At 60.6% G+C, this 112596-nt stretch carries 117 protein-coding genes, 1 tRNA gene and 1 other RNA gene (2 of these 119 cut by a window edge); 56 read left to right on the top strand and 63 right to left on the bottom strand.

The window, feature by feature from the left end:
• On the bottom strand, positions 1 to 119 hold the 5' end (the start) of the coding sequence (locus BM062_RS06595) for a DUF3683 domain-containing protein (RefSeq protein ID WP_092394902.1). The gene continues 3889 nt to the left of window position 1, outside the view; only the first 119 of its 4008 coding nucleotides appear in the window; the start codon lies at positions 117 to 119; its stop codon lies beyond the left edge, outside the window.
• Between the two features lie 308 nt (positions 120 to 427).
• On the opposite strand from BM062_RS06595, the gene BM062_RS25520 reads away from it, so the two are divergent.
• The gene (locus BM062_RS25520; RefSeq protein ID WP_175500908.1) at positions 428 to 577 is read left to right on the top strand and encodes a hypothetical protein; all 150 of its coding nucleotides are present in this window, start codon (positions 428 to 430) and stop codon (positions 575 to 577) included.
• A 56-nt stretch (positions 578 to 633) separates the two neighbouring features.
• Here the strand turns inward: BM062_RS25520 and BM062_RS06590 are convergent, their stop codons facing one another.
• Entirely contained in the window at positions 634 to 1125 is a 492-nt protein-coding gene (locus BM062_RS06590; protein WP_092394900.1) for a YqaA family protein, read from the bottom strand.
• 97 nt (positions 1126 to 1222) lie between these two features.
• Here BM062_RS06590 and ilvA point away from each other — a divergent pair, with 97 nt between their 5' ends.
• The 7 genes from ilvA to BM062_RS06555 all read left to right on the top strand — a co-directional run bounded on the left by ilvA (position 1223) and on the right by BM062_RS06555 (position 7910).
• Positions 1223 to 2818 (top strand): threonine ammonia-lyase, biosynthetic, encoded by a 1596-nt coding sequence (ilvA, locus tag BM062_RS06585; RefSeq protein ID WP_256381566.1) that lies wholly within the window; start codon positions 1223 to 1225, stop codon positions 2816 to 2818.
• A gap of 99 nt (positions 2819 to 2917) precedes the next feature.
• Complete coding sequence (queF, locus tag BM062_RS06580) at positions 2918 to 3757, top strand: NADPH-dependent 7-cyano-7-deazaguanine reductase QueF (RefSeq protein ID WP_092394894.1); 840 nt, start codon at positions 2918 to 2920, stop codon at positions 3755 to 3757.
• Between the two features lie 134 nt (positions 3758 to 3891).
• Positions 3892 to 4503 carry a hypothetical protein gene (locus BM062_RS06575; RefSeq protein WP_092394891.1) on the top strand — a complete coding sequence of 204 codons (612 nt, stop codon included), beginning with the start codon at positions 3892 to 3894 and terminating at the stop codon, positions 4501 to 4503.
• 283 nt (positions 4504 to 4786) lie between these two features.
• A complete protein-coding gene (locus BM062_RS06570; protein ID WP_092394889.1) occupies positions 4787 to 5263 on the top strand; it encodes a PTS sugar transporter subunit IIA in 477 nt (158 codons plus the stop codon).
• A 73-nt stretch (positions 5264 to 5336) separates the two neighbouring features.
• Positions 5337 to 6284, top strand: coding sequence for an HPr(Ser) kinase/phosphatase (hprK, locus tag BM062_RS06565; RefSeq protein ID WP_014004611.1), 948 nt, complete (start codon positions 5337 to 5339; stop codon positions 6282 to 6284).
• A 57-nt stretch (positions 6285 to 6341) separates the two neighbouring features.
• Positions 6342 to 7223 carry an RNase adapter RapZ gene (gene rapZ / locus BM062_RS06560; protein ID WP_092394886.1) on the top strand — a complete coding sequence of 294 codons (882 nt, stop codon included), beginning with the start codon at positions 6342 to 6344 and terminating at the stop codon, positions 7221 to 7223.
• A 60-nt stretch (positions 7224 to 7283) separates the two neighbouring features.
• Positions 7284 to 7910, top strand: coding sequence for an LON peptidase substrate-binding domain-containing protein (locus tag BM062_RS06555; RefSeq protein ID WP_092394883.1), 627 nt, complete (start codon positions 7284 to 7286; stop codon positions 7908 to 7910).
• A 9-nt stretch (positions 7911 to 7919) separates the two neighbouring features.
• Here the strand turns inward: BM062_RS06555 and mutY are convergent, their stop codons facing one another.
• The 3 genes from mutY to mutM are packed head-to-tail and all read right to left on the bottom strand — an operon-like array spanning position 7920 to position 11924.
• On the bottom strand, positions 7920 to 9044 hold the full coding sequence (mutY, locus tag BM062_RS06550) for an A/G-specific adenine glycosylase (protein ID WP_371326552.1): 1125 nt from the start codon (positions 9042 to 9044) through the stop codon (positions 7920 to 7922).
• A gap of 56 nt (positions 9045 to 9100) precedes the next feature.
• Complete coding sequence (locus BM062_RS06545) at positions 9101 to 11074, bottom strand: dynamin family protein (RefSeq protein WP_254784961.1); 1974 nt, start codon at positions 11072 to 11074, stop codon at positions 9101 to 9103.
• Between the two features lie 28 nt (positions 11075 to 11102).
• Positions 11103 to 11924 carry a bifunctional DNA-formamidopyrimidine glycosylase/DNA-(apurinic or apyrimidinic site) lyase gene (gene mutM, locus BM062_RS06540; RefSeq protein ID WP_092394880.1) on the bottom strand — a complete coding sequence of 274 codons (822 nt, stop codon included), beginning with the start codon at positions 11922 to 11924 and terminating at the stop codon, positions 11103 to 11105.
• A 147-nt stretch (positions 11925 to 12071) separates the two neighbouring features.
• Between mutM and BM062_RS06535 the strand changes: the two genes are divergently transcribed.
• From BM062_RS06535 to BM062_RS06490, 10 genes are all read left to right on the top strand, one after another.
• Entirely contained in the window at positions 12072 to 13880 is a 1809-nt protein-coding gene (locus BM062_RS06535; protein ID WP_175500907.1) for a tetratricopeptide repeat protein, read from the top strand.
• On the top strand, positions 13877 to 14557 hold the full coding sequence (lolB, locus tag BM062_RS06530; protein WP_092394874.1) for a lipoprotein insertase outer membrane protein LolB: 681 nt from the start codon (positions 13877 to 13879) through the stop codon (positions 14555 to 14557). Before BM062_RS06535 ends, lolB begins: the two co-directional genes overlap by 4 nt.
• 8 nt (positions 14558 to 14565) lie before the next feature.
• On the top strand, positions 14566 to 15438 hold the full coding sequence (gene ispE, locus BM062_RS06525; RefSeq protein ID WP_092394871.1) for a 4-(cytidine 5'-diphospho)-2-C-methyl-D-erythritol kinase: 873 nt from the start codon (positions 14566 to 14568) through the stop codon (positions 15436 to 15438).
• 86 nt (positions 15439 to 15524) lie between these two features.
• Positions 15525 to 15601 (top strand) — tRNA-Gln (locus BM062_RS06520).
• A gap of 185 nt (positions 15602 to 15786) precedes the next feature.
• Positions 15787 to 16737 (top strand): ribose-phosphate pyrophosphokinase, encoded by a 951-nt coding sequence (locus BM062_RS06515; RefSeq protein ID WP_038485244.1) that lies wholly within the window; start codon positions 15787 to 15789, stop codon positions 16735 to 16737.
• Positions 16738 to 16868: 131 nt separating this feature from the next.
• Positions 16869 to 17492, top strand: coding sequence for a 50S ribosomal protein L25/general stress protein Ctc (locus BM062_RS06510; protein ID WP_092394868.1), 624 nt, complete (start codon positions 16869 to 16871; stop codon positions 17490 to 17492).
• Positions 17493 to 17628: 136 nt separating this feature from the next.
• Positions 17629 to 18213 carry an aminoacyl-tRNA hydrolase gene (gene pth / locus BM062_RS06505; protein WP_092394865.1) on the top strand — a complete coding sequence of 195 codons (585 nt, stop codon included), beginning with the start codon at positions 17629 to 17631 and terminating at the stop codon, positions 18211 to 18213.
• Between the two features lie 58 nt (positions 18214 to 18271).
• The gene (locus BM062_RS06500) at positions 18272 to 19696 is read left to right on the top strand and encodes a DUF6056 family protein (RefSeq protein ID WP_139220004.1); all 1425 of its coding nucleotides are present in this window, start codon (positions 18272 to 18274) and stop codon (positions 19694 to 19696) included.
• A gap of 279 nt (positions 19697 to 19975) precedes the next feature.
• On the top strand, positions 19976 to 21067 hold the full coding sequence (gene ychF / locus BM062_RS06495) for a redox-regulated ATPase YchF (protein ID WP_014004598.1): 1092 nt from the start codon (positions 19976 to 19978) through the stop codon (positions 21065 to 21067).
• 175 nt (positions 21068 to 21242) lie between these two features.
• A complete protein-coding gene (locus tag BM062_RS06490; protein ID WP_092394859.1) occupies positions 21243 to 22139 on the top strand; it encodes a LysR family transcriptional regulator in 897 nt (298 codons plus the stop codon).
• A gap of 6 nt (positions 22140 to 22145) precedes the next feature.
• On the opposite strand, the gene BM062_RS06485 is transcribed toward BM062_RS06490, so the two are convergent.
• The 3 genes from BM062_RS06485 to BM062_RS06475 are packed head-to-tail and all read right to left on the bottom strand — an operon-like array spanning position 22146 to position 25384.
• Positions 22146 to 22724 (bottom strand): hypothetical protein, encoded by a 579-nt coding sequence (locus BM062_RS06485; protein ID WP_254784960.1) that lies wholly within the window; start codon positions 22722 to 22724, stop codon positions 22146 to 22148.
• 9 nt (positions 22725 to 22733) lie between these two features.
• Positions 22734 to 24923 (bottom strand): xanthine dehydrogenase family protein molybdopterin-binding subunit, encoded by a 2190-nt coding sequence (locus BM062_RS06480; RefSeq protein WP_092394856.1) that lies wholly within the window; start codon positions 24921 to 24923, stop codon positions 22734 to 22736.
• Entirely contained in the window at positions 24920 to 25384 is a 465-nt protein-coding gene (locus BM062_RS06475) for a (2Fe-2S)-binding protein (RefSeq protein WP_092394853.1), read from the bottom strand. The genes BM062_RS06480 and BM062_RS06475 overlap by 4 nt, the downstream gene beginning before the upstream one ends.
• Before the next feature lie 334 nt (positions 25385 to 25718).
• Here BM062_RS06475 and BM062_RS06470 point away from each other — a divergent pair, with 334 nt between their 5' ends.
• Together BM062_RS06470 and BM062_RS06465 are read left to right on the top strand one after the other, a co-directional pair.
• Positions 25719 to 28028 carry an FdhF/YdeP family oxidoreductase gene (locus BM062_RS06470; RefSeq protein ID WP_092394850.1) on the top strand — a complete coding sequence of 770 codons (2310 nt, stop codon included), beginning with the start codon at positions 25719 to 25721 and terminating at the stop codon, positions 28026 to 28028.
• 4 nt (positions 28029 to 28032) lie between these two features.
• A complete protein-coding gene (locus BM062_RS06465; RefSeq protein ID WP_092394847.1) occupies positions 28033 to 28332 on the top strand; it encodes a helix-turn-helix domain-containing protein in 300 nt (99 codons plus the stop codon).
• Between the two features lies 1 nt (position 28333).
• On the opposite strand, the gene BM062_RS06460 is transcribed toward BM062_RS06465, so the two are convergent.
• On the bottom strand, positions 28334 to 29827 hold the full coding sequence (locus BM062_RS06460; protein ID WP_092394844.1) for an aminotransferase-like domain-containing protein: 1494 nt from the start codon (positions 29825 to 29827) through the stop codon (positions 28334 to 28336).
• Positions 29828 to 30022: 195 nt separating this feature from the next.
• On the opposite strand from BM062_RS06460, the gene BM062_RS06455 reads away from it, so the two are divergent.
• From BM062_RS06455 to BM062_RS06445, 3 genes are all read left to right on the top strand, one after another.
• Positions 30023 to 30292: a MoaD/ThiS family protein gene (locus BM062_RS06455; protein ID WP_092394841.1), complete on the top strand. Its 270-nt coding sequence runs from the start codon at positions 30023 to 30025 to the stop codon at positions 30290 to 30292.
• A 2-nt stretch (positions 30293 to 30294) separates the two neighbouring features.
• On the top strand, positions 30295 to 31383 hold the full coding sequence (locus BM062_RS06450) for a WD40/YVTN/BNR-like repeat-containing protein (protein WP_092394838.1): 1089 nt from the start codon (positions 30295 to 30297) through the stop codon (positions 31381 to 31383).
• A 243-nt stretch (positions 31384 to 31626) separates the two neighbouring features.
• Complete coding sequence (locus BM062_RS06445) at positions 31627 to 32904, top strand: dicarboxylate/amino acid:cation symporter (protein WP_092394835.1); 1278 nt, start codon at positions 31627 to 31629, stop codon at positions 32902 to 32904.
• Between the two features lie 45 nt (positions 32905 to 32949).
• Here BM062_RS06445 and BM062_RS06440 read toward each other — a convergent pair whose 3' ends face one another.
• Positions 32950 to 33453: a cupin domain-containing protein gene (locus BM062_RS06440; protein ID WP_092394832.1), complete on the bottom strand. Its 504-nt coding sequence runs from the start codon at positions 33451 to 33453 to the stop codon at positions 32950 to 32952.
• A gap of 285 nt (positions 33454 to 33738) precedes the next feature.
• Between BM062_RS06440 and BM062_RS06435 the strand changes: the two genes are divergently transcribed.
• The 8 genes from BM062_RS06435 to BM062_RS06400 all read left to right on the top strand — a co-directional run bounded on the left by BM062_RS06435 (position 33739) and on the right by BM062_RS06400 (position 43038).
• On the top strand, positions 33739 to 34689 hold the full coding sequence (locus BM062_RS06435; protein WP_092394829.1) for a MurR/RpiR family transcriptional regulator: 951 nt from the start codon (positions 33739 to 33741) through the stop codon (positions 34687 to 34689).
• Positions 34690 to 34771: 82 nt separating this feature from the next.
• A complete protein-coding gene (locus tag BM062_RS06430) occupies positions 34772 to 35692 on the top strand; it encodes an isoaspartyl peptidase/L-asparaginase family protein (protein ID WP_254784971.1) in 921 nt (306 codons plus the stop codon).
• Positions 35693 to 35718: 26 nt separating this feature from the next.
• On the top strand, positions 35719 to 37590 hold the full coding sequence (locus BM062_RS06425) for a dipeptide ABC transporter ATP-binding protein (RefSeq protein ID WP_092394823.1): 1872 nt from the start codon (positions 35719 to 35721) through the stop codon (positions 37588 to 37590).
• 104 nt (positions 37591 to 37694) lie between these two features.
• Complete coding sequence (gene gsiB, locus BM062_RS06420; protein ID WP_092394820.1) at positions 37695 to 39248, top strand: glutathione ABC transporter substrate-binding protein GsiB; 1554 nt, start codon at positions 37695 to 37697, stop codon at positions 39246 to 39248.
• Positions 39249 to 39332: 84 nt separating this feature from the next.
• Positions 39333 to 40253, top strand: coding sequence for a glutathione ABC transporter permease GsiC (gene gsiC, locus BM062_RS06415; protein ID WP_092394817.1), 921 nt, complete (start codon positions 39333 to 39335; stop codon positions 40251 to 40253).
• Between the two features lie 8 nt (positions 40254 to 40261).
• Positions 40262 to 41167 (top strand): glutathione ABC transporter permease GsiD, encoded by a 906-nt coding sequence (gsiD, locus tag BM062_RS06410; protein ID WP_092394815.1) that lies wholly within the window; start codon positions 40262 to 40264, stop codon positions 41165 to 41167.
• A complete protein-coding gene (locus BM062_RS06405; RefSeq protein ID WP_092394812.1) occupies positions 41164 to 42198 on the top strand; it encodes a DmpA family aminopeptidase in 1035 nt (344 codons plus the stop codon). Before gsiD ends, BM062_RS06405 begins: the two co-directional genes overlap by 4 nt.
• A gap of 21 nt (positions 42199 to 42219) precedes the next feature.
• Positions 42220 to 43038, top strand: a complete 819-nt coding sequence (locus BM062_RS06400) for a M55 family metallopeptidase (protein ID WP_092394809.1) — start codon at positions 42220 to 42222, stop codon at positions 43036 to 43038.
• Here the strand turns inward: BM062_RS06400 and BM062_RS06395 are convergent.
• The gene (locus tag BM062_RS06395; RefSeq protein ID WP_092394806.1) at positions 43025 to 44260 is read right to left on the bottom strand and encodes an MFS transporter; all 1236 of its coding nucleotides are present in this window, start codon (positions 44258 to 44260) and stop codon (positions 43025 to 43027) included. The two genes, BM062_RS06400 and BM062_RS06395, sit on opposite strands and share 14 nt — an antisense overlap.
• A gap of 101 nt (positions 44261 to 44361) precedes the next feature.
• On the opposite strand from BM062_RS06395, the gene gcvA reads away from it, so the two are divergent.
• Both gcvA and BM062_RS06385 read left to right on the top strand, forming a co-directional pair.
• Entirely contained in the window at positions 44362 to 45294 is a 933-nt protein-coding gene (gene gcvA / locus BM062_RS06390; protein WP_175500906.1) for a transcriptional regulator GcvA, read from the top strand.
• Positions 45295 to 45300: 6 nt separating this feature from the next.
• Positions 45301 to 46152 carry an MOSC domain-containing protein gene (locus tag BM062_RS06385; protein ID WP_092394800.1) on the top strand — a complete coding sequence of 284 codons (852 nt, stop codon included), beginning with the start codon at positions 45301 to 45303 and terminating at the stop codon, positions 46150 to 46152.
• 5 nt (positions 46153 to 46157) lie between these two features.
• Here BM062_RS06385 and BM062_RS06380 read toward each other — a convergent pair whose 3' ends face one another.
• The 3 genes from BM062_RS06380 to rsmD form a co-directional block, all read right to left on the bottom strand.
• Positions 46158 to 46433 (bottom strand): YfhL family 4Fe-4S dicluster ferredoxin, encoded by a 276-nt coding sequence (locus BM062_RS06380; RefSeq protein ID WP_092394797.1) that lies wholly within the window; start codon positions 46431 to 46433, stop codon positions 46158 to 46160.
• A 98-nt stretch (positions 46434 to 46531) separates the two neighbouring features.
• Positions 46532 to 47020 carry a pantetheine-phosphate adenylyltransferase gene (gene coaD, locus BM062_RS06375; RefSeq protein WP_038485166.1) on the bottom strand — a complete coding sequence of 163 codons (489 nt, stop codon included), beginning with the start codon at positions 47018 to 47020 and terminating at the stop codon, positions 46532 to 46534.
• A gap of 43 nt (positions 47021 to 47063) precedes the next feature.
• Positions 47064 to 47735 carry a 16S rRNA (guanine(966)-N(2))-methyltransferase RsmD gene (gene rsmD / locus BM062_RS06370; protein ID WP_092394794.1) on the bottom strand — a complete coding sequence of 224 codons (672 nt, stop codon included), beginning with the start codon at positions 47733 to 47735 and terminating at the stop codon, positions 47064 to 47066.
• A 179-nt stretch (positions 47736 to 47914) separates the two neighbouring features.
• On the opposite strand from rsmD, the gene ftsY reads away from it, so the two are divergent.
• The 15 genes from ftsY to rpoH all read left to right on the top strand — a co-directional run bounded on the left by ftsY (position 47915) and on the right by rpoH (position 62215).
• Positions 47915 to 49009 carry a signal recognition particle-docking protein FtsY gene (gene ftsY / locus BM062_RS06365; RefSeq protein WP_092394791.1) on the top strand — a complete coding sequence of 365 codons (1095 nt, stop codon included), beginning with the start codon at positions 47915 to 47917 and terminating at the stop codon, positions 49007 to 49009.
• Positions 49010 to 49046: 37 nt separating this feature from the next.
• Positions 49047 to 49730, top strand: coding sequence for a cell division ATP-binding protein FtsE (locus tag BM062_RS06360; protein WP_092394788.1), 684 nt, complete (start codon positions 49047 to 49049; stop codon positions 49728 to 49730).
• A complete protein-coding gene (gene ftsX / locus BM062_RS06355; protein WP_092394785.1) occupies positions 49727 to 50653 on the top strand; it encodes a permease-like cell division protein FtsX in 927 nt (308 codons plus the stop codon). Before BM062_RS06360 ends, ftsX begins: the two co-directional genes overlap by 4 nt.
• A gap of 19 nt (positions 50654 to 50672) precedes the next feature.
• Positions 50673 to 51509, top strand: a complete 837-nt coding sequence (locus BM062_RS06350; protein ID WP_254784959.1) for an AraC family transcriptional regulator — start codon at positions 50673 to 50675, stop codon at positions 51507 to 51509.
• A gap of 90 nt (positions 51510 to 51599) precedes the next feature.
• A complete protein-coding gene (locus tag BM062_RS06345) occupies positions 51600 to 52559 on the top strand; it encodes a DMT family transporter (RefSeq protein WP_092394779.1) in 960 nt (319 codons plus the stop codon).
• 36 nt (positions 52560 to 52595) lie between these two features.
• Positions 52596 to 53138 carry a hypothetical protein gene (locus BM062_RS06340; RefSeq protein WP_254784958.1) on the top strand — a complete coding sequence of 181 codons (543 nt, stop codon included), beginning with the start codon at positions 52596 to 52598 and terminating at the stop codon, positions 53136 to 53138.
• A 126-nt stretch (positions 53139 to 53264) separates the two neighbouring features.
• Complete coding sequence (locus tag BM062_RS06335; RefSeq protein ID WP_092394773.1) at positions 53265 to 53609, top strand: DUF1840 domain-containing protein; 345 nt, start codon at positions 53265 to 53267, stop codon at positions 53607 to 53609.
• Positions 53609 to 54508, top strand: coding sequence for an alpha/beta hydrolase (locus BM062_RS06330; protein WP_254784957.1), 900 nt, complete (start codon positions 53609 to 53611; stop codon positions 54506 to 54508). The genes BM062_RS06335 and BM062_RS06330 overlap by 1 nt, the downstream gene beginning before the upstream one ends.
• A 197-nt stretch (positions 54509 to 54705) precedes the next feature.
• On the top strand, positions 54706 to 55344 hold the full coding sequence (locus BM062_RS06325; RefSeq protein ID WP_092394767.1) for a LysE family translocator: 639 nt from the start codon (positions 54706 to 54708) through the stop codon (positions 55342 to 55344).
• Between the two features lie 53 nt (positions 55345 to 55397).
• Positions 55398 to 56708, top strand: a complete 1311-nt coding sequence (gene rsmB, locus BM062_RS06320) for a 16S rRNA (cytosine(967)-C(5))-methyltransferase RsmB (RefSeq protein ID WP_092394764.1) — start codon at positions 55398 to 55400, stop codon at positions 56706 to 56708.
• 68 nt (positions 56709 to 56776) lie between these two features.
• Positions 56777 to 57343: a DUF4390 domain-containing protein gene (locus BM062_RS06315; protein WP_254784955.1), complete on the top strand. Its 567-nt coding sequence runs from the start codon at positions 56777 to 56779 to the stop codon at positions 57341 to 57343.
• Between the two features lie 2 nt (positions 57344 to 57345).
• Entirely contained in the window at positions 57346 to 59619 is a 2274-nt protein-coding gene (locus BM062_RS06310; RefSeq protein WP_092394758.1) for a sensor histidine kinase, read from the top strand.
• A 335-nt stretch (positions 59620 to 59954) separates the two neighbouring features.
• On the top strand, positions 59955 to 60677 hold the full coding sequence (locus BM062_RS06305; protein WP_092394755.1) for a response regulator: 723 nt from the start codon (positions 59955 to 59957) through the stop codon (positions 60675 to 60677).
• Positions 60674 to 61066: a GTPase gene (locus BM062_RS06300; protein ID WP_092394752.1), complete on the top strand. Its 393-nt coding sequence runs from the start codon at positions 60674 to 60676 to the stop codon at positions 61064 to 61066. Before BM062_RS06305 ends, BM062_RS06300 begins: the two co-directional genes overlap by 4 nt.
• 249 nt (positions 61067 to 61315) lie before the next feature.
• Positions 61316 to 62215, top strand: a complete 900-nt coding sequence (gene rpoH / locus BM062_RS06295) for an RNA polymerase sigma factor RpoH (RefSeq protein WP_092394749.1) — start codon at positions 61316 to 61318, stop codon at positions 62213 to 62215.
• Between the two features lie 64 nt (positions 62216 to 62279).
• On the opposite strand, the gene BM062_RS06290 is transcribed toward rpoH, so the two are convergent.
• From BM062_RS06290 to BM062_RS06270, 5 genes are read right to left on the bottom strand one after another with little or no spacing between them, the layout of a single operon-like run.
• Positions 62280 to 62906, bottom strand: a complete 627-nt coding sequence (locus BM062_RS06290; RefSeq protein ID WP_092394746.1) for an SCO family protein — start codon at positions 62904 to 62906, stop codon at positions 62280 to 62282.
• 8 nt (positions 62907 to 62914) lie between these two features.
• On the bottom strand, positions 62915 to 63799 hold the full coding sequence (gene cyoE, locus BM062_RS06285) for a heme o synthase (RefSeq protein WP_092394743.1): 885 nt from the start codon (positions 63797 to 63799) through the stop codon (positions 62915 to 62917).
• Positions 63796 to 64944, bottom strand: coding sequence for a COX15/CtaA family protein (locus tag BM062_RS06280; RefSeq protein ID WP_254784953.1), 1149 nt, complete (start codon positions 64942 to 64944; stop codon positions 63796 to 63798). The genes cyoE and BM062_RS06280 overlap by 4 nt, the downstream gene beginning before the upstream one ends.
• A gap of 19 nt (positions 64945 to 64963) precedes the next feature.
• On the bottom strand, positions 64964 to 65587 hold the full coding sequence (locus BM062_RS06275; protein WP_092394737.1) for an SCO family protein: 624 nt from the start codon (positions 65585 to 65587) through the stop codon (positions 64964 to 64966).
• Positions 65547 to 66263: an SURF1 family protein gene (locus BM062_RS06270; protein ID WP_371326551.1), complete on the bottom strand. Its 717-nt coding sequence runs from the start codon at positions 66261 to 66263 to the stop codon at positions 65547 to 65549. The genes BM062_RS06275 and BM062_RS06270 overlap by 41 nt, the downstream gene beginning before the upstream one ends.
• 86 nt (positions 66264 to 66349) lie before the next feature.
• On the opposite strand from BM062_RS06270, the gene BM062_RS06265 reads away from it, so the two are divergent.
• On the top strand, positions 66350 to 66550 hold the full coding sequence (locus BM062_RS06265) for a twin transmembrane helix small protein (protein WP_092394731.1): 201 nt from the start codon (positions 66350 to 66352) through the stop codon (positions 66548 to 66550).
• 98 nt (positions 66551 to 66648) lie between these two features.
• On the opposite strand, the gene BM062_RS06260 is transcribed toward BM062_RS06265, so the two are convergent.
• The 11 genes from BM062_RS06260 to BM062_RS06210 all read right to left on the bottom strand — a co-directional run bounded on the left by BM062_RS06260 (position 66649) and on the right by BM062_RS06210 (position 76618).
• The gene (locus BM062_RS06260) at positions 66649 to 67509 is read right to left on the bottom strand and encodes a cytochrome c oxidase subunit 3 (RefSeq protein ID WP_092395095.1); all 861 of its coding nucleotides are present in this window, start codon (positions 67507 to 67509) and stop codon (positions 66649 to 66651) included.
• Between the two features lie 54 nt (positions 67510 to 67563).
• Positions 67564 to 67779 carry a DUF2970 domain-containing protein gene (locus BM062_RS06255; protein ID WP_092394728.1) on the bottom strand — a complete coding sequence of 72 codons (216 nt, stop codon included), beginning with the start codon at positions 67777 to 67779 and terminating at the stop codon, positions 67564 to 67566.
• Between the two features lie 47 nt (positions 67780 to 67826).
• Positions 67827 to 68411: a cytochrome c oxidase assembly protein gene (locus BM062_RS06250; protein WP_092394725.1), complete on the bottom strand. Its 585-nt coding sequence runs from the start codon at positions 68409 to 68411 to the stop codon at positions 67827 to 67829.
• A 159-nt stretch (positions 68412 to 68570) separates the two neighbouring features.
• A complete protein-coding gene (ctaD, locus tag BM062_RS06245) occupies positions 68571 to 70184 on the bottom strand; it encodes a cytochrome c oxidase subunit I (RefSeq protein ID WP_092394722.1) in 1614 nt (537 codons plus the stop codon).
• A gap of 14 nt (positions 70185 to 70198) precedes the next feature.
• Positions 70199 to 71371 (bottom strand): cytochrome c oxidase subunit II, encoded by a 1173-nt coding sequence (coxB, locus tag BM062_RS06240; protein WP_092394719.1) that lies wholly within the window; start codon positions 71369 to 71371, stop codon positions 70199 to 70201.
• Positions 71372 to 71420: 49 nt separating this feature from the next.
• Entirely contained in the window at positions 71421 to 71867 is a 447-nt protein-coding gene (locus tag BM062_RS06235; protein WP_092394716.1) for a DUF2244 domain-containing protein, read from the bottom strand.
• Between the two features lie 387 nt (positions 71868 to 72254).
• The gene (locus BM062_RS06230) at positions 72255 to 72713 is read right to left on the bottom strand and encodes a DsrE family protein (RefSeq protein WP_092394713.1); all 459 of its coding nucleotides are present in this window, start codon (positions 72711 to 72713) and stop codon (positions 72255 to 72257) included.
• A 71-nt stretch (positions 72714 to 72784) separates the two neighbouring features.
• Positions 72785 to 73948, bottom strand: a complete 1164-nt coding sequence (locus BM062_RS06225) for an enoyl-CoA hydratase/isomerase family protein (protein WP_092394710.1) — start codon at positions 73946 to 73948, stop codon at positions 72785 to 72787.
• Complete coding sequence (locus tag BM062_RS06220) at positions 73945 to 74733, bottom strand: enoyl-CoA hydratase (RefSeq protein ID WP_092395092.1); 789 nt, start codon at positions 74731 to 74733, stop codon at positions 73945 to 73947. Before BM062_RS06220 ends, BM062_RS06225 begins: the two co-directional genes overlap by 4 nt.
• Entirely contained in the window at positions 74733 to 75893 is a 1161-nt protein-coding gene (locus tag BM062_RS06215; protein ID WP_092394707.1) for an acyl-CoA dehydrogenase family protein, read from the bottom strand. Before BM062_RS06215 ends, BM062_RS06220 begins: the two co-directional genes overlap by 1 nt.
• A 170-nt stretch (positions 75894 to 76063) precedes the next feature.
• Complete coding sequence (locus BM062_RS06210; protein WP_092394704.1) at positions 76064 to 76618, bottom strand: fasciclin domain-containing protein; 555 nt, start codon at positions 76616 to 76618, stop codon at positions 76064 to 76066.
• Between BM062_RS06210 and BM062_RS25515 the strand changes: the two genes are divergently transcribed.
• Positions 76617 to 76757: a hypothetical protein gene (locus BM062_RS25515; RefSeq protein WP_175500905.1), complete on the top strand. Its 141-nt coding sequence runs from the start codon at positions 76617 to 76619 to the stop codon at positions 76755 to 76757. The genes BM062_RS06210 and BM062_RS25515 overlap by 2 nt on opposite strands.
• Here the strand turns inward: BM062_RS25515 and rnpB are convergent.
• Positions 76752 to 77077, bottom strand: an RNA gene (gene rnpB / locus BM062_RS06205) — RNase P RNA component class A. The genes BM062_RS25515 and rnpB overlap by 6 nt on opposite strands.
• 184 nt (positions 77078 to 77261) lie before the next feature.
• Here rnpB and BM062_RS06200 point away from each other — a divergent pair.
• The 4 genes from BM062_RS06200 to BM062_RS06185 all read left to right on the top strand — a co-directional run bounded on the left by BM062_RS06200 (position 77262) and on the right by BM062_RS06185 (position 80435).
• Positions 77262 to 78545, top strand: a complete 1284-nt coding sequence (locus BM062_RS06200) for a D-amino acid dehydrogenase (protein WP_092394701.1) — start codon at positions 77262 to 77264, stop codon at positions 78543 to 78545.
• Complete coding sequence (locus tag BM062_RS06195) at positions 78542 to 79459, top strand: ornithine cyclodeaminase family protein (protein WP_092394698.1); 918 nt, start codon at positions 78542 to 78544, stop codon at positions 79457 to 79459. Before BM062_RS06200 ends, BM062_RS06195 begins: the two co-directional genes overlap by 4 nt.
• Before the next feature lie 84 nt (positions 79460 to 79543).
• On the top strand, positions 79544 to 80215 hold the full coding sequence (locus BM062_RS06190) for a MarC family protein (RefSeq protein WP_092394696.1): 672 nt from the start codon (positions 79544 to 79546) through the stop codon (positions 80213 to 80215).
• A gap of 70 nt (positions 80216 to 80285) precedes the next feature.
• The gene (locus tag BM062_RS06185; protein WP_092394693.1) at positions 80286 to 80435 is read left to right on the top strand and encodes an entericidin A/B family lipoprotein; all 150 of its coding nucleotides are present in this window, start codon (positions 80286 to 80288) and stop codon (positions 80433 to 80435) included.
• Positions 80436 to 80515: 80 nt separating this feature from the next.
• On the opposite strand, the gene BM062_RS06180 is transcribed toward BM062_RS06185, so the two are convergent.
• The 7 genes from BM062_RS06180 to BM062_RS06150 all read right to left on the bottom strand — a co-directional run bounded on the left by BM062_RS06180 (position 80516) and on the right by BM062_RS06150 (position 89066).
• On the bottom strand, positions 80516 to 81280 hold the full coding sequence (locus BM062_RS06180) for an enoyl-CoA hydratase (RefSeq protein WP_092394690.1): 765 nt from the start codon (positions 81278 to 81280) through the stop codon (positions 80516 to 80518).
• 134 nt (positions 81281 to 81414) lie between these two features.
• Complete coding sequence (locus BM062_RS06175) at positions 81415 to 82608, bottom strand: acetyl-CoA C-acyltransferase (protein WP_092394687.1); 1194 nt, start codon at positions 82606 to 82608, stop codon at positions 81415 to 81417.
• An 18-nt stretch (positions 82609 to 82626) separates the two neighbouring features.
• The gene (locus BM062_RS06170) at positions 82627 to 85014 is read right to left on the bottom strand and encodes a 3-hydroxyacyl-CoA dehydrogenase/enoyl-CoA hydratase family protein (protein ID WP_092394685.1); all 2388 of its coding nucleotides are present in this window, start codon (positions 85012 to 85014) and stop codon (positions 82627 to 82629) included.
• 87 nt (positions 85015 to 85101) lie between these two features.
• Entirely contained in the window at positions 85102 to 86892 is a 1791-nt protein-coding gene (locus tag BM062_RS06165) for an acyl-CoA dehydrogenase C-terminal domain-containing protein (RefSeq protein ID WP_092394682.1), read from the bottom strand.
• A 26-nt stretch (positions 86893 to 86918) separates the two neighbouring features.
• Entirely contained in the window at positions 86919 to 87587 is a 669-nt protein-coding gene (locus BM062_RS06160) for a TetR/AcrR family transcriptional regulator (protein ID WP_092395089.1), read from the bottom strand.
• A gap of 312 nt (positions 87588 to 87899) precedes the next feature.
• Positions 87900 to 88286, bottom strand: a complete 387-nt coding sequence (locus BM062_RS06155; protein WP_092394679.1) for an RNA-binding S4 domain-containing protein — start codon at positions 88284 to 88286, stop codon at positions 87900 to 87902.
• 27 nt (positions 88287 to 88313) lie between these two features.
• Positions 88314 to 89066 carry a Nif3-like dinuclear metal center hexameric protein gene (locus tag BM062_RS06150; protein ID WP_092395086.1) on the bottom strand — a complete coding sequence of 251 codons (753 nt, stop codon included), beginning with the start codon at positions 89064 to 89066 and terminating at the stop codon, positions 88314 to 88316.
• Positions 89067 to 89119: 53 nt separating this feature from the next.
• Between BM062_RS06150 and BM062_RS06145 the strand changes: the two genes are divergently transcribed.
• Positions 89120 to 90286 carry a Do family serine endopeptidase gene (locus tag BM062_RS06145; RefSeq protein WP_092394676.1) on the top strand — a complete coding sequence of 389 codons (1167 nt, stop codon included), beginning with the start codon at positions 89120 to 89122 and terminating at the stop codon, positions 90284 to 90286.
• 40 nt (positions 90287 to 90326) lie between these two features.
• Positions 90327 to 91013 carry a DUF2461 domain-containing protein gene (locus BM062_RS06140; protein ID WP_092394673.1) on the top strand — a complete coding sequence of 229 codons (687 nt, stop codon included), beginning with the start codon at positions 90327 to 90329 and terminating at the stop codon, positions 91011 to 91013.
• A 31-nt stretch (positions 91014 to 91044) separates the two neighbouring features.
• Here BM062_RS06140 and tatC read toward each other — a convergent pair whose 3' ends face one another.
• The 25 genes from tatC to BM062_RS06015 form a co-directional block, all read right to left on the bottom strand.
• Positions 91045 to 91833: a twin-arginine translocase subunit TatC gene (gene tatC / locus BM062_RS06135; protein WP_092394670.1), complete on the bottom strand. Its 789-nt coding sequence runs from the start codon at positions 91831 to 91833 to the stop codon at positions 91045 to 91047.
• 78 nt (positions 91834 to 91911) lie between these two features.
• A complete protein-coding gene (gene tatB, locus BM062_RS06130; protein ID WP_092394667.1) occupies positions 91912 to 92406 on the bottom strand; it encodes a Sec-independent protein translocase protein TatB in 495 nt (164 codons plus the stop codon).
• Positions 92407 to 92465: 59 nt separating this feature from the next.
• The gene (gene tatA / locus BM062_RS06125; protein ID WP_092394664.1) at positions 92466 to 92675 is read right to left on the bottom strand and encodes a Sec-independent protein translocase subunit TatA; all 210 of its coding nucleotides are present in this window, start codon (positions 92673 to 92675) and stop codon (positions 92466 to 92468) included.
• Between the two features lie 123 nt (positions 92676 to 92798).
• The gene (locus BM062_RS06120) at positions 92799 to 93170 is read right to left on the bottom strand and encodes a histidine triad nucleotide-binding protein (RefSeq protein WP_092394660.1); all 372 of its coding nucleotides are present in this window, start codon (positions 93168 to 93170) and stop codon (positions 92799 to 92801) included.
• Positions 93171 to 93217: 47 nt separating this feature from the next.
• Positions 93218 to 93595 (bottom strand): phosphoribosyl-ATP diphosphatase, encoded by a 378-nt coding sequence (locus tag BM062_RS06115; protein ID WP_092394657.1) that lies wholly within the window; start codon positions 93593 to 93595, stop codon positions 93218 to 93220.
• A 32-nt stretch (positions 93596 to 93627) separates the two neighbouring features.
• Positions 93628 to 94026 carry a phosphoribosyl-AMP cyclohydrolase gene (gene hisI, locus BM062_RS06110; protein ID WP_092394654.1) on the bottom strand — a complete coding sequence of 133 codons (399 nt, stop codon included), beginning with the start codon at positions 94024 to 94026 and terminating at the stop codon, positions 93628 to 93630.
• Positions 94023 to 94787, bottom strand: a complete 765-nt coding sequence (hisF, locus tag BM062_RS06105; protein ID WP_092394651.1) for an imidazole glycerol phosphate synthase subunit HisF — start codon at positions 94785 to 94787, stop codon at positions 94023 to 94025. Before hisF ends, hisI begins: the two co-directional genes overlap by 4 nt.
• Positions 94784 to 95599, bottom strand: a complete 816-nt coding sequence (gene hisA, locus BM062_RS06100; protein ID WP_092394648.1) for a 1-(5-phosphoribosyl)-5-[(5-phosphoribosylamino)methylideneamino]imidazole-4-carboxamide isomerase — start codon at positions 95597 to 95599, stop codon at positions 94784 to 94786. Before hisA ends, hisF begins: the two co-directional genes overlap by 4 nt.
• Before the next feature lie 136 nt (positions 95600 to 95735).
• A complete protein-coding gene (gene hisH / locus BM062_RS06095) occupies positions 95736 to 96374 on the bottom strand; it encodes an imidazole glycerol phosphate synthase subunit HisH (RefSeq protein WP_092394645.1) in 639 nt (212 codons plus the stop codon).
• A gap of 47 nt (positions 96375 to 96421) precedes the next feature.
• On the bottom strand, positions 96422 to 97018 hold the full coding sequence (gene hisB, locus BM062_RS06090) for an imidazoleglycerol-phosphate dehydratase HisB (protein WP_014004509.1): 597 nt from the start codon (positions 97016 to 97018) through the stop codon (positions 96422 to 96424).
• A 238-nt stretch (positions 97019 to 97256) separates the two neighbouring features.
• The gene (locus BM062_RS06085) at positions 97257 to 98045 is read right to left on the bottom strand and encodes a DNA-methyltransferase (protein ID WP_092394642.1); all 789 of its coding nucleotides are present in this window, start codon (positions 98043 to 98045) and stop codon (positions 97257 to 97259) included.
• Positions 98046 to 98061: 16 nt separating this feature from the next.
• Positions 98062 to 99387, bottom strand: a complete 1326-nt coding sequence (gene hisD / locus BM062_RS06080; protein WP_092394640.1) for a histidinol dehydrogenase — start codon at positions 99385 to 99387, stop codon at positions 98062 to 98064.
• A 50-nt stretch (positions 99388 to 99437) separates the two neighbouring features.
• A complete protein-coding gene (gene hisG / locus BM062_RS06075) occupies positions 99438 to 100085 on the bottom strand; it encodes an ATP phosphoribosyltransferase (protein ID WP_092394637.1) in 648 nt (215 codons plus the stop codon).
• On the bottom strand, positions 100082 to 101332 hold the full coding sequence (murA, locus tag BM062_RS06070; protein ID WP_092394634.1) for a UDP-N-acetylglucosamine 1-carboxyvinyltransferase: 1251 nt from the start codon (positions 101330 to 101332) through the stop codon (positions 100082 to 100084). Before murA ends, hisG begins: the two co-directional genes overlap by 4 nt.
• Before the next feature lie 54 nt (positions 101333 to 101386).
• Positions 101387 to 101629, bottom strand: a complete 243-nt coding sequence (locus BM062_RS06065) for a BolA family protein (RefSeq protein WP_092394631.1) — start codon at positions 101627 to 101629, stop codon at positions 101387 to 101389.
• 50 nt (positions 101630 to 101679) lie between these two features.
• Entirely contained in the window at positions 101680 to 102435 is a 756-nt protein-coding gene (locus tag BM062_RS06060; protein WP_092395083.1) for an ABC transporter permease, read from the bottom strand.
• Positions 102435 to 103388, bottom strand: coding sequence for an ABC transporter ATP-binding protein (locus tag BM062_RS06055; RefSeq protein ID WP_092394628.1), 954 nt, complete (start codon positions 103386 to 103388; stop codon positions 102435 to 102437). Before BM062_RS06055 ends, BM062_RS06060 begins: the two co-directional genes overlap by 1 nt.
• Positions 103389 to 103557: 169 nt before the next feature.
• A complete protein-coding gene (locus BM062_RS06050) occupies positions 103558 to 103851 on the bottom strand; it encodes an STAS domain-containing protein (protein ID WP_092394626.1) in 294 nt (97 codons plus the stop codon).
• A 17-nt stretch (positions 103852 to 103868) separates the two neighbouring features.
• Positions 103869 to 104501, bottom strand: a complete 633-nt coding sequence (locus BM062_RS06045) for an MlaC/ttg2D family ABC transporter substrate-binding protein (protein ID WP_092394623.1) — start codon at positions 104499 to 104501, stop codon at positions 103869 to 103871.
• Positions 104502 to 104606: 105 nt separating this feature from the next.
• A complete protein-coding gene (locus tag BM062_RS06040; RefSeq protein ID WP_092394620.1) occupies positions 104607 to 105344 on the bottom strand; it encodes an MlaA family lipoprotein in 738 nt (245 codons plus the stop codon).
• Positions 105341 to 105814 carry an outer membrane lipid asymmetry maintenance protein MlaD gene (mlaD, locus tag BM062_RS06035; protein ID WP_092394617.1) on the bottom strand — a complete coding sequence of 158 codons (474 nt, stop codon included), beginning with the start codon at positions 105812 to 105814 and terminating at the stop codon, positions 105341 to 105343. Before mlaD ends, BM062_RS06040 begins: the two co-directional genes overlap by 4 nt.
• Before the next feature lie 129 nt (positions 105815 to 105943).
• On the bottom strand, positions 105944 to 106744 hold the full coding sequence (mlaE, locus tag BM062_RS06030) for a lipid asymmetry maintenance ABC transporter permease subunit MlaE (protein WP_092394614.1): 801 nt from the start codon (positions 106742 to 106744) through the stop codon (positions 105944 to 105946).
• Positions 106744 to 107547 carry an ABC transporter ATP-binding protein gene (locus tag BM062_RS06025; protein ID WP_092395080.1) on the bottom strand — a complete coding sequence of 268 codons (804 nt, stop codon included), beginning with the start codon at positions 107545 to 107547 and terminating at the stop codon, positions 106744 to 106746. Before BM062_RS06025 ends, mlaE begins: the two co-directional genes overlap by 1 nt.
• Before the next feature lie 218 nt (positions 107548 to 107765).
• A complete protein-coding gene (locus tag BM062_RS06020; protein ID WP_092394609.1) occupies positions 107766 to 109229 on the bottom strand; it encodes a glutamate synthase subunit beta in 1464 nt (487 codons plus the stop codon).
• Between the two features lie 165 nt (positions 109230 to 109394).
• Positions 109395 to 112596: the 3' portion of a glutamate synthase-related protein gene (locus BM062_RS06015; RefSeq protein WP_092394606.1), read on the bottom strand. It continues 1487 nt past the right edge of the window; only the last 3202 of its 4689 coding nucleotides appear in the window; its start codon lies beyond the right edge, outside the window — the gene reads right to left on this strand; its stop codon occupies positions 109395 to 109397.

The raw sequence follows: 112596 nt of genomic DNA, 5'->3' as shown, positions 1-112596 counted from the left end.
ATCACGATCTCGCGGTCTGAAAACGAGGTGTAGTTATAAGGAATCTCGCGCAAGCGCGTAGGAGCGGCGCCGTGTGGCGCGTCTGACAATAATGCCTGGATTTTGACTGGGGCGTTCATTGGTCTATGAAAGTTGACTGCGGCTACTGAACCTGCATTTTAGCTTATCGCGCTGCGTCACGAGGGCAAGATGCCGATTTGTGCAGTGCAAGGCATTGAGCGGCTGCGAATAGGCAAATGCAATGAAATCAATAAAAACAATCAATTTTCATATATTAATAGTCTTTAACTACAATGCATCCATACCCATTTTTTCAGGAGCCATCATGTTTAGCGAGATCATCAGTGAAATCCTCGACAGCATTTCCTGCACATTGGCCGACTACGGCCAGTGCAAGGGCTGATTCACCGTACCCCGGAGGCAAGCCATGACACCCGTTTCCTTATCGCGCAGGAATCCCTATTTCGGCATGTCCTACCTGCTGCGCCAGCGCGCATGGCCGTTGCGCATGCTGCCCTACCTGATCTTGCTGCTGATCACGCCAGCGATGTTCTGGGCCGGCCTTTCCGCGCTCTGATCAAACCCGCCGCAGTTCGGCGGCGATCTCGGCGGCGATCCGGCTCTCGTTCCGGTTCACGCCAGCCAGCTTGCGACTTGCCGCCAGAATCCGTCCGGCACGTTCATCAGCAGCCAGACGACGAACACATAGCGCGCGAACTTGCCGACCGCCATATACGCGACACAGGGCCAGAACGGCAGCTTGAGCCAGCCGCCCAGGGTGCAGATCGGGTCGCCTATGCCCGGCACCCAGGCCAGCAGCATGGTTTTGGCGCCGTAACGCTGCAGCCAGTTGAACCAGCCGCTGCCGCGCTCGCGGGCGAATGCCTGCTTGGCGCCGTAACCCATCCAGTAATCCACCACGCCGCCTAGCGTATTGCCCGCGGTCGCGACCAGGATCACCGGCCAGAACAGCGCGCCGTTGGCCTTGATCACGGCAAACACGGCCGGCTCGGAACCCAGCGGCAGCAGGGTGGCGGCGACAAAACTGATGATGAAGACGGAAGTCAGGCCGACCGTAGGCACGGCGAGCGTCTTGAGCAACCATAAAACAGCGGATTCGATCATGGAAAACTATTCGGAGAAAGACGGCAGACCCGGCCGCACGCGAATAAATGGCATGCGGCCGACAAAACCTGGTGACGATTAAAAGCCGTCCATTATAATGATCCGCTGTTTCCCCCGGCCTGATCCTGTTGTCGAGCGCGCTCGACATCCCCAATTTGACAACGACATGACCACAGATTATTTGCAGAAGATCCTCACCGCCCGCGTCTACGACGTCGCGGTCGAAACCCCTCTTGAACTGGCGCCAACGCTGTCGAAGCGTATTGAGAACCAGATTTATTTCAAGCGCGAGGATGTGCAAAGCGTGTTCAGTTTCAAGCTGCGCGGCGCCTACAACAAGATGGCCAGCCTGACCCCGGCCCAGCTCAAGCGCGGCGTGATCTGCGCTTCGGCCGGCAACCACGCGCAAGGACTGGCGCTGTCGGCGGCCAAGCTCAGCTGCCGAGCCGTGATCGTGATGCCGACCACCACGCCGCAAGTCAAGGTCGACGCAGTACGGGCGCGCGGCGGCGAAGTCGTTCTGTTCGGCGACTCCTACACCGACGCCTACAACCACGCGCTGACGCTGGAAAAGAAACTCAAGCTGACCTTCGTCCATCCTTTCGACGATCCGCACGTGATCGCCGGCCAAGGCACCATCGGCATGGAAATCCTGCGCCAGCACGCCGGGCCCATCCATGCAATCTTCGTCCCGATAGGCGGCGGCGGTTTGATTGCCGGCATCGCCGCCTATGTCAAGGCGGTGCGGCCCGAGATCAAGATCATCGGCGTCCAGACCACCGATTCCGACGCCATGGCGCGCAGCCTGAAGGCGGGCCGCCGCGTCACCCTGGCGGATGTCGGCCTGTTCGCCGACGGCACCGCGGTCAAGCTGGTCGGCGAAGAAACCTTCCGCCTGGCGCGCCTGCATGTGGACGAAGTGATCCTGGTCGATACCGACGCCGTCTGCACCGCGATCAAGGATGTATTCCAGGATACGCGCAGCATCCTGGAACCGTCCGGCGCGCTGGCGGTGGCCGGCGCCAAAGCCTATGTCGAACGCGCCAAGGCCACCCGCAAGCCGGTCAAGGACCAGACCCTGGTGACGATCGCCTCCGGCGCCAACATGAATTTCGACCGCTTGCGTTTCGTCGCCGAAATGGCCGACATCGGCCAGCTGCGCGAAGCCGTGTACGCCGTCACCATCCCGGAACAGTTCGGCAGCTTCCGCCGTTTCTGCGAGCTGGTGGGGCCGCGCAACGTCACCGAATTCAACTACCGCATCAGCGACGAGAAAGTCGCGCACGTGTTTGTCGGCGTGCAGACCACCAGCGGCGAAGAAGCCAAGCAGATCGCCAGGAATTTCGAGAAACACGGCTTCAGCACGCTTGACCTGACCCATGACGAACTGGCCAAGGTCCACGTGCGGCACCTGGTGGGCGGCAAGAGCCCGCTGGCGGAAAACGAATTGCTGTACCGCTTCGAGTTCCCGGAACGTCCGGGCGCCCTGATGCGCTTCCTCAATTCGATGGCGCCCGACTGGAACATCAGCCTGTTCCATTACCGCAGCCAGGGCGGCGACGTCGGCCGCATCCTGGTCGGGCTGCAGGTGCCGAAAAAAGAGATGAAGATTTTCCGCACTTTCCTGTCCAGCCTGGGTTACCGCTATTGGGATGAAAGCAGCAATCCGGTCTACAAGCTGTTCCTCGGCTAAGACGCCCGGCCATGCTCCCGATAGGCGCCATCAAGCGGCGAATATCGGGGAGCCGTAGCTTATCTGGCAAAATACTGCTTTTAAGCACAAGCAGAAGCCATGACTATCCCCAACACGCCTGACGCCTCGCCGCTCGGCAAACCCGCCGCCTACCAGACCCAGTACCAGCCTTCGCTGCTGTTCCCGATTGCCCGCCTGGGCAAGCGCGAAGAAATCGGCGTCAGCGGCACGCTGCCGTTTTTCGGCGTCGATATCTGGAATGCGTACGAGGTGTCCTGGCTCAACCTGCGCGGCAAGCCGCAAGTGGCGATCGCCACTTTCACGGTACCGGCAGATTCCCCCAACATCATCGAATCGAAGTCGTTCAAGCTGTACCTGAATTCCTTCAACCAGACCAGGCTGGCGGACAAGGACGCGCTGCTGCAGCTGCTGCGCACTGACATATCGGCCGGTTTCGGCGCACCGGTGCATGTCGCCCTGGCCACGGCCGAGGCCTTTTCCGGGCTCAAGCTGCAAGAACCGCAAGGCTTGCTGCTGGACCGGCTCGATATCGAAGTGGACGAGTACCAGCCGAATCCGTCGCTGCTGAAAAGCGATCCGGACCAGGTAGTGGTGGAAGAGACCCTGGTCTCGCACCTGCTGAAATCGAATTGCCTGGTCACCGGCCAGCCGGACTGGGGCAGCGTGCAGATCCATTACGTCGGCGCCGCCATCGACCAGGAGAGCCTGCTCAAGTACCTGATCAGCTTCCGCGAGCACAATGAATTCCACGAACAATGCGTGGAACGCATATTTATGGACCTGATGCGCAACTGTCGGCCACAAAAGCTGTCTGTCTATGCGCGCTATACCCGGCGCGGTGGTCTCGATATCAATCCCTGGCGCAGCAATTTCTCCACATCGCAGCCACCGTTGAATTGGCGCCAGGCAAGGCAATAATTTACGTTCGGTTACAAACCGTAGCAAAAAAACAGCACTCAAGTGACTAAATAGTAGTAATTTGGTCGGGAATATTGACGTCCATAGGATCAACGTCTACCGTACGACCTCGCCGTAAAAGGACTCTTTCGCTTATGACATTTTTTTCTCGTTTCACTACCCTCAAGCGCACTGCCTTGATCTCTTGCATTACAGCACTGGTCACCGTGGCTGCTCCAGCCCAGGCCCAGGAAACCCCGGACACCACCGGCTGGTTCAGCAAAACTCTCTCGCAGACCAAGAATCGTCTCGACAACATCGTCGAAAACGGCGACATGGAAGTGTATCTGTCGGGCTACGCCTATCACGGCCGCCGCACCTACACTAAAGAGCGCATCGAAGAACTGAATGAAAAGGCCTGGGGCCTGGGCGGCGGCCGCACCATCCGCAACGCCGACGGCAACGACGAATCGCTGTACCTGTTCGCGATCCGCGACTCGCATTTCAAGCCGCAGATCATGGCTGGATATGCCTATGAATGGATCTGGAATGTCCCCAAGACGCCGGTCGAAGTCGGCGCCGGCTATACCGCCATGATGATGAGCCGCCAGGATTATTTCGGCGGCTTCCCGTTCCCGATCGCCTTGCCCGTGGTCTCGCTGGGCGTCAAGGGAGCCAAATTGATGGGATCTTACGTGCCTCGCCTGTCGCAGAACAAAGGCAACGGCGACGTCTGGCTGATATTTGCGCGCTTTGAAGTTAAATAAAAGCCATCGCCCGGCTCCAGCAAGACCATGACCGCAAGTTGGTGTTGTTGGCCGGAATCAAGTCTATAATCCGGGTTGGGAGCCATTAAGACCGTAGCCTGGGCTATGCTGACTCGGGCCAGGATCGGGAAGGCGTTACCATGACAACAGCTGCCGCACGCTATCGCGGCTAGCAGCGCCAGCCCGGGATTGGCATGTTTTTGAAGTGCTGCGGCCATATTAGTGGTGGCTTACAATGACTTAGACACAACCACCCGTATTGTGCCGCATACCAATTTGTATTATGACTAATCTTGCAAAAATCCTGCCTGCACAAAATGTAGCGCTGGATCTGGAAGTCTCCAGTAAAAAACGCGCCTTCGAACAAGCCGGTTTACTCTTCGAAAACAATTGCGGCATTGCCCGCTCTACCGTCTCCGACAACCTGTTTGCGCGCGAACGCCTGGGTTCTACCGGCCTTGGCCATGGCGTCGCCGTGCCGCATGGCCGCGTCAAGGGATTGAAAGCGCCGCTGGCCGCCTTTGTGCGCCTGGCCGAACCGATTCCGTTTGAATCGCCGGATGGCGAACCGGTCCGCTTGCTGGTGTTCCTGCTGATTCCTGACAACGTCACCCAGCAGCACCTGGAAATCCTGTCGGAAATCGCCGAGATGTTTTCCAGCGACGCCTTCCGCTCCATCCTGAGCAGCGATCCCGATCCCGCTTCGGTGCACGCGCACATCGTGGCCTGGCAGCCCATGGGCACGGAAAATGCGACATAATTTAGATTAAGACATCACCCTGTCTGAGTCGCCAGCAGGCGATCTAACCCCCTAACCACGTCAGACGCCGACCATGCCAGTTTCCACGCCCCTCTCGATTCAGCAGCTATACGACGAAAACCGCGAATCGCTGCAGCTGGGCTGGTTTGCCGGCTTCCCCGGCGGCGAGCGGCTGATTTCCGGCGATGCCGCTTCGGCCGCCGACCAGGTGGGCCACCTGAACCTGATCCACCCGGGCCGGATCCAGGTCTTCGGGCACCAGGAAACCGAATACTACCAGCGCCTTTCGGCCACTTCGCGGGTCTACCAGACCGCTGAACTGGTGGCCGGCGCGCCGCCCGCCTTCATCATCGCGCAGGGCCTGGCGACGCCGCCGGACATCCTCGAAATCTGCGATGAAAAGAACATCCCGCTATTTTCGACGCCGTTGCCGGCTGCGCAGGTGATCGATTACCTGCGGGTATACCTGTCGAAAAAACTGGCGCAACGGATCACCATGCATGGCGTGTTCATGGATGTGCTGGGAGTCGGCGTGCTGATCACCGGCGAATCCGGGCTCGGCAAAAGCGAGCTGGGGCTGGAACTGATTTCGCGCAGCCACGGCCTGGTGGCCGACGATGCGGTCGAATTCGCCCGCATCGCGCCGAACATGATCGAAGGCCGCTGTCCGCACCTGCTGCAGAACCTGCTGGAAGTGCGCGGCCTGGGCCTGCTCGACATCAAGACCATCTTCGGCGAAACCGCGGTGCGCCGCAAAATGCGCCTCAAGCTGATCGTGCACCTGGTGCGGCGCGCGACGCTGGAAGAAAACTACGAGCGCCTGCCGCTCGACGCCCATACCCAGGAAGTACTGGGGCTGGCGATCCGCAAAGTCATCATCCCGGTAGCCGCCGGCCGCAACATCGCGGTGCTGCTGGAAGCCGCGGTGCGCAACACCATCCTGCAGCTGCGCGGCATCGACACGCTCAAGGATTTCATCGCGCGCCAGCGCATTGCGATGGACAGCGACAGCGATCTTTAAAGATAGCGGGCAGGCCGCCCACGCTCTCGACTGCCGTAGTTACGGTATCATTGCGCAATGCGCATAATTCTCATCACTGGTATTTCCGGTTCAGGTAAATCGGTCGCTCTTCGCGTGCTCGAAGACGCCGGTTATTTTTGCGTCGATAACCTGCCGCCGATCCTGCTGCGCGACCTGGTCGCCACCCGCATCGACGAAGGCGCGCAAATGCTGGCGGTAGCCACCGACGCCCGCAGCGCCGACTCGCTGGCCGGCCTGCCCTCGGATATCCGGCAACTGAAAGCCGAAGGACACGACGTCAAGGTGTTCTTCCTGACCGCCCAGACCGAATCGCTGATCGCCCGCTTCTCCGAGACCCGCCGCAGCCATCCGCTGTCGCACCGCCTGCGTCCCGGCCAGAATCCGGCCGACCGCCTGACCCTGACCGAGTGCATCCTGAATGAACGCGAGATGCTGGCCGGGATCGAGAGCATCGCCCACACCATCGATACTTCGAACATGAGCGCCAACCGCTTGCGCAGCTGGATCAAGGAGCTGGTCTATACCGAACCGGCGCCGCTGATCCTGCTGTTCGAATCGTTCGCCTTCAAGCGCGGCGTGCCGCTGGACGCCGACCTGGTGTTCGACGTGCGCATGCTGCCGAATCCGCATTACGACGTGAAACTGCGGCCGCTGACAGGCTGCGACCAGCCGGTGATCGCGTTCCTGGAAGACTTGCCGAAAGTAGGCGACCTGCTCAACGACATCCGCAATTTTGTCGAAAAATGGCTGCCGTCGTTCAAGGATGACAACCGCAGCTACCTGACGGTAGCCATCGGCTGCACCGGCGGCCAGCATCGCTCGGTCTACATGGTGGAGCGGCTGGCGGAATATTTCCAGGTATCCGAACGCGTGGTGCGGCGCCATCGCGAACTGGCCAGGCGCGCCGGCGACAATTAGCCGGCTGCGCAGCCCCCCGCAACGCAGTTCACTCTCTCTCCGCAGTCGACGTCACAACCTATGCCCGAAAATAATTCCTGGATACCGCTGTTCCCGCTCAACGCGGTGCTGTTTCCCGGCGGCGTCCTGCCGCTCAAGGTATTTGAAACACGCTACCTCGACATGCTGCGCGAATGCATGCGGCTGGAGCAGCCGTTCGGCGTGGTGCTGATCAAGTCAGGACAGGAAGTCGGCAATGCCGCCGAGCCGGAAAGCGTCGGCTGCCTGACCAGGATCATCGAATGGGACATGCAAGACCTGGGCGTGATGATGCTGCGCACCGAGGGCAGCCAGCGTTTCCGGATCGTGCAGCAGCGCGTATTGTCCGACCAGCGCCTGGAAGCGCAGGTAACGCTGATCGACTCCGACGCGGCGACGCTGCCTGACGAAGCCCATCTGCAATGCGCCAGCACCTTGAAGCTGGTGATCGACGATATCAACAAGAAAGGCCGCGCCGCGCATGGAGAGAATTTCGCCAGCCCGTTTGCCTTGCCGCTGCAATTCGACAATGCCGGCTGGGTCGCCAACCGCTGGTGCGAAATCCTGCCGATTCCCTTGAAAGCGCGCCAGAAGCTGCTCGAACTGACCGACGGCCGCGAGCGGCTCGGCATAGTCCATCAATATCTGCGGCAACACCACATCATCTGACAAGCCGCTTCAGGCAAACAAGTCCGCTTCGCGAAAAACTTCCAGCAGCAGCTTCTTGACCGGCGCCGGCAACGGCGCGCCGGCCAGCTTGTCAGCCGGATACCAGACATGGTTGGCATGGGCGACGCCATCCAGCCGATGTTCAAGGGCGATCTGGAACGGCGCTATCTGCAATTTGAAATGCGTGAAGACGTGGGTAAACGGCTGCAGCGGTTCGCACGATGCCACCGGGCCGAAGGCTGCGGTGGCGCGATTGAGCGCGGCGTCGAAATCGTCTTTCGAGGCAAGCCCCGGCGCAATTTCCGGCAACGACAGCAAGCCGCCCCAGATGCCGCTGTCGGGACGCTGCTCCAGCAGGACCTGGCGCCGGTCGACGATCACCAGCATGCCGGTATGTTTTTCGGGAATCGCTTTTTTCGGTTTGCGCACCGGCAGCTGGCTGACCCGGTCGGTTGCCTGGGCGACGCAGCGCTGCGCCAGCGGACAGGCCTGGCAGGAAGGTTTGCTGCGCGTGCAGAGCGTCGCCCCCAAGTCCATCAGGCCCTGGGTATACGATTCCACGCCCTGCTCCGGCAACAAGGCCACGGCACGGCGCCACATCGCATCTTCGATCGGCTTGGCGCCGGGATAACCGTCGATGCCGAACACCCGGGAGAACACACGCTTGACGTTGCCGTCCAAAATCGCAGCCTGCACGCCGTAGGAGAATGCGGCAATGGCGGCTGCGGTGGAACGGCCGATGCCAGGCAGCTCTTGCAGCAGCAGCGGATCGCGCGGAAATATCCCGCCATGCTCAGCCACCACCTGCTGCGCGCAGCGATGCAGGTTGCGCGCCCGGGTGTAATAACCCAGGCCGCTCCAATGCGCCATCACCTCTTCGCTAGGCGCCGCTGCCAGCGCCTGCACGTCGGGAAAGCTGGCCAGGAAACGCTGGTAGTAAGGAATCACCGCGGCCACCTGGGTCTGCTGCAGCATGATTTCCGACAGCCAGACGCGATAGGCATCGCGCGTCTGCTGCCAGGGCAATGCGTGGCGGCCGTGCTGCTTCTGCCACGCAATCACCGCGGCGGAAAATGACGGATCGGCAAATTCAGCTGATGCGAGGTCGTTCGCGGTGCTGCAAATAATTTTCAACTCTGTCTCACTGCGGTTTTATAACGACATGTACGTGCTTCAAACTACCCATCTGATCAGATGGGTACAGAGTAATTCGCCACGTTTCGGTGGCTATTGAACTCTGTCCCGGCATAGCTCTCACTTCCCAGCGCATTCCTCAAATCCGTTTCCAGCGCCACCAGCGTGTTTCTTTGCGCCGTCAATTCGTTCTGCAGCATCTCCACCGACTGGATTTTTTCTTCCAGGCTATCGATCGCCACATGCACCCGCTCGATCGAATCGGTGCGCTGCTTGAGCTGCGACTTGTGGGCGCGGATCTGCTCTTCCAGCGGCGCCATCACCACCTTGAGCCAGGCATCGACGTCGCGGTTGGCTTGCAGGAAACTCTGCTTGACGCGCGAGGCGATCGAATCGAAGAACTTCTGCATCAGCACTACCTGGCTGGTCTTGACCAGCGTCACCGTGCCGAACTGGCGATGATAGGCGGTCTCGATCACCTTGATCTCATTGCGGTACTTGTCCAGCGAAAATGCCATGGGCGTCGACAAGGCCAGCCCGTGCTCGGTCGAGAATTTGCGGTACATGATGGTCATCATTTCCGAAATTTCATCGGTCTTCTGGCCCGACAGCATCAGGTTTTCCTGCGCCTTGTCGAAAAATTCCTTGACCGCGTGGCGGAAGCCGGCGGTGAACATGCTGCCTTCCATGGTCTCGCGCGTCTTGCGGATTTCTTCTTTCAGCAAGCCCATGCCGAGCGTGGTGAAGACGCCGGCCGACAGCCGCGCGAACACCATGCGCGTGCCTTGCAGCTTCAGCAGGCTTTCGTCGAATTCCTTTTTCTCGATGTCGATCCGTTTCATCATGTGGCTGATGATGGAAGTGTTCTTGCCGCGCAGGCTCTTCAATTCCAGCAGCTGCTCGACCACGCTGCGGATGTGCGCCGACATCAGGGCTTGCTTGGTGACCGTCAGGTCATGGATATCGCCGATCAGCTGCGAGCGGATGATGTCGCGCTTGGCCGGGATAAGCTCGCGCGACAGGGCATTTTCCAAAGCCGGCAAGCGGCTTTTCCTCAGCAGGTCCGGCTCGCCGTTGATCTTGCCGACCAGGCCCTTCTGGGCCGATACCGGGTATACCTGCGCCTCCGCCAGGCCCAGCGTCTGCGCCACGCTCGACACCTGCCTGCTGATCTGCTGCTCGACCTCGAACGGCGAGCGCAGCTCGTCCCACATGCTGTCGATCTTGTTCAGCACCACCATGCGGCCGGCGCCGCTGCCGATGTGATGGCGCCAGACATCGATGTCGCTCTTGGTGACGCCGGTGTCCGCCGCCAGGATGAACAGCACCGCATGGGCGTTGGGAATCAGGTTGAGCGTCAGCTCCGGCTCGGTGCCGATCGCGTTCAGGCCCGGCGTATCGATGATCACCAGCCCTTCTTTCAGCAAGGGATGCGGAAAGTTGACGATGGCATGGCGCCATTGGGAAATCTCGACCCGCCCCAGCACGTCGACCGCCAGGGCCGCGTCGGGATCGTCTTCGTCATACAGGCCGTAGCGTTTGGCCTCTTCCACCGGCACCCATTTGGTCAGGCTGACCTGCTTGAATGCTTCCAGCATGCCGTCGGTGGAGGATATATCCAGCGGCAACACGGTCCAGACGTGGTGCGCGCCCTTGTAATCGCTGGTCGACTGCGATTCGGCCCGGGTTTCTATCGGCAGCAGGCGGATGCATGACGGGAAAGACGCGTCATACAGCAGCTCGGTCGGGCACATGGTAGTGCGGCCGGCGGCGGACGGCAGGATGCGCTGGCCGTAGTCGGCGAAAAAGATGGCGTTGATCAGTTCTGACTTGCCGCGCGAAAATTCCGCCACGAATGCGATCGACAATTTGTCGTCGGTGAGGCGCGCCAAGGCTCGGCCGATACGCTGTTCGCTGGCCACGTCCGACAATTTCGAGGCGCTGGCCCATGTCTGGTAACGCCGTAATGCACTGGCCACGCCGGTGCGCCATTCACTGTATTCCTGGAATTTTTGGACTAGATTGCTCACTATCTCTCTCGCCTATGTTCTCTGATATTTATTTTTGACATTTTTTGCAATAAAACGTCGAACGCTGCCCTTGTTTGATCTGCGTAATCAGGGTGCCGCAATTTCTACAAGGCAACCCAGCACGATCATAGACGAAATAACTCTGTTGGAAGTAACCGGATTGCCCATCAGCCCCAATAAAATCACGTAAAGTGCTGCCGCCCTTGTCAATTGCGGCCGCTAAGATTATCCGAATGGCATCAACCAGCCGTTCGTAGCGTGCCAGGCTGATGCGGTGAGCCTGCGTTTTGGGATTGATGCCGGCGCGGAACAGGCTTTCCGACGCATAGATATTGCCTACCCCGACCACGATATCGCCGGCCAGCAGCACTTGCTTGATCGGCGCGCTGCGGTTGCGGGTCTTTTGAAACAGGATCTGCGCCGAAAAAACATCTTCCAGCGGCTCCAGCCCCAGCCCGGCCAGCAGCACATGCTGCTCCACCGGCCCGTCGGCGTCGGCATGCCAGAGCACCGCGCCGAAACGGCGCGGATCGGTCAGCCGCAGCAGCTGGCGGCCGACCACCAGGTCGAAATGGTCGTGTTTTTGCGGCTCAACGCCGAGCTCCAGGATCCGCAGGTGGCCCGACATGCCCAGGTGGATGATCACGGTGCCATGGTCGAAACGCAGCAGCAGGTATTTGCCGCGGCGGCCGGTGCCGCGCACCTTGCGGCCGACCAGCAGCGCCGGCAGGTCTAGCGGAAACGGCCAGCGCAAGCCGCGGTGGCGAAAGGTGACGGCAGTCACCACGCGGCCGTCGAGATGCGGCGCGACGCCGCGGCGGGTGACTTCTACTTCAGGTAATTCTGGCATCGTCAGGCATCGTTGGAAAAGCGCGTCCGGAATGAAATGGCATAATCGGCTATAAACTTTTTGAAACAAATCCAGGGGCGGCCGCTGCGCGCTGCTCTCTGGTTGGGCGTAAAATCAAGCTTACCTTTGAATGCCAGGACATATCCCTTGAAAAAAACCCTTGCCATTGTAACGCTCTCTACCTTGCTGTCGGCTTGCGCCGGTGTAACGCCGGGCAACGACGCCACAAATCCTGCTGCCAGCACGCCGCCTGCGGCTACTCCTGCAGCAAGTCCCGAGCAGATCGCAAGCCGCAAGCTGGCAACCAGGGCAACGCCGGTCAAACCGCCGGAAGAACATCTGCCGGCGGTGCCGCTGACCAAGGAAATCCTGTTCAAGGTACTCAGCTCCGAAATCGCTTTCCAGCGCGGCAACTGGCAATCCGCATACGTCACCCTGCTGGGAGCCGCCCAGCAGACGCGCGATCCGCGCCTGGCCCGACGCGCGGCGGAAATGGCGCTGAGCGCAAAACAGGCCAGCGAAGCGCTGGTGGCCATCCGCCTGTGGCGTGAACTGGCTCCCGATTCCGAAGAGGCGACCCAGTATTACCTCGGCTTCATCATGCTCAGCAACAACCTGGCGGAAGCCAAGCCGATCCTCGAAAAGCGCCTGCAAGATGCGCCGCCGCAAGCGCGCGGCGTCATGATGCTGCAGATCCAGCGCCTGCTGGCGCGGGCGCAGGACAAGGCCGGCGCGTTCGCCCTGCTCGAGCAGCTGGTCACGCCTTACACGGCGATGCCGGAAGCGCATCTGGCGCTGGCGCAGGAAGCGTTCAGCATAGGCAACAGCACCCGCGCCCAGGAAGAAGCGAAAATTGCGCTGAACCTGAAACCCGACTCTGAACTGGCGATCCTGACCAGCGCGCAAGTCGCGGGGGACAATACCGAGGTCGAACGCATCCTCACCGATTTCCTCAAGAAATATCCCGGCTCGCGTGAAGTGCGGGTGGCCTATGCGCGCACCCTGATCGACCAGAAGCAATACGAAAAAGCCCGCAGCCAATTTGAAATCCTGCTCAAGAGCGACAAGCAGGACGCCACCACCCTGCTCGCGCTGGGCCTGCTGAATGCACAAATCGGTGATACCAAAGCTGCCGAACGCTACCTGGTCAGCTATATCGACCAGCTGGCCAAGCATCCGGACGAAGCGCGCGACAGCACCCAGGCGCTGCTGATCCTGGCGCAGATTGCGGCAGACCGGAATGACACCGACACCGCATTGAAATGGCTGGCGCAGGTCGAACCGGGCGACGCCTACCTGGACGCCCAGCTGCGCCGCGCCCAGCTGCTGTCCAAACGCGGCGACCTCGACGGCGCACGGCGCGTGCTGGCAGAGATCGACACCAACGGCGAACGCGAGAAAACCCAGGTAACCCAGGTGGAAGCCCAATTGCTGCGCGACGCCAACCGTCCGCAGGAAGCGTTCAAGGTCCTGGAAACCGCGCTCAAGGCGCAGCCCGACAACCCCGACCTGCTGTACGACTACGCCATGGCGGCAGAAAAACTGAATAACCTGGGCACCATGGAAACCGCGCTGCGCAAACTGATCGCGCTGGCGCCGGAAAACCAGCAGGCGTACAACGCCCTCGGCTACTCGCTGGCCGACCGCAATATCCGCTTGCCGGAAGCGCTGACGCTGATCCAGAAAGCGCTGACGCTGGCGCCGCAGGACCCGTTCATCGTCGACAGCATGGGCTGGGTGCAATACCGCCTGGGCAACCTGGGCGAAGCCGAGACCCGGCTGCGCACCGCCTACAGCTTGATGCCCGATCCGGAAATCGCCGTGCACCTCGGTGAAGTCCTGTGGGTCAAGGGACAAAAAACCGATGCGCAAAAACTGTGGCGCGAAGTGCAGCAGAAAGATCCGCAGAACGACGCCCTGAAAAACACCCTGGCGCGGCTGGGCGCCAGATTATGATGCGGGCGCCTGGCAAGAACGCTTGGCAGGTATTGCCGGCGATCCGGCGCGGCGCGCTGCTGGCCGCGGCGGTGGCTGCCATGGCGCTGAGCGGCTGCAGCACGCTGTCGCAATCGTCCGCGCCGGCTGCTACCGCAGCCAGCGGCGCGGCGCGGCAATACCACCAGGCCATCGATGTCAGCGGCCGCTTGTCGATCCGCTATCAGCAAGACGGCAAGGAACAAGCCATGCACGGCAGCTTCACCTGGGCCCAAGGCAGGCAGGAAACCGTGATCACCCTGCTCTCGCCGCTGGGACAGACCCTGGCCACCATCAACATCGCGGCTGACCAGGCGACCCTCAAGCAAAGCGGCCAGCCTGCGCGCAGCGCCGGCGATGTCGACGCCCTGACGGTGCAAGCCCTGGGCTGGCCCCTGCCGATCGCCGGCCTGCGCGACTGGCTGCAGGGTTTCGGCCAGAACGCCGCCGGCCAGCGCTTCAGCGCCGCGCCGTCCGCGGCCGCGGATGACGGCTTCAGCGTCACCACCGCCGACAAATGGCTGATCCAGTACACCAACTGGCAAGCCCAGGACAACGGCGCCGAAAGTTATCCGAAACGGATAGACCTGGCCCGCAATACCGCACAAGCCGGCGAAGTTGCAATCCGCATCGTCATCGACAGCCGCCAACCACACTGAAACCCGCAATGACCCGCACGCTGAACAACTGCCCGGCGCCAGCCAAGCTGAACCTGTTTTTACACGTTACCGGACGCCGCCCGGATGGCTATCACCTGCTGCAAACCGTGTTCCAGCTGGTCGATTTCAGCGATCTGCTGCATTTCCAGACGCGCGCCGACGACCAGATCCGGCGCACTACCGAGATTCCGGGCGTGCCGCAAGAGAGCGACCTGATCGTACGCGCCGCCAGGCTGCTGCAAAACGCGATCCGGGAACGCACCGGCGCCGGCGGATTCGGCGCCGACATCGCCATTGAAAAAAAACTGCCCATGGGCGGCGGGCTGGGCGGCGGCTCCTCCGACGCCGCCACCACGCTGATGGCGCTCAACCACCTGTGGCAAGGCGGCCTGTCGCGCGAGGAATTGATGGTTTTGGGCCTGCAGCTGGGCGCCGATGTGCCGTTTTTCCTGTTCGGGCAAAATGCGTTTGCAGAAGGAATCGGAGAAAGCCTGCAAAAGCTTGACACGCCCGACCTATGGTTCGTTATAATTCAGCCCGGCGTAACAATTCCGACCGCATTAATTTTTTCATCATCGGAATTGACAAGGAGTACGAAACCCGTCAAAATGACGGACTTTTCGATAGCTAGCAAAAAGCTCTTCGGAAAAAACGATCTGGAATCCGTGGCCGCCAGGCAGTTCCCGGAAGTTGCGGACGCCATAAAATGGCTAGGCAATCATGGAGATGCCAGAATGACCGGATCCGGCGCCTGTGTTTTTTGTAGTTTTACGCAAGAAAAACAGGCAGATGAGGTACTGAAATTGGTGCCGGGCCACTGGAAAGCATGGAAGGCCAAGGCGATGCAGGAACATCCGCTCGCAGGACTGGCAGATCGTTGAAAAGGTAATACAGAATTCGGTTTAGCATCAGATTCAAGCGCTGTTTTGATATGCGGCGCGGATTTATGGTAGACAACAAGTTGCGTAGGGGAATCGCCAAGCTGGTTAAGGCACTGGATTTTGATTCCAGCATTCGAAGGTTCGAATCCTTCTTCCCCTGCCATTAAATACGGACAATATTGTCCAGCAAGAAATAGTGTCATTGCGGGTCTTACAGCGGCAGCCGATTTAGCCGCTTCAGAAATACAACAACAGCACACAGCGAATACCTAAGCCGCCAACGCAAGACTAGAATAGTCGGGCATTGTCGGCTTTTCAACTTTTTAACGACTGTATCCAGGGATCTCCATGGCAAACGAAAACCTGATGGTTTTTACCGGCAACGCAAACCCGGAACTAGCTATTGGAGTTGCCAAGCAACTCGGTATCCCGCTAGGCAAAGCCAACGTCACCAAATTCTCCGACGGCGAAGTAATGGTCGAGATCAACGAGAATGTACGTGGCAAGGATGTCTTTGTGCTGCAATCGACGTGCGCGCCGACCAATGACAACCTGATGGAAATCATGCTGATGGTCGATGCGCTGAAGCGCGCTTCGGCTGGCCGCATCACTGCCGCGATTCCTTATTACGGCTATGCACGCCAGGACCGCCGCCCGCGTTCGGCGCGGGTTGCGATTTCAGCCAAGGTGGTCGCCAACATGTTGCAGGAAGCCGGTGTCGAACGCGTCCTGATCATGGATCTGCATGCTGACCAGATCCAGGGTTTCTTCGACATCCCGGTCGACAATATTTACGCATCGCCGATTCTGCTGGGCGACCTGGTAAGCAAGAACTACGACGACCTGCTGGTCGTATCGCCGGACGTCGGCGGCGTGGTGCGCGCCCGGGCGCTGGCAAAACGCCTGAACTGCGACCTGGCGATCATCGACAAGCGCCGGCCGAAGGCGAACGTGTCGGAAGTCATGAACATCATCGGTGAAGTCGAAGGCCGCAACTGCGTGATCATGGATGACATGGTCGATACCGCCGGCACCCTGACCAAGGCAGCCGAAGTATTGAAAGAGCGCGGCGCCAAGAAAGTGGTGGCTTACTGTACGCACCCTGTGCTGTCCGGCCCTGCCCTCGAGCGCATCGTCAATTCGCCGCTGGACGAGCTGGTGGTGGTCGACACCATCCCGCTGTCGGCGGAAGCCAAGGCTTGCGGCAAGATCCGCCAGTTGTCGTGTGCGGAGCTGCTGGCCGAGACGTTCAAGCGTATTACCAAGGGCGACTCGGTCATGTCGCTGTTTGCCGAATAAATATTCAGTCTGCTGAATTCGTATTCCCTGTTGCGCCGGCCGAAAGGCAGGCATGGCAGGCTAACAAAACCCTCTGGTCGCGGAGGGTTTTTACCGCCGGACTTCAATCCGGCACACAATGGAGCTTCAAAATGAAAGTAATCGCATTTGTACGCAAAGAGCAGGGGACCGGAGCGAGCCGCCGCCTGCGCAATGCTGGCCAGACACCAGGTATCGTTTATGGTGGTTCCGACGCGCCGGTCAATATCTCGCTGGACCACAACGCGCTGTACCACGCGCTGAAAAAAGAAACTTTCCACTCTTCGATCCTCGATCTCGAAATCGACGGCAAGGTACAGAAAGTCCTGCTGCGCGACTTCCAGGTCCACGCATACAAGCAACTGGTCCTGCACGCTGATTTCCAGCGCGTTGATGCAAAACAGGCAATCCACGTGAAAGTGCCGCTGCACTTCATCAATGCAGACGTAGCTCCTGCAGTGAAACTGTCCGGCGCCATCATCAGCCACGTTTTTGCTGAACTGGAAGTAACCTGCCTGCCAGCCGACCTGCCAGAGTTCATCGAAGTCGACCTGACCAACATCGAAGTCGGCCACTCGATCCACCTGGCTGACCTGAAGCTGCCTAAGGGCGTTGCTGCAGTGTCGCAAGAGAACCTGACTATCGCTACTGCATCGATCCCTGCAGGCAAGGTCGAAGCTGACGCTCCTGCTGCCGAAGCACCAGCTGCTGATGCTCCTGCTGCCGACAAGAAGTAATAGCAAGCTATTTGCCAGAGCAGCTTTCTGGCAGTAATCAGCAAGCTGAGACCCGCCTTCATGGCGGGTTTTTTATTGTTGGCCGCTGTCTTCTTCTATAATTTGCGCAAGCCATCCATACGAAAATCAATAGCCCATGTCTATCCGCCTCATCGCCGGCCTCGGCAATCCCGGACCGGAATACGAGCAAACGCGCCACAACGCCGGTTTCTGGCTGGTCGACAATCTCGCCAACGACCTCGGCCGCAAGCTGGCCCGGGAAGCGCGCTTCAACGCCCTGGTCGCCAAGACCAGCATCGCCGGCCAGGAAGTCTGGCTGCTGGAGCCGCAGACGTTCATGAACCGCTCCGGCCAGTCGGTCGGCGCGCTGGCGCGTTTCTACAAGATCACAGCGGACGAGATCCTGGTGGTGCACGATGAACTGGACCTGCCGCCCGGCAGCGCCAAGCTGAAAAAAGGTGGTTCGTCCGGCGGGCACAATGGCTTGAAAGACATCACGGCCGCGCTCGGCACCCAGGATTACTGGCGCCTGCGGCTGGGCATCGGCCATCCGCGCACGCTGAACCTGCAGCAGGTGGTGGCCGATTTCGTGCTGCACCGGCCGCGCAAGGACGAGCAGGTTCCCATCGAAGAAGCGATTGCCGACAGCCTGAAGATCATCCCGCTGCTATGCGAAGGCAAATTCGAAGCGGCGACCATGCAATTGCATACCGCCAAATAACTGCGCGCTGCCGGCAATTCCGCGACCCGATGTCAAACGACCGAGAAAAGAGATCAAATTGAAGATTGAAGAAGTGCAAACTGTCCGCGCTCTGCCAAACGGCATTCTCAATATTTCCCAGGGGTCGACCGCTCTTGCCCGCAACGGCTTGCTGGCGATAGCAGTACTATTTTTACTATGGATTTTCTGGAACGCATTCCACGCGGTTCCCTCGGCGGACGACTTCTGCTATGGCTTTGGAGCGCAAAGCCGCGGCGTTTTTCAAAATGTAGTGACAGAATATCTGACCTGGGGTGGCCGTTATACGCCGGCATTGCTGATTAGCGCATTTGCAGTCTCCGATGAGGTGTTGCTGCACCATTACTACATCGTGCCATTACTTATCCTGGCGCTGAACTTCCTGGCTGCGCGCCATTTCTTGTCAGCCGCGGGTATCAAGAACGCCGCTTTCCTTCTGCTTTTCTTTGTCATGCTGATGGCGACATTCCGCGTGCGGGAATCGTTGTTCTGGCTGGCCGGCGGCGCAACCTATGGCGTCTCTTGCGCACTTTTCCTGGCCCTGATCGCCGAAGAGTTGCGCATATTCCGCGGAAATGCCGCTCTTTCAAGGAAACGCATTGCCGTATTGTCGCTGGCGAGCGTGCTGCTGGCCAGTTTTAACGAAACGGTCATGCTGGCCCACATCGCGCTGCTGTTTCCCCTCGTGATTTGCTGCTTCGTCCGCAAAACGGACAGGGCTGTCGCCTGCATATTGGCAGCGGCGATCATCGGCGCCGTTATTTCGGGAGCTGCTCCAGGTAATTTCTTGCGGGCCGCAACGATGCCGCAACACATCAATGTGGTGCTGGCTGTCTGGAGTTCCCTCAAGCTCATTCTGGCTAAGTATGTGGCTTCGTTTCTGGTAAGCCTGCTGCTCGTTTATTGTTTCTTCGCGCTGGTCAAGCCACGCAGGGAAATTGCATTCCCGGCTCGCGTGGTATTCGGATTCTCGGTGTTCCTGGTGCTGGCCCTGTGGGCAAGCATCTTTGCCAGGACATTTGTCCTCAACGACCTCGGGCCAGAGCGCGCGAGAACGATCGACTTCATGCTGGTAAACGCCATGGCGTTCCTGATTGCCGCCCATCTTCATGCGCGGCGCCGCCCTGCCGATCAGCAGAAACGTAAATCCGCGCTGGCCGGCGCCCTCTTTGCCGGCGTGACTGTGCTGGTGGTGGCGGGTTTCATCTTCTATCCAAACCACACATGGCGACCTGTTGTCGAAGGCATGACTGCATCCGCCGATTTGAAATCCCTCCTCTCGGCCCGTTTTGCCGCAGCTGGACAGGCAAGAGGAAAGTCGCTGGAAGTCGCCGGATATACGCACGAACCGAAACCGATCACCTTCTTCAATGAAATCAAAGCCAGCCCCGCGGAATGGGAAAATGTTTGTTTTGCCCGTTATTTCGGACTGACCGAGGTGCGCTTACGGACAAAATCCGAATGAAGGCGGGACCGCAAGCGAGGCCGTAAGGGAGATTCCGGGCCAGCGATGTCCCCCAAATGTCCGGCGGCCTTTTACCGTCTGCCTTTGGATAAGCGCCCCCGACAGAGTTACAATTGGCATATTTGGGATTAGTGCACGGAAAAAACGGCAAAACGTGCTCGGCCTGTCCCGGTTTTAATTTTCACTGTGCAACTTCAATTCAGCCTAACTCGATCGTAGTTGGCTTGTAAAACGAATATAAAACACAGCTAACCTATTATTGATTTAGAAAGTTTTTCCATGAGTCTCAAATGCGGCATCGTCGGCCTCCCTAACGTCGGCAAATCTACCCTCTTCAATGCCCTGACCAAGGCAGGCATTCCTGCCGAAAACTACCCGTTCTGCACCATCGAGCCGAACGTCGGCATGGTTGAAGTGCCTGATCCTCGCCTCAAGGCGCTGGCCGAGATCGTCAAGCCGGAGCGCATCTTGCCTGCCACCGTGGAATTCGTCGATATCGCCGGCCTGGTGGCTGGCGCTTCCAAGGGTGAAGGCCTGGGCAACCAGTTCCTCGCCCATATCCGCGAAACCGACGCTATCGTCAACGTGGTGCGCTGCTTTGAAGACGACAACGTGATCCACGTCGCCGGCAAGATCAACCCGCTGGACGACATCGACGTGATCCAGACCGAGCTGGCGCTGGCCGACATGGGCACGGTGGAAAAAGCCATCCATCGCGAAAACAAGAAAGCCCGTTCAGGCGACAAGGATGCCGCCAAGCTGGTGGCCCTGCTGGAACGCCTGATGCCGGAACTGGACCAGGCCAAGCCGGTGCGCGCCTGCGGCCTCGACGCTGAAGAAATGGCCCTGATCAAGCCGCTGTGCCTGATCACCGCCAAGCCGGCCATGTATGTCGCCAACGTTTCCGACCACGGCTTCACCAACAATCCCCTGCTGGACCAGCTGACTGCTTACGCTGCTTCGCAGAACGCCCCTATCGTCGCCATCTGCGCCGCCATCGAATCGGAAATCGCCGACCTCGACGAAGCCGACAAGCACGAATTCCTGGCCGACATGGGCATGGAAGAACCAGGGCTGGACCGCCTGATCCGCGCCGCCTTCAAGCTGCTCGGCCTGCAGACCTACTTCACCGCCGGCGTCAAGGAAGTGCGCGCATGGACCATCCATGTCGGCGACACCGGCCCGCAAGCGGCAGGCGTGATCCACACCGACTTCGAACGCGGCTTCATCCGCGCCCAGACCATCGCCTACGATGACTTCATCAGCCACAAGGGTGAACAAGGCGCCAAGGAAGCCGGCAAGATGCGTGCTGAAGGCAAGGAATACGTGGTCAAGGATGGCGATGTCTTGAATTTCCTGTTTAACGTCTAAGTCTCCGTCGCAAGAAACAAGCCCGGTCCGTCTCGCAAGACGGCGCCGGGCTTTTTCTTTTTAGCGGCGGCATTTTGTTAACAAACGTCACAACCGCGGCCATTGCTCAATAAATCCGATACAAACCGCTGCAAATTTACTAGACTATCCAGAACCCGCAAACCAAAGAGCGACGATGGACAGAGTAGAAACCATGCAAGTGTTCGTGCGGGTGGCCGAAACCGGCAGCTTCACCAAGGCCGCCGACGGCCTGGGACTGCCGCGCGCCACCGTCTCCGCCGCGATCCAGCAGCTGGAGGCCAGCCTGGGCGCGCGCCTGCTACAGCGCACCACGCGCCGGGTTCACCTGACGCAGGACGGCAGCGCCCTGCTTGAACGCTGCCACCAGCTGCTGTCCGATTTTGAAGAGATATCGGGACTGTTCAAACAAACCCCGGCGCAAGCCAGCGGCAAGCTCAAGGTGGATGTCCCCAGCCGCCTCGCCAGGCTGGTGGTGGCTCCCGCCTTGCCGGAATTCTTCAAGCTGTATCCCGACATCGAGCTGGAACTGCGCTGCACCGACCGCTCCATCAACCTGATCCAGGAAGGCGTCGATTGCGTGGTGCGTGTCGGCCAGCTGGAAGACAGCAGCCTGGTTGCGCGTCCGCTGGGCCAGTTTGAACTGGTGAACTGCGCCAGCCCGGCCTACCTGCGGCAGCATGGCATGCCGGCGACGCCATCGGAACTGGCGCGGCACTGGGCGATCAGCTACCTGTCGCCCACCAGCGGCCGCAACGCGCCTTGGGAATATATCGAGGACGGCGTGCTCAACACCGTGGAAATGCGCAGCCGCGTGGCGGTCAACAACGCCGAAACCTATATCGCCTGCTGCCTCGCCGGCCTGGGCCTGATCCAGATACCGGCCTACGACGTGCGCGGCCATATTCGCGCAGGCGAACTGCAGGAAGTCATGCCGCAAGCGCGCGCCGGCGCCATGCCGGTCTATGCGCTATACCCGCACCGGCGCCATTTGTCGCGCCGGGTGCAGGTATTCATAGACTGGATAGAAAACCTGCTGCTGCAGCACCGATAACAGCACTTATTTAGCGGCCGGTTTGACCGGGTCGCCGGGACAAGGTCCGCCGGCTGCCGCCCAGGCCTGCAGTTTCTGCACGAATTCTTCGTGCGACATCACCGGCGTGGTACGGCCTGCTCCGGGATTCCATGCCCACAAGACCAGAGGATCGGTCTTCATGTGCTCGATCACTTCATCCATGGTTTTGCGGTTGCCGTTCTTGCTCGGATCTTTCATCGACTGGCAAATCAGCACCTTGCTCAGCGACTGCCAGGCCATGCTGACCGGCGCCATCTTCCAGTGCGGCGCGCCGGGCACCTTGCCGTCGGCGCTGTTGCCGGCCTGGTGGCAGGCAGCGCATTGCAGGGTCGCGACGCCGCTATCGTGCGGGCCGCGCATCACCATCTGCGCGTGCTCGATGCCGATGTCTTTCTGGTGCGGCGCCTGCACCTGGTGGCAGTTCAGGCAGCGCGGCCCCATCACCACGCTGGCGATCGGCTCGAACAATTGCTGCCCGGTCGGCGCAGGACTTTGCTGGGCCAGCGCCGCGGCGCAGCTCAGCAGCAAGGCAGGCAGTGCGCCAAGCAAATTGAGATATTTCATCGCGTCACCCTATGCAATCTGGAACTGATGGTTTTTCAGCGGCAGCGAACGTATACGCTCGCCTGTCGCAAAAAATATAGCGTTCGCCAGTGCCGGAGCGACGCAAGCGACCGCCGGCTCGCCCACTCCGCCGGGATGCGCGCTGCTCGGCACCAGGATCACTTCGATCCTTGGCGTCTGGTACATGCGCAGCACCGGATAGTCGTCGAAATTGCTTTGTTCGACCACGCCGTTCTTCAAAGTGATCTCGCCGAACAGTGCCGACGACAAGCCGAACACCACGCTCGACTCCATCTGCGCCCGCACCAGGTCGGCGTTCACCACCACGCCGCAATCGATGGCGCAGAACACCTTGTGCACGGTGAGCTTGCGACTCTTGTCGACGCTGGCTTCGACCGCCATGGCGACAAAGCTGCCATAGGAATCGTGCACCACGATGCCTCGGTGCACGCCGTTTGCCGCCGGCTGCGGCCAGGAACAAGCTTTTGCCACGGCATCCAGCACGCCCAGGTGGCGCGGCTTGTCTTTCAGCAGCGCGCGCCGGAACTGGTAAACATCCTTGCCCGCCGCATGCGCCAGCTCGTCGATGAAGGTTTCCACCGCATAGGCATTGAACGAATGCCCCACCGAACGCATCCACAGCACCGGAACCTGGTAGTGCGTGGTATGCAGGTCGACCATGACATTCGGGATGGCATAGGGAATATCCTGCGCGCCCTCGGTCGATAGGGAATCGATGCCGTCCTTGACGATAAACGGCTCCATGATGCTGCCGCCGCCGATCGACTGCACCGCGATCCTGTCGGTCCATGAAGTGACCTGTCCCTGTTCGTCCAGGGTTGCGCTCAGGCGGCAATACGACGCGGGACGGTAGTAGCCGCCCTTGATGTCCTGGTCGCGGGTCCAGACCACTTTCACCGGCTTCTTCAGGTCCTGCGCCACCGCCTTGGCGACGTGCGCGGCATCGACCACTACGTCAAATCCCAGGCTGGAGCGGCGGCCGAACCCGCCGCCGGTGAACATGGTGTTCAGCTTGACCTGCTCCGGCTTCATCCCGAGCACCGCCGCAATCGCCTGCTGGTCGCCGCCCGGCCATTGCGTGCCCAGCCATACTTCGCAGCCGTCGGCGCGCACATCGAACACGGCGTGCAGCGGCTCCATGGTGGCGTGGGTCAGGTAGGGGAACTGGTAGTCCGCCGTGAAGCTCTGTTTTGCATTCTTTCGGGCCGCGGTCACATTGCCGTCGTTGCGCGCCACCGTGCCGGCCACATCCATCAGCTGCCGGTAGACGATGCTTTGCATGTCCGACGACACCCGCTCGCCCACCACGGCATCCCACTCGATCGCCAGCGCATCGCGCCCCAGCTTGGCCGTCCAGAAATCCTTGGCGACTACCGCTATGCCCGCCGGCACCTGGTACACGCCAAGCACGCCGGCAACCTGGCGCGCCTTGCTATCGTCAAAGCTGCGCACCTTGCCCTTGAAAATCGGCGGGCGCGCAATCAAGGCGGTCAGCATGCCGGGCACCATCACGTCCATGCCGAATTTCGCGCTGCCGTCCGACTTGGTCCTGCCGTCCAGGCGCTTGACGGGACGGCCGATAATCTTGAAATCCCGGGGGTCTTTCAGCACCACCTTGTCGGGCGCCGCCAGCCCGGCCGCTTCCGAGGCCAGCTCGCCGTAGCTGGCGCTGCGGCCGCTGGCGGCGTGAATCACCCGGCTCTTTTCCGCATGCAGGCTGGCGCTGTCGACATTCCAGCGCCTGGCTGCGGCCGCCAGCAATATCGCCCGCACCGCCGCTCCCGCCTTGCGCTGCGGCTCGTATTGCGCCATGGTGGTGATGCTGCCGCCCGTAAGTTGCGTATGCATGAGGGGATGGGCATACGCAGGCGCCGTCGGCGATTGTTCCCAGCGCACCTTGTCCCAGTCGGCATCCAGCTCTTCCGCCACCAGCATCGGCAAGGCGGTAGAAACACCCTGCCCCATTTCGGTGTGGCCGACGATTACGGTGATCCAGTTATCCGGCGTGATGCGGACAAAGGCGTTAGGCTGCAGCACTGCCCCGGCTTGCGGCGTGGCGGCGATGGCGCCGCGCATGGTGCTGCTCATGTGCCAGCCGACCAGCATGCCGCCGCCGACCAGGGCGCTCACCTGCAGAAACCCGCGGCGCGAAATTTGGGGAGGATTGGCTATGCTCATTTTTTCGCTCCGCCCTGTGCAACGCTATGTATGGCGGCGCGGATGCGCGGGTACATGCCGCAGCGGCAGATGTTGCCCGACATGGCCTGGTCGATATCCGTATCGCTTGGCTTCGGCGTGCTGGTCAGCAAGGCAACCGCTGCCATCACCTGTCCGGACTGGCAGTAACCGCATTGCGGCACATTCAGCTCTTCCCAGGCTTGCTGTACCTTCTTGCCGAGCGGGTGGTCGCCGATAGCCTCGATCGTGGTGATTTTCCTGCCTTCCAAAGCCGCCGCCGGCGTCACGCAAGAACGCACCGGCAAGCCGTCCACATGCACGGTGCAGGCGCCACACAAGGCAGCGCCGCAGCCGAACTTGGTGCCCGTCATGGCAAGTTCGTCGCGCAAGACCCATAACAGCGGTTTCTGATTGGACGCATCGACCTGATGCGCAGTCCCATTGATATTGAGTGTAGTCATCACGCTTCCCTTGTTTATCGCACACGCATCAGATCGTTATTTTTGCAGGCCAGACATGCAGCGCGATTAATTTTAAGTTAATTAAAAGCTGGAAATAGACACATTTCCTGTATGCAGTGTTCACAAATGCCGACCAATATCCCTACCCAACACTCGGTATTAATTTCTTTTTTGACAATAAAAGCACAGTAATTCAGAAATATGTAACTGTGCTCTAAATCTACCGCGTCCACTGTATGTGCTACCGCAGCAAAGCCCTGGCTACACTCCACCTGACCCTGCGCGTTTTGCGCAAGCACCGGACCCGCGTTACAGGCCGGCAGCGCCACAAGGAATGAAATTGAGCGACCAGAAAATCGAGCAGTACAACCACCCCGCCGGCGGCTGGGGCGCCCTCAAATATGTGGCCCTGCATTTGCTGAAGGAAAAAGTGCCGGGCGGCGGGATACGCACCCTGCTGAAACAAAACCAGCCGGACGGCTTCGATTGCCCCGGCTGCGCCTGGCCGGACCGCGATCACGCATCGACCTTCGAGTTTTGCGAAAACGGCGTCAAGGCGGTGGCGGCGGAAGCCACCTCCAAACGGGTTACCGCGGATTTTTTTGCGCAGAACAGCGTCAGCGCCCTGCTGCAGCAATCGGACTATGAACTGGAAGAACACGGCCGCCTGACCGAACCGATGGCGTATGACGCCGCCAGCGACAAATACCGGCCTGTCACCTGGCAAGACGCGTTCACCCTGATGAGCGATCACCTGAACGCGCTGGACGATCCGAACCAGGCGTCGTTCTACACCTCCGGCCGCACCAGCAATGAAGCGGCGTTCCTGTACCAGCTGTTCGTGCGCGAATACGGCACCAACAATTTTCCCGACTGCTCCAACATGTGCCACGAGCCGACCAGCGTCGGCTTGCCCGAAACCGTAGGCGTCGGCAAGGGCACGGTGACGCTGGACGATTTCGACCTGGCCGACACCTTCCTGATCTTCGGCCAGAATCCGGCCACCAACCACCCGCGCATGATGGGCGAACTGCGCGAATGCGCCAAGCGCGGCGCCACCATCGTCTCCATCAATCCCTTGCGCGAGCGCGGGCTGGAACGTTTCTCCAGCCCGCAACACCCGTCCGACATGCTGTCGCGCGCCGGCACCGCGATCAGCAACATGTTCATCCGTCCTACCCTGTGCGGCGATCTGGCGCTGGTCAAGGGCGTGATCAAGCGCGTGCTGGAACTCGACGACCAAGCCCAGCAAGACAATGGCGAACGTATCATCGACGTCCAGTTCATCGCCGAGCACACCGCTTACTTTGAAGAATTCGCAGCCGACATCCGCGCCGAAAGCTGGGACGACATCGTCACCGAATCCGGCGTCGGCAGGGATGACATCGAACGCCTGACCCAGGTGTACGTGCGCGGCAAGAACGTGATCGCCACCTGGGGCATGGGCCTGACCCAGCACAAGCATGGCGTGGCGACGATCCAGATGGTGTCCAACCTGATGCTGTTGCGCGGCAATATCGGCCGTCCCGGCGCCGGCCTGTGCCCGGTGCGCGGCCATTCCAACGTGCAGGGCGACCGCACCGTCGGCATCGACGAAAAGCCGACCGCCGCTTTCCTCGACCGCATCGAAAAAGTGTACGGCTTCAAGCCGCCGCGCGAACACGGGCTCGACGTGGTCGGCACCATCGAAGCCATGCTGCAAGGCCAGGTCAAGGTCTTCATCGGCCTCGGCGGCAATTTCGCCATGGCGACACCCGACACCCCGCGCACCTGGGAAGCGCTGCAGTCTTGCGCGCTGACCGTGCACATCACCACCAAGCTGAACCGCAGCCACCTGATCCACGGCAAGGAAGCCTTGATCCTGCCGACCATGGGCCGTACCGAAATCGACATGCAGGCAAGCGGCGCACAAGGCGTGACGGTGGAAGATTCGATGAGCATGGTGCACATTTCCTACGGCATCAACCAGCCGGTGGCCAAGACCTGCCTGTCCGAAATCGACATCGTGGCGCGCCTGGCGCACGCCACGCTCAAAAGCAGCCGCATACAGTGGCTGGACTACGTCAAGGATTATTCCCTGATCCGCGACGACATCGAAAAAGTGTACGACGCCTTCAAGGATTACAACGCGCGCATCAAGCAGCCAGGCGGTTTCCACCTGGGCGTCGCTTCGCGCGAACGGGTCTGGAAAACCGCCAGCGGCCGCGCCCAGTTCATCGTCCATGCGATTCCCAAGGACACGCCGATCCACCAGGCGCGCCGCAAATACGGGCCCGAGCTGATGACCCTGATGACGACCCGCTCGCACGACCAGTACAACACCACCATCTACGGGCTCGACGACCGCTACCGCGGCGTGTTCGGGCAGCGGCGCGTAGTGTTCGCCAACCTGCTCGACATCCAGATGCTGGGTTTCGCGCCGGGCGACTGGGTCGACCTGGTCGGCGTCTGGGACGACGGCATCGAACGCCGCGCCGACCGTTTCCTGCTGGTGGAATACGATATCCCGCGCGGCTGCATCAGCAGCTACTATCCGGAAACCAATCCGCTGGTGCCGCTCAACAGCTTTGCGGATAAAGCGCGGACGCCGACCTCGAAGTCGATCCCGGTGCTGATGCGCCGCTCCATGCAGATGGCAGCGTGATGCAATGATGAATCGGGACGATCAGATTGACGATGCGGTGCTGGCGATCTTGTCCGCGCTGCATGCCGAGGCCGGCGATGAACGCGCCCACGGTATCGGCGCCGGCCCCGGCATGTCGCTGGCAAAACTCAGCAAGCGGGTGGCGCAAAGGATGAGCACCTTGCGGCGTCATCTCAGCGCGCTGGAAAACGCGGAAATCGTCAGCGTCGCGCTCAACGAAGACGGCACCGGCCGCGCTGCCCTGACGCCGTTCGGGATGGCGATTTTCGACGCCCTGGATGAAAGCCAAGCGGCAACCGCCTGAGTCATTCCAGCATGGCGGCCAGCATCTCGCCCAGGCGCCGGATCGCCTGTTCGATCTGCGGCGTCCAGCTGTAGCTGTAGTTCATGCGGATGAAGCTGCGGTAGGCGTCTGAAGTGGAAAACAAGCGGCCCGGCGCAATCGTGATGCCTTCCGCCAGCGCTTGCCGATACAAGATCATGGAGTCGATCGCCGCCGGCAATTCTATCCACAGCACATACCCCCCTGTTGGCCGCGTGATGCGTGTACCCGCAGGAAAAAAGCGCCCGACGAAAGCGCTCATGATGTCGCAGCGTTGTTGCAAGGTGCGTCGCACCCGGCGCAGATGACGGTCGTAGCCGCCAGCCGTCAGATAAGCAGCGATGGCCCGCTGCGGCAAAGTCGAAGTGCTGAGCGTATTGAGGAATTTCAGCTTTTCCACCTGCTCCCGATAACGTCCCGGCAAGGTCCAGCCGATGCGGTAAGCGGAAGTCAGGCTCTTGGAAAACGATGAGCAGTACAGCACGATGCCGCGCTTGTCGTAAGCCTTCAGGACGCTCGGATGCGCCGTGCCGAAATACAGCTCGTTGCAGACGCCATTTTCGATAATCGGCATGTTGTAGCGTGAACCCAGCTCAACCAGTTGCCGTTTATTTTCTTCCGGCATTTCGAAACCCAGCGGATTCTGGAAATTCGGCATCACCATGCAAGCCGCAACCGGCTGGCTCTGCATGACTTTCTTCAGCGCCGCGATATCCATTCCCAAGCGCGGATCGGTTGGGATTTCGATGGCGCGCATGCCAAGCCGTTCGATCGCATGCAGCATCGCGTAAAAGGTCGGCGACTCTACCGCGATCGTATCGCCCGCTTTCGCCACCGCCTGCAAACACAGGTTGATAGCTTCGGTGGCGCCCACCGTGATCACCACATCGCCGGGATCGACGCTAAGGCCGGTTTCCAGGTGACGCCTGACGATCTGCCGGATCAGGTCCGGATGGCCGGGCGGCAAATCGTCCAGCACACCCAGCGGGCCGCCGCTGCGCAAGATGGCGCCGTTGTACTGGCTGATGCGGCGGGCCGGAAACAAGGTCGGATCGGGGTACGGCGAACCGAGCGGGACGGCATCATTCTGGTGAATCGATTTGAGGGTCGCCAATACGTGGCGGCTGACATCTACCTCGGCCGATACCGGCAGCGGCTGCGACCGGTCAGGTTCAGCCGGTGACACATGGGCGACAGGAAACGCTGGATCATGCGCCAAGGCCGATGCCAAGGTCGACGTCGATTCGGCGCCAAACCGGGCGCGCACAAAATAACCCGACTGCGGATGGCTTTCGATCAAGCCGCCGCTTTCCAGCAGTTCGTAGGCACGCACCACGGTCGTGATGCTCAAGCCGTGTTGCTGGCTGGCCTGCCGCACCGAACTCAGGCGATCGCCGGGACGCAGCACGCCATTCTGCAGCGAAGCCCTGATCTGCTCGGCAAAACGTTGGTAGAGGGGTTGGCGCGTTGTTTTCAAACCGGACGGTGACAGAGGCCAAGGATGGGCTCATTATAGTGAAAATAATAAAAATCAAACCGTTGCCTTGCTCCTCAGCGGCAGTTATCACCTAAGCATCGCAAAAAAATACAGTATCGATTTATAGTAGCGACAGTAAGTGCAATATGACTGTGGCTGCGATTCAACAGTTCTGGTGACCGATGGGGATTATCCATGGCGACACTCATTTTTACACCGCAACTTGCCCGCTTCATTTCCGCGCCGGAAATCCACACCGACGCCCTCACCTTGCGCGCAGGGCTGGAAACAGCATTCGCATCCAACCCGCGTTTGCGCTCTTATCTGCTCGATGAACAAGGCAGCCTGCGGCCGAATGTCGCGATTTTCATCGACGGCCATACCGTACGCGACCATGTGCATCTGAACGCGCCGCTGGCGGCGCACAGCAAGGTGCACGTTCTGCAAGCTCTCTCCGGAGGTTGACCATGAATGACCGCGCCTGGATCGCAAGCCGCAAAGGATTATTTTCACTGCAAAAGCAAGATGGCCGCTGGGCCCTGGGCCCAATTGCCTTTCTCGGCGAACCGGTTTCCATGGTGCTGGCGGACCCGCGCGACGGCGCACTCTACGCCGCGCTGAACCTTGGCCATTTCGGTGTAAAGCTGCATCGCAAGGATGCCGGGGCGGAGCACTGGACTGAAATTGCCGCGCCGGCTTATCCCCTCAAGCCCGAAGACGCAAGCGATCCGGTCGACTGGAGCGTGAAATTCATCTGGTCGCTCGCTTGCGGCGGCGCCGACCAGCCCGGCGCCATCTGGGCCGGCACCTTGCCGGGCGGCTTGTTCCGTTCCAGCGACCGCGGCGAATCGTGGGCACTCGTAAGTTCCCTGTGGGATGCGCCCGAGCGCAGGGAATGGTTCGGCGGCGGCTACGACGTTCCGGGAATTCACAGCATTTGCGTCGACCCGCGCGACAGCCGCCATGTCCTGGTCGGCATTTCCTGCGGCGGCTCCTGGGTTACACATGACGGCGGCGACAACTGGCGCTTGAGCGCAAAAGGCATGAGCGCCAGCTACATGCCGCCGGAGCGCGTCGACGATCAGAATATTCAAGATCCGCATCGGATTGCAGGAGCCAGGGATACCCCCGATCAGCTTTGGTGCCAGCATCACAATGGCATCTGGCGCTCCAGCAACTTTGGCGCAGACTGGCAGGAAGTCAGCACCGCGCCTTTGTCGAATTTCGGTTTCGCCGTGGCCGTGCATCCAGGCGACGGCAATACCGCCTGGTTTGCCCCGGCGCAGGCTGACCAGACACGCATCCCTTCGGATGCCGCCCTGGCGGTCACACGCACCACCGACGGTGGCAAGTCCTTCACCGCCTTGCGCAACGGCCTGCCGCAGCAGCACTGCTACGACCTGATCTATCGCCATGGCCTGGCTGTGGCGGATGACGGACGCACCCTGCTGATGGCCTCGACTACCGGCAATGTCTGGCTGTCGGAAAACAGCGGCGACAGCTGGCAGACCATTTCCAACTCCATGCCGCCGGTTTATTCGGTGTGTTTCGGCTAATCAGGTCTGCTATTTCTTTCGACGTAATGCGTAGGCAAGATGTGCCCACTCACCGTCTTTCTTATTTATGCGGCTTCGATATCAACATAACAACGAAACATATCGATAGAGCAAAAAAATATTGGACGCACGTGCGGCCAGCCCCGATACTCTCGGGTCATCCGGTTTACGCGCCTTCTCGGGCTTGCCACGCTCTTGCCTCTCGCTTTACGGCAAGACACATACTTATTCCCTGATCACTCTATGAACATTTTTTCTTTCTGGTTCCGCATCCCCTTTTGGCAACGTGTACTGGGCGGCTTCGTGCTGGGCGCACTGGCCGGCTGGCTGGTTGGCGCCCCTGCCGAAACCTGGTTCGGCCCGCTCGGCAAGCTGTATGTCACGCTGATCAAGATGATCGCCGTGCCGCTGGTTTTCTTTGCCGTCACCAACAGCATTTCAAGCCTGCATGGCATGAAGAGCGTCGCGGCACTGGGCGGCAAGACCTTCCTCTGGTTCGCCATCACCGCGGTGCTGGCGGTCGGCGTCGGCCTGCTGGTCGCCAATTTCACCAATCCCGGCCAGAACCTGGGCCAGCTCGCGATTGCCGCCGACTACACCGTGCGTGAAGTGCCGACGCCGATCCAGGTGCTGCTCGACGTGGTGCCGTCGAACCCGTTCAAGGCGCTGACCGAAGGCAAGATCCTGCAAGTGATTTTCTTCGCCGCGCTGCTCGGCATGGCGCTGGTCAAGCTGGGCGACAAGGTCAAGCAAGTGCGCGAATTGATGGGCGAAGCCAGCAGCGCCATGATCCAGATCACCCGTTTTGTATTGGAAATGACGCCGCTCGGCACCTTCGGCCTGATCGCCGCGCTGGTCGGCTCCTACGGTTTCGAACGCCTGCTGCCGCTGGGGAACTTCGTCTTCACCTTGTACATCGCCTGCGCGCTGCACATCGTGGTGGTGTACGGCGGCCTGCTGCTCACGCACCGCCTCAACCCGATCCGCTTTTTCCGCGGCGCCTTCCCGGCCATGCAGGTAGCCTTCACCAGCTCATCGAGTTTTGCTTCCATGCCTATCGCCCTGCGCAGCGTGGTGCATAACCTCGGCGTGAAACAGGAATATGCCGCGTTCGCAGTGCCGCTCGGCGCCAGCATCAAGATGGACGGCTGCGGCGCCATCTACCCGGCGATCGCGTCGATTTTCGTGGCCCAGTATTTCGGCCTGCACCTGGACCTGTCGCAGTATTTCATCATCATGCTGGCTTCGGTGCTCGGTTCGTTCGGCACCGCCGGCGTACCCGGCACCGCAATCGTGATGGTGACGCTGGTGCTGAGTTCGGCCGGCCTGCCGCTGGAAGGCATCGGCTACCTGGTCGCCATCGACCGCATCCTCGACATGATGCGCACCATGACCAACGTCACCGGACAGATGCTGGTGCCGGTGCTGGTGGCGAAGGAAGAAGGCTTGCTGGACCTGGAAATCTACAATGCGGCCAACAGCGATGTCGGCCTCGACCAGAACAGCAACGCGGCTGCCTGATCCTGCGCCGGGCGGGCAGGCTGTGCGCCCTCCCGGCTGTTTTCCTTAAGGCTCGCCTTCCCAGTAATCCAGGTCATTCGATTTGCGCTGGATCACGTCGAAAACCCTTTCACCTCCGGCCTCGGCCATCGCCAGGAACTTGCCGGAATCGGGATATTCGCAGACCTCGGGCTGCTCCTTGGTGCTGATTGAAAGATACTTCAGCGGCTGGTCTGAAGTATTCACAAGCTGGTGCGGATATTCCGGGCCGGGCGGAATGAAGATCACATCGCCGCTGCGCAGCGGCAGCATTTCCCCCGCCACCCGCAGCGTGCCGCTGCCCTCCAGGATGATAAACATCTCTTCCTGCGCGTAATGAAAATGATACGGGCAGGATATCTTGCCGGGGGCGACGATATCCACGCTGGCGCCCAGCTTGCGGGCCGCGCTGCCGGTGGCCAGGCGCGCGCACAGCGTGTCGTACAAAGGCTCGCGCACCTGATGCTCCAGCGGCACGTCATTGAAGTTGCGGATCAGCCGGCGGCTCAAACTCTCTGCGTTTTCACTCATTTTTTCTCCGTTATGGCGGCGTCATGAACTGCGCTTTGCGCCTGCCCAGCAGAATACACGCAACTACGTTCCGCCGTAATTCCTCCCCGGTTTCTCCATGCACCGTTGCGGACAATCACCCGGCAAAAATGGTGCAAAGCCGCATTTCCAAGCCATCCGCGCACCAGTTGCGCGCATATCCGATGGCACAAAATACACACCTCAAAAAAGAAAATAAATTTCCTTTACTTGCGATGAAAATGAAAATATATTTACACAAATTATAAAAATCAATCCAAGGGGCAGATGGTGCAACATTCCGCAATCACGGCATGGCAACGCGAAAGCGCAGTCGCAGCGCGCATAGGCAAAGCCTATCCAGAACTGTCGAAAGCACACCGCAAGGCCGCCGATTATGTGCTGGCGAACGTGTTCCATACCGCCACCATGACCATCGACGAACTGGCGGACGCAGTCGGCGTTTCGCTGGCGACGGCCAACCGTTTCGCCCATGCCTTGGGCTTCGACGGCTACCCGGCATTCCGCGCGGCGCTGGTCCTGGATTTCGCCTCGTCGCTGGCGCCGGTGGAAAAACTGCGCGACCAGGTGCTGCGCCCCGCCAGCAGCGCCGAAATCATGGCTGCCGCACTGAGGGCCGACATGCAAAACCTGGAAGCTACCCAGCGCGCCTTGTCGCCGGCGCATTGCGACCGGGCCGTTAGCATGATTATCAACGCTGACCGGATCTTCATCCTCGGCTTCGGCGCCAGCGCCTTTTTGGCCGGCATCATGGCGCATGCGCTGGAGCCGTATTGCCGCACGGTGCTGTCGGTGGCGGGCCCTGGCGGCCCTTCGCAGGCTGCGCGCCAATTCTTCAAGCTGGACCAGCGCGACCTGGTGATCGCCCTCGCCTTCCCGCGCTACGTCACCGATACCGTGACACTGGCCGGCCGCGCCAAGGAGCGCGCGGCGCCGGTGCTGGCGCTCACCGATGCGCCGACTTCGCCGCTGGTGCCGCTGGCTGACGTCACGCTGTACGCACAGACCGAGCGGCTGCTGTCGCCGACTTCGGATGCGGCCGCGCTGGCCCTGATCCAGGCGGTATGCGACGCCGTCGCCCACCGCGCCAACCGTTCGGTGCATGCCGCCTCGAAGATGACTGAAGCCGTGCTGCCCTGGCTGCATCATCCGGATGGCCGCACACCCGACAAGGCTGGCAAACCCGTTTCCAAAAAATCCGCAGCGAAAGCGAAATAACGTGAACAACAGTACGACCATTCCCGGCGACATCGCCACCATCGCCATCCACGGCGGCGCCGGCACCATCTTGCGCAGCGCCATGAACACCGCGCAGGAACAGGCTTATCACGACGCCCTGGCGGAAATCCTCAGCGCCGGACAAAAAATCCTGGCTGCCGGCGGCAGCGCGCTGGACGCCGTCGCCTGCGCCGTCAGCATGCTGGAAGACTGTCCGCTGTTCAACGCCGGCAAAGGCGCGGTCTACACCCATGCCGGCACCCATGAACTGGATGCGGCGATCATGGACGGCGCCACGCTGGATGCAGGCGCCATCGCCAACGTCGGCCATGTGCGCAATCCGATACTGGGCGCGCGTGCGGTGATGGAACATAGCGAACACATCCTGCTGGTGGGAACCGGCGCCGAAGCCTTCGTCGCCCAGCACGGCGTAGAACTGGTGGAGCCGGACTACTTCCATACCGAAGCCCGCCATGCCCAATGGCTGCGCGCGCGCGACCAGGAAGGCATGCTGCTGCTCGACCACGACGCCACCAGCAAGGCGGCCGCCGAATTTACAACACCCATCGCGCCCATCGATCCCGACAACAAGTTCGGCACGGTGGGCGCCGTCGCGGTCGACATGCACGGCAACCTGGCGGCGGCCACTTCGACCGGCGGCATCACCAACAAGCGTGTCGGCCGGGTCGGCGACTCGCCCCTGGTCGGCGCCGGCTGCTACGCCAACAACCGCACCGTGGCGGTTTCCGCCACCGGCACCGGCGAAGCGTTCATGCGCACGGTGGCGGCCTACGATATTTCGGCGCGCATGGAATATGCCGGGCAATCCCTGGCGGACGCCGCCGAGCAGGTGGTGATGGACCTGCTGCCGCGGTATAAAGGCCGTGGCGGCCTGATCGCCATCGACGCCCAAGGCAACCTGGCATTGCCGTTCAATACCGAAGGCATGTATCGCGGTTACGCCAAGGTCGGCGCGGCGCCGGTAACGGCGATCTACAAATGACGCAGCCAACCACAGGAAGCGATTCCATGAACAGACAGATCGGCCGTCGAGTGCTGACGGTAGAACAAATGAGCGTCGGCTTCACCACTTCCGAACGCAAGGTGGAAGCGGTGCGCAACCTGTCCTTCCATATCGACGCCGGTGAAACGCTGGCCATCGTCGGCGAGTCGGGTTCGGGCAAGTCGGTGTCGTCGCAATCGATCATGCGCCTGATCGACTACGGCGGCGGCCGCATCACTGGCGCCAAAATGAATTTCCAGCGGCGCGACGGCAGCACGGTAGACCTGGCCAGCGCCGACCAGCACACCATGCGCCACATCCGCGGTTCGGAAATCGCCATGATTTTCCAGGAGCCGATGACGTCGCTCAATCCGGTGTTCACGGTCGGCGAGCAGATCGCCGAATCGATACGCCTGCACCAAGGCAAGAGCATGGCTGCCGCGCGCGCCGAGGCCTTGCGCATGCTGGAAACGGTGCGCATCCCGGAAGCGCGGCGCATCCTGGACCGCCATCCGCACCAGCTGTCGGGCGGCATGCGGCAACGCGTGATGATCGCCATGGCCCTGTCTTGCAAGCCCTCGCTGCTGATCGCCGACGAGCCGACCACTGCGCTGGACGTGACGATACAGGCGCAGATCCTGCAACTGATACGCGCGCTGCAGGATGAAATGCAGATGGCGGTGATCTTCATCACCCACGACATGGGCGTGGTGGCCGAGATCGCCGACCGGGTAGTGGTCATGTGCCGCGGCGAAAAAGTCGAAGAAAACAATGTGCATGCGATCTTTGAAGCGCCGCAGCATCCTTACACCCGCGCCCTGCTGGCGGCCGTGCCGCGCCTGGGTGCGATGCATGGCACCGACCTGCCGCAGCGGATCGCCATCGCCGGCGCCGCCATCACGCCCGTCACGCCTGAAATGGAAGTGGAAGCCAAGCTGGTGCGCAGCATTCCAGGTTCAGATCCGCAACAGCAGCCCCTGCTGAAAGTGCGCAACCTGACTACCCGCTTCGACGTCAAGAGCGGCATCTTCAGCCGCGTCAAGCAACGCGTGCATGCGGTGGAGCAGATCAGCTTCGACCTGTATCCGGGCGAAACGCTGGCGTTGGTAGGCGAATCCGGCTGCGGCAAATCGACCACCGGCCGCTCGCTGCTGCGGCTGGTCGACATCACCAGCGGCAGCGTCGAGTTCGGCGGGCGCGACCTGGCCAAGCTGCCGCGCTCGGAACTGCGTTCGCTGCGGCGCGAAATCCAGTTCATTTTCCAGGATCCGTTCGCCTCGCTCGATCCGCGCCTGACCGTCGGCTATTCCATCATGGAGCCGCTGCTGGTGCACGGCCTGGCCGAAGGCGCGCAAGAAAAAGTCGCGGCGCTGCTGGAACGGGTCGGCTTGCTGCCGGAACATGCGCAGCGTTATCCGCATGAATTTTCCGGCGGCCAGCGCCAGCGCATCTGCATCGCCCGCGCACTGGCGCTGAACCCGAAGATCGTGATCGCCGATGAATCGGTGTCGGCGCTGGACGTCTCGATCCAGGCCCAGATCGTCAACCTGCTGCTCGACCTGCAGCGGGAATTGGGGATTTCCTTCATTTTCATTTCGCACGACATGGCTGTGGTGGAGCGCATCAGCCATCGGGTTGCGGTCATGTACCTGGGGCAGATCGTCGAGATCGGCCCGCGCCGCGCGATCTTTGAAAATCCCCAGCATCCATACACCAAGAAACTGATGGCGGCGGTGCCGGTCGCCGATCCGAACCAGCGTCATCGCCTGCGCGAGATGCTGCCGGAAGAAATTCCCAGCCCGATCCGCAATGTCGGCGATTTGCCGCTGGTCGAGCCGCTGAAACAGGTGGGACCGGGACACTTTGTCGCGACTCACCGGATTTCAGCTGCTTTTTAACCGTTTAACCGCTTAACCGTTGTTGTCTGCCTTATCTGCTTATTGATCTGCTTATTTATCTGTTTGTTTATCTTCGATGACTTTTTGACCCAGGGGAGTAGCACATGCGCACTAATCGACATTTCGGAAAACTGCTGGCTGGCACCGCCGTTGCATTGACCGCCCAGTTTGCCGCCGGCCACGCTTTTGCCGCCAAGGACGTCACGCTGGCGGTCGCATCAACCTTCACCACGCTGGATCCGTACGACAGCAACGACACGCTGTCGCAAGCGGCAATCAAGTCGTTCTACCAAGGCTTGTTCGGTTTCGACAAGGACCTGAAGGTGGTCAACGTGCTGGCCGACGGTTACGAAGTCAGCAAGGACGGCCTGGTCTACACCATCCGCCTGCGCAAGGGCGTCAAGTTCCAGGACGGCACCGACTTCAAGGCGGATGCGGTCAAGATTTGCCTGGAGCGGGTCATCAACCCGGAAAACAAGCTCAAGCGCTTCAACCTGTTCAACCGCATTTCCAAGGTCGACATCGTCAACGACTATGAAGTCAAGATCACGCTGAAAGAGCCGTTCTCGCCGTTCATCAATACCCTGGCGCACTCTTCCGCCGCGATGATTTCGCCAGCCGCGCTGAAACAGTACGGCAACAAGGACATCGGCTTCCACCCGGTAGGAACTGGGCCGTTCAAGTTCGTCGAATGGAAACAGACTGACTACATGAAGGTCACCAAATTCGACGGCTACTGGAAAAAAGGCTATCCGAAGATCGACAGCATCACCTGGAAACCGGTGATCGACAACAACACCCGCAGCGCCGTGATGCAGACCGGCGAAGCGCAGTTCGCCTATCCGCTGCCTTACGAACAAGCCGAACTGCTGAAGAGCAAACCCAACCTGGACCTGGTCTCGTCGCCGTCGATCGTGCAACGCTACATTTCGATGAATACGCTGCAGAAGCCGTTCGACAATCCGAAAGTGCGGCAGGCGATCAATTACGCCATCAACAAGGAAGCGCTGGTCAAGGTTGCCTTCACCGGCTACGCCATGCCGCAGGACGGCGTGCTGCCGCAAGGCGTGGATTACGCACTGAAGACCGGGCCATGGCCTTACGATCCGAAAAAAGCCAAACAGTTGCTGGCTGAAGCCGGATATCCGAACGGCTTCGAGACTGAATTGTGGTCGGCCTACAACCACACCACGGCGCAGAAAATCATCCAGTTCGTGCAGCAGCAGCTGGCGCAGGTCGGCATCAAGGCCAAGGTGATGGCGCTGGAAGCCGGCCAGCGCGTGGAGAAAGTCGAAAGCGCACCTGTCCCTGCCAACGCACCGGTACGCATGTACTACACCGGCTGGTCGTCTTCCACCGGCGAAGCCGACTGGGGCCTGCGTCCATTGCTGGCTTCGGAATCGTTCCCGCCGAAACTGTTCAACACGGCTTACTACAAGAACGACAAGGTCGATGCCGATATCGCCAAGGCACTGACAACCACCGACCGCATGGAAAAGACAGCGCTCTACAAAGATGCGCAAACCGAAATCTGGAAAGACGCGCCTTGGGCTTTCCTGGTCACGGAGAAACTCTTGTATGCACGCAGCAAGAACCTGAAAGGCGTGTATGTCATGCCTGACGGCTCCTTCAATTTCGATGAAATCGAATTGAAATAAGCAGCACGCAAGAAATACACAAGCAAGATCAGCAGGCCGGCCGCGCCGGTCCGGCCTGCGTCTTACCGCAACAGACTGGATGCCATGTTTCCCTATATATTAAAACGCCTGATGGGCCTGATACCGACCTTGCTGATCGTGGCGGTCATGGTATTTCTGTTTGTCCACCTGCTGCCGGGCGATCCGGCGCGGCTGGTGGCCGGACCCGAAGCCGACTCGCAGACAGTCGAGCTGATCCGCCAGGACCTGGGCCTGGACAAACCCATGCACGAACAATTCATCAACTATTTCAGCAAGGCCTTGCGCGGCGACTTCGGCACCTCCCTGCGCAGCAAGCGCCCGGTCAGCACCGAAATCGCTGAACGCTTCTGGCCTACTTTCTGGCTCACCGTCACCAGCATGGTGTGGGCGGTGCTGTTCGGCCTGGTGATCGGCATCGTCTCCGCGGTATGGCGCAACGAGTGGCCGGACCGCCTGGGCATGACGCTCGCGGTGTCCGGCATTTCCTTTCCGTCGTTTGCGCTGGGCATGCTGCTGATGGAGCTGTTTTCAGTCAAGCTGGGCTGGCTGCCGACTATCGGCGCCGACAGCTGGCGCCACTACATCCTGCCGTCGCTGGCCCTGGGCGCAGCGGTGGCGGCCGTGATGGCGCGCTTCACCCGCTCCTCGTTTGTCGAAATCCTGCAGGAAGATTTTGTGCGCACCGCGCGCGCCAAAGGCCTGTCGGAAACCGTCGTGGTGCTCAAGCATTGCCTGCGCAACTCCCTGATCCCGGTAGTCACCATGATGGGCCTGCAGTTCGGCTTCCTGCTGGGCGGCTCTATCGTGGTGGAAAAAGTGTTCAACTGGCCTGGCATGGGGCGCTTGCTGATCGATGCCGTCGAAATGCGCGACTACCCGGTGATCCAGGCCGAGATCCTGCTGTTCTCGCTGGAATTCATTTTCATCAACCTGGTGGTTGACGTGCTGTACGCCGTCATCAACCCAAGCATCCGTTACAAGTGAGGCCGTCCGTGTCTACTCCATCCAATCCGGTCGCAGCGATTGCTGCTGCACCGCTGCCGAGCACCATACGCACGCCCTGGAGCGAATTCTGGCGCAAGTTCAAGAAGCAGCACCTGGCGGTTGCAGCCGGCTGCTTCGTGCTGTTCCTGATCGTGGTGGCGATTGCCGCGCCCTGGCTGACGCCTTACGACGCCGAAAATTATTTCGACTACGACGCCCTGAACGCCGGGCCGTCGCTGGCGCACTGGTTCGGCGTCGATTCCCTGGGGCGCGACATTTTCAGCCGCATCCTGATGGGCACGCGGATTTCCCTGACCGCCGGCTTTTCGTCGGTTGCGGTAGGCGCCGTGGTCGGCACCCTGGCCGGCCTGATTGCCGGTTATTACGAAGGCTGGCCTGACCGCATCATCATGCGCATCTGCGACGTGCTGTTCGCCTTTCCCGGCATCTTGCTGGCGATCGGCATCGTGGCGATCCTCGGCAACGGCATGTCGAACGTGATTTTCGCGGTGGCGATTTTCAGCATCCCGACTTTCGCCCGCCTGGTGCGCGGCAATACGCTGGCGCTGAAGCACCTGACTTTCATCGAAGCGGTGCGCAGCATAGGCGCCAACGACCGCACCATCATCCTGCGCCACATCTTCCCCGGCACGGTGTCGGCGGTGGTGGTGTATTTCACCATGCGCATCGGCACTTCCATCATTACCGCCGCCAGCCTGTCGTTCCTCGGCATGGGCGCGCAGCCGCCGATGCCGGAATGGGGAGCGATGCTCAACGAAGCGCGTTCCGACATGATGACCGCGCCGCATATCGCGATCTTCCCCAGCCTGGCGATTTTCTTCACGGTGCTGGCGTTCAACCTGCTGGGCGACGGCTTGCGCGACGCCCTCGACCCTAAAATCGACAGACGATGAGCCTGGTCCTCCCTCACATAGGCAGATTGCCGGCCGGCCCGCTGAACGCCATCAGCGATGTCGCCGGCGTCACGGTCGGCCACGCTACGCTGGCGCAAGGAGCCGTCCAGACCGGCGTGACGGTGATCCGCCCGCACGGCGGCGATCCGTTCCGCGACAAGGTGCCCGCCGCCGCGGTCGTGTTCAACGGCTTCGGCAAGAGCATAGGGCTGGTGCAGCTGCAGGAACTGGGGGTGCTTGAAACCCCGGTCGCGCTGACCAACACCATGTCGGTCGGCAGCATCGCCACGGCCCAGGTCATTTCCGCTATCCAGGCCAACCCGGAGATCGGACGCAGCGAACCGACGGTCAATCCGCTGGTATTTGAATGCAACGACGGCTACCTGAACGATATCCAGGCCATGGCCGTCAGTGCCGAGCACTATCGGCAAGCGCTGGCCAGCGCCGCGCCCGGGTTTGAGCAAGGCGCGGTCGGCGCCGGGCGCGGCATGTCGTGTTTCGACCTCAAGGGCGGCATCGGTTCGGCTTCGCGCCATGCAAGCGCCGGCGGCATGCAATATTGTGTCGGCGCGCTGGTGCTGGCCAACTTCGGCAAGCTGGCGGCGCTGACGCTGGCCGGCCAGCATATCGGAAACGGCCTGCGGCGTTTGCGGCAAACCACGCCAGACGCACCCGAGATGGGGTCGATCATCATGATCATTGCGACCGATGCGCCGCTCGACGCGCGCCAGCTGGGACGGCTGGCAACCCGCTGCGGCGTCGGCCTGGGCCGCACCGGCTCGATCTACGGCCACGGCAGCGGCGACCTGGCGCTGGCGTTTTCCACGGCGCAGACCGTGCCCTCTCGCCCCGGCAGCGCTATACGGCAGAGCGCTTCCTTGCACGACAACTTGCTCGACCCGCTGTTTGAAGCAGTGGTCGACAGCACCGAACAAGCCATCGTCAATGCGCTGTTTGCAGCGCAAACCGTGACCGGACGCGACGGCCACCGGCGCTTGTCCCTGCGCGATGCGGCAGCCGGCCTGCCTTGATCCACCTGACAGAACATAATAATGAAAATCCTGATTTCCGTTGATATAGAAGGCGTCGCCGGTGTATTCCATCCGGAACAAACGCGCGCCGGCAATCCCGAATACGAACGCGCGCGGCGCCTGATGACGGCCGAAGCCAACGCCGTGATCGAGGGCGCGCTGGCCGGCGGCGCCACCGAGATCCTGGTGAACGACTCGCACGGCGGTTTCCGCAACCTGCTGCCTGACTTGCTGCATCCGGCCGCCAGCGCAATCCTCGGCAAACCGCGCCTGCTCGGCATGATGAGCGGCGTCGACAGCGGCGTCGCCGGTGTGATGATGGTCGGCTACCATGGCCGTTCGCAAAGCCGCGGCATCCTGGCGCACACCATCAACAGTTTTGCTTTTTCGCGTATCTGGCTGAACGGGCAGGAGCTGGGCGAAGCCGGCATCTACGGCGCGCTGGCCGGCGAATTCGGCGTGCCGGTGATTTTCGGCAGCGGCGACGATGTTTTTGTGGAAGAAAACCGGCCGCTGTTTCCGCAGGCCACGCTGGTCAGCGTCAAGACCGCCGACGGCAGCAACAGCGGCACATCGCTGTCGCCGCAACGCGCCCTGGGTTTGCTGGGCGAGGGCGCCAAGGCCGCACTGGCCAATCTTGCCGCCGCGCGCCCCTTCATCTTGCCGCCTGCGATTACCTGCAGATTGCAGATCCAGAGCCCTGCGCTGGCCGACCTGTTCTGCCAGCTGCCTTTGCTGCAGCGGATCGACGGCGTCAACGTCGAATTCACTGCGCCGTCGGTGCAGTACGCCGTCAGGATATTGAACAGCCTGTCGGCGATGTCTTTCATGCTGCGTTAGCAGCTGGATCCGTTTGCGCAGCCGGTTTCTTCAAGGGCCGGCAAAACCAGGCGCCGGCCGCCAGCTGCACCAGCAACGCAAGCGCCCACGAGGCCCGGTGTGCCACCGCCGCATAACTGCCGGTATCGTGCGGCCAGGCATTGAGCAGCAAACCGAAGCCATACTGCACCACGAACGCGCCGGCGAAAATCGCCAGGGTCAGCCCGGTGCTGACGCGGCCGGCCAGGTGGAGCGGAAACTCGCGCACCAGCGCCGCATACGACAGCACGCCCGAAGTGCCCAGCAAGCCATATAAACCCCACAGCAGCCAGCCCGGCAACGGCGCGCCGAGCACGATCAGCAGCTGCGCCAGCATGAACAGGAACATCCCTGCGCCGGCGGTCATGTGCAAGGAAATCCCGCGCCGCTGCAAACGGCGCGCCAGCCAGCCGGAACCGACCGCGCCCAGCACCATCGCCAGGCCGGCCAGCGCCACGATATTGGCTGCGGCGGCAGCCGGCAGCTGGCTGACATCGCGCAGATATGGCCCAGCCCACAAACCCTGCACGCCGAGAAACACGCCCTGGCTCGCCATCACAAAAGGCGCAGTGCGCCAGAACACCGCGCTGCGGAAAATGCCGCCGATGTCGCGCAGCTGCGCCGCCAGGCTGCTTTTCGGATGCTGCTCATCCTTTTCCGGCACCAGCGTAAACAGGGCCAGCACGATCATCAGGATCAATCCCGCAACCGCCACGAACAGCACGCGCCAGGTGGTCAGGCTCAGGGCCCAGGTAATCGGCGTTCCGGTGGCAACCGCGCCCAGGCCGCCGATGGCATAGATGGCGCCGTTCATCAGCGGCAAGTGGTCGTGCGGGAACCAGGCGACAATCGCCTTCAGGCCGGCCATCAGGCAAGCTGAGGTGCCGATCCCCAGCAGCAGGCGGCCGACCAGCAGGCTGCTGAAGCCATGGGCATTGGCCGACACCACGGCGCCGGCCGCGGCCAGCAGCAGCAAACAGGCCAGCACCCGGCGCGGACCGAAGCGGTCCAGCAAGATGCCGAGCGGCAGCTGGCAGGCGGCGAATGCGAAAAAATACAGGCTGGTCAGCAGCCCCAGCTGGGCCGGCGACAAACCCAGCTCGCTGCTGAGCAAAGGCGCCAGCGGCAGGTTGATGCCGCGCGCCAGGTAGGAAATGAAATAGCCCGAGGAAAATATCAGGAAAACACGGGTAGCGAGCTTCATGGCCGGTCACTCATCAAGAACAGGATATGACGATGGTAAAGAGCAAACTGCCCCAAGGCCAACGAAGTGTTTTATCCTTATATGTGAATGGAATTAACCGATTGACCGAAAAATGCGCAAACACCTTCCTCGCCATCATGTTTGAACGACTGCCGCCGACCCAGACCTTGCGTGCGTTTGAAGCTGCCGCGCGGCTCGGCAACTATACTCGGGCCGGGGAAGAACTGCACCTGACGCACAGCGCCATCAGCCACCAGATCCGCGCGCTCGAGCAACGCACCGGACGCAAGCTGTTCCAGCGCGAAGGCCGGCAGATGGTGCTGACCGACGGCGGCCGCCTGCTGGCAGGAGAAGTGCGGCAGGCGCTGCTGGCGCTGGACCGCGCCCTGCACATCGGCCAGGCCGAGCGCCGGCGCGCGGGACAGGCATTGCGCGTCAGCGTGCCGCCATCGTTTGCCAGCGCCTGGCTGGTGCCGCGGCTGGCCGCGTTCCACCGGCAGCATCCGCATATCGACATCAGCTTGCGCACCAGCCACGAACTCAGCGAACTGGATTTCAGCGACGCCGACGTCGCCATCTGGTACGGCCGCGCCGGACACAAGAATTTCCGCTGCCAACGCTTGCTGAAGGAAGTGATTTTCCCGGTATGCAGCCCGCGCTTCGCCGCCAGCCATCCCGCCATCACGCCGCACGACCTGGCGCACCACTCCTTGCTGCGCTTTGCCCACCATGGCGGCTGGGAGCCGTGGTTTGCCGCCGCCGGCATCAGGCAAGGCGAACCGCGGACCGGTCCGGTGTACGACGACCCCATGCACCTGCTGGACGCCGCCGCTGCCGACCAGGGCATCGCGCTGGCGCGCAGCTGCCTGGTGCGCAACCATCTGGCCGATGGCCGCCTGGTGCGGCTGTTCGACATCACCGCCCCGGCCCGCGGCAACTACTTCTCGGTTTCGCCCTTCGATACAGAAAAGACAGCCACCATCGCCGAGTTCCAGGAATGGCTGGGCGCAATCTTGTCAGACTCAACAGAATAAAAATCCATGCCTACCATTACTTCGCTCACGCTGTACCCGATCAAATCCTGCGCCGGCATTGCCTTGCAGGCCGCCACCGTCACCGCCGCCGGCCTCAGCCATCAACATGCGCACGACCGTGAATGGATGGTGGTCGACAGCGGCGGACAGTTCCTGTCGCAGCGCAGCCATCCTGCCATGGCCCTGATCGTGCCGGCCTTGCAAGCCTGCGCCATGACCGTGCAAGCACCCGGCATGCCGCCGCTGCCGGTCCCGACCGCGCCGCTCGATCGCGCGCAGGCGGCATCGCTGGCGGTGACCGTCTGGGACGACAACCTGAGCGCCCACGACTGCGGCGACGACGCTGCCGGCTGGTTCTCGCGCGTCTTGGGCCAGCCCTGCAGGCTGGTGCGCTTCGACCCTGCGGCCAGGCGCCTGGTCAGCAAAAAGTGGACGCTCGATGCGGATGCGCCGACCCGCTTTGCCGACGGCTATCCGATGCTGCTGATATCGCAGGGGTCGCTGGACGACCTGAACCGGAAACTGCAGGCGCAGGGCCGGACGCCATTGCCGATGAACCGTTTCCGGCCAAACATCGTGATCGATGGCGTGGACGCTTTTGAAGAGGATTTCCTGGAAACGCTGCAGGCCGGGCCAGTCTGCCTGCAGCCGGTAAAACCCTGCACGCGCTGCCCGATGCCGGCCATCGACCAGGCCAGCGGAGAAATCGGCCCCGATCCGATGGATATCCTGCTGACCTACCGCGCCAACCCGCGTGTCGACGGCGCCGTCACTTTCGGCGTCAACATGATAGTGCGAGAGGGGAATGGCGCGATCCTGCGCATCGGGCAGGACATCGAGGGTGAACTGGCGTTCTAGAGAGGTTACTGCGGCTTGACGGCGGGCACCGCCAGCTCGGCCTGCAAGCGCTCGTACTTGGCTTGCAGCTGTTCCTTGGATTCATGCCAGGCCGGATCCAGCGGGATGCAGCTGACCGGGCAGACCTGCTGGCATTGCGGTTCGTTGAAATGGCCGACGCACTCGGTGCATTTATGCGGATCGATTTCGTAAATCAGCGGTCCCATGTAAATCGCGCCGTTCGGGCACTCGGGCTCGCATACGTCGCAATTAATACAGTCGTCGGTGATCAATAAAGCCATTTCACTACTCTACTCAAGTTGCCGCGGGACCAGGTGATCCCGCCTTACTGCCTTGCCGCCATTTTAATCCCGTTGGGGATCCGCCGCTGCCGAGCTGCTCAGGGCTGCTGGGCGTCCAGCTTTTCCTTCAGCCATTTTTCGACCGAAGGGAAGACGAATTTGGAGACATCGCCGCCCAGCGTGGCGATCTCGCGCACGATGGTGCCCGAGATGAACTGGTACTGGTCGGACGGCGTCAGGAACAGGGTTTCCACATCCGGCAGCAGGTAGCGGTTCATGCCCGCCATCTGGAACTCGAACTCAAAGTCGGAAACCGCGCGCAAGCCGCGCACGATGACGTTGGCATCATGCTGGCGCACGAAATCCTTGAGCAGGCCGGAAAAGCTTTCCACCTGCACATTGGGGTAATGGCCCAACACTTCGTTGGCGATCGACAGCCGTTCTTCCAGAGAGAAAAACGGTTTCTTGTTCTTGCTGTCGGCGACGCCTACCACCAGCTTGTCAAACAGCCCGGATGCACGACGCACCAGATCTTCATGGCCGCGCGTGAGCGGATCGAACGTACCTGGATAAACAGCTGTGACCATCTTTCTTCCCCCAATCAGATCGCGCATTATGCCTGAATTTGCATCAGGCAGAATGCACTTGCCTTTTCAGCAAGTGGTAAAACACTATACCAGCCTTGTCCGCCCGCAGCAGCTGCCAGCCGCCCAGCCAGGCCGGCAGAGCGTCCTCCTGCAGCGCGAATTCAGATTCAAGGTACAGCAAACCGTGCTCGGCCAGCAAACCCTGGCATAGCGGCAGCACTTTTTCCAGCCAGCCCTGCTGGTAGGGCGGGTCGAGGAAAATCAGGTCGAAGCGCGCAGAATCTGCAACGGCCGCGGCGCCGGCCTCGATGCGAGCCTTGCTTAGCCAGGTGACCGCATCGCTGCGCAGGATCCGCACCTGGCTCGCGTCCAGCTTGGCCTTGGTGGTTTCCAGCTGGCGCGCCGCCGGCGTATTGTGCTCGATCATGGTCACTTCCAGCGCTCCGCGGCTGGCGGCTTCAAAACCCAGCGCGCCGGTGCCGGCAAACAGGTCGAGGCAGCGTATCGTGCTCCAGTTGCCGTCCAGCAAGTGCGTCAGCCAGTTGAACAGGGTCTCGCGCACCCGGTCCGGCGTCGGCCGCAAGCCTTCGCTGTCCAGCACGGCCAAAGGCGTGCGTTTCCAGGCGCCGCCAATGATGCGGACCTGGCGCGCCAGGGGCGGTTTGATGGCGTGCACCGGGGTCTTCGGCGGCTTTTTGCTGCTTGGTTTTTTCATTAAGTTTAATAAAGATGGGAAAATTTGCCGGAAATCCGTCAATAGCTTCTACGCACCGGGCTATCCCTGATTTGATGGCCTGCGCTCTGATAGAATGCCGGGGATTGTACCTCTTGTGCAGCCGCCTCCGAAAGGCTGCTGCAGCGCCCTATTTCACCGCCTTACAGATCAGGCCTCAGATGTTTAGCTTCTTCAAGAAAAAACCAAAACCCGAAGTCACGCCCTTGCCGGAATCTTCCGCGCCAGAGGCGCTGCCACAGGCCGATGCCGCGGAGGCTGCGGCGGTTGCTGTCCCTGACGCGCCGCCTCCGGCTGCCGTGAACGCCGTGCCGGCGGAAGAAATCGAGATCGTTTCCGCGCCGGTGGCGGCGGAACAAAAACGCTCCTGGCTGTCGCGCCTGAAAACGGGGCTGTCGAAAACCTCGTCCAACCTGAGCATCCTGTTCGTCGGCGCCAAGATCGACGACGACCTGTACGAGGAGCTGGAATCGGCGCTGCTGGTGTCCGACGCCGGTGTCGACGCTACCCATTTCCTGCTCAACGCCCTGAAAAAGAAGGTCAAGGAAGACAAGCTGACCGAGGCGGCCCAGGTCAAGGCGGCGCTGCGCACCTTGCTGATCGATTTGCTTTCCCCCCTGCAAAAACCGCTGGTGCTGGACCAGCACCAGCCGCTGGTGATGATGATCGCCGGCGTCAACGGCGCCGGCAAGACCACCACCATCGGCAAGCTGGCCAAGCATCTGCAAGCGCACAAGCAGTCGGTGCTGCTGGCCGCCGGCGATACGTTCCGCGCCGCGGCGCGCGAGCAGCTGACGATCTGGGGCGAACGCAACAACGTCACCGTGATCGCGCAGGAATCCGGCGATCCGGCCGCGGTGGCGTTCGACGCCGTGCATTCGGCCCAGGCGCGCGGCACCAACGTAGTGATGGTCGATACCGCCGGCCGCCTGCCGACCCAGCTGCACCTGATGGACGAGCTGAAGAAAATCAAGCGCGTCATCGGCAAGGGCATGGCCACCGCGCCGCATGAGATATTGCTGGTCATCGACGGCAACACCGGCCAGAACGCGCTGGCGCAGGTCAAGGCGTTCGACGATGCGCTGGGGCTGACCGGCCTGGTGATCACCAAGCTGGACGGCACCGCCAAGGGCGGCGTGCTGGCGGCCATCGCCACCACCCGCGCGATCCCGGTGTACTTCATCGGTGTCGGCGAACAGATCGAAGATTTGCAGCCGTTTGACGCGGCTGAATTTGTGGATGCACTGCTGAGTTAACTTCAAGCCAATTATTGATGACAGGCCCTAACATTCCATGATTGAATTCAACCAGGTCTCCAAGAAATATACGCGCGACGTGGTCGCACTGCGCGATATCACATTGACGGTTAACAAGGGCGACCTGATTTTCCTGGCCGGCCCGTCCGGCGCCGGCAAGACCACGCTGCTCAACCTGATCGCTGCAATCGAACGTCCCAGCAGCGGCACGCTGACTGTCAGCGGCGCCAACGTCGGCAAACTGAAATCTTCCGGCCTGCCTTACCTGCGGCGCAACCTCGGCCTGATCCTGCAACAGCAGAAGCTGCTGCAGGACCGCAGCGTGCTGGCCAATGTCATGCTGCCGTTGCTGGTCACCGGCGCCACCCGCGCCGAAGCCGAGAAGCGGGCCCAGGCCGCGCTCGACAAGGTCGGCCTGCTGGACAAGGCGGCCACCGATCCGCAAGCCCTGTCCGGCGGCGAACAGCAGCGCGTGTCGATCGCCCGCGCCATCGTCAACCGGCCGCAAATCATCCTGGCCGACGAACCGACCGCCAACCTTGACCGCGACAACGCCAACAAGGTGCTGGATGCGCTCAGGTCGTTCCACGCGGCCGGCGTGACCTGCCTGATTTCCACCCATGACGAACAATTCCTCAACAGCGCCAACCGCGTGGTGTTCCTGGACCAGGGCCAGATCGTCGACCACTGGCAGAATTCCGCAGTCGGAGGTGCAGCATGAAGAGCTGGCTGCGACAACACCTGTTCGCCATCAGCGACGCCTTCACCCACCTGTTCAAGGCGCCCGGCGGCTTTGCGCTGAATGTGCTGGTGGTGGCGATTGCGCTGGCGCTGCCGTTCGGCGGCCTGACCCTGATCGAGAACGTGCGCCCGGTCTCCGAGCAGCTGGCGGTAGAGCCCGAGATCAGCATCTTCATGGCGCTGGATGCCGCGCGCGACAAGACCGCCGCACTGGCCAAGCCGATCGACGCCGTCCTGCAGCAGCACCACAGCTCGGCCAAAGTCGTGTTCATTCCGCGCGAAGACGCCTTGATCAGCCTGAAAAACAAGACCGGCATGGACGACGCGCTGACCACCCTGGGCCAGAATCCTTTGCCGGACGCGTATGTGCTGAAACTGGCCGGCTTCCACGATGCGCCCGATGCTGCCCGCATCGACACCATTGCGGCTGACCTCAAGGCCTTGCCCGGGGTCGACACGGTGCAGGTCGATTCCGAATGGGTCAAGCGGCTGGCGGCGCTGCTGGGAATATTGCGCCTGGTGCTGATGTTCCTGGCGGCCACGCTGGCGGTGGTGGTGGTGGCCGTGGTGTTCAATACCGTGCGCCTGCAAGTGCTGACCCAGCGCGAAGAAATCGCGGTCGCCAAGCTGGTCGGCGCTACCGATGCGTTCATCCACCGGCCGTTTTATTACACCGGCGCGCTGCTCGGCCTGTGCGCCGGCGGACTGGCGCTGGGCGCGGTGGCGCTGGGCCTGCAGCCGCTGAACCAGGCGATCGCCGAGTTCGCCCGCTTGTACGCATCCGAATTCCGCCTGCTGCCGCTGAACTGGATCGCCAGCCTGGCGTTGCTGGCGATCAGCGCCGGCCTCGGCCTGGCCGGTGCGTTGCTGTCGGTGCGGCGCCATCTGGCCCGCCTGGCCTGAACCAGGCTCCGAGGCCAGCGTGTTCCACCATCCATCCGAATTCGTCACCTTCAAGACCAGCCCGCATTTGCCGGGCGTGGAATTGTATTCGGCGCGGCTGGTCGACCACGAGTTCGCGCCGCATGTGCACGACGCCTACTCGCTGGGCGCGATTGAAACCGGCGTCGAGCGTTTCCGCCACAAGGGTTCCCAGCATGTGGCCCCGGCCGGCACGCTGGTGCTGTTGAATCCTGACGAACTGCATGACGGCCACGCCGAGATCGCCGCCGGCTGGACTTACCAGATGCTGTTCATCGAACCGCTGCTGCTGCGCGAGCTGACCGGCAGCGAAGTTTATTTCGCTGCCGCCACCGCCCACGATCCCCAGCTGGCCGACAGTTTCCAGCTGCTGTTCAAGCGCATGTGGCAGGCGCCCGACGATCTCGCGTTCATATCGCATTTCACGGTGTTGATAGACGCTGTCACGCAGCGCTACGGCAAGAACCTGCGCCCGGTTTCCATACTGAAGCCCGGCCAGCCGCAACGCATGCTGGCGATGCGGCGCGTCCTCGACTGCATCGAAGCCAACCTGGACCAGACCCTGCATATCGACACCCTGGCGACCGAAGCCGGCATGTCTGTCTTTCATTTCGTGCGGGCCTTCTCGGCCGCGTTCCACGCCACCCCGCACCAATATCTGCAAGCGCGCCGCGCCACACGCGCCAAGACCTTGCTGGCCCAGCGCAGCACCCCGACCGACGCCGCCGCCGCGGTCGGGCTGGCCGACCAGAGCCACCTGACGCGCTGGTTCAAGCGCGCCTATGGCGTCACGCCGGCCCAGTATCAACAGCAAATTGGTACAAGACCGCTGGGCTAAAGATAGGCATGATGGGTAAATCTCATCACTCGTCCCCGACCTTTTTATGGCATCGCCTCGATTAACTGCACCGCTGCCGGAAGCCGCCCTATGCTGACCGGCCTGTTATGCGCCCTGGGCGCAGGAATGATGTGGGGCCTGGTGTTCATCGCGCCCCTGATACTGCCCGACTACCCCGGCCTGATGCTGTCGTTCGGCCGTTACGTGGCGTTCGGCCTGATCGCGCTGGCGCCCGCCCTGCTTGACCGCAAGCGCATAGCCGCGCTGACCCGGGCCGACTGGCGCGCCGCGCTGAAACTCTCGCTGGTCGGCAACCTGCTGTATTACGCAGCGCTGGCGACTGCGATCCAGCTGGCGGATGCGCCGCTGCCGACCATGCTGATCGGCACCCTGCCGGTGGTGATTTCCGTCTTTTCCAACTGGTCGCCGGGACATGCGGCGGAAAGCGTCGCCTGGCGGCGGCTGGCGCCGTCGCTGCTGATCATCCTGGTCGGCATCCTGTGCGTCAACGCCGCCGAGCTGGCGCATATGCGGCTGGCGGGCGCCGGCAATACACGCTCGACCGGCGACTACGTGCTGGGCTGCCTGATCGCGCTGGGCGCGGTCGCGGCCTGGACCTGGTATCCGATCGTCAATGCCCGCTACCTGCGCGCCCATCCGCATATCAGCCCTTCCACCTGGGCTACCGCGCAGGGCCTGGCGGTCTTGCCGCTGGCGCTGGCCGGGCTGTTCGGCTATGGCGCCTACCAGAAACTGACGGGCGGCAGCTACGCCTTTCCGTTCGGACCGCGGCCGCTGCAGTTTGTCGGCCTGATGCTGGTGATCGGCCTGAGCGCCTCCTGGATCGGCACCCTGCTCTGGAACAAGGCCAGCCAGCATCTGCCGACCGCGCTGCTGGCGCAGCTGATCGTGTTCGAAACCCTGGCGGCGCTGCTGTATGCCTTCATTTTCCGCGACGCGGTGCCAGGCTTGCAGGTCATGGCGGGCGTGGCGCTGTTATGCATAGGCATAGTTTTCGGTGTGCGCACCTTCCAGCATCAGATACCATAGGGGCTGCTTCCATTTCCGCAGCCGCTGCGCCATTTCGTGAAACCTGTGCTTACCTTGCCTTCCCGCCTGTTGCTTGCCTGTTCCGTACTGGCATTGCTGGCCTGTTCCCCCAAGTTCAACTGGCGCGAAGTGCGCAGCAAGGACGCGCCTTACAGCGTGCTGCTGCCGGCCAAGCCGTCGACCTTCGCGCGCCCCATCGATCTCGACGGCACGCCGGTCACCATGACCATGACCGCCGCCAAGGTGGATGACACGGTGTTCGCGGTCGGCAGCGCCACCGTGCCCGACGCCGCCAAGGCGCAAGCGGCATTGAACGCGATGAAAACCGCATTGGTGAAGAACATCAACGGCACCGTCAGGGCGGAAAAAGCAACCGCGGCTGCCAGCGGTACGCAGGGACTCTCGGCCAGCATCGAGGTCGAAGCGGTCGGCACCACCCCGGGCGGCAAGCCGGAAATCCTGTACGGGCATTTTGTCAGCAAGGACAAGGAAATCTACCAGGTCATCGTGATGGGGCCGGAAAAAGCCGTCTCACGGGAAAATGCAGAGACTTTCATCTCTTCGTTCAAACATGATTAGCATTGATGCAATAATGCGACCGGCCGCCCTGCTCTGTAACCAGCGGTGACAGCAGTGGCAAGCCCCCCGACAAAGGGGTATTCTGTACAATGTCTTTTTTCATCAAAAACAATATTCTGAGGTTTTATGTTAGTTACATTCAAATCCAAGGCGTCGGCCGAAGTCACCATGTTCGACTACGATGCCAAGCGCATCCTCGACCTGCTGAATAAAGATGTGAAGATCGGCGTCATCACCGCCGAAGAAGGCGCGGCAGCGATCGCCAAGCTGGAAGCGGAAACATCGGAAAGCCGCGCCCATCCGGCATCGGACAGCGTGCAGCACGACATCGCAGCCCATCACAACGAGGCTGGCGACGACAGCGGCCATGAGCCGGTGCAGACGGTCAACTTCGCCAACAAGATCTATCCTTTGCTGGAAATGCTGCGCGAAGCGCACAAGCACAATAACGACGTGCTCTGGGGCGTTTGATGACCTCAGGTCTTGAGCGACAGCTTACGACCGCAGACGGCATCCCTCTCTTCGTCGCCGACTGGCCGCCAGCTGCTGGCGTGCCGGCGGCGGGCAGCATCCTGCTGATGCACGGACTGGGCGAACATGCCGGGCGCTATGCCCATGTAATACGTTTTTTCAATCGCTGCGGCCTGCTGGTGCGCAGCTACGATCACCGCGGCCACGGCCGTTCCGGCGGACCGCGCGGCGATGTGCCGGACGAATCCGCCTTGCTGCGCGACGCCCGGCTGGTGCTGGACGACTTCAACCGCCAGGCGCAACTGGATTATCCGGCGCTGGCAGGCAATGCACCCTTTTTATTCGGCCATAGCATGGGCGGCCTGTTTGCGGCCCGCTTCGCGCTAGCTGCGATGGCGCCGCTGCGCGGCCTGGTTTTATCCTCGCCCGGACTGGCCTTGCGCCTGAACCGGGTGCAGCTCGGCATGCTCAGGCTGATGTCGCTGGCGGCTCCCGGCGTGGCCGTGCCCAACGGCCTGGACGTCAGCCACCTGTCGCACGATCCAGCAATCGCCAAAGCGTATAGCGCCGATCCGCTGGTGCATAACAAGATCACCGCGCGCCTGCTGAACAGCATGCTGCGCTCGGGGGAGTTCGTCCTGGGCCAGGCGCAGACCCTGGCGATCCCGACGCTGCTGGTGATCGCCGGCGACGACCGCATCATCGATCCCGACGGCAGCCGCCGTTTTTTTGCTGCCTTGCCGCCTGCCATCGTCACCTTCCGCGACTATGACGGCATGTACCACGAGATTTTCAACGAAGTCGGCGCGGAACGGGTATTTGCAGATGTGCGCCGCTGGCTTGAGGCGCAATACATGCTGCAGCCGCCGGCGGCAGTACATCCCGCCCTGGCTGACTGAAGTTATTCGTCAGCCGCAGAAGTTGCCGGCCAGACATCTTGCTCTATTGCCAGGCTAATCCGTTATGGCAAAAGATTATTGCTGTCAAGCAATCCTGAAATTTCACTTTTTCCCGCCACAATCGCGACCTAACTGTAGGTGAGCGACCATATCCCCGCTACAATCGCGTTGTTACCTTCCTGTCTAGCTGCGTCGTTATGATCTCCTTCGGCATTACTGATTTTGGCCTGTTCCTGATGGCCGTCCTGCTGCTGAACGCCACTCCCGGCCCGGATACTGCCTATATCGTCGGCCGCAGCGTCGCCCAGGGCCGGCGCGCCGGCCTGCTGTCGGCGCTCGGCATCACAGCCGGCTGCTGCATCCACGCGACCCTGTCGGCTTTTGGCCTGACGGCGCTGCTGGCAGCCTCCGCCACCGCCTTCATGGCCGTCAAGCTGGCGGGCGGCGCCTACCTGGTCTACCTCGGCATCAGGATGCTGCTCAGCAAGAAAGCAGCAGCCAGCGAACAGCCGCCGCAGCTGGACCTGCGTTCGCACAAGACGATTTTTGTGCAAGCCCTGATCACCAATGTGCTCAATCCCAAGGTGATCTTGTTTTTCCTCTCCTTTTTCCCGCAGTTCGTGCGCCACGATTCGCCGCACAAGATCGCTGCCTTCCTGGTGCTGGGCGCGGTGTTTTCGGTCGTCACGCTGTGCTGGAACAGCGGCACCGCCATGCTGGCCGGCACCCTGACACGGCACGCCAGCAACAATCCGCAAATCAAGCATTGGCTGGAACGCACAGTGGGCGCCGCCTTTATTGCGCTGGGCATCAAACTGGCTTTAACCAAAAACTGAGCAAGATCCGATTTTCCGACAACTATTACCCGCAGAACAGACCTGAACCACTTGTGACCTATTCGACCCTTAAAAAAGACTCTCTCGCCTTTAGCCTGTTAGGCGCAGCCCAAGCCATCGCCCTGGTGCGCGACGGCGCGGCGCTGCCGCAGGCGCTGACCCAGGTATTTGCACAATCGGCAGCGCCGGCGCCAACGCGCGGCGCGATCCAGGACATCGCCTACCGCACCATGCGCGGCATCGGCCGCGCCGAAACCCTGCTCGGCAACCTGGCCAGCCGGCCGCCGGAGCCGACCTTGCTGCATTGCCTGCTGTGCGCCGCACTGTGCTTGCTGGCTGACGTCGACGATCCGGCATATGAGAATTTCACGGTGGTCAACCAGGCTGTCACCGCAGTCTCTTCCGATCCCCAGATGGCCCACGCCAAAGGCATGGTGAATGCGGTGCTGCGGCGCTTCCTGCGCGAACGCGATGCGCTGGTGGCAGTTGCCGTCAAGACGCCGTTCGGCTTGTGGAATTATCCGGTGTGGTGGATAGACCGCATGAAAGCTGCCTATCCGCAGCAATGGCAAGCCATCCTCACTGCCGGCAATACGGCGCCGCCGCTGACCTTGCGCGTCAACCGCCGCAAGACTTCGGTAGCCGCTTACCTGGAAACCCTGGCCAGCCACGCGATAACGGCGCGCCAAATCGGCCCGGATGCAATACGCATGGACACGGCGATGCCGGTGGCCCAGATCCCCGGCTTTGAAGACGGCCTGGCCTCGGTGCAAGACGCCGCCGCCCAGCTTGCCGCACCGCTGCTCGACCTGCAGGACGGCATGCGGGTGCTGGACGCTTGCGCCGCCCCTGGCGGCAAGACCTGCCATATCCTGGAAACCGCCGAGGTCGACCTGACCGCGCTCGACAACAATCCTAAGCGCCTGCAACGCATTACCCAGAACCTGCAGCGCCTGCAACTGGAGGCAAAACTGCAACTGGGCGATGCCAGCGTCGGCAGCCAGGGCGGCGACTGGTGGGACGGCCAGCTCTTCGACCGCATCCTGGCCGATGTCCCCTGCACTGCCTCCGGCATCGTGCGCCGCCATCCCGACATACGCTGGTTGCGGCGCAAGACCGATACCGAGCAACTTGCAACACTTTCGGCAAAGATTCTGGACAATCTTTGGCAGATGCTACGCCCGGATGGTAAATTGTTACTCGTAACATGTTCCGTATGGCCACAAGAATCGGAAGCCCAGGCAGTAGCCTTTGCTGCGCGCAACAATGCGCGCAGGCTGCCGGCGCCGGGCCAGCTGCTGCCGACCGCCGATGCCGGACAAGATCACGACGGCTTGTTTTACGCGCTGTTCCAGAAGTGCTGAAGCATGTGTAGTACTGCAACCCTTTTGCCATAACTTTTTTACCATACCCGAAACCAGTGACACGACCATTGCCTCAATTCATAAAATACTGGCTGCTGGCCCTGCTGCTGGCTCTGTCTTTTAGCCCGCCATCCAGCTATGCATCGGACGGCGTTGAATTGAGTCAGGCCCACATCGAAGCCGGCGACGACGGCTATCGCTTGTCGGCAACGTTTTCCTTCGACCTCAACCGCGGCCTGGAGGATGTGGTCAACCGCGGCGTCACCCTGTACTTCACCACCGACGTCGAACTGACGCGGCCGCGCTGGTACTGGTTCGATGAAAAGGCAATTACCGCCACCCAGACCATCCGCCTGCAATACAACGTCATCACGCGCCGCTACAACGTCGCCATCAACGGCAGCCTGCAGCAGAGCTTCAATACCCTGGACGACGCCCTGTCCCTGATCCGCCGCCCCAGCCGCTGGCTGATCGCCGACAAGAGCGCGCTCAAGCAGGGTGAGGTGTACCGGGTCGCGGTGCGCATGGGCCTCGACCTCGGGCTGCTGTCCAAGCCGTTCCAGGTTAACGCCCTCAACAATAGCGACTGGCGCTTTTCTTCCGACTGGAAGAGTTTCAACTACAAGGTGGAATAGCCGTGTCGCGCGCGTTACGCTATCTGCTGGTGGTCGGCGGCGCCGTCGCCAGCATCCTGCTGTTCCTGCTGTCGTCGGCCTCGGCCAATTCGGATTTTTTCGACAAGCACTATCCCTGGCTGCTGGGCTTGAACGCGCTGGTGGCGGTAGCGCTGTTTGTGCTGGTCTGCCTGCTGCTCGGACGACTCTACAATCGCTACAAACGCGGAAAATTCGGCTCGCGCCTGACTGCCAAGCTGGTGCTCATGTTTGCGCTGATCGGCATCTTGCCGGGGGCCGTGATTTACGTGGTGTCGCTGCAATTCGTGTCGCGTTCGATCGAATCATGGTTTGACGTGCATGTCGAAACCGCCCTGCAGGCCGGCGTCAACCTGAGCCATGCGGCGCTGGATGCATCGCTCAGCGACCTCAGCGCCAGGGCGCACACGCTGGCGGCCGAATGGTCCGAGCTCTCCAACTCGGCGCAAGCGACCCAGCTGGGCCGGCTTAGCGACCAGAACCTGGAGGCATCGATTGTTACCGCCAGCGGCCAGGTCATCGCGTCCGTCGGCGGCCACCTGGGCACGCTGGTGCCTAACCTGCCGACCGCCTCGATGCTGCAGCGGGCCCGCCTGCCGCGCGGTTTTGCCGAAACGGAAAGCGATTTTGATGCTCCCGGCAACAACCCAGGCAAGCCGGCAACCGGCAATGAAACCGCCAACCTGCGCCAGCACGTGGTAGTCGAAATCCCGGCGCCGCTAAGAAGTTCTTCGTTGCAAAACGAAACCCATTTCCTGCAAATGGTGCAGCCGGTGCCGGCCTACCTGGCCTCCAACATCGGCATCCTGGCCTCTACCTCCTCCGAATATCAAGAGCGCTCGATAAGCCGTTCCGGCTTGCGCAAGATGTACGTAATGACCCTGACCCTGACCTTGCTGCTGGCGGTGTTCAGCGCCATCGTCAGCGCCTTCCTGATCGCCACCGACCTGGCCAAGCCCTTGCTGCTGCTGGCGGAAGGCACCAAGGCGGTGGCTGAAGGCAACCTGTCGCCGCGGCCGATCGTCGCTACCTCGGACGAATTGGGCGTCCTGACCCAGTCTTTCAACCTGATGACGCGCCAGCTCTACGACGCCCGCGCCGCGGTGGAAAAAAACCGCAGCGAACTGGAAAACGCCAAGGCTTACCTGGAATCGGTGCTGGCCAACATGTCGGCCGGGGTGATGGTGCTGGACGGCGATTTCCGCCTGGTCACCAGCAACCAGTCGGTAGCCCGCATCCTGCAATACGATTTTTCGCCGCACATCGGCCAGCCGCTCACAATCATCGACGGCCTGGCGCATTTCGCGGAAGTCATCATCAACGCCTTTTCCGAACAGAACGCGCAATTCGCCACCGGCAAGATCGGCGCCGAGCTGCTGCACTGGCAGCAGCAGATCGAAATCCCGCGCCGGGTCGACAGCGGCGAGAACAGCGACAGCGACGACATCACCCTGCTGGCGCGCGGTTCGCGCCTGCCGGTCGAAAACCGCGCCGGCTACGTGGTGGTGTTCGACGATATCTCCGACGTCATCTCAGGCCAGCGCTCGATCGCCTGGGGCGAAGTGGCGCGCCGCCTGGCGCATGAAATCAAGAATCCGCTGACGCCGATCCAGCTCTCGGCCGAACGGCTGCAGATGAAACTGGAAGACAAGCTGATGACCCAGGACGCCGCGATCCTGAAGAAAAGCACCGACACCATTGTTAACCAGGTGGCTGCGATGAAACGCATGGTGGACGATTTCCGCGACTACGCCAAGACGCCGCCGGCGGTGTTGGGCGAGCTCGACCTGAACGTGCTGGTGGCGGAAATCCTGCATCTCTACTTGGCCGGCGACGAACGCGATATGATCCATGCATCTTTGGCGCCGGACCTGCCGCTGATCATGGGCGACGCCACCCAGCTGCGGCAAGTGATCCATAATCTTTTGCAAAACGCCCAGGACGCCGTCCTCGACCGCAGCGACAACGCCACGCCGCCGCGCATCGACCTGGTCACCGAGCGGGTCAGCTACCAGAGCTCGGATGGCCTGTCGCGCACCGCTGTGCGGCTGTCGATTACCGACAACGGCTCGGGATTCTCGCCCAAGATACTGGCCAGGGCATTCGAACCCTACGTCACGTCGAAGCCGCGCGGCACCGGCCTGGGTTTGCCGATGGTGAAAAAAATCATCGACGAACACGGCGGCCGCATCGATCTGCAGAACCGAAGCGACACAAAGGGCGCAAAAATCCTGATTTTGCTGTTAAAGTTAGCTTAGTGTGGTGTTTCGCGTATGAGGGAGCCCCAGAAGTGCTGATTTTTTGTGTCGGGCTAGGCGCAAACCGGAGCGATAGCTGAACTATCGCGAGGATTTGCAACGACGGCCGGCGCAAAAAGGCAGCGCTTATGGGGTTTCATCATATGCGAAGCACCGCACTGAAGTGATGATTCAGCCATAATTTGATCAAGAACAGCTGCAAATTGGCGAATTGCTGATATAGCATATGTATCCGGACGCGGAAATAAAACAAATAGACATTGATAACTTAACTGGGCTGTCCGAACAGTCCATACAGTGGGATTTGATGCAACAGGAAATGGGAAGGCTACCGCATGGCTAACATCCTAGTCGTTGACGACGAAATGGGAATTCGGGAATTGCTCTCGGAAATTTTAGGTGACGAGGGGCATGTAGTAACCGCCGCGGAAAATGCACAACAGGCTCGCGAATTTCGTCAGGGCGGCGTACCCGATCTGGTGCTGCTCGATATCTGGATGCCGGATACCGACGGCGTCACGCTCTTGAAGGAATGGCAGCGCGACGGCTTGCTGACCATGCCTGTCATCATGATGTCCGGCCACGCCACTATTGATACCGCGGTAGAAGCGACCCGCATCGGCGCCCTGAACTTCCTGGAAAAACCTATTGCCCTGCAAAAGCTGCTGAAAGCAGTCCAGCAAGGTTTGTCGCAAGGTCCCAAGACCGCGCGCGCGCCAACCCTGTATCCGCAGCCGGCAGCCTCCTCCAATGAATTGAACGACACGGTCGTTACTGCCGGCGTCTTTAACAATCCTGCTTCGTCGGAAGCAACGCACATCGCGGCCCTGCCATCGGTCGCGGCCTCGTCCGAGAGCCTGTTCTCATCCTCGTTCGGCCTGCCGCTGCGCGAAGCGCGCGATGCTTTCGAGCGCGCTTACTTTGAATACCACCTGATCCGCGAAAGCGGCAGCATGACCCGGGTAGCGGAAAAAACCGGGCTGGAACGCACCCACCTGTACCGCAAACTGAAGCAGCTCGGGGTTGACCCCGGAAAGTTGTCGAAAAAAGGCGGATGACCCTCACCACCCTGGTCAGCGGCGGCTCGGCCGGCATGCGCGAAGCCGCCATCTATTCCGCCCTGGAGCAAGAACTCGGGGTAACGTCAGAACGCAGCGGCGTCCACCTCAGCACCGCGCTCATACTGGAAGGCCTGCCTGACGGCAAAACGGCGGCGCTGCCGCCAGGGCTCGCGCAAGATCTCGACATCAAACGGATCGCGCCCGGCTGCTTTTGCTGCATCGGCAACCTGACCCTGCGCGTCACCCTCAATCGCTTGCTGCGCAAACCCCCGGCGCGCATCTACATCGGCATCGCCGACAGCACGCACCTGCCGCGGCTGCGCGATTTCCTGTGCCATCCTCCCTACGACGATTTTCTCGAACTGACCCCGGACCTGGTCCTCTGACGGCTGTTTTCGGAGGCGTCGTGCGGCTATGCAGCATTTGCTTTAATATGGACGCAACTTTCGCTGGATTCCCGTCTCTAAGTATTTGCTTCGAACAATCAAAAGAAAAATATCGATAGCACCAGCCTATGTACACTCTTTAACAAATCCTATTAGCACTCGACTATAGAGAGTGCTAATATATTCAAGTCAAACGTCTGATCGTTGATCTACCGGCAGCTTAAGCTGGCCGGACAGCAAGGAGAAAGAATGAAGAATCCATCAGTCAACACTGCTTTAATGCCCACCGACACCAGTGCCCTGGCGCTCGGCTTTTCCGGTACGCTGGGAAATATTGACGCGTATATATCGGCGGTGAATCGCCTGCCGATGTTGACACATGATGAAGAAATTTCTTTAGCGCAACAATTGCGCGACAAGAACGACCTCGGCGCCGCCCAAAAGCTGGTGCTGTCCCATTTGCGCCTGGTGGTTTCCATCGCCCGCGGTTATCTCGGCTACGGCTTGCCGCATGCCGACCTGATCCAGGAAGGCAATATCGGCCTGATGAAAGCCGTCAAGCGTTTCGATCCGGACCAAGGGGTACGGCTGGTGTCGTACGCCATGCACTGGATCAAGGCCGAAATGCATGAATACATCCTGAAAAACTGGCGCCTGGTGAAAGTTGCCACCACCAAGGCGCAGCGCAAGCTGTTTTTCAACCTGCGCAGCCATAAGGAAGGCCTGGACGCCATGACGCCGACCCAGGTCGATGCGCTGGCCAAGACCCTCAACGTCAAGCGCGAAGAAGTGATCGAGATGGAAACGCGCCTGACCGGCCGTGACATCGCGCTGGAAGCGCCGACCGATGACGACGACGACAAGTTTGCACCGATCGCCTACCTGTCGACCGAAGCGCAAGAGCCAAGCAAAGTGCTGGAAGCGCAGCGCTACGACCGCATGCAGTCGGAAGGACTGGAATCGGCACTGAGCAAGCTGGACGACCGCTCACGCCGTATCGTCGAAGCCCGCTGGCTGGCCAACGACGACGGCTCCGGCGCCACCTTGCATGAACTGGCGGACGAGTTTGGCGTATCGGCAGAACGGATACGGCAGATCGAGGCGGTTGCGCTGAAGAAGATGAAGGGTTCGCTGGCGGCGTTTGCCTGAGGAACCGATTGCAAATAGAAAAAGGCAGCCAGTGGCTGCCTTTTTTATTGCCTGCCTACATCGATTATTTCAACAGCAGTTTCAAATCATGGGCAATCGGATCCGGCCCCTGGCCGTGGCGCACGAACAGGCGGATATGGCCTTCCGGATCGAATACATAGCTGCCGGCGGTATGGTCCATGGTGTAGCTGCCCGGGGTCTTGCCGGGTACTTTCTGGTAGAACACGCGGAATTCCTTGGCTACCTTGTCGGTCGCCGCCTGGTCGCCGTACAGGCCGACAAAACTCGGGTCGAACGCCGGCACATACTTGGACAGCAGCTCCTGCGTATCACGCTCCGGATCCACGGTGACGAACAGGACCTGCACCTTGCTTGCCAGCGGCCCCAGTTCCTTCATCACATTGGCCATCTCCACCATGGTGGTCGGGCAGACGTCCGGACATTGGGTATAGCCGAAAAATACAACTACCGCCTTGCCCTTGTAATCAGCCAGCGTGCGCGGCTTGCCGGTGTGGTCGGTCAGCGCGAAATCGCGGGCGTAGCCGAGGCCGGTGACGTCGGTGTTGATGAAAGCGCTGTTGGCAGGCGACAGTGTCATTTCCTGGCCGCCGCCGGCAGATTTGTCGCCGCAGGCGGTTAAAGACAAAGCCGTCAGCAGGCCGGCGACAGCCACGGTAAAAACACGCTTCATGTTTGCTTTCAGAATTTGAGATAGTGATCGACCAGCAAGGCGGCGAACAGCAGCGACAGGTAGACGATCGAATAAGCGAAGGTCTTGCGTGCGATCAGGTCAGTGTAGTGCTGGTAGATCTGCCATGCGTACCAAAGGAAGATCAAGCCCAGCACCGCGGCGCAGCCCAGGTAGATCAAGCCGCTCATGCCGACCGCGAACGGCAGCATGGTGGTGGCTACCAGGGCGATCGTGTAGAGCCAGATCTGGAACTGGGTGAACTTCATGCCGTGCGTGATCGGCAGCATCGGCAGGCCGGATTTCGCGTAGTCGTCGCGCCGGTACATGGCCAGCGCCCAGAAATGCGGCGGCGTCCAGACAAAGATGATCAGCACCAGGATCCAGGCTTGCATCGGCACGTCGTTGGCGATCGCGGCCCAGCCCAGCGCCGGCGGCATGGCGCCGGCCAGGCCGCCGATGACGATGTTCTGCGGCGTCGCCGGTTTCAGGATGATGGTGTAGATGATGGCGTAGCCGACGAACGTGGCGAAGGTCAGCCACATGGTGAGCGGATTGACGAAGTTGTACAGCACCCACATGCCGAGCCCGCCTATGACGCCGGAAAACACCAGGGTCTGCGGCACGGTGATTTCCCCGCGCGCCATGGGACGCCGGGCGGTGCGCGCCATGCGCGAATCAATTTCACGCTCGACCAGGCAATTGACGGCAAAAGCAGCGCCGGCCAGCAGCCAGATACCAATGGTGGCGGCGATCAAGCGTTGCCAATCCGGCAAGCCGGGTGTCGACAGGAACATGCCGATCACCGCGCAAAACACCGCCAGCTGCGTAACGCGCGGCTTGGTCAGCGCCCAGTACTGGGCAATTCGATTAGGTGGTACGGTCAAAGCAGTCATGGGTGCGGGTTGAGGCGGTCAGCAATTACTGGGCGGATTCCCAAAATGGGGGATACGCCAGGAGCGAGTCTAGTCTTATAGTTTAACATGACCAGCAACAGCAGCAGCGCCGCCGCACCACCGTTGTGCGCCACCGCGATGGCCAGCGGCCAGTTCAGGAAAATGGTAGACAAGCCGGTAATCAATTGCAAGCCGACAACGATCAGCAGCCAGCGGCCGGTGTTTTGCAAACCCTCGGTGCGCAAGGCTTTGCAGGCCAGCCAGACAACAAAGGCGATCACCACGAAAGCGAAGCTGCGATGGGTCCAGTGGATTGCCGTCAGGGCCTGGAACGACAGGAATTCGCCATCGGCGGTCATGCCCAGGTGGCGCCACAGGGTGAAGCCGTTGGCGAAATCCATTTGCGGCACCAGTGCGCCATGGCACGCAGGAAAATCCGTGCATGCCAGGGCAGCATAGTTGGTGCTTACCCAGCCGCCCAGGGCAATCTGCAGAACCAGCAGCAGCAGGCCGGCCAGGGCCGGCCTGGCCAAGGCGCCGGCGCCGGCCGCTACCGGCGAATGATGGGTTTGCCGCGCCGCCAGCCAGGTCAGCATCGCCAGCAGGGTCAGGCCAAGCAGCAGATGGGTAGTGACGATCACCGGCTGCAGTTTTTGCGTCACGGTCCAGGCGCCAAACGCGCCTTGCAGGCAGACGAACAAAAACAGCCAGGTTGGAAACCAAGGTGAAAACCTGCTCTCCCGCTGGGCCGTTGCTGCTGGCTTGCGCGTTTTGAACCAGCGCATCCAGGCGATCACCATCAAGGCGATGATCAGCACGCCGACCCCCATCGCGAAATAGCGATGGGTCATCTCGATCCAGGCTTTCATGACCGTGACCGGACCGGTCGGCATGGCTTCCTGCGCCGCGCTGATATGGGCGTGCGCCTGCAGCGGATTGGAGTGGCCGTAGCAGCCGGGCCAGTCGGGACAGCCGAGGCCGGAATCGGTGAGGCGGGTGAAAGCCCCGAACATGATCAGGTCGAAGGTCAGGAACAGCGTCACCCACACCAGCTTGCGGTATTTATTGGTGTCGCTGGAAACCCAGACCACGCAGAACGCCAGCAAGGCAACCAGCAGTCCCATGCTGCCGAGCTGGATTAACATGGACGTTGTCATCGGCAACTCATCCTATCGCCGAAGCCCGCAGCAGCTTGGACAAGTCTTTTTTGACCTTGCCCGGATCAGCGTCCTTGGGGAAACGCATCATCAGGTGGCCGCGCGGATCGATCAGGTAGATGTGATCGGCGGCGCTGGTGCCAGCCTCGGTCGGCAGCCAGGCTTTCAGCAGGTCCGGCTTGACCCGCAGCAGCCTGGTGCCGTCGTATTCGCGCATCACCATGGTTGGCAAAGGCTGGTCGTCGGTAATCAGCCAGACCCGCTCGATCCTTTCCATTTCCTTGCCCTGCATCAGGCGCAGCTGGCGCATTTCGAACAGCTTGTCCTGGCAAGCCTTCTGGCAAGCGCCGCCATCGGCCTGCAGCATCAGCCACTTGCCTTGGTAGGCGTCCAGCGTGAGCGGCTTGCCGTCGAGCGCGGTGCTGCCCAGATCGGGCACGGGATAGTTGCGCGGATCGAGCAGCTCGCCGTAGTTATTGCGGCTTTGCGGCTTGATCACGTAGTACGTGAGATAGGAGGCAATCATCGGCGCTGCGCATACCGCAATCACCGCGAACAGTTTCCAGCGGCCGCTCCGGCGCTGTTTGTCGTCAGCCGGACTGGGCTGGCTTGTTGGTGTTTTCTGATCCACGTCTAAATCCTGTCACAACAAAAAAAATCAAGGCCATCACGGCCAGCGCATACCACTGGAACGCGTAGCCGCGGTGTTTTTCGATACCGAGCGAGGGCCTGGGCCAGTCGCGCAGCAGATGATCGTCTGAATTGCTGGTTTGTTCGATTACGAACGGCTGCAGCCTGAATTTGCTGGCGGCGGCGAATTCGCTGATTCCCAAGTTTTGCACAATCGCCTGGGGGCGCAAGGGGCCGGCATCTCCCAGCTGCAGGACATGGCCGAAATCGCGCCTGACCAGCCCTTCTATCTCGACCGTGCCGGCCGGCGTCGGGTAAGACGGCAGCTTGCTGCGATCGGCCGGATCGCGCGGCAGCCAGCCGCGCGCCACCAGCACATAACTATCCACACCCGTGTCCGACGCCGCCAGCTTGAACGGCATCAGCACATAAAATCCCGCCACGCCGTTCAAGGGACGATTGTCGAGATAGACCGGCCATCCGGCAATAAATTCACCGCGCAGCGCCATATGCCTGAACTCGATCTGGTCGACGTCTTGCAAGGCGCCGCCAAGCTTGACGGTGGCGTCGGCTTCGCGCTGCAGCAGCCTGTTTTCGATCGCCTGCTTCTGGTCGCCGCGACGGGTTTGCCATTGTGCCAACGTTATGCCCAGCAGCACCAGCAATACGGTCGCCACGAAGGGAACCAGCCGAAATCTGAATCTAAACCGGAATCCGATTGGCATTACAATATCGCCTTAGTCAACACTTCCCTGGCCCAAAAATGAAAATCGTCGTCGCCATCGCCTTCATCCTGATTATCGGCAGCCTTGCCTCGGCGCTGATTTTCCTGATGCGCGACAAAGGTAAAAGCAACCGCACGGTGCAGGCCCTGACCATGCGCGTCGGCTTTTCGGTCGCCCTCTTCATCCTGCTGCTGGTCCTGTACAAACTCGGCTACATCCAGCCGACCGGGCTGCACTGAGCAGCATACCGCTACCAGGATCCACAGTAAAAAAGGCCGCACCGAAGTGTGGCCTTTCTTTTATGCGCCTGATTCAGGCGCTTGATCCGATCTTGCCGTTACAGCCAGTACACCACGACGTACAAGCCGAGCCAGACGACGTCCACAAAGTGCCAGTACCAGGCCGCGCCTTCAAACGCGAAATGGTGTTCCGGGGTGAAATGTCCTTTCAGCACACGGAACAGCACCACCGACAGCATGATGGCGCCGATGGTGACGTGGAAGCCGTGGAAACCGGTCAGCAGGAAGAAGGTCGAACCGTAGACGCCGGAAGTCAGCTTCAGGTTGAAGTCGCTGTACGCTTCGATGTATTCGGCAGCCTGGAAGCCCATGAAGGTTGCGCCCAGCGCGATCGTGATGAACAGCCAGAATGCCGTCTTGCCGCGGTGGCCGGCGCGCAAAGCATGGTGGGAAATCGTCAGGGTGACGCCGGAAGCCAGCAGCAACGCCGTATTGATGGTCGGGATCGGGAACGGTCCCATGGTGCTGAAGGATTCGATGGTGCCGGCCGGGCCTGCATTGCCCCAGTGCGCGGCAAAATCCGGCCACAGCAGCTTGTTGTCAAGGTCGCCCAGCCATGGCATGGCAATGCTGCGGGCGTAGAACAAGGCGCCGAAAAACGCAGCGAAAAACATGACTTCGGAGAAGATGAACCAGCTCATGCTCCAGCGGTACGAGGTATCGATGCGTGCGCTGTACATGCCGCTTTCGGATTCGCGGATGGAATCGCCGAACCATTTGAACAGCACCACCAGGAACGACAGGATGCCGATAGCGCACAGCTCCGGCCCCCACACGACGCTGTTGACCCATGCCGCGGCGCCTGCCATCGTCGCCAGCAGCGAGACGCCGCCCAGCACCGGCCACCTGGATGGGCCAGGGACGAAATAGTAAGGCGCACTACCTTGTTGAGAACTCATTTCCATCTCCCGATACAAATTTAATTAGTTTCTGTCAGTTACTGTGCTGCGGTTTTACTTAGCGACAACCAGTTTCACGATGGTGAGCAGGATCGCAATAAAAATCAGGGCGCCGAGTATCCCGGCTATCACTACATGCACCGGGTTCAGGCCGGCGGCATCGCTTTCATAATCTTTTCTCTTGCGCACGCCGAAGAACGACCAGAATACCGCTTTCATGGTGGCGCCGAATGAGGCTTTACGGCGGCTTGCTTGCTTCAGATCCGACATTTGATACCCCTGGTTGTCCTGCCAATCATGCTGCTGGATAGCCCGGATCAGCCCGGTTTGTCCGGCTGCCCCGCAATTTCAAAAAACGTATAGGACAGCGTGATCAGCTTTACATCTTTAGGTATAGCAGGATCTATGTAAAACACCACCGGCATTTCCTTGGCCTGGTTCGGGCCCAGGGTCTGCTGGGTGAAACAGAAACATTCGACCTTCTTGAAGAAAGCCGCCGCCTGCTGTGGCGCATAACTCGGAATCGCCTGTGCATCCATCTTGCGCGACTGCTTGTTCACCACTTCATACACCACCTGCGTCATTTCGCCCGGGTGCACCTGCAAGCTGCTGACCGTCGGCCTGAAACGCCAGGGGCCTTGCGAATTGCCGTCGAATTCGACGGTAATCGTGCGGCTCTTGTCGACCTGGGTATTGGCCGGCGCTTCCACCGTGGCGTCTTTCGGCGTCAGGTAATTGACGCCGGTAATCTCGCAGATCTTTTTATACACCGGCACCAGGCCATAACCGAAACCGAACATCAAGACCGCAATCACCAGCAGCTTGCCCAGCATTTGCCCGTTCAGCTTCCTTGATTCAGCCTTGGCGCCTTCATTTGCGCCGTTATCCGCAGGATCCGCCATTTACTTGAACCACAGCATCTTGACGAAGATCGCAATGAAGAAGCTCAATGCAAGCAGGCCTACCAACAATCCGGTACGTACGTTATTCGGCTTCTTTGGGTTGCTCATTTTGCTCAGTCGCACAGGGTTGGCGGGCTTTGCTGCCGCCCGCCGCTACCGTTATTTAAAGGTCGGTGGCGTTTCGAATGTATGGAAAGGCGCTGGGCTAGGCACAGTCCATTCCAGTCCTTCGGCGCCATCCCATGGCTTGTCGGCTGCTTTCTTGCCGCCCTTGATCGATGGAATGATCACGAAGAACAGGAAGTAGACCTGGCTCAGGCCGAAACCCAGGGCGCCGATCGACGCCAGCATGTTGAAATCGGTGAACTGCGCCGGATAATCGGCGTAGCGACGCGGCATGCCGGCTAGGCCCAGGAAATGCATAGGGAAGAAAGTCACGTTGAACCAGATCAGCGAGTTCCAGAAGTGGATCTTGCCGCGGGTTTCGTTGTACATGAAACCGGTCCACTTCGGACCCCAGTAGTAATAACCGGCGAACAGCGCGAACAGGGAACCGGCCACCAGCACGTAGTGGAAGTGCGCCACCACGTAGTAGGTATCCTGCATCTGGATATCGATCGGAGTCACCGCCAGGATCAGGCCGGTGAAACCGCCCATGGTGAACACGAAGATGAAGCCGATGGCGAACAGCATCGGCGTTTCGAAGGTCATCGAACCGCGCCACATGGTAGCGATCCAGTTGAAGATCTTGACGCCGGTAGGCACCGCGATCAGCATGGTTGCGTACATGAAGAACAGCTGCGCAGTCACCGGCATGCCGGTGGTGAACATGTGGTGGGCCCAGACGATGAACGACAGGATCGCGATCGAAGCCGTGGCGTACACCATCGATGCATAGCCGAACAGCTGCTTGCGGGCAAAAGCCGGGATGATCTGCGACACGATGCCGAACGCCGGCAGGATCATGATGTAGACCTCCGGGTGTCCGAAGAACCAGAAGATGTGCTGGTACATCACAGGATCGCCGCCGCCGGCAGCGTTAAAGAAAGATGTGCCGAAATGACGGTCGGTCAGGGTCATGGTGATCGCACCGGCCAGGACAGGCATCACGGCGATCAGCAGGTAGGCGGTGATCAGCCAGGTCCAGCAGAACATCGGCATCTTCATCAGCGTCATGCCAGGCGCGCGCATGTTGAGGATGGTGGTGATGATGTTGATCGAACCCATGATCGACGAAGCACCCATGATATGGATGGCGAAAATCGCCATGTCCATGCCAGGTCCCATCTGGGTCGACAGTGGTGCGTACAGGGTCCAGCCGGCAGCGGTTGCGCCGCCCGGCACCAGGAACGAAGTCGCCAGCAGCAGCGCCGCCGGCGGCATCAGCCAGAACGAGAAATTGTTCATGCGCGCAAAAGCCATGTCGGACGCGCCGATCTGCAGCGGGATCATCCAGTTGGCGAAACCGACGAAAGCCGGCATGATCGCGCCGAACACCATGATCAGGCCGTGCATGGTGGTCAGCTGGTTGAAGAATTCCGGCTTGAAGAACTGCAGGCCAGGCTGGAACAGCTCGGCGCGGATCAGCAGAGCCAGCACGCCGCCAGAGAGCAGCATGGTGAACGAGAACCACAGGTACAAGGTGCCGATGTCCTTGTGGTTGGTGGCGAACAGCCAGCGGCGCCAGCCGTGCGGGTGCGCATGTTCGTCCCCGTGCGCGTGGTCGTGATCGTGAGAATGATCGTGTGCGTGATCGACTGCGGTAGTGCTCATCTCAATCTCCTAATTTACTTACGCGCAGCCAGCACTTCAGCTGGTTGGACAATATTTTCCTGGGCCTTGTTGGACCAGTTGTTGCGGGTATAGGTAATCACCGCAGCAATTTCGGTATCCGACAACACGGCTTTCCAGGCGGGCATCTGCATGCTGCCGGTGACTTTACCGTTCAGCACGACGTTGATCTGTTCAGCACGCGGGCCGTTGACGACCGGGTCGCCATCCAGCGCCGGGAACGCGCCGGGAACGCCCTTGCCGGTAGCCTGGTGGCAGACCGCGCAATTGGCCGTGTAGACTTTTTCGCCGCGCTGTTTCAGTTCGTCGATGGTCCAGGTCTTGGTCGGATCGTCTGCCTGCGCAGCCATTTCCTTTTTCTTGCCGTCGACCCAGGCCTTGTAATCTGCTTCGCTCAGGACGTTGACCACGATAGGCATGAAGGCGTGGTCCTTGCCGCACAGTTCAACGCACTGGCCGCGGTAGGTGCCGACCTTTTCAGCCTTGAACCAGGTGTCGCGCACGAAACCGGGAATCGCATCCTGCTTGACGCCGAATGCCGGAATGCCCCAGGAGTGGATGACGTCGTTGGCGGTGGTGATGATGCGGACCTTCTTGTTGACCGGGACCACCATCGGATTGTCGACTTCGATCAGGTAGTTGTCGTTCTTGACCTTGGTCGAATCCACCACTTGCTCATGCGGCGTCGACAGGTTGGACAGGAAGGAAATGCCCGAACCTTCGCCGTTGAGGTAGTCATAACCCCATTTCCATTGCATGCCGGTGACCTTGATCGTGAGGTCGGCATTGGATGTGTCCTTCATCGCCACCACGGTCTTGGTGGCAGGCAGGGCCATGCCGATGACGATCAGGAAAGGAACCACGGTCCAGGCGATTTCGACGCCGGTGCTTTCGTGGAAACTGGCCGATTTGTGGCCGAGCGATTTGCGGTGCTTGAGGATGGAGTAGAACATCACCCCGAAAACGGCCAGGAAGATCACCAGGCAAATGATCAGCATCAAGTGATGCAGGTCATAGATTTGCTGAGCAATTTGCGTCACCGGTGGTTGAAAGTTCATCTGCAGTACCGCTGGACCACCCGGACTATCGACCACCGCCCATGACGGCATAGCTGCCGACAAGAGCGAGGCACCGAGCATCAACGATATAAGGCGCTTCGCATATTCCATGATTTCCTCAAAAGCCCAAAATTATAATTATGATGTTCAACACTAGGCACTAGACACTTGTACGCTGTAGCTCCTGCCGCAGCTCCAGAACAAACTCGCGCCGCTTCCATTTCGTCAAAAACTGCCCTACTTCAACCCTGGTGCCAAGCGCCTCGATGTCTATCAGGCCCTTGTTTGTCTCTTGCACCGCAATCCGGATCGAATGCAGATCCAGCTTGAATCGTCGAACTTCCTGTGCCTGTATCACTTCCACAAGCAGGTAATCGTCCAGCATCGCTATGTGCTCGCGGTCCGTGGCATGCCTTGCATAGACCAGGAATGCGACGGCAACCGCCGACATTTCCAGGACCGCAAATACCAGGACAAACCAGGCGCCGCGCAAGGTAAAGCCGATTGCCACGGCAAACGACGTGGCACAGAGGATTGCATAGAAAAAACCAAGTTGGCGCGGCGCGATTGCGCAGTTACGCCTCAAGTCCCATTCTCGCTTAATCATGATGCACTATCGACACCGAGCAAGTCGCCTGTACGCACAAGCTAAAACCTTCGAAGTATAAGGGGTAACCGAAGATGTTATCAAGGAGAATCAAATCCTTATACCCGCTGCGCGCACGCCCTGAAAACCGCGCTTTCACCCTTGTGCGCCGCCGCTTTCCTCCACGGCAAGCCATCCAATTATCGCCCCATCGATATGTTTCATATAAGAAATTTATTATACCGACGAGAACCCGATCAGCAGATATACGCCATATCGACAACCCGCACCGCATCCCGACCTCCCCCGACAAGGCTTGGAATTAATTAGGGTCAGAGTCGATTTATTGTCGCCAATCCAGCTAGATGCGGATTTTCTGCGCGATGCGGCCAATCATTTCCAGTCCCGTCATGGCTTCAAATAAGCGTACCCCTGCGACTGCAGATCGGCGAGCAGCACAACTGCGCCTTTATCGGCAACGGTAAAACCTGGCAGCAGATCCTTCAGCGATACGTTCTGTGCCTTCATCGTATTGATGCAGGCACTCAGCCCGAGTCCCATTTTTGCCAGCCCGGCCACCTGCGCGCTCAATTCCGGGCTTGCCTGTGTTGAGTAAAACGCCTTGAGCGCCGCGCCATGTATGACCAGATTGATTTTGACCCGGTCCGGCCCTCCCATGCCGTCGAAATGATTCTGGATATTGCCGAGTACGAAACCGGCTTTATCAAGTTCATTCAGGTGATAGGCGACCTTGGCTTTATCCACGCCCGCAGCGCTTGCCGCATTGGCGCGCGACGCGGTGCCGGCAAGGACAGCTGCCGCGCCGATTGATGAGAACATTGTCAATAGTATGTTGCGTCGTTGCATATCTGCCCCCGAATGGAAAACGAACGAATAGGATAACGCTGATTTATCGAAGGTCTATAAGTGCATCGACGTTAAATCAAATCCGCCAACGGATGATTATTTTCTGTCCATGGATTGGCGAAAAAACCTTGGCCCCAATCGTCTGCGACTTCGGCCAAGGTTGCCGGCTGCCATTTCGGCTGGCGGTCCTTGTCGATGATCAGGGCCCGGATGCCTTCGGCAAAATCGGTGCGGGCGGCACAGTGGAGAGAAACCACATATTCGAGGCGGAACACTTCCGCCAGCGACATGTGCCGCGCCCGTTTCTGCAGGGCGTGCGACAGCCAGGCCGAGCCGGGGCTGCCGGCGACCAGCGTGGCGATGCCTCTTTGCAGCCACTGGTCTTCGGTTTCCAGCGTGACGATATTATCCACCACCTCCGCCAGGGTCGGTGCGCTGCACAGCCGGTTGATCAATGCGAAATGCTGCTGCAGCGGAACCGGAGCTGCCTCGAAAGCAGCAGCGCCCTGACCTTGGGCATCCAGCAGAACCCGGCTCAGCAACACATCATCCTGCCTGCCATCCCAAGGCTGGTTAAGCAAGGCAGCCAGCACCGCCTGCTTTTGCGCATGGCTGACCTGGTAGTCGGCCAGCCGCGCAAAAACGGCGTCGGCCGCACCGATGGAGGCCCCGCTCAAGGCCAGGAACAAACCGGCCTGGCCCGGCATGCGGTTCAGGAACCAGGTGCCGCCCACATCCGGATACAGGCCGATCGTGATCTCCGGCATCGCCAGCCGCGACTTCTCGGTCACCACGCGGTGACTGGCGCCCGCCATCAGGCCGATGCCGCCGCCCATCACGATGCCATGGCCCCAGGCCAGGATCGGTTTCGGAAAAGTATGGATCAGGTAGTCCAGCCGGTATTCGCGCTCGAAAAAATCGCAAGCGTAAGTATTGCTGCGGATGTCTTCCTGTTTATCTGCAGCGTGCTGGTCCAGCATGGTGCGGTACAAACCCTGCAGATCGCCGCCGGCGCAAAAAGCCTTTTCGCCGGCAGCCTGCAACACCACCATCACCAGTTGCGGATCGGCCGCCCACGCCCGCAATTGCTGGTCCAGCAGATCCACCATTTCCAGCGATATCGCATTCAGCGTCTTTTCGACATTCAGCGTGGCGACGCCGATGCGTTTGCCATTTTCGGCCGCCAGCTCTTCAAACAAGGCCGGCGCCGCCGTCATCTTTACTTCTGCCATCATTGATTGCTCCACACAGCCGGACGCTTTTGCAGGAAGGCATTCACGCCCTCCTTTTGATCCTGGGTATCAAACAGGTCGAGGAACAATTCGCGCTCCACCGGCAGCAAATTCGCCAGGGGATTGCTGCGCGCGCCCTGGATCAGTTTCTTGCAGGCGCTGATGCTGGACGGACTCTGCTTGGCAACCTGCTCGGCCAGCGCCAGCGCGCGCTGCCTGACTTCGCCCTGCTTGACCACTTCTTCGACCAGGCCGATGCGCAATGCCGTTTCGGCATTGACCCGCTCGCCGCACAAGATCATGCGTTTGGCCCAGCCTTCGCCAACCAGCCACGGCAGGTTCTGGGTGCCGCCGGCGCAAGGCAGCAAACCGACCGCAGCCTCGGGCAAAGCCATCTGCGCGTGCTCCTCGGCGATGCGCAAGTCGCAGGCCAGCGCGCACTCCAAACCGCCGCCCATGGCGTAGCCGTTGATGGCGGCGATCGAGACGCCGCGGAAGCCCGACAGGGTTTCGAATGCCTCGCCGAAGCGGCGCGCCATTTCGCGCGCCATGACCTTGTCGCCATCGGCGAACAGTTTCAGGTCGGCGCCGGCGCAAAAAAATTTCCCGCCTTCGCCGGTGAGCACCAGGCTGTAGATATCCTTGTCCGCGTTCAAGTCCCGGACCAGGCGCGTCAGGTCGCGCAGGGCGGCGCCGGTCCAGGTATTGGCCGGTGGATTGGCCATCGTGACGACGGCGGTGTGGCCGATGATTTCCAGCCGCAGGTTGGTGTAGGTAGCGTTAGCCATCATCGGATGTCCTCGTTGGATGCGCTGCTCAGCAATTGGCGGGCAATGATCACGCGCATGATTTCGTTGGTGCCTTCCAGGATCTGGTGCACGCGCACATCGCGGAAATGGCGCTCCAGCGGGTATTCCCGGATGTAGCCGTAACCGCCGTGGATCTGCAGCGCTTCGTTGCAGATCTGGAAGCCGATGTCGGTGGCAAAGCGTTTCGCCATCGCACAATATGTCGTCGCATTCGGATCCTTGGCGTCCAGCTTGCAGGCGGCCAGGCGCACCATCTGGCGCGCGGCCACCAGCTCGGTCTGCATGTCGGCCAGCTTGAACTGCAGCGCCTGGAAATCCGACAGCGGCCGGTTGAATTGCCGCCGCTCGCTCATGTATGCATGTGCTGCATCCAGTGCCGCCTGGGCGGTGCCGACCGAGCAGGTAGCGATATTGATGCGGCCGCCATCGAGGCCGCGCATCGCCAGGCGGAAACCTTCACCCTCTTGTCCCAGCAGGTGATCGGCGGGAATCCGCACGTTATCGAAGCTGATGGTGCGCGTCGGCTGGCTGTTCCAGCCCATTTTTTCTTCCTTGCGTCCATAGCTGATGCCCGGCGTATCTGCCGGCACCACGAAGGCCGACACGCCATGGGCGCCGCCGGCGCCGGTGCGCGCCATCAAGACCAGGACATCGGTAGCGCCGGCGCCGGAAATAAACGCCTTGGAGCCGTTGATCACGTACTCTCCGTTAACCAGCTGCGCGCTGGTTTTCAGGGAGGCAGCGTCCGAGCCCGAGCCCGGTTCGGTCAGGCAGTAGGAACCCAGCTTCTGGCCGCTCGCCAGCTTGCCGCACCAGGCTTCGCGCACTGCCGGCGTGGCCCAGTTGGCGATCATCCAGCTCACCATGTTATGGATCGTCAGGTAGGCCGTGGTCGAGGTGCAGCCGCGCGCCAGTTCTTCGAACACGACGGTGGCGTCCAGCCGCGACAAACCCAGGCCGCCGGCTTCTTCGGGCGTGTACAAGCCGCAGAAACCCAGTTCGCCCGCCTTGGCGATGACGTCGGTCGGGAAGATGCCTTCGGCATCCCACTTGGCGGCATGCGGCGCCAGTTCTCCTGCTGCGAAATCACGCGCGGTCTGCTGGAACGCGCGTTGCTCCTCTGATAATTCGAAATCCATGGTGGTCTGCCTCCAAATCGGATGGGTATGGGTGATTGCTGCTGACGGCAATTTCTATCCCAGCAGAATAGCAATAATTGACGTTAACGTAAACGTCACCCAATCCATTTGGACGAAAAAAAAGCGACGGAGAGAATGCCGTCGCCTGAGACCGCCTACCTGTCTTATGACTATTTAGGCATCAATACGGTATCGATCACGTTGATCACGCCGTTCGACTGACTCACGTCATAGGTGCTGATATTGGCGCTATGGCCGCCTTCGTCCGTGACGGTAATATTGTGCGGGCCATTTTGCGTGAAGGCCAGCTTGCCGCCGCTGGCGGTTGGCAATTCAGCCTTGCCATTGCCTTGCTTGATGGCGCTTTCAAGCTTGGCATAGCCATACCGGCCTGGCACCACGTGATAAGTCAGGATTTTGGTCAGGGTCGCCTTGTTTTCCGGCTTGACCAGGGTCTCCACCGTCCCGGCCGGCAGCTTGGCGAAGGCAGCGTTGGTCGGGGCAAATACAGTGAACGGCCCTTTGCCTTTCAGCGTTTCCACCAGGCCCGCAGCTTTTACCGCGGCTACCAGGGTGGTGTGGTCTGCCGAATTGACAGCGTTGTCGACGATGTCCTTGCTGGGATACATGCTTTGCCCGCCAACCATCACGGTATCTTCTGCATAAGCCGCGCCGGCGGCAATCAGGGTTGCGGACAAAGTCAAAGCATAGGTAAGTTTGCGCATGATGATTCCTTTGAAAGAAAGTCAGTTTTCGGAGCCTGCACAGTCATATACGCAACTGCCCCGCAACTGGATTCGCCGGATTCAAAAAATCATGCAAGAAAATGCAGATGCCGATATTGCATCTGCCGAAAGAAAATGAAGTAAGCCGATAGGCCGGATTCTGTTACGACGTCCAGGCTTGCGCCCTCGCGTTATGACAACCATTCCTCTAGGCGCTGGATTACTCCAGCGCTCAAGCTTCCTACCCGCACGCTCCGCGAGCAACATCAACGCGTGCCTATTTGGAATTGCTCCGAGTGGAGGTTACCGCGTTTCACCGTAACTTAATACGCTCGTCTCTGTGGCCCTATTCCTCGCCTCACGGCGGACGGCCGTTAACCGTCACCCTGCTCTATGGAGTCCGGACCTTCCTCCCGCCGGCGCATTGCAGCGCCGGCCAGCGGCTGTCTGGCTTACTTCAGGCGGCATTTTACCGCAACGGGAGCCGCAGCCCGCGCTATTTCATTGCACTCGCGTCATCAAACCCTGCCGACGATGCCAAAACAGCATGAGACAGAATATTGAGGCGTACGTATAGTATTCATGGCTTTGTGCACTGCAAGAGCACGGCAAGCGATATCACATCCCCGACAGGACAAGACAAATGCACATCTGCGTATTGGGCGCCGGCGTCATCGGCGTCACTTCCGCCTACCGGCTGCTGGAAGCCGGCCACCAAGTCACGCTGGTCGACGCCGAAGCGCTGCCGGGCAGCCAGACCAGCCTCGGCAACGGCGCCCAGCTGAGTTTCTCCTATGTCGCGCCGCTGGCCGATCCTTCGGTCTGGACCCACTGGCCGGAATACCTGTTCAGCGCCGGTTCGCCGTTGACGCTGCGGCCGAAAATGGATCCTGCGCAATGGCGCTGGCTGTTCAAGTTCCTGGCGGCCTGCAATGCCAGCCGGGTCAGGCAAACCACCGTCGACCTGCTGCGGCTGGCATTCTTCAGCCGCGGCCAATTGCAGCAACTGACGCAGGCGCAGCCGCTGGATTTCCAGCACCGCCGCGCCGGCAAGCTGGTGATGTACGGCGACGCCAAAGGACTGGAAGGCGCCCGCAAGCAAATCGAGTTCCAGGCCCGGCACGGCTGCCGGCAGGAAATCATCGACGCCGCACGCTGCATGCAGATCGAACCGGCGCTGGCCAACGCCAAGCGCGACTGGGCCGGCGGCGTGTATACCCCGAGCGAAGAAGCGGGCGACTGCGCACTGTTCTGCCGGCAACTGGTCGGAGCCATGTCGCAACAGCCGGGCTTCCGCTTCGCTCACTCGCAACGCATCCATAAACTGGAAATGCGCAACGGCGCCTTGACCGCGGTGCACGCCGGCCAGGAGCAAATAGCCGCCGACGCCTTCGTATTGGCATTGGGCGCCGCCAGCGCCGGTTTTGCACGCCAGGCCGGCTTCTCGCTGCCGCTCTATCCGCTCAAGGGCTACAGCATCACCGTGCCGTTGAACGACACCGCCACGCAGGCCGCGGCGCCGCAGGTGTCGATTACCGACCTTTCCCGGAAAATCGTTTATGCCCGGCTGGGAAACCGGCTGCGGGTTGCAGGACGAGTGGAACTGGTCGGCATGGACCGCAGCATACCGGCTGCCGCCATCGATGAATTGAAACGCGGCGTCAGTGAACTGTTCCCCGGCTGCGGCGACCTTTCGGACAGCGCCGGCCTGTCGCCCTGGACCGGATTCCGGCCGACGACGCCGAGCGGCGTGCCGCTGATTTCCGCTTCCCCGGTCAAGAACCTGTACCTGAATGTCGGCCACGGCAGTCTCGGCTGGACCCTGGCGCACGGCAGCGCTAGCCTGCTGGCGCAGCTGATCGCGGGCGGCGCCACTGCGATCGACGCCAGTCCTTTTTCATTTAGCGCAAGCAAAGGAACATCATGAAACTCATCACCAACCAGCAAGTCGCGGAACTGATCAACACCGGCGACGCCATCGACGCCATGCGCCAGGCTTTCGCCGGCATCGGACAAGGCGCGCAGCAGGCCAGGATGCGCACCAGCGCAGGCCCCGTCATGATGTCCAGCATGGGCGCGTTGCTGCCGGCCGCCGGCATTGCCGGTTACAAGGTCTACACCACGATCAACGGCAAATTTCATTTCGTCACCGTGCTGTTTTCCACCGAAGACGGGCGGCCTCTGGCGGCGATTGAATCCGACACCATGACCGGCTTGCGCACCGCTGCCGCCACCGCAGTCGCCGCCGACCACCTGGCCAGGCAAGACGTAGCCACGCTGGCGGTGATCGGCACCGGGGTCCAGGCGCACTCGCACGTGCCGGCTTTGCTGGCGGTGCGAAAATTCAAGGAGATCCTGATTGCCGGCCGCAGCGGCCAGCAGCAGTTTGCAGAGCAGGTCACGCAGCAGACGGGCATCCCGGCGCGCGCCGTCAGCATCGACGAAGCAGCCCAGGCCGGCGATGTGGTAGTTACCGTAACGCGCTCGGCCACACCGCTGTTTTCCGGCGACTGGCTGCAAGCCGGCGCCTTCGTGGCGGCAGTGGGCGCCAGCAAAGGCAACCTGCGCGAACTCGACGACCGCGCGATCGCCCGCGCCAACGCCCTGGTGGTCGAATGGAAACCGCAGGCGCAACAGGAAGCCGGCGACCTGCTGCTGTGCGAGCCCGGGACCTTTGCCTGGGAGCAGGTGTGGGAACTGGGACAGATTGTCGACGGCAGCAGTACCTACCGGCGCCAGCCGGACGACCTGGTGATCTACAAGGCGATCGGTGTCGGCCTCGAGGACATTGCCCTGTCCGGCCTGGTATACCGCCGCGCCTGCGAACGTTTCGGCTGGTAAGCCCTGTTGCAAGCGGGATTGCTTGCCGCCGCCATGCCGTCAGTCTAGAATCGGGCCACCGATGACTATTGACGACATGCACACATGGAATTCCACCTGCTGAGCTTCCTGAAGACCGTGCTGTTTGTGCTGGCGGCGCTGTTGCCGATCATGAATCCGCCCGGCGGCGCGCCGATTTTCCATGCGTTGACCATCTCCGCTTCCGACACCACCCGCAACTCGCTGGCGCGCGGGGTCGCCATCAATTCCTTCCTGCTGCTGGTGGGCGGCATGTTCATCGGCACCCACGTGCTGGCTTTTTTCGGCCTGTCGCTGCCGGTAGTGAAAGTCGCCGGCGGCCTGCTGGTGGTGGCCACTGCCTGGAAAATGTTGAACTCCGATGAAACGCCGATGGCGGAAGCGGTGCCCGCATCGCTCTGGACCGAACAGCTGGCCTCCAAGAAGGCTTTTTATCCGCTGGCGTTTCCGCTCACGGTCGGCCCCGGTTCGATCTCGGTCGCCATCACCCTCGGCGCCGGCGTGCGCGTGCCGAACGTGCCGCTGCCGCTGTCCATGGTCGCCGCCGTCGTCGGCCTGGCGCTGGCGGCATTGGCGGTCTATCTCAGCAATCGTTTTGCCGGCGTGCTGATACGCTTGCTGGGCGAGACCGGCACCACCGTCATGCAGCGCATGACCTCATTCATCTTGCTGTGCATCGGCGTGCAGATCCTGTGGGACGGGGTGAGCGGCTTATTATTGTTGTGGCAAGCGCACTAAATCACTTTTTCTGATTTTGCGGAATTCTAGTGATAAGATAATTGCCTCACCAACTCATTAGGAGCACACGATGCTGAAGAAGATGATGGTAGTTGCAGCGATGTTGGGCATGCTGGGCGCGCTGTCAGCGTGCAACACGATGGCCGGTGTCGGCAAGGACGTGCAAACCGGTGGTGAAAAAGTACAAGACGCGGCTCAGGACGTGCAAAAGAAAATGTAGTTTCCTGCGATGCTTTGCAGATAAAAAAACCCGACCTGGCGTCGGGTTTTTTATTCACGTCATGCAAGCATCGCGGTGCATCAGGCAAACTTGCTGAAATCAGGCTTGCGTTTTTCGAAGAAAGCCATGAACGCCTCGGCCGCCTCCGGCGCAGCCAGCATCGCACCGAAGTGTTCAACCTCCTGCTTCATCTGCGCTTCCACTGCCGCGGTCTGGCCGCCTTTCATGAGGCGCTTGGTGACGCGGATCGAAGCCGCCGGCAAAGCAACCAGCTTGGCCGCCTGTGCTCGCGCGAACGCCAGCAATTCTTCAGCTGGCAGCACCTTGTTGACCAAGCCCATGGCATTAGCTTCCTCTGCCGTAAAAGCCTCGCCCAGCAGGAGTTTTTCGGCCGCGCGCTGGTAGCCTGCGATTTGCGGCAGGATCAGGCTGGAAGCCGCCTCCGGGCACAAGCCGAGCTGCGTGAACGGCATTGAGAAACGCGCATTGTCGGCGGCATACACCAGGTCGCAATGCATCAGCAAGGTAGTGCCGATGCCAACTGCTGCCCCCGCCACCGCCGCCACCAGCGGCTTGCTGGCATGGCTGATCTGCCACAGGAACTGGAACACAGGGCTGTCGGAACCGGTCGGCCGGTTCTTCATGAAATCTTCGAGGTCGTTGCCGGCGCTGAAAATTTGCGGCTTGCCGGTAAACAGGATCGCCCTTACCGCGCTGTCGCTCTCCGCATCTTTTAGCGCGTCGACCATGGTCTGGTACATGGCGGCGGTAATCGCATTTTTCTTTTCCAGGCGATTGAATTCGATCGTCAGAATGCCGTTTTCCTTGCTAGTCAAAATATCCATCTGGTGCTCCAGTTCAGCGCACGCGATACGCGGCAGCATGATTACATTAAAGAAGACAAAAAAGCCGTGCGGGGGATAGCAGCACGGCTTTTTCGTTTTTACGATTGCTTATGACAATCTGCTAATTCAAACGATTACATGCGCTCGAAAATACCCGCGGCGCCCATACCGGTGCCGACGCACATGGTGACCATGCCGTACTTCAGGTTGTGGCGGCGCATGGCGTGGATCGTAGTCGCCGAACGGATCGCACCGGTTGCACCCAACGGATGGCCGAGGGCGATCGCGCCGCCCATCGGGTTGACCTTGGCCGGATCGAGGCCGAGATCCTGGATCACCGCCAGCGATTGCGCCGCAAACGCTTCGTTCAGTTCGATCCAGTCCAGCTGGTCCTGGGTGATGCCGGCGGCGCGCAACGCTGCCGGTATCGCTTCTTTAGGACCGATACCCATGATTTCCGGCGGTACGCCGCGCACTGCAAACGAGGCGAAACGCGCCAGCGGCGTCAGGTTGAACTGCTTCAGGATCTTTTCGCTGACCAGGATCAGCGCACCGGCGCCATCCGAAGTTTGCGAGGAGTTGCCCGCAGTGACCGTGCCTTTGGCGGCAAACACTGCCTTCAGCTTGGCCAAGCCTTCCATGGTGGACTCGCGCGCGCCTTCGTCGCGATCGACGATACGGGTCTTGATATCGATCTGGCCGGTCGCCAGGTTAGGGAAGCGCTCGATGATCTCGACCGAAGTCATTTCATCGTTGAACTCGCCGGCCGCCTGCGCCGCCAGCGCACGGCGGTGCGATTCCAGCGCGAATGCATCCTGCGCTTCGCGCGACACTTTCCATTGCTGCGCCACTCTTTCGCCGGTCAGCCCCATACCGTAGGCCATGCCGATGTTTTCATCCTTGAACACATCCATGTTGACCGATGGATGGAAGCCCATCATCGGCACCATCGACATCGATTCGGCGCCGCCTGCGAACATCACATCGGCCTGGCCGACGCGGATGCGGTCAGCCGCCATCGCGACTGCGGTGATGCCGGAAGCGCAATAACGGTTGATGGTGACGCCGCCGATGGTGTTCGGCAAGCCAGCCAGCAACACGGCGTTGCGCGCCATGTTCAAGCCTTGCGCGCCTTCCGGGAACGAACAGCCGATGATCGCGTCTTCGATCAGTTTCGGATCCAGGCCCGGCACTTGCGCCAGCGCCGATTGCATTACGCGCACCAGCAGGTCGTCCGGGCGCGTGTTCTTGAACATGCCGCGCGGCGCCTTGCCGATTGGCGTGCGGGTAGCGGCGACGATGTACGCATCTTGAAGTTGTTTAGTCATTTCCTGCTCCTGATTTGATTAGTTGCGCACTGGTTTGCCGGTCTGCATCATGCCCATGATCCGCTCTTGCGTCTTAGGGTTGTTCAGCAGTTCGACGAACGCTTTGCGTTCCAGGTCCAGCAACCATTGTTCATTCACTACGCTGCCCTCTTCCACTTCGCCGCCGCAGACGATGTTGGCGATCATGCTGCCCAGCTTGTAGTCATGGGCGGAGATGAAGCCACCGTCGCGCATGTTGACCAGCTGCGCCAGGATGGTCGCAACGCCGTAACGGCCGATGACCGGGATCTGCGCTTTCAGCGGCGGACGATAGCCGGCGTCGAACATGGCGCGCGCTTCGACCTTGGCCACATGCAGCAGCTCGTAGGCATTGAACACGATGACATCGTCGGCCTTCAGGTAGCCCATGCTCTTCGCTTGCAATGCCGATTTCGACACGTTGGCGGTTGCGGCGTTGAGGAAAGACGTCTTCAGGAATTGCAGGATGTCGTTGCCCTTGGCGTCGTTGGCAGCGCGTACTGCCGCTTCCTTCAAACCGCCGCCGGCCGGGATCAGGCCGACGCCGACTTCAACCAGGCCGATATACGACTCGATCGACGCCACGCGCTTGGCCGTGTGCAACGCCAGTTCGCAGCCGCCGCCCAGCGCCAGGCCTGCCACTGCGGCGACCACCGGCACGCTCGCATACTTGAGGCCCATGAAAGCCTGCTGCAGCTCGGCGACCATCGGTTCGATCGCCTTGGCGCCGCCCGACATGAACAAAGGCAGCATCGATTGCAAGTCGGCGCCGGCCGAGAATGCGCCGCCTTCGGCTGCATCCGCATGCCACAGCACCAGGCCCTTGTAATTCTTTTCGGCTTCCGCCACGGCCTTGTTCAGGCCGGCGATGACGCCAGGTCCGATTACGTGCATCTTGGTCTTGAACGACAAGACCAGCACTTGGTCGTTCTGATGCCAGGCGCGCACCGAGTCGTCCTCGAATACGGTAGTGCCGGCAGTCTTGCCGTCGGCCACGCCTTCACCCAGCAACGGCGCGCGGAATACCTGGCGTTCGTAGACCGGCAAGGTGGAACGGGCGACGTTGGCTTTCTTCGCTGGCGAATAAGAACCATCGGCAGCATGCACGCCGGTGCGGCCGTCGAATACCCAGGCTGGCAGCGGCGCATTGCACAGCGCCTTGCCCGCATCGATGTCTTCCTTGACCCAGCCGGCGATCTGCTGCCAGTCGGCGGCTTGCCAGATCTCGAACGGGCCTACGCTCCAGCCGAAGCCCCAGCGCATGGCGAAATCGATGTCGCGCGCATTGTCGGCGATCGATTCCATGTGGACGGCGATGTAATGGAAACCGTCGCGGAAAATCGCCCACAGGAACTGCGCTTGCGGATTGGTCGATTCGCGCAGGGTTTTCATGCGTTTGACCGGATCCTTGTCTTTCAGGATGCGCGCCACCAGCTCGTCGGCCTTGCCGCCGCCGGCAACGTATTCGCCTTTGGCCGCATCGATGCGCAGGATGTCCTTGCCGACCTTCTTGTAGAAACCGGCGCCGGCCTTCTGGCCCAGCGCGCCCTGCTCGACCAGCTTGGCCAGCAGCGGCGGCGTTGCGTACACGCCGTAGAAAGGATCGTCCTTCAGGTTGTCCTGCATGGTCTTGATCACATGCCCCATGGTGTCCAGGCCGACCACGTCGGCGGTACGGAATGTACCGGACTTGGCGCGGCCCAGCTTGGCGCCGGTCAGGTCATCCACCACGTCCACCGACAGGCCGAATTTTTCAGCCTGGTGCACGGTCGACAGGATGCCGAACACGCCCACGCGGTTGGCGATGAAGTTTGGCGTATCTTTGGCGCGGACCACGCCCTTGCCCAGCGTAGTGGCGAGGAAGCCTTCCAGCTGGTCGAGGATTTCCGGCTTGGTGGTCGCGGTAGGAATCAGTTCCACCAGGTGCATATAGCGCGGCGGGTTGAAGAAGTGCACACCGCAGAAGCGTGCTTTCAGTTCAGCGTCGAAGCCTTCCGACAAGGCCGTGATCGACAGTCCCGAAGTGTTGGACGCGAAAATCGCGTTCGGCGCAATGTGCGGCGCAACCTTCTTGTACAGGTCATGCTTCCAGTCCATGCGCTCGGCGATCGCTTCGATGATCAGGTCGCAGCCGGCCAGCACATCCAGGTTGTCTTCGTAGTTGGCGACTTCGATCAGCGATGCGTCATCCTTGTTGCCGAGCGGCGCCGGGCTGAGCTTCTTCAGGTTTTCAATGGCGCGCAGGACGATGCCGTTTTTCGGGCCTTCCTTGGCAGGCAGGTCGAACAGCACTACCGGCACCTTGGCGTTCAGGCAGTGGGCGGCAATTTGCGCACCCATCACGCCGGCGCCGAGAACGGCGACTTTTTTAACGATGAAATTGGACACTTGTATCTCCTTGGTCAGTCTGTTGGGGGCGTGGACATGCTTGGCTTCAGCGCAGGTCCACCCTACGGCTCATTTAGTAAAAATTCCTTAGAACAAATCCGCATCCAGCGCCATCAGGCTGGCCGAACCGGAACGTGCCTGGCGAATCAGCATTGCGGTTTCCGGCAGCAGGCGGGCGAAATAGAAACGTGCGGTAGCCAGCTTGGAAACGTAGAACTTGTCGCCTGAATCTTGCTTGGCCAAAGCGATCTTTGCCATTTGCGCAAAGAAGTAGGCATAAACCAGATGACCGACCACGCGCAGGTAAGGCACTGCCGCGGCGCCTGCTTCGTCAGGATTCTGGAAAGCCTTCATGCCGATTTCCATGGTCAGCTTGCTGACCTTGTCGCCGAGGTCGGCCAGCGGCGTGATGAATTCCGACAAGGCTTCGTCAGCGCCATTCTCTTCGATGAACGCCTGCACCTTGGCGCCGAATTTCTTCAGCTTGGCGCCGTTGTCCATCAATACCTTGCGGCCCAGCAGATCCAGCGACTGGATGGTGTTGGTGCCTTCGTAGATCATGTTGATGCGGGCATCGCGCACATATTGCTCCATGCCCCATTCGGCGATGAAGCCGTGGCCGCCGTACACCTGCATGCACTCCGATGTCGCAGTCCAGGCGTTATCGGTAATGAAGGCCTTGACCACAGGAGTGAGCAACGCAACTTCATCAGCTGCGTCCTTGCGCACTGCTTCATCGGGATGGTTCAGCTCCTTGTCCAGCTGCAGCGCGACGTAGGAACAGAATGCGCGGGCGCCTTCAGCATACGCTTTTGCCGTCAACAGCATGCGGCGCACGTCTGGATGGACGATGATCGGATCGGCTGGCTTGTCTTTGGCCTTGATGCCTGACAGGCTGCGCATCTGCAGCCGGTCCTTGGCGTACACCAATGCGTTCTGGTAAGCGACTTCCGTCAGGCCCAGGCCTTGCATGCCGACGCCGAGGCGGGCTGCGTTCATGAACACGAACATCGCGTTCAAGCCTTTATGCGCGCCGCCGATGATCCAGCCGGTGGCGCCGTCCAGGTTCATCTGGCAGGTCGAATTGCCGTGGATGCCCATTTTTTCTTCGATCGCGCCGCAGGTGATCGGATTGCGCGCGCCCAGAGAACCGTCAGCATTCGGCAGGAATTTCGGCACCAGGAACAGCGAGATGCCCTTGGAACCTTCCGGTGCGCCCGGCAAACGCGCCAGCACCAGGTGCAGGATGTTTTCCGACATGTCGTGCTCGCCGGCCGAGATGAAAATCTTGCTGCCGGTGATGCTGTAGGAACCGTCGGCCTGCGGCTCGGCTTTCGAGCGCAGCATGCCAAGGTCAGTGCCGCAATGCGATTCAGTCAGGCACATGGTGCCGGTCCATTCGCCGGAAACCAGCTTAGGCAGGTACAGGGCCTGCTGCTCTGGCGTGCCGTGCGCGTGCAGGCATTCGTAGGCGCCGTGCGACAGGCCCGGGTACATGGTCCAGGCCTGGTTGGCCGAGTTCATCATTTCGTAGAACGAATTGTTGATCACCAGCGGCAAGCCCTGGCCGCCGAACTCAGGATCGCAGGACAGCGATGGCCAGCCGGCTTCCACGTACTGCTTATAGGCTTCCTTGAAACCCTTCGGTGCGGTGACCGTGTGGGTGGCCTTGTCGTGGTGACAGCCTTCGCGATCGCCGGAATGGTTCAGCGGGAACAGTACCTGGGAGGTGAATTTACCGCCCTCTTCCAGCACCTGATTGATGATGTCGGCATCGATCTCGGCATGCTTCGGCAATTGTTTCAGTTCATCTTCTACATGCAGCAGCTCGTGCATGACGAATTGCATATCCCGCAGTGGCGCGACGTATTGACCCATGGTGCTCTCCTGATGATTGTTTGTATTTACTGGATTGATCTGGCTGCCGGCTTGGCAGCGATTTTTTGATTCGTTTGCGAGGATTTCTTGGTGGACTGGAGCGCCTGCGTATCACGATAACTGTCAATCAGGCGGTCGAAACCTTTTTGAGCGCGTTCTACGCTGCCGGCTTTTTTCAGGAAACGGGCGTCGTGATGCAGACCCAGGATCAAGCCGTACATCTCGTAGACCAGCTGGTCGGCGTCGGTGTCGGCGCGCAGGTGGCCGGCGTCGACTGCCTGCAGTGTGCAGCGATGCAGGGCCTGCTGCCAGGTGCGCACCATGGTCACCAGCTGTTCACGGATTTCTCCCGGCCGGTCGTCGTACTCGACGGCGCCGCTGATATAGATGCAACCCGAGGCGATTTCAATCGTCACCTGACGGATCCAGCGGGCAAACATGCATTCCAGGCGCGGCAGGCCGCGTGCTTCCTTGATGCTCGGATAGAACACTTCCTGCTCGAACTGGCGGTGGTACAGCTTCACCACTTCGATCTGCAGATCTTCGCGCGAGCCGAAATGGGCAAACACGCCGGATTTGCTCATGTTCATTTTTTCGGCCAGCAAGCCGATGGTCAGACCCTCAAGGCCGTCACGGCTCGCCAGCGTGATGGCAACGTCGAGAATCGCTGCCCGCGTCATTTCGCCTTTACGCATGAATTTCGGCGGCATGTCAGTATGTGCCACGATAGTCCTGTCTCTGTCTGGTTAGGTCTGGATACAATCGGCGTTGCCTGGCTCGAAGACGGCTGCCTGCAAGAATGCGAACGCTCGTACTATTATGCACCAGAATCGAAATGTCAAACAGCGACTTAGAGGGGCCGTTCTACCGAGAATTCCTTCGAAATCCAGCGGAAGTTCTATTTGCGCTTCCTGAGCCCTGGATATGGCAGCCGCGCTTGATGAGAAAACGTCCTGGCAGCTTTACGCTAGCGCCAAAACCGGGCCGGGGCGATGTCAAACCGCCATCTAGGATTGTGCCTTATCCAGCAAGCGGCGGTCGCGCTTGGTCGGCCGCCCTTTGATCTGCAGTGTGGGTTCGTGGAAGAACTTGCGGTCTTCCGCAAGCGCGGCGCGCCTGCCCACGCTTTGTTCGGTTTCCTGGTACAGCGTCTGCGCAATCGCCGCCGAACTGCGGTTGTCTGCCAGCAGCACGACCGTCACCTCCCACACGCTGGCGCCGTTATCGATCGCCAGGATATCGCCGGCTTTCAGGTTGCGCGCCGGCTTGGTGCGCTCATCGTTCAGCCTGACCTTGCCGTGGTCGACCGCGTCGCTGGCCAGCGTGCGGGTCTTGAAAAACCGTGCCGCCCAGAGCCACTTGTCAATACGTACCGCTTCGACCGTCTTACCCATGCTGTGAATCCATAGTCTGCACCGCACTTACACCGGGTTGCCGATGTCGATGAATTGATGCTGCAGGCCGAAATGCTCGGCCAGGTGGCGGCCCAGGGCTTGCACGCCGTAGCGCTCGGTGGCGTGATGGCCGGCCGCCAGGTAGGCCACCCCGGTTTCACGCGCCAGGTGCACGGTCGGCTCGGAAATCTCGCCGCTGATGTAGACGCCGGCGCCGGCGGCAATTGCATCGCCCAGCAGGTTTTGTGCGGCGCCGGTACACCAGGCGACTTGTCCCAGGCGCTGGGACGGGTCGCCGATCAGGACCGGAGCGCGCTGCAGCCGGCGCTCAATCAGGTTCGCCAAATCACCCACGGTGCTTACCTGCGGATCGCTGACGCTGCCCAGCCAGCCCAGGCTGCCTTCGCCGAAACGGCCATTGGGCGACAAACCCAATTGCTGCGCCAGCTGCACATTGTTGCCAAAATCCGCATGGGCATCGAGCGGCAGGTGATAGGCAAACAGGTTGATATCGTGCGTCAGCAGCAATTTCAGGCGCTTGTGCTTGGGGCCGATAACGCGGGCGTCCTCGCCGCGCCAAAAATAACCGTGGTGCACCAGGATGGCGTCCGCACCGCTGTCTACGGCCGCTTCCAGCAAAGCGAGGCTGGCGGTGACGCCTGTCACCAGGCGCTTAATTTCGGCGCGTCCTTCCACCTGCAAGCCATTTGGGCAATAATCACGGAACTGTGTAATATTTAATGCTTCGGCAAGATATTTCTCCAGTTCAATGCGATCCACCGCTTTTACCGATTCTTGATCCACGATTCCTTACTCCTTCTAAGATCTTCACTATGCGACGTTTCTGGCTGTTATTTGCGCAAACCATCACCATCGGTTTAGCGATCTGGTTCATTGTAACGACCTTGAAGCCGGATTGGCTAAACGGCGCCTTGACCAGTTCGCCAACGCATATCGCCGCGTCGAAGGTGCCGCTGCAGGAAGTTGCCCCGGGAACGCCGACGCCGGGCTCCTACCGCCAGGCTGCGCAGCGCGCGATGCCGTCGGTGGTGAATGTTTTCACCAGCAAGGACGCCAAGCCGGTCGCGCCTGACATGCCGGAAGATCCGCTGCTCAGGAAATTCTTCGGTGACCGCGGCGACGACCAAGACGAGAAACAGTCCAGCCTTGGCTCGGGCGTCATCGTCAGCGCGCAGGGTTATATCCTGACCAACAACCATGTGGTCGAAGCGGCCGATGAAATCGAAGTGGCGCTGGCTGACGGCCGCACCACTACCGCCAAGGTGGTGGGCACCGATCCTGAAACCGACCTGGCCGTGATCAAGATCGAGCTGCCGAACCTGCCTGCGGTGACGCTGGGCCGCGCCGACCAGGCCAGCGTCGGCGACGTCGTGCTGGCCATCGGCAATCCGTTCGGGGTCGGCCAGACGGTGACCATGGGGATCATTTCGGCGCTGGGCCGCAGCCACCTCGGCATCAACCAGTTTGAAAACTTCATCCAGACCGACGCCGCGATCAACCCCGGCAATTCCGGCGGCGCGCTGATCGACACCAACGGCAACCTGATCGGCATCAACACTGCAATCTATTCGCGTACCGGCGGTTCGCTCGGAATCGGTTTTGCCGTGCCGATGACTACCGCCAAGACCGTGATGGAATCGATCATCAACACCGGCCACATGGTGCGCGGCTACATCGGCGTCGAACCGCAGGATATCACGCCGGAACTGGCCGAAAGCTTCGGCTTGAACCGCAGCACCGGCGCCATCATCGCCGGCGTAATCAAGAACGGCCCGGCCGACAAGGCCGGCCTGAAGCCGGGCGATATCCTGGTGGCGATCGAAGGCAAGCCGATCACCGACAGCACCGACATGACCAACCTGATCGCCCAGCTGCAGCCTGGCAGCAAAGCCAAGCTGACGGTGTTGCGCAAGACCAAGGAAACCACGGTGGAAGCCGTTATCGGCAAGCGGCCGCCGATGAAACGCGAACCAGAATAAATGCGCGCCGCCGCGCTCAATCTCATAAAGGAAACCGGTAATGCACGTACGTGACCTGACCCAATACCTGGCCGAACTGTCGGAAAACAATAACCGGGCCTGGTTTGTCATGAACAAGCCGCGCTACGATATCTTGCGGGCAGAGTTCCTGGAACTGGTGGTGCGCCTGATCGCCCAGGTCAGCAAATTCGATCCGGCCATCGCCGGCTGCAATCCGAAGAAAGCGCTGTTCCGGATCAACCGCGACATGCGCTTTTCACACGACAAGAGTCCGTACAAATCCTATTTCTCGGCGTCCATCACGGCCAGCGGACTGAAGAAGCCGAGCCAGGGCGGCGGTCCGGCCTATTATTTCCATATCGACGCCAGCGGCACCCTGCTCATCGCCGGCGGCGAATACATGCCGCCGGCCGACCGCCTGCGGGCGATCCGCCAGCAGGTGGTCGCCGACGCCAAGGGTTTTGGCAAGCTGCTGAAAAACAAGAAACTGGTGGAAACTTACGGCGACCTGCAGACCGAAGGCAAGCTGACCCGTCCGCCCAAAGGTTTTGACGCCGACTCGCCGCACATCGAATATGTCAAGATGAAAAACTTTATCGTCTGGAACGAACAGCCGGTGAAGAAGATGTTGTCGGACGCGCTGGAGAAAGAACTGGTGTCCGGTTTTAAAGATGCTTACCCGCTGGTAGGTTGGCTGCGGCAGATCAAGACCCCGATTGCCGAGTAACGCGGGGCGGCCTGGCAGCCGCCCGCTCGATTCAGATGGTTTTTTCCGATTCTTCCGCAGGCGCCTGGGTCGCCTTGACGAACAGCGGCGCCACCAGCAGGCCGACCTCGTACAGCAGGCACAGCGGCACGGCCAGCAGCAGCTGGCTCATGATGTCCGGCGGCGTCACCACTGCTGCCACCACGAAAGCGCCCACGATGACATAAGGGCGGATGGATTTCAGCTTTTCCAGTGAAACCAGGCCCATGCGCACCAGTACGATCACCACGATGGGCACTTCAAACGTCATGCCGAAGGCGATGAACATGGTCATCACGAAATCGAAATAGCTATCGATGTCCGGCGCCACCGAAACCGACTTCGGCGCAAAATTGTTAATGAAGTGGAAGATCACCCCAAACACCAGGTAATAACAAAAAGCGACGCCGGCGATAAACAATACCGAGGATGAAATCACCAGCGGCGCAATCAGCTTCTTTTCATGCGCATACAGGCCTGGCGCGATAAACGCCCACAGCTGGTACAGCACCCATGGCAGAGCGATGACAAAGGCCAGCAGCAGGGTCACCTTGACCGGGATCAGGAACGGCGTGATGACGCCGGTAGCGATCATCTTGGCGCCCACCGGCAGGGCGGCGAGCATCGGCGCAGCCAGCAAATCGTAGATATGCGCAGCCCACGGCATCAGGCACAGGAATACCACGATCACTGCGATCGACGCCTTCATGATGCGATTGCGCAATTCCACCAGATGCGAAATGAACGTCTCTTCGACGCCGCTGGTTTTATCGAAACCGCTTGTTTTCTGTTCTTCAGTCATGGGAGCAAGGTGTTTTGCAAACAAGCGGATTTGCGGATATCAGCGTTGGCCCCGATTGCCTTGAGGCGATGCATGAAATCATGAAAAAAATGAACCGGAAGCCTTGTTTTGGCCGGCCGGGCGATATTTCGCGACACGCGCGGCGCCGGACAGGACACGCGCCTTTTGGCCGCTTTGCTGTTTGTACCAAGCAGGAATGGCGCTGGTGCGCGCCAGCTTTTTCTTGCGAAAACTCTTGGCCTTGACCGCCAGCTGCTCGACATTGAAACTGTCCGCGGCACCCACACTGCCGTCGTTCCAGGCAGCGTGCAGCGAATCCTTGGTATCCGAGACGCTGCGGGCAATGCTTTGCTCGATATCGCTGGCCGCTTCCTGCACGTCTTGCTGCATCTTGCGCAATTCTTCCAGTTCAATCTCGCGACTGACTTCCGATTTGACTTCATTGATGTAGCGTTGCGCGCGGCCGAACAGGGAACCCGCCATGCGAGCCACGGTCGGCAGTTTTTCCGGCCCGACGACAACCAGTGCAACGACACCAATCAGAGCGAGTTTAGTAAGACCAATATCGATCATGGGAAGGAGCGGCAAACATCATCCACGGCCGGCTTGAAGCAGGCGCCGGCCGCCATGAATCAGTTGCCGGACTTGTCCTTTTCTTTGGTTGCAACGTCAATCGTCGCTTTGTCGGCGGCTTGTTTTTCTTCTTCGCCCTTGACGCCATCCTTGAAGCCCTTGACTGCCTTGCCCAGGTCGGAACCCATATTGCCGATTTTCTTGGTGCCAAACACCAACATCACGATAACCAGCACGATCAACCAGTGCCAAATACTGAACGAACCCATTTTTTTCTCCTTGTCGGACAAGCTGTCCGATCCTGCTAAGTCAATACACCGTTAAATCCTTGCAAATCACCTGCAGCGCACCCGCAGCTTTTGCTGCCGCCGGACGACATCAATCCGGCCGGTTCAGCGCTGCCCACGCCACGGTTTAGGTCCGCCGATGACGTGCATATGCAAATGGTACACCTCTTGGCCGCCGTCAGGCCCGACGTTGAAGACAGTCTTGTAGCCGCCGCTAGCCTGGCCCTGCTCGTCCAGCTGGTAACCGCAGCCCTGTTCTTGCGCCAGGCGCGGCGCCAGCAGCGCCATTTTACCCAACAAAGCGGCATGCGCCTCAGTACAATCGGCCAAAGTCGCGATGTGCTGCTTGGGCACGATCAGGAAATGGATGGGCGCGGCCGGATTGATGTCATGGAAAGCGATCAGGTCGTCGTCTTCATAGATCGCTTTCGAGGGAATCTGCTTGGCTGCAATTTTGCAAAAAATACAATTTTCCAAATTATCTCCGGGGCTTGAACGATTCTTTTAAACGATTCTGAAACGATTCAGATCTTGTCTTGGCCGGTTTCCTGCTGCTCACGGTCGCTCAGCTTGCGGCTGGCTTTTTCTTCGATGCCCGACAGGCCCTCGCGCCGCGCCAGTTCCTGCAGCACGTCTTGCGGCGTCAGGTTGAACTGGGCCAGCATGATCATCGAATGGAACCACAGGTCAGCGCATTCGTACAAGACATGCGAAGAATCGCCATCCACCCGCGCATCCTTGGCGGCCATCACGGTTTCCGTCGCTTCCTCGCCGATTTTCTTCAGGATCGCATCGTCGCCCTTGGCGAACAGCCGGGCGACGTACGAAGTCTCCGGGTCGCCGCCGTTGGCCGGTTTGCGCGACTCGATGACCGCAGCCAGGCGCTTTAGGGTTTCACTCATGATTGCATCCGCTTATCTGCTTGTTGATCTGCTTACTTGTTGTATATCTCGTCCGGTTCTTTCAGCACCGGCTCGACCGTTTCCCAGCCCTTGCTCTCGCTCTCCAGTTTCTGGAAGAAACAGGAGTGGCGGCCGGTATGGCAGGCAATGTCGCCGGCCTGGGTTACTTTCAGCAGTACCACGTCCTCGTCGCAGTCGAGACGAATTTCGTGCACTTTCTGCACATGGCCGGACTCTTCGCCCTTGTGCCACAGTTTCTTGCGCGTGCGGCTCCAGTACACCGCTTCGCCCAGCGCCACCGTCTTCGCCAGGGCGTCGCGGTTCATCCAGGCGAACATCAAGACATCGTTCGAGCCGAGTTCCTGGGCAATCACCGGCACCAGGCCGTGCTCATCCCACCTCACCTTGTTTAACCAACTCACGCTGCTCATGCTAGCCTCATCGGAATCTGCTGTGCCGCCATGAACTGCTTGGCTTCTTGCACAGTATGTTGACCATAATGGAAAATGCTCGCCGCCAGCACCGCATCGGCGCGGCCGATCTTGATGCCGTCTGCCAGGTCCTGCAAACCGCCGACGCCGCCGGAAGCAATCACCGGAATCGTCACGGCATTGGAGACGCTGCTGGTCAAGGCCAGGTCGAAACCAACCTTGGTGCCATCGCGATCCATGCTGGTGAGCAGGATTTCTCCCGCGCCCAGCCGCTCCATCTTTTGCGCCCATGCGATCGCATCGAGGCCGGTGGCCTTGCGCCCGCCATGGGTGAAGACTTCCCATTTGCCGGGTGCGACCTGCTTGGCGTCGATTGCCACCACGATGCATTGCGAACCGTACTTGGCGGCGGCGTCCGCCACCAGCTGAGGATTGGTGACGGCGGAAGTGTTGATGCCGACCTTGTCCGCACCTGCGTTCAGCAAACGCCGTACGTCTTCCACCGCCCGCACGCCGCCGCCGACCGTCAGCGGGATGAATACCTGCGACGCAACCGCTTCGATGATCGGCAGGATCAGGTCGCGGCCGTCGGAGGAAGCAGTGATGTCGAGGAAAGTGATTTCGTCAGCGCCCTGCTGGTCGTAGCGGCGGGCAATCTCGACCGGATCGCCGGCATCGCGCAGCTCCAGGAAATTGACGCCCTTGACCACGCGGCCATTGGTCACGTCGAGACAGGGAATGATGCGTTTGGCAAGCGTCATGGCTGGTCAGCGTCGGGCTGCTCGGATAAGTCTTCGTCTTCGACGAACTCGTCGCTCAGCTCGTCGGCGCGCTCTTGCGCCGAACGCAAGTCAAGCGTTCCTTCATAAATCGAACGGCCGCAAATCACCGCCTCGATGCCTTCATCCTGCACCGCGCACAACGCTTCCACATCCTTGACGTTGTGCACGCCGCCGGAAGCGATCACCGGGATGGTCATGCTTTGCGCCAGCTTGACGGTCGCTTCGATATTGACGCCGCCCATCATGCCGTCGCGGCCGATGTCGGTATACACGATCGAGGCGCAGCCATAGTCTTCGAATTTCTTGGCGAGGTCGATCACTTCGTGGCCGGACAGCTTGCTCCAGCCATCGGTGGCGACCTTGCCGTCCTTGGCGTCGAGGCCGACGATGATCTGGCCCGGGAAAGCGCTGCAGGCATCGTGCAGGAAACCAGGATTCTTGACCGCGGCGGTGCCGATGATGATGTAGCTCAGGCCGTCGTCCAGGTAGCGTTCGATAGTGTCCAGGTCGCGGATGCCGCCACCCAGCTGCACCGGGATTTCCTCGACGCCGTTGAGTACGGCGAATTCGCGCACCGCCTTGATGATGGCCTTGACCGCGGGTTCGTTCTTCGGCTTGCCGGCGAACGCGCCATTCAGGTCAACCAGGTGCAGGCGGCGCGCGCCTTGCATCAGCCAATGGCGGGCCATCTCGCCCGGATCGTCGGAAAATACGGTGGCTTGGTCCATATCGCCCTGTTTCAGGCGTACGCAGTGACCGTCTTTGAGGTCGATGGCAGGTATCAGCAGCATGGCTACAATTGTGTATGAGGTGAAGTCGGTTAAAAACCTGCCCAGTGAAATCCAGGCAGCTAATTTGCTCAGTTAAGTTTGCTCAGTCCAGTTTGAATAAATATCCGCATAAACCAGGGGGAATGCCGGAATATATTCAAGGCTTCCATTGCACGAAATTCTTGTACAGCTGCAAACCGGCGCTAGCGCTTTTCTCCGGATGAAACTGCGTGGCAAAAATATTATCACGGCCGACCGCGCAGCTGAACGCCGCGCCGTACTCAGTCTCGCCGAAGGTATGCGCAGCATCGGCCGGCACTGCGTAATAGCTATGGACGAAATAAAAATAATCCTGGTCGGCAATACCGTGCCAGAGCGGATGAGACTGCGCCTGGCGCACTCGGTTCCAGCCCATCTGCGGCACCTTGAAACGCGAACCGTCGTCCTGCAGCCGGCCGTCCAGGCGGAAGCGCACTACCTTGCCGGGCAACAATCCCAGGCCGGCGGTATCACCTTCTTCGCTCAGGTCGAACAGCATCTGCTCGCCGACGCAGACGCCTAGCAGCGGCTTGCTGCGCGCAGCTTCCAGCAACACTTCCTGCAAACCCGATTCGCGCAGGCTGCGCATGCAATCCGGCATTGCTCCCTGGCCTGGCAGGACCAGGCGGTCGGCGGACCGGATATCGGCAATCGTACCCGAGATCAGGACCTCGGCTTCCGGCGCCACCTGGCGCAGGGCCTGCGCCACCGAGCGCAAGTTGCCCATGCCATAGTCAACTACAACAATTTTGTTCATGATAAAGATTCAAGTCCCGAGGAAAGTCCGGGTAAATAAGCTCAACCTTAGAGGCTGCCCTTGGTCGAAGGAATGGTGCCGGCGGAACGCGGATCCAGCTCTGCAGCCATGCGCAACGCACGGCCAAACGCCTTGAAGACGGTTTCGCATTGATGATGGGCGTTTTCGCCGCGCAGGTTGTCGATATGCAAAGATACCAGTGCATGATTGACAAAGCCCTGGAAAAATTCGTGGGTCAGGTCGACGTCGAAGCCGCCGATCATGGCGCGCTTGAACGGCACGTGGAATTCCAGGCCCGGGCGGCCGGAGAAATCGATCACCACGCGCGACAGCGCTTCGTCCAGCGGCACGTAGGCATGGCCGTAGCGGCGGATGCCCTTCTTGTCGCCGATGGCCTTGGCGAACGCTTGCCCCAAGGTAATGCCGACGTCTTCCACCGTGTGGTGGGCGTCGATATGCAGGTCGCCGTTGGCTTCGATATCGAGGTCGATCAAGCCATGCCGCGCAATCTGGTCCAGCATATGGTCGAGGAACGGCACGCCGGTATTCAGCTTTTGCTGGCCGCTGCCGTCCAGATTGATGGAGACGCGGATTTGCGTCTCGTTGGTATTGCGCGTGATCGATGCAGTTCGAGGCGTAGACATGTTGAGCTTGAGACCAATTTACTATGTGGTGACGCACAGGCGTCGTGGAGGTAAGTGTACTAAATTATTCGACGACCGGATTTAAGATCGAGATTGTTGCAGCTTCCCCGTTAGTCACTAGTGAAGCCTGGCCAAGGCAGCTTTTTGGGCTGCATCGCCATTTTACCGACATTTTCATGTTTTCCCGCTAATGGCAGCCTTGATAATCGCTATAAGCGTTGCTATTCAAGCCAAATGCCTATGCCAGCGCCCGTTCGCCGGGCTCCTGGCTGTCGAGCTGCGCCAGCCGCCGTTCGATCAGCGCGCAGTACTCGGGATTGAGCTCAAAGCCGACAAACCTCCGTCCGCAACGGCGCGCCGCCACCGCCGTGGTGCCGCTGCCCATGAAGGGATCGAGCACGATCCCGCCGGGCGGACAGGAAGCCTTGATCATGCGCTCCACGATTTCCAGCGGCTTCTGGGTCGGATGGTCGGCCCGCTCGCGATGTTCGCGGTGCAGGCGCGAGACGCTCCAGACGTCTTTCGGGTTATAACCCAGCTCCAGCCACTTGGCGCCGACAAAAATCGAGCGCGAACGGGCTTTCTTGGTTTCAGCGTCGTAGGGAATCCGGATGGCGTCGAGGTCGAAGTAATAGTCCTTGGCGCGGGCGAAGAAGCCGATCGTGTCGTGCACCGACGAAAAACGCCGGGTGCCGCCGCCCATCGAAGGCACCCGCCGGTCCCAGATGATTTCATTGTTCATGATCATGCGCTGCTTGAGCATGACAAAAATCTCGGGCGAAAAGCGCCAGGTCAGGAAAATGTAGAGGCTGCCGTTCGGCTTCAGTTTCGGCAAGGCGGCGTCTATCCATTCTTCGGTCCAGCGCAGGTAAGCCGCGGTGTCGAGCTTGTCGGAATCGTTGCCGTAGTCCTTGCCCAGGCCGTAGGGCGGATCGGCCAGCAGCAGGTCGACCGAACCGTCCGGTATGCGCTGCAGGCCCTGCAGCGCGTCCTCGCCATAGATGCGGTCGATCCAGTCGTCGCTCATCGCAGCCACGCCGCTGTCATTGCGGCTTGTCTTTCAAGCGGTATTCGGCGGACCGGGCATGCGCCTGCAATCCTTCGCCGTAAGCCAGTTCCGCCGCGACCTTGCCCAGCGTCTGGGCGCCGGCCTCGCTGATGTTGATGATGCTGGAACGCTTCTGGAAATCGTAGACGCCGAGCGGCGACGAGAAACGCGCGGTGCGCGAAGTCGGCAGTACGTGATTTGGTCCGGCGCAGTAGTCGCCCAGCGCTTCCGACGAGAACCGGCCCAGGAACATGGCGCCGGCGTGGCGGATCCGGTCGGCCCAGCGCTGCGGATTGTCGGCCGAAATTTCCAGGTGCTCCGCCGCGATATGATTGGCGATCTCGCAGGCATGCTCCATGTCGCGCACTTTCACCAGCGCGCCGCGGTTGGTGAGCGAAGTGCGGATCACTTCATGGCGCGGCATCAGCGGCAGCTGCCGGTTGATGCTGGCTTCGACGGCGGCGATGTAAGCCGGGTCAGGACACAGCAGGATCGACTGCGCCAGTTCATCGTGCTCGGCTTGCGAAAACAGGTCCATCGCGATCCAGTCGGGATCGGTGGTGCCGTCGCACAGCACCAGGATTTCGGAAGGCCCGGCGATCATGTCGATGCCGACCGTGCCGAATACGCGCCGCTTGGCCGCCGCGACATAAGCGTTGCCGGGGCCGACAATCTTGTCGACCTGGGGAATGGTGGCGGTGCCGTAGGCCAGCGCCGCCACTGCTTGCGCGCCGCCGATGGTGAATACGCGATCAACGCCGGCAATGGCCGCCGCCGCCAGCACCAGCGGATTCTTGATGCCGTCTGGAGTCGGCACCACCATGATGATTTCCTGCACGCCGGCGACCTTGGCCGGAATCGCATTCATCAGCACCGAGGAAGGATAAGCCGCCTTGCCGCCGGGGACATAGATGCCGACGCGGTCCAGCGGCGTGACCTTTTGCCCCAGCACGGTGCCGTCGGCTTCGGTGTAGCTGAAGCCGTCCGAACCGCATTCGACTTTCTGGCGCTGGTGGTAGCTGCGCACGCGGTCGGCCGCGATCTGCAAGGCGCCGCGGCGTTCAGGAGAAAGCTCGGCCAGCGCCGCCTGCAATTCCTGCTGGCCGATTTCGAGCAGGCTGACGTCGTTTACGCTGAGGCGGTCGAAACGGTTGGTGTATTCCAGCACGGCGGCGTCGCCGCGCGCTTTGACGTCGGCCAGGATGCGTGCCGCGGCCTGGTCGATGGCTTCGTCTTCACCTGCCTCGAACGCCAGCAGCGCTGTCAGTTGCGCCTGGAAATTCGGCAGTCCTGCATCGAGTTTTCTGATTGCTATGCTCATATCACTTCCAGTTTACTGTGCGGTTTCCGCCGCAGCTGCGTCGCCGCGGCTTATTGAATCGAAGCTTTTTCGAAGGCTTCCAGGATTGGCTGCAAGCGCTCGCGCTTCAGCTTCAAGGCGGCCTGGTTCACCACCAGCCGCGACGAGATATCCATGATGTGTTCGACTTCGACCAGGTTATTGGCGCGCAAGGTGCCGCCGGTGCTGACCAGGTCGACAATCGCATCCGCCAGCCCGACCAGCGGCGCCAGCTCCATCGAGCCGTACAGCTTGATCAGGTCGACGTGCATGCCCTTCGCCGCGAAGTGTTCGCGCGCCGTCAGCAGGTATTTGGTGGCGACCCGCAGCCGCGCGCCCTGGCGGATCGCGCTGGCGTAGTCAAAGCCGGCCGATACCGCTACCGACATGCGGCATTTTGCAATCTCCAGGTCAATCGGCTGATACAGGCCTTCGCCGCCATGCTCCAGCAGCACATCCTTGCCCGCCACGCCAAAATCGGCGGCGCCGTATTGCACATAGGTCGGCACGTCGGAAGCGCGCACGATGATCACGTTGACCTGCGGATCGTTGGTCGCCAGGATCAGCTTGCGCGAAGTTTCCGGATCTTCGGTGACCTCGATGCCGGCGGCCTTCAGCAGCGGCAAGGTCTCTTCAAAGATGCGGCCTTTCGACAGGGCCAGGGTCAGCTTCTGGCTCATTTGATTCTTTCGATATTTGCGCCGACCGCGGACAGTTTGCGCTCCATCTCGTCGTAGCCGCGGTCCAGGTGGTAGACGCGCTCGATCAGGGTCTGGCCTTGCGCCACCAGGCCGGAAATCACCAGCGAAGCGGAGGCGCGCAGGTCGGTCGCCATCACCGGCGCACCGACCAGCTTGTCGACGCCCTTGATGATGGCGGTATTGCCCTGGACATCGATGGCAGCGCCGAGGCGGTTCATTTCCTGCACGTGCATGAAGCGGTTTTCAAAGATCGTTTCGGTGACGTGGCTGGTGCCTTCGGCAATGCTGTTCATCGCCATGAACTGCGCTTGCATGTCGGTCGGGAAGCCCGGATATTCAGTGGTGCGGAAACTGACCGCCTTGGGCCGCGCTGCCATCTGCACGCGGATCCAGTCGTCGCCGGAGGTGAGGATCACGCCGGCTTCGCGCAGCTTGTCCAGCACCGCATCCAGGATGTGGCTGCGGGTATTTTTCAGCATGACGTCGCCGCCGGTGGCCGCCACCGCGCACAGGAAAGTGCCGGTCTCGATACGGTCGGCGATCACCGCGTGCTCGGCGCCGTGCAGCTTGTCGACGCCCTGGATCGTCAGGCGATCGGTGCCGATACCGTCGATCTTGGCGCCCATCGCAACCAGCAGGTTGGCCAGGTCGGTCACTTCAGGCTCGCGTGCAGCGTTTTCCAGGACCGTCTCGCCATCGGCCAGGGTTGCGGCCATCAGCAGGTTTTCAGTACCGGTGACGGTGATCATGTCGGTAACGACGCGTGTGCCCTTGAGCTTCTTGGCCTTGGCATGGATGTAGCCGGCCTCGATCGCAATCTCGGCGCCCATCGCCTGCAAGCCTTTGATGTGCTGGTCGACCGGGCGCGAACCGATGCCGCAGCCGCCCGGCAGCGACACCCGTGCTTCGCCGAAGCGCGCCAGCAGCGGCCCCAGCACCAGGATCGATGCGCGCATGGTTTTCACCATTTCGTAGGGCGCTTCAAGGTTGGTGATGGCGTCGCCTTGCAGGGTCACGAAGTGGCCGTCCTGGGTCGCCTTCAATCCCATCTGGCGCAGCAGCTTGAGGATGGTCGATACATCGTGCAGGTTCGGCACGTTGCTGAGGTGCAGCTGGTCCGAGCTAAGCAAGCCGGCGCACAGGATAGGCAGCGCCGCATTTTTTGCGCCGGAAATGGTGATTTCGCCGGAAAGGCGGTTACCGCCTTGTATCAATAATTTATCCATGGTGACTTCTCGCAGTGGTGTTCGTTGTATCTGACAGGGCAGCCGCCCGGCCGGTCATTTGTTCTCTTGAAATTCTTCCGGCGTCAGTGTCTTCATCGACAAGGCGTGGATTTCTTCGCGCATGCGGTCGCCCAGCGCCGCGTAGACGATCTGGTGGCGCTGTATCGGACGCTTGCCGGCGAAGGCTGCGGACACGATCACTGCCTTGAAATGCTGGCCGTCGCCCTCGACATCCAGGTGCGAGCATTCGAGGCCGGCGGCGATGTAGCTTTTAACGAGATCAGGTGTAGGGAACATAATATTTTCTTAGCTGTTTTTCCAACGTGGTGATGTGCTCAGTGCCGCACTTAGTGTCTTAGCTTATAGCCGCGCTTCAGCATCTGCACCGCTACCGCCGACAACAACGCCAGGAATATGCAGATGATCAGCAGGCTGATCAGCGGGTTAATGTCTGACTGCCCGAAAAAGCCGTAGCGGAATCCGTCTATCATATAAAAGAACGGATTCAAATGCGATACGGCCTGCCAAAACGGCGGCAACGATTTGATCGAATAAAACACGCCGGCAAGGAAGGTCGCCGGCATGATCAGGAAATTCTGGAAGACTGCCAGCTGGTCGAACTTGTCTGCCCAGATGCCGGCAATCAAACCCATGGTGCCCAGCAGCGCGGCGCCCAGGAATGCAAAAATCACGATCCACCACGGCGCCACGAAAGACAGGTTGCCGAACCAGGCGGTGATCACAAACACACCCAGGCCGACCGCCACGCCGCGCACTACCGAGGCCAGCACGTAAGCGCCGTACAGCTCCCAGTGCGACAGCGGCGTCAGCAGGACAAACACCAGATTGCCGGTCATTTTCGACTGTGTCAACGATGACGAGGTATTGGCGAAGGCATTTTGCAACACGCTCATCATCACCAGGCCGGGAATCAGGAATGCGGTGTACTGCACGCCGGGATAGACCTCGATATGGTCCTTGAGGGTATGGCCGAAAATCAGCAGGTACAGCATCGCCGTCAGGATCGGCGCGCCTATGGTTTGCGTCGCCACTTTCCAGAAGCGCAGCACTTCCTTGTAGAACAGGGTTTGGAAACCAACCATCATTTGACACCGCCCGCGCTGTATTCATCGGCAAAAACATTAAAGCCGCTGGCGCTGACCTTGCTGTCCATGATCTGCAGGAACACGTCTTCCAGGTCAGCCTGCTGCAACTGCATGTCCTCGATCACCGCGCCGGCATGGCGCAAGGCGCCGAGGATCGGTTCGACATCAGCGTATTCGTTGACCCGCAGCGAGAACTTGCTGCCGTCGGCATGCAGCACCAAGGGCTGCAGCGCTGCCGGCAAGCTGCCGCTGGACAGGTTGACCAGCAATTGCGAACCGGCGATGCGCTTGATCAGCGCCGAGGTGGAATCGAGCGCCACGACCTGGCCCAGCTTGAGCATGGCGATGCGGTTGCACTGCTCTTGCGCTTCTTCCAGGTAGTGCGTGGTCAGGACCACCGTGTGGCCTTCGCGGTTGAGGCGTGAAATGAAGCGCCACAAGGTCTGCCGCAATTCGACGTCGACGCCGGCGGTCGGCTCGTCCAGCACGATCACCGGCGGCTTGTGGACCAGGGCCTGCGCCACCAGCACGCGCCGTTTCATGCCGCCCGACAGGGCGCGCATGTTGGTGTCGGCCTTGCTGGTCAGGTCAAGGTTTTCCATTACCTCGTCGATCCATTTGTCATTGTTCTTCAGGCCGTAATAGCCGGACTGTATGCGCAGCGTTTCACGCACCGTGAAAAAAGGATCGAACACCAGCTCTTGCGGCACCACGCCGAGATTGCGGCGCGCGGCGCGATAGTCGCTGACCACGTCGTGGCCATGGACCGTGACGTTGCCTGAATCCGGGTGGTTAAGGCCGGCGATGATTGAAATCAAGGTGGTCTTGCCAGCGCCGTTAGGACCCAGCAAACCGAAGAATTCACCTTCTTCGATGGTCAGGGAAACGCCGCCCAGCGCCTGCAAGGACTGGTAACGCTTCTTGACGTTGGTAATTTGGATGGCCGCCATAGTGCCTTGCTAAATATTCTGTAATTGGAACGCCTCGGCAGTGCTGCCGATTTGCCGGTCAAACCATGCTGGCCGGTGGCGGAACCCTTGATTATATTGGATTTTTGCTGCGAAGGCCGGGCGGCAACGACAAACCCGGGATGCTACGGGGGGAAGGAGAAGGTGGAGCTCAATGATGCAGTGTACTGGCGGCAACAGTCACGCCGGTGGGCGCGAGCAGTTCTGTCACGCCGTACAAATCGATCAGGCTTTCCAGGTTGGCGGGCAAACTGGAGAAATGGAGGTTCAGGCCCTGGTTCAGGGCGGCGCATTGCCATGCCAGCAAGGTTGCGACGGCGGCCGAATCGACCGCCACCACATCGCCCAGGTCAATCTCGGTCTCGCCCCCGGCGATCGCGCGCAAGCCCTCTTCCAGAGTGACTTTGGCGTTACCGACAGTAAGCGAGTGAGATGGTCTGAACATGTTAGTCAATCAACTGTTTATTTTTTAAGGCCGCGGGCAGCGCGTTCCTTGTTCTTGTCCGACAATACCTTGATCAGGCCGTCGATGCCGGACCGGCCGATTTCGGAGGTGAAGGTACCCTTGTATGAATCAACGAGCCAGGCGCCCAGTACGTTGACATCATAGATCTTCCAGCTGGTGCCTGCTTTTTCCACGCGATAATTCAGCTGGATAGGCTCGCCGCGCGGCTGGATCACTTGCGAACGGACGATGACATCGGTATCGGCCGGATCGGCGCGCAGCGGCTTGAAATCGATCTGCTGGTCACGCACTTGCGACAGCGCGCCGGAATAGGTGAAGACCAGCAGGCTGCGGAACTGGGTGATCAGCTGTTTCTTTTGATCATCAGTTGCATCGCGCCACTTGGGGCCCATGGCCATGCTGGTCATGCGCTCGAAATCGACATAAGGAATGATCTTTTCCTCAACCAGCGCCAGGATCCGCTGCTGGTTGCCGCCCTGGATGTTCTTGTCCGATTTGGCGGTATCCAGCACGTCCTGGCTGATGCGCTTGATCAGCGCATCAGGCGCTTCTTGCGCCTGGGCTGCCGCGGTGAACAACAGGCTGCCGACAGTCAGCGACAGCGTCAGGAATTTTTTCAGAATTTTCATATGTATTTTTAACAATCTTAATGGTTGTTAGAAGACGTCTCAGACGCGGGGTATATGCGTCCTAAGACGGCAATTTCAAGCGCCGGTTCCAGCCGGCGCCGATAATCACTGCTCGGCGGGCTTGCTGTTGGCAGGCTTGTCCGCCTTATCTGCCTTGTCGTCGCTGTCGTCATTATTGCCGTTGATCTGGCTCTGGCGGCGCTGGGTATAGGCATCGCGCACGAATTCATACTTGTCGAGGGCGGCATCCTCCAGCAGGCCGCCTGCGTCCAGCAGGTTGGCGCGCTTGTCGATCAGGCGCACCACCGAACCGGTATTGCGCCAGCGCACCGGATATTTGTACGACCAGATGTCGCCATACATATCGACCGGCAATGCCGCCGTATCGCGGATATTCGACGGCCCGAACAGCGGCAGCACCAGGTAAGGGCCGGAGCCGACGCCCCACTTGCCCAGGGTCTGGCCGAAATCCTTGTTATGTTTCTGCAAACCGGCTTCCGAGCCGATATCCAGCAAGCCGCCGAGGCCGAGCGTGGTGTTGACCGCAACCCGCATCACATCCGATGTACCGTCCGCGACATTGCCTTGCAAGAAGCCGTTGACCGAGCTCCATACGTCGCCCAGGTTGCCGAAGAAGTTGTTGACGCCGGTCTGGACAAAACTCGGCAGCCAGTTCCGGTAAGCGGTGGCGACCGGTTTCAGGGCGACCTTGTCGAGCGTGTCGTTGAAGCTGAACATGGCGCGGTTGAAACCCTCCAGCGGGTCTTGCGGATTGCTGGTAGTGGCGCAGCCGGCCAGTGCGGCAACCAGGGCCAGCGAGCCCAGGCGAGTCATGGTTTTCATTGTTCAGTGTCCTTTACATCCGCGGCCTTGCTGTACAGGAACTGACTGATCAGGTTTTCCAGCACAATCGCGGATTGCGTTAATTTAATACGGTCGCCGGCAACCAGGTTCTTGGTCGCGCCGCCCGCTTCGATACCGATATATTGCTCGCCCAACAAACCTGCCGTGAGTATCTTAGCCGAACTGTCTTCCGGGAACTGGTAACGCTGGTCCATGTTCAAGGTCACTATCGCCTGGAAATTCTTGTCGTCGAAATTGATCGACGCCACACGCCCCACCACCACCCCGGCGCTGCGCACCGAAGCACGTACTTTCAGGCCGCCGATATTGTCGAACTTGGTAATTACCGGGTAGGTCTTGTTGAAAGTCGAGCTGCTCAGGTTGCCTGCCCTCAGCGCCAGGAACCCCAAGGCCAGCACCCCGATCAGCACAAACATGCCTACCCATACGTCTACAGTTTTCTGTTGCATGATTCATCACCTTAAAAATACCATCGCGAACAATATCTCGAAGAGAAAATAGTAACGAGAAGTAAAACGCGCTGCTACGGTTTGATTCCCGCTGCTCGACATGACAGGCAGCGGGAGTCGCGCAAATAATTAGTTAAACATCAAGGCGGTCAGCAGGAAGTCCAGCCCCAGTACCGCCAGCGACGAGATCACCACGGTGCGCGTGGTTGCCCTGGAGACGCCTTCCGGCGTCGGTTTTGCCTCATAGCCCTGCCATACCGCCACAAACGTTGCGGCGACGCCAAACACAATGCTTTTCAAGACCCCGTTGGCGATATCTTGCCAGATATCCACGCCGCCCTGCATCTGCGACCAGAACGCGCCTTCATCGACGCCGATCAGCTTGACGCCGACCAGGTAGCCGCCAAAGATACCCAGGGCGCTGAACAAGGCTGCCAGCATCGGCATCGCTACCACGCCGGCCCAGAAACGCGGCGCCACGACCCGTTGCATGGGATCGACCGCCATCATTTCCATCGCCGACAGCTGCTCGCCGGCTTTCATCAGGCCGATTTCGGCAGTCAGGGAAGTGCCGGCGCGGCCGGCGAACAGCAGCGCCGTCACTACCGGCCCCAGTTCGCGCACCAGCGACAGCGCCACCAGCAAGCCCAGCGCCTGTTCCGAACCATACTTGTTGAGCGTGTAATAACCCTGCAAACCCAGCACGAAACCGACAAACAGGCCCGATACGCCAATGATGATCAGCGAATAATTGCCGATGAAATGGATCTGGTCGGTAATCAGCCGCGGCCGCCGCCAGAGTCCGAGCGACGCCCGCAGGATCGCAAAGAACATGCGCGTGGCGAGGCCCAGGCCGGTAATCGATTCGCGTACCGTGCGTCCCACCGCCGCAAGAGAATTGCTTACAAACTTGGTTACGACGTTCAGCATCAGCCGCGCCCCTTCAAGCCCAGGTCCTCGGCCAGCGACTTGCCGGGATAATGGAACGGCACCGGACCATCAGGTTCAGCGTTGACGAATTGCTTCACGTACGGATGGGCCGACGCCTGCATCTCTGCCGGCGTGCCCTGCGCCACGATTTGTCCCTGCGAGAGGAAATACACGTAGTCGGCAATGCTGAACGACTCATGGACGTCATGCGACACCAGGATGCTGGTAGAGCCCAGCGCATCGTTGAGCTTGCGGATCAGGTTGGCCGTCACGCCCATGGAAATCGGATCCAGGCCGGCGAACGGTTCGTCATACATGATCAACGACGGATCCAGGGCAATTGCGCGCGCCAGCGCCACGCGCCGGGCCATGCCGCCGGAAATCTCGGACGGCTTCAGCTGCGCTGCATTGCGCAAGCCGACCGCATTCAATTTCAGCAGCACCAGGTTGTTCAGCAGTTCCGGCGACAGGTTGGTGTGTTCGCGCAGCGGGAAAGCCACGTTTTCAAATGCGGTCAGGTCGGTAAACAAGGCGCCGCTCTGGAACAGCATGCCCATCTTGCGCCGCAAGGCATACAGGCCCGGGGTCGACAATGCGTGCACCGTTTCGCCGTCGACCTTGACGCTGCCGGCCTGCGGCTTGAGCTGGCCGCCGATCAGCCGCAATATGGTGGTCTTGCCGGAGCCGGAGCCGCCCATGACGGCGATCACCTTGCCGCGTGCGAAGTCCATGTTGAGACCCGATAAAATCGACCTCTCACCATAGCCAAACTGCAGATCACGAATTTCGACGATATTTGCCACACCATCCACCGAATAAATCAAAGGGGCTATTGTAGTGCAAATGCGACAATCGTTCAGGGCCGGGCAATAGTAGGCAGACTGGCATGTGCCTGTATTACAACAGTTTGACTATTGCCCGGATGCATGTACAAAAACATGTGCTGCAGAAAAAAGAGCATGCCGGTGTTGCCACTGACATGCTCCTTCTTTATTTAGCGACAGCAAAAAGCTGCGCAGTATTACCGTGGCAAAACCGATGCCCCCATCAGGAACTCATCGACTGCGCGTGCGCACTGGCGACCTTCGCGGATAGCCCATACCACCAGCGACTGGCCGCGGCGCATGTCGCCGGCGGCAAACACCTTGTCGACCGATGTCTTGTAGCAGGCGTCGCCGTCGGTAGTGGCCTTGGCGTTGCCGCGCGCATCCTTGTCGACGCCAAACGCTTCCAGCACCTGCGCCACCGGCGAGACGAAACCCATGGCCAGGAACACCAGGTCGGCCTTCATCTCGAATTCCGAATCCGGCACTTCCTGCATCTTGCCGTCTTTCCATTCGACGCGGGCGGCGATCAGTTTCTCGACCTTGCCGTTCTTGCCTTCCAGGCGCTTGGTGGCCACTGCCCAGTCGCGGTCGCAGCCTTCTTCGTGCGACGACGAAGTGCGCAGCTTGGTCGGCCAGTACGGCCATACCAGCGGCTTGTTTTCCAGCTCCGGTGGCTGCGGCATCAGTTCAAACTGCTGGATCGATACCGCCCCCTGGCGATTGGAGGTGCCGACGCAATCGGAACCGGTATCGCCGCCGCCGATCACCACTACGTGCTTGCCGCCAGCCAGAATCTGGTCCTTGACCTTGTCGCCGGCGTTGACCTTGTTTTGCTGCGGCAGGAAATCCATGGCGAAATGGACGCCCTTCAGCTCGCGCCCCGGCACCGGCAGGTCGCGCGGCTGCTCGGCGCCGCCGGCGATCACCACGGCGTCGAACTCGGCCTTCAATTCGTCCGGCGCAATGGTCTTCTTGGCCCAGTTATTTACATTGGCCGGGAAATCCTTGCCGACCAGGACGCCGGTGCGGAAGGTCACGCCTTCGGCTTCCATCTGTTCGACGCGGCGGTCGATATGGGATTTTTCCATCTTGAAATCGGGGATGCCGTAACGCAGCAGGCCGCCGACCCGATCGCTCTTTTCAAACACGGTGACGTCATGGCCGATGCGCGCCAGCTGCTGCGCCGCCGCCAGGCCGGCGGGGCCGGAGCCCACCACGGCGACTTTCTTGCCGGTCTTGACCAGAGGCGGCTGCGGCACGATCCAGCCGTTTTCCCAGCCCTTGTCGACAATGAAGTGCTCGATCGACTTGATGCCGACCGGATCGCTGTTGATGCCGAGCGTACATGCGCTTTCGCATGGCGCCGGGCAGATGCGGCCGGTAAACTCCGGGAAGTTGTTGGTCGAATGCAGGGTCTCCAGCGCTTCGTGATAAGCGCCGCGATACACCAGGTCGTTCCAGTCGGGAATGATGTTGTTGACCGGGCAGCCGTTGTTACAGAACGGAATGCCGCAATCCATGCAGCGCGCGCCTTGGGTCTTGGCTTCGTCGTTGCTCAGGCTGAGGATGAATTCCTTGTAATGCTTCTTGCGCGCCACTGGAGCTTCATACGTTTCGCCGACCCGCTGGAACTCCATGAATCCTGTTACTTTTCCCATTTTTCACTCACTTTTTATCAATTGCGGGACAGAGCCGCCCGGGTAGGGTTTAAGAGCCGCCGCCGTGCGGCGAATTACACTCTCCGTGCGACTCTGTCCCCAACTAATCAGACACGATGATTAAGCAGCAAAGAAAGTCACTCTGCCCCAAGCTACTCCAGCTAACTAAGCAGCGACTTTTTCCTTGGCTGGCGCGGTGCTGCGCACCGCATTCAATTCGCCCAGCGCCCGCTTGTACTCGGTCGGGAACACCTTGACGAATTTGCTGCGCGACGCAACCCAGTTGTCCAGCAGGTTGCGGGCGCGGGTGCTGCCGGTGTACTTGAAGTGGCGTTCGATCAAGCCTTTCAGGATCGCCTCGTCAGCCTGCACTTCGCCGCCGCGCGCCATGCTGTGCCAGATCGCCTTATCGATCGTGGCTTCCTGCTCGCCCTGGCTCAGCACCGGCTCCAGCGTCACCATCGCCATATTGCATTGCGCGGCAAACGTGCCGTCCGGATCGTAGACATAAGCCAGGCCGCCAGACATGCCGGCGCCGAAGTTGCGGCCGGTTTCACCCAGCACCACTACCGTACCGCCGGTCATGTATTCGCAGCCATGGTCGCCGGTGCCTTCAACCACGGCAATCGCGCCGGAGTTGCGCACCGCGAAACGTTCGCCGGCAACGCCGTTGAGGAAAGCCTCGCCGGCGATGGCGCCGTACAGCACCGTGTTGCCGGCGATGATGTTGTCGACCGCGCGGCCGCGGAACTCGGTGTTCGGACGCACGATGATGCGGCCGCCCGACAAACCCTTGCCGACATAGTCATTACCCTCGCCAACCAGGTCCAGCGTCACGCCATGCGCCAGGAACGCGCCTGCCGACTGGCCTGCGGTGCCCTGCAGCTGGATGTGGATGGTGTCGTCGGGCAGGCCCTCGTGACCGTATTTTTTTGCCACTTCGCCAGACAGCATGGCGCCGACGGTGCGGTTCAGGTTCTTGATCGGCGAGATGAACGAGACGCGCTCGCCCTTGTCCAGCGCCGCCTTGGCTTGTCCAATCAGCTTGTGGTCCAGCGCCCGGTCGAGGCCGTGGTCCTGTTCTTCGGTGTGGTAATACACGCCGCCTTCAGGCAATGCCGGCTGGTAGAAAATGCGGCTGAAATCCAGGCCTTGTGCTTTCCAGTGCGTGATCGCTCGCGACTTGTCGAGCAGGTCGGCGCGGCCGATCAGTTCGTTGAAACTGCGGATGCCCAGCGACGCCATGATCTGGCGCACTTCTTCGGCGATGAAGAAAAAGAAGTTGACCACATGCTCAGGCTTGCCGGAGAACTTGGCGCGCAGCACCGGATCTTGCGTGGCAACGCCGACCGGGCAAGTGTTCAGGTGGCATTTGCGCATCATGATGCAGCCTTCGACTACCAGCGGCGCAGTGGCAAAACCGAATTCATCGGCGCCCAGCAAGGCGCCGATCACGACGTCGCGGCCGGTCTTCATCTGGCCGTCGGCCTGGACCCGGATACGGTTGCGCAAGCCGTTCAACACCAGCGTTTGCTGGGTTTCCGCCAGGCCCAATTCCCAAGGCGAGCCGGCATGCTTGATCGACGACAAAGGCGAGGCGCCAGTGCCGCCATCGTGGCCGGCGATCACCACGTGGTCCGACTTGGCCTTGGCGACACCCGCCGCCACGGTGCCGACGCCGACTTCCGACACCAGCTTGACTGAAATCGAAGCGCGCGGATTGACGTTCTTCAGATCGTGGATCAGCTGCGCCAGGTCTTCGATCGAATAGATGTCATGGTGCGGCGGCGGCGAAATCAGCCCGACGCCCGGCACCGAGAAACGCAGCTTGGCGATGTATTCGGATACTTTGTGGCCCGGCAGCTGGCCGCCCTCGCCCGGCTTGGCGCCTTGCGCCATCTTGATCTGGATCTGGTCGGCCGAAATCAGGTATTCCGCGGTGACGCCGAAACGCCCGGACGCCACCTGCTTGATGCGCGAACGCAGCGAATCGCCGGCCTGCAGCGGAATATCGACTTCGATACGGTCCTTGCCGATCACCGATGCCAGCGTTTCGCCCTGCTTGATCGGGATGCCCTTCAATTCCTGGCGATAGCGGTTCTCGTCCTCGCCGCCTTCACCAGTGTTGGACTTGCCGCCGATGCGGTTCATCGCCACTGCCAGCGTGGCGTGCGCTTCCGTCGAGATCGAACCGAGCGACATCGCGCCGGTAGCGAAACGCTTGACGATTTCCTTGGCCGGCTCGACTTCATCCAATGGGATCGCCTTGCTTGGATCGATCTTGAATTCAAACAGGCCGCGCAAGGTCATGTGGCGCTTGGACTGGTCGTTGATCAGCTGTGCGTATTCTTTATAGCTGTTGAAGTTGTTGGCGCGGGTCGAGTGCTGCAGCTTGGCGATCGCGTCCGGCGTCCACATGTGCTCTTCGCCGCGGATGCGGAATGCATATTCGCCGCCGGCGTCGAGCGCGTTGGCTAGCACCGGATCGTCGCTGAACGCGGCGCGATGCAGGCGCAAGGCTTCTTCCGCCACTTCAAATACACCTATGCCTTCGACATTCGACGACGTACCTTTGAAGTACTTCTGGGTCATGCTCTTGTTGAGGCCGATCGCTTCGAAAATCTGCGCGCCGCAATACGACATGTAGGTCGAAATGCCCATCTTCGACATGACCTTCAGCAAGCCCTTGCCGATTGCTTTCTGGAAGTTGTAGATCGCCTTTTCCGGCGACAGCGCGCCCGGCAAGCCGTGCGCAAGTTCCGTCAACGTATCCATCGCCAGGTAGGGATGGATGGCTTCGGCGCCATAGCCTGCCAGCAATGCGAAGTGATGCGTCTCACGCGCGGAACCGGTTTCCACCACCAGGCCGGTCGACGTGCGCAGGCCCTTGCTCACCAGATGCTGGTGGATTGCCGAGGTGGCGAGCAAGGCTGGAATCGCTACCTGCTCGGCATCGACCTTGCGGTCCGACACGATCAGGATGTTGTGGCCGGACTTGACTGCATCGACCGCCTTGGCGCACAGCGACGCCAGGCGCGCTTCGATGCCTTCCTTGCCCCAGGCTACCGGATAGCAGATGTTGAGCTCATGCGACTTGAACTTGCCGCCGGTGTGGGCGCCGATATTGCGCAGCTTGGCGATGTCGTCGTAGTTCAGGATCGGCTGCGTGACTTCGAGCCGCATCGGCGGGTTGATGTTGTTGGTGTCCAGCATGTTCGGCTTCGGTCCGATGAAGGACACCAGCGACATCACCATGGCTTCGCGGATCGGATCGATAGGCGGGTTGGTGACTTGCGCGAACAACTGCTTGAAGTAGTGGTACAGCGTCTTGTTCTTGTTGGACATGACCGCCAGCGGCGAGTCGTTG

The sequence above is a fragment of the Collimonas sp. OK412 genome (assembly GCF_900112135.1).
GTDB lineage: Bacteria > Pseudomonadota > Gammaproteobacteria > Burkholderiales > Burkholderiaceae_D > Collimonas > Collimonas rhizosphaerae.
Note: the sequence above shows the minus strand (reverse complement) of the source record. Positions and strands in the feature narration are given on the sequence as shown.

Excerpts from the sequence above, each read along its gene's own strand:
- BM062_RS25520 (WP_175500908.1), top strand. The coding sequence starts at position 428 with ATGACACCCGTTTCCTTATCGCGCAGGAATCCCTATTTCGGCATGTCC.
- BM062_RS06590 (WP_092394900.1), bottom strand. The coding sequence starts at position 1,125 with ATGATCGAATCCGCTGTTTTATGGTTGCTCAAGACGCTCGCCGTGCCT.
- ilvA (WP_256381566.1), top strand. The coding sequence starts at position 1,223 with ATGATCCGCTGTTTCCCCCGGCCTGATCCTGTTGTCGAGCGCGCTCGA.
- queF (WP_092394894.1), top strand. The coding sequence starts at position 2,918 with ATGACTATCCCCAACACGCCTGACGCCTCGCCGCTCGGCAAACCCGCC.
- BM062_RS06575 (WP_092394891.1), top strand. The coding sequence starts at position 3,892 with ATGACATTTTTTTCTCGTTTCACTACCCTCAAGCGCACTGCCTTGATC.
- BM062_RS06570 (WP_092394889.1), top strand. The coding sequence starts at position 4,787 with ATGACTAATCTTGCAAAAATCCTGCCTGCACAAAATGTAGCGCTGGAT.
- hprK (WP_014004611.1), top strand. The coding sequence starts at position 5,337 with ATGCCAGTTTCCACGCCCCTCTCGATTCAGCAGCTATACGACGAAAAC.
- rapZ (WP_092394886.1), top strand. The coding sequence starts at position 6,342 with ATGCGCATAATTCTCATCACTGGTATTTCCGGTTCAGGTAAATCGGTC.
- BM062_RS06555 (WP_092394883.1), top strand. The coding sequence starts at position 7,284 with ATGCCCGAAAATAATTCCTGGATACCGCTGTTCCCGCTCAACGCGGTG.
- mutM (WP_092394880.1), bottom strand. The coding sequence starts at position 11,924 with ATGCCAGAATTACCTGAAGTAGAAGTCACCCGCCGCGGCGTCGCGCCG.
- lolB (WP_092394874.1), top strand. The coding sequence starts at position 13,877 with ATGATGCGGGCGCCTGGCAAGAACGCTTGGCAGGTATTGCCGGCGATC.
- ispE (WP_092394871.1), top strand. The coding sequence starts at position 14,566 with ATGACCCGCACGCTGAACAACTGCCCGGCGCCAGCCAAGCTGAACCTG.
- BM062_RS06515 (WP_038485244.1), top strand. The coding sequence starts at position 15,787 with ATGGCAAACGAAAACCTGATGGTTTTTACCGGCAACGCAAACCCGGAA.
- BM062_RS06510 (WP_092394868.1), top strand. The coding sequence starts at position 16,869 with ATGAAAGTAATCGCATTTGTACGCAAAGAGCAGGGGACCGGAGCGAGC.
- pth (WP_092394865.1), top strand. The coding sequence starts at position 17,629 with ATGTCTATCCGCCTCATCGCCGGCCTCGGCAATCCCGGACCGGAATAC.
- ychF (WP_014004598.1), top strand. The coding sequence starts at position 19,976 with ATGAGTCTCAAATGCGGCATCGTCGGCCTCCCTAACGTCGGCAAATCT.
- BM062_RS06490 (WP_092394859.1), top strand. The coding sequence starts at position 21,243 with ATGGACAGAGTAGAAACCATGCAAGTGTTCGTGCGGGTGGCCGAAACC.
- BM062_RS06485 (WP_254784960.1), bottom strand. The coding sequence starts at position 22,724 with ATGAAATATCTCAATTTGCTTGGCGCACTGCCTGCCTTGCTGCTGAGC.
- BM062_RS06480 (WP_092394856.1), bottom strand. The coding sequence starts at position 24,923 with ATGAGCATAGCCAATCCTCCCCAAATTTCGCGCCGCGGGTTTCTGCAG.
- BM062_RS06475 (WP_092394853.1), bottom strand. The coding sequence starts at position 25,384 with ATGACTACACTCAATATCAATGGGACTGCGCATCAGGTCGATGCGTCC.
- BM062_RS06470 (WP_092394850.1), top strand. The coding sequence starts at position 25,719 with ATGAAATTGAGCGACCAGAAAATCGAGCAGTACAACCACCCCGCCGGC.
- BM062_RS06465 (WP_092394847.1), top strand. The coding sequence starts at position 28,033 with ATGATGAATCGGGACGATCAGATTGACGATGCGGTGCTGGCGATCTTG.
- BM062_RS06455 (WP_092394841.1), top strand. The coding sequence starts at position 30,023 with ATGGCGACACTCATTTTTACACCGCAACTTGCCCGCTTCATTTCCGCG.
- BM062_RS06450 (WP_092394838.1), top strand. The coding sequence starts at position 30,295 with ATGAATGACCGCGCCTGGATCGCAAGCCGCAAAGGATTATTTTCACTG.
- BM062_RS06445 (WP_092394835.1), top strand. The coding sequence starts at position 31,627 with ATGAACATTTTTTCTTTCTGGTTCCGCATCCCCTTTTGGCAACGTGTA.
- BM062_RS06440 (WP_092394832.1), bottom strand. The coding sequence starts at position 33,453 with ATGAGTGAAAACGCAGAGAGTTTGAGCCGCCGGCTGATCCGCAACTTC.
- BM062_RS06435 (WP_092394829.1), top strand. The coding sequence starts at position 33,739 with ATGGTGCAACATTCCGCAATCACGGCATGGCAACGCGAAAGCGCAGTC.
- BM062_RS06430 (WP_254784971.1), top strand. The coding sequence starts at position 34,772 with ATGAACACCGCGCAGGAACAGGCTTATCACGACGCCCTGGCGGAAATC.
- BM062_RS06425 (WP_092394823.1), top strand. The coding sequence starts at position 35,719 with ATGAACAGACAGATCGGCCGTCGAGTGCTGACGGTAGAACAAATGAGC.
- gsiB (WP_092394820.1), top strand. The coding sequence starts at position 37,695 with ATGCGCACTAATCGACATTTCGGAAAACTGCTGGCTGGCACCGCCGTT.
- gsiC (WP_092394817.1), top strand. The coding sequence starts at position 39,333 with ATGTTTCCCTATATATTAAAACGCCTGATGGGCCTGATACCGACCTTG.
- BM062_RS06405 (WP_092394812.1), top strand. The coding sequence starts at position 41,164 with ATGAGCCTGGTCCTCCCTCACATAGGCAGATTGCCGGCCGGCCCGCTG.
- BM062_RS06400 (WP_092394809.1), top strand. The coding sequence starts at position 42,220 with ATGAAAATCCTGATTTCCGTTGATATAGAAGGCGTCGCCGGTGTATTC.
- BM062_RS06395 (WP_092394806.1), bottom strand. The coding sequence starts at position 44,260 with ATGAAGCTCGCTACCCGTGTTTTCCTGATATTTTCCTCGGGCTATTTC.
- BM062_RS06385 (WP_092394800.1), top strand. The coding sequence starts at position 45,301 with ATGCCTACCATTACTTCGCTCACGCTGTACCCGATCAAATCCTGCGCC.
- BM062_RS06380 (WP_092394797.1), bottom strand. The coding sequence starts at position 46,433 with ATGGCTTTATTGATCACCGACGACTGTATTAATTGCGACGTATGCGAG.
- coaD (WP_038485166.1), bottom strand. The coding sequence starts at position 47,020 with ATGGTCACAGCTGTTTATCCAGGTACGTTCGATCCGCTCACGCGCGGC.
- rsmD (WP_092394794.1), bottom strand. The coding sequence starts at position 47,735 with ATGAAAAAACCAAGCAGCAAAAAGCCGCCGAAGACCCCGGTGCACGCC.
- ftsY (WP_092394791.1), top strand. The coding sequence starts at position 47,915 with ATGTTTAGCTTCTTCAAGAAAAAACCAAAACCCGAAGTCACGCCCTTG.
- BM062_RS06360 (WP_092394788.1), top strand. The coding sequence starts at position 49,047 with ATGATTGAATTCAACCAGGTCTCCAAGAAATATACGCGCGACGTGGTC.
- ftsX (WP_092394785.1), top strand. The coding sequence starts at position 49,727 with ATGAAGAGCTGGCTGCGACAACACCTGTTCGCCATCAGCGACGCCTTC.
- BM062_RS06345 (WP_092394779.1), top strand. The coding sequence starts at position 51,600 with ATGCTGACCGGCCTGTTATGCGCCCTGGGCGCAGGAATGATGTGGGGC.
- BM062_RS06335 (WP_092394773.1), top strand. The coding sequence starts at position 53,265 with ATGTTAGTTACATTCAAATCCAAGGCGTCGGCCGAAGTCACCATGTTC.
- BM062_RS06330 (WP_254784957.1), top strand. The coding sequence starts at position 53,609 with ATGACCTCAGGTCTTGAGCGACAGCTTACGACCGCAGACGGCATCCCT.
- BM062_RS06325 (WP_092394767.1), top strand. The coding sequence starts at position 54,706 with ATGATCTCCTTCGGCATTACTGATTTTGGCCTGTTCCTGATGGCCGTC.
- BM062_RS06305 (WP_092394755.1), top strand. The coding sequence starts at position 59,955 with ATGGCTAACATCCTAGTCGTTGACGACGAAATGGGAATTCGGGAATTG.
- BM062_RS06300 (WP_092394752.1), top strand. The coding sequence starts at position 60,674 with ATGACCCTCACCACCCTGGTCAGCGGCGGCTCGGCCGGCATGCGCGAA.
- rpoH (WP_092394749.1), top strand. The coding sequence starts at position 61,316 with ATGAAGAATCCATCAGTCAACACTGCTTTAATGCCCACCGACACCAGT.
- BM062_RS06290 (WP_092394746.1), bottom strand. The coding sequence starts at position 62,906 with ATGAAGCGTGTTTTTACCGTGGCTGTCGCCGGCCTGCTGACGGCTTTG.
- cyoE (WP_092394743.1), bottom strand. The coding sequence starts at position 63,799 with ATGACTGCTTTGACCGTACCACCTAATCGAATTGCCCAGTACTGGGCG.
- BM062_RS06280 (WP_254784953.1), bottom strand. The coding sequence starts at position 64,944 with ATGTTAATCCAGCTCGGCAGCATGGGACTGCTGGTTGCCTTGCTGGCG.
- BM062_RS06265 (WP_092394731.1), top strand. The coding sequence starts at position 66,350 with ATGAAAATCGTCGTCGCCATCGCCTTCATCCTGATTATCGGCAGCCTT.
- BM062_RS06260 (WP_092395095.1), bottom strand. The coding sequence starts at position 67,509 with ATGAGTTCTCAACAAGGTAGTGCGCCTTACTATTTCGTCCCTGGCCCA.
- BM062_RS06255 (WP_092394728.1), bottom strand. The coding sequence starts at position 67,779 with ATGTCGGATCTGAAGCAAGCAAGCCGCCGTAAAGCCTCATTCGGCGCC.
- BM062_RS06250 (WP_092394725.1), bottom strand. The coding sequence starts at position 68,411 with ATGGCGGATCCTGCGGATAACGGCGCAAATGAAGGCGCCAAGGCTGAA.
- ctaD (WP_092394722.1), bottom strand. The coding sequence starts at position 70,184 with ATGAGCACTACCGCAGTCGATCACGCACACGATCATTCTCACGATCAC.
- coxB (WP_092394719.1), bottom strand. The coding sequence starts at position 71,371 with ATGGAATATGCGAAGCGCCTTATATCGTTGATGCTCGGTGCCTCGCTC.
- BM062_RS06235 (WP_092394716.1), bottom strand. The coding sequence starts at position 71,867 with ATGATTAAGCGAGAATGGGACTTGAGGCGTAACTGCGCAATCGCGCCG.
- BM062_RS06230 (WP_092394713.1), bottom strand. The coding sequence starts at position 72,713 with ATGCAACGACGCAACATACTATTGACAATGTTCTCATCAATCGGCGCG.
- BM062_RS06225 (WP_092394710.1), bottom strand. The coding sequence starts at position 73,948 with ATGATGGCAGAAGTAAAGATGACGGCGGCGCCGGCCTTGTTTGAAGAG.
- BM062_RS06220 (WP_092395092.1), bottom strand. The coding sequence starts at position 74,733 with ATGGCTAACGCTACCTACACCAACCTGCGGCTGGAAATCATCGGCCAC.
- BM062_RS06215 (WP_092394707.1), bottom strand. The coding sequence starts at position 75,893 with ATGGATTTCGAATTATCAGAGGAGCAACGCGCGTTCCAGCAGACCGCG.
- BM062_RS25515 (WP_175500905.1), top strand. The coding sequence starts at position 76,617 with ATGATGATTCCTTTGAAAGAAAGTCAGTTTTCGGAGCCTGCACAGTCA.
- BM062_RS06210 (WP_092394704.1), bottom strand. The coding sequence starts at position 76,618 with ATGCGCAAACTTACCTATGCTTTGACTTTGTCCGCAACCCTGATTGCC.
- BM062_RS06200 (WP_092394701.1), top strand. The coding sequence starts at position 77,262 with ATGCACATCTGCGTATTGGGCGCCGGCGTCATCGGCGTCACTTCCGCC.
- BM062_RS06195 (WP_092394698.1), top strand. The coding sequence starts at position 78,542 with ATGAAACTCATCACCAACCAGCAAGTCGCGGAACTGATCAACACCGGC.
- BM062_RS06190 (WP_092394696.1), top strand. The coding sequence starts at position 79,544 with ATGGAATTCCACCTGCTGAGCTTCCTGAAGACCGTGCTGTTTGTGCTG.
- BM062_RS06185 (WP_092394693.1), top strand. The coding sequence starts at position 80,286 with ATGCTGAAGAAGATGATGGTAGTTGCAGCGATGTTGGGCATGCTGGGC.
- BM062_RS06180 (WP_092394690.1), bottom strand. The coding sequence starts at position 81,280 with ATGGATATTTTGACTAGCAAGGAAAACGGCATTCTGACGATCGAATTC.
- BM062_RS06175 (WP_092394687.1), bottom strand. The coding sequence starts at position 82,608 with ATGACTAAACAACTTCAAGATGCGTACATCGTCGCCGCTACCCGCACG.
- BM062_RS06165 (WP_092394682.1), bottom strand. The coding sequence starts at position 86,892 with ATGGGTCAATACGTCGCGCCACTGCGGGATATGCAATTCGTCATGCAC.
- BM062_RS06160 (WP_092395089.1), bottom strand. The coding sequence starts at position 87,587 with ATGCGTAAAGGCGAAATGACGCGGGCAGCGATTCTCGACGTTGCCATC.
- BM062_RS06155 (WP_092394679.1), bottom strand. The coding sequence starts at position 88,286 with ATGGGTAAGACGGTCGAAGCGGTACGTATTGACAAGTGGCTCTGGGCG.
- BM062_RS06145 (WP_092394676.1), top strand. The coding sequence starts at position 89,120 with ATGCGACGTTTCTGGCTGTTATTTGCGCAAACCATCACCATCGGTTTA.
- BM062_RS06140 (WP_092394673.1), top strand. The coding sequence starts at position 90,327 with ATGCACGTACGTGACCTGACCCAATACCTGGCCGAACTGTCGGAAAAC.
- tatC (WP_092394670.1), bottom strand. The coding sequence starts at position 91,833 with ATGACTGAAGAACAGAAAACAAGCGGTTTCGATAAAACCAGCGGCGTC.
- tatB (WP_092394667.1), bottom strand. The coding sequence starts at position 92,406 with ATGATCGATATTGGTCTTACTAAACTCGCTCTGATTGGTGTCGTTGCA.
- tatA (WP_092394664.1), bottom strand. The coding sequence starts at position 92,675 with ATGGGTTCGTTCAGTATTTGGCACTGGTTGATCGTGCTGGTTATCGTG.
- BM062_RS06115 (WP_092394657.1), bottom strand. The coding sequence starts at position 93,595 with ATGAGTGAAACCCTAAAGCGCCTGGCTGCGGTCATCGAGTCGCGCAAA.
- hisI (WP_092394654.1), bottom strand. The coding sequence starts at position 94,026 with ATGAGCAGCGTGAGTTGGTTAAACAAGGTGAGGTGGGATGAGCACGGC.
- hisF (WP_092394651.1), bottom strand. The coding sequence starts at position 94,787 with ATGACGCTTGCCAAACGCATCATTCCCTGTCTCGACGTGACCAATGGC.
- hisA (WP_092394648.1), bottom strand. The coding sequence starts at position 95,599 with ATGCTGCTGATACCTGCCATCGACCTCAAAGACGGTCACTGCGTACGC.
- hisH (WP_092394645.1), bottom strand. The coding sequence starts at position 96,374 with ATGAACAAAATTGTTGTAGTTGACTATGGCATGGGCAACTTGCGCTCG.
- hisB (WP_014004509.1), bottom strand. The coding sequence starts at position 97,018 with ATGTCTACGCCTCGAACTGCATCGATCACGCGCAATACCAACGAGACG.
- BM062_RS06085 (WP_092394642.1), bottom strand. The coding sequence starts at position 98,045 with ATGAGCGACGACTGGATCGACCGCATCTATGGCGAGGACGCGCTGCAG.
- hisD (WP_092394640.1), bottom strand. The coding sequence starts at position 99,387 with ATGAGCATAGCAATCAGAAAACTCGATGCAGGACTGCCGAATTTCCAG.
- hisG (WP_092394637.1), bottom strand. The coding sequence starts at position 100,085 with ATGAGCCAGAAGCTGACCCTGGCCCTGTCGAAAGGCCGCATCTTTGAA.
- murA (WP_092394634.1), bottom strand. The coding sequence starts at position 101,332 with ATGGATAAATTATTGATACAAGGCGGTAACCGCCTTTCCGGCGAAATC.
- BM062_RS06065 (WP_092394631.1), bottom strand. The coding sequence starts at position 101,629 with ATGTTCCCTACACCTGATCTCGTTAAAAGCTACATCGCCGCCGGCCTC.
- BM062_RS06060 (WP_092395083.1), bottom strand. The coding sequence starts at position 102,435 with ATGGTTGGTTTCCAAACCCTGTTCTACAAGGAAGTGCTGCGCTTCTGG.
- BM062_RS06055 (WP_092394628.1), bottom strand. The coding sequence starts at position 103,388 with ATGGCGGCCATCCAAATTACCAACGTCAAGAAGCGTTACCAGTCCTTG.
- BM062_RS06050 (WP_092394626.1), bottom strand. The coding sequence starts at position 103,851 with ATGTTCAGACCATCTCACTCGCTTACTGTCGGTAACGCCAAAGTCACT.
- BM062_RS06045 (WP_092394623.1), bottom strand. The coding sequence starts at position 104,501 with ATGAAAATTCTGAAAAAATTCCTGACGCTGTCGCTGACTGTCGGCAGC.
- BM062_RS06040 (WP_092394620.1), bottom strand. The coding sequence starts at position 105,344 with ATGAAAACCATGACTCGCCTGGGCTCGCTGGCCCTGGTTGCCGCACTG.
- mlaD (WP_092394617.1), bottom strand. The coding sequence starts at position 105,814 with ATGCAACAGAAAACTGTAGACGTATGGGTAGGCATGTTTGTGCTGATC.
- mlaE (WP_092394614.1), bottom strand. The coding sequence starts at position 106,744 with ATGCTGAACGTCGTAACCAAGTTTGTAAGCAATTCTCTTGCGGCGGTG.
- BM062_RS06020 (WP_092394609.1), bottom strand. The coding sequence starts at position 109,229 with ATGGGAAAAGTAACAGGATTCATGGAGTTCCAGCGGGTCGGCGAAACG.